This is a genomic window from Parasphingorhabdus sp., from assembly GCF_039939955.1.
Classification (GTDB): domain Bacteria; phylum Pseudomonadota; class Alphaproteobacteria; order Sphingomonadales; family Sphingomonadaceae; genus Parasphingorhabdus.
Window position 1 is genome coordinate 230,687 of record NZ_JBDVHS010000006.1, and the last position, 114,708, is coordinate 345,394.

Annotated in this window: 114 protein-coding genes and 1 riboswitch (2 of these 115 only partly in view); of the genes, 38 read left to right on the plus strand and 76 right to left on the minus strand. The window is 55.0% G+C overall.

Features of this window, described 5'->3' with window-relative positions:
• Together ABJG22_RS12290 and ABJG22_RS12295 are read left to right on the plus strand one after the other, a co-directional pair.
• On the plus strand, positions 1-957 hold the 3' portion of the coding sequence (locus ABJG22_RS12290) for an indoleamine 2,3-dioxygenase (RefSeq protein ID WP_348020563.1). The gene continues 183 nt to the left of window position 1, outside the view; the window shows 957 of its 1,140 coding nt (coding positions 184-1,140); the start codon falls outside the window, past its left edge; the stop codon is at positions 955-957.
• Positions 958-1,057: 100 nt separating this feature from the next.
• The gene (locus ABJG22_RS12295) at positions 1,058-2,413 is read left to right on the plus strand and encodes a GntP family permease (protein WP_348020564.1); all 1,356 of its coding nucleotides are present in this window, start codon (positions 1,058-1,060) and stop codon (positions 2,411-2,413) included.
• Positions 2,414-2,571: 158 nt separating this feature from the next.
• On the opposite strand, the gene ABJG22_RS12300 is transcribed toward ABJG22_RS12295, so the two are convergent.
• Positions 2,572-3,171: a PadR family transcriptional regulator gene (locus tag ABJG22_RS12300; protein WP_348020565.1), complete on the minus strand. Its 600-nt coding sequence runs from the start codon at positions 3,169-3,171 to the stop codon at positions 2,572-2,574.
• 238 nt (positions 3,172-3,409) lie between these two features.
• On the opposite strand from ABJG22_RS12300, the gene ABJG22_RS12305 reads away from it, so the two are divergent.
• Complete coding sequence (locus ABJG22_RS12305) at positions 3,410-4,540, plus strand: serine hydrolase domain-containing protein (protein WP_348020566.1); 1,131 nt, start codon at positions 3,410-3,412, stop codon at positions 4,538-4,540.
• Between the two features lie 93 nt (positions 4,541-4,633).
• Positions 4,634-5,422, plus strand: coding sequence for an SDR family oxidoreductase (locus ABJG22_RS12310; protein WP_348020567.1), 789 nt, complete (start codon positions 4,634-4,636; stop codon positions 5,420-5,422).
• A 15-nt stretch (positions 5,423-5,437) separates the two neighbouring features.
• Here ABJG22_RS12310 and ABJG22_RS12315 read toward each other — a convergent pair whose 3' ends face one another.
• Positions 5,438-6,640 (minus strand): PQQ-dependent sugar dehydrogenase, encoded by a 1,203-nt coding sequence (locus ABJG22_RS12315; protein ID WP_348020568.1) that lies wholly within the window; start codon positions 6,638-6,640, stop codon positions 5,438-5,440.
• A gap of 122 nt (positions 6,641-6,762) precedes the next feature.
• Here ABJG22_RS12315 and ABJG22_RS12320 point away from each other — a divergent pair, with 122 nt between their 5' ends.
• Entirely contained in the window at positions 6,763-7,209 is a 447-nt protein-coding gene (locus tag ABJG22_RS12320; protein ID WP_348020569.1) for a hypothetical protein, read from the plus strand.
• Between the two features lie 106 nt (positions 7,210-7,315).
• Here ABJG22_RS12320 and grpE read toward each other — a convergent pair whose 3' ends face one another.
• Together grpE and hrcA are read right to left on the minus strand one after the other, a co-directional pair.
• A complete protein-coding gene (gene grpE, locus ABJG22_RS12325; protein ID WP_348020570.1) occupies positions 7,316-7,918 on the minus strand; it encodes a nucleotide exchange factor GrpE in 603 nt (200 codons plus the stop codon).
• A gap of 11 nt (positions 7,919-7,929) precedes the next feature.
• A complete protein-coding gene (gene hrcA, locus ABJG22_RS12330; RefSeq protein WP_348020571.1) occupies positions 7,930-8,976 on the minus strand; it encodes a heat-inducible transcriptional repressor HrcA in 1,047 nt (348 codons plus the stop codon).
• A gap of 194 nt (positions 8,977-9,170) precedes the next feature.
• Here hrcA and rph point away from each other — a divergent pair, with 194 nt between their 5' ends.
• From rph to ABJG22_RS12360, 6 genes are all read left to right on the plus strand, one after another.
• Positions 9,171-9,884, plus strand: a complete 714-nt coding sequence (gene rph, locus ABJG22_RS12335; RefSeq protein WP_348020572.1) for a ribonuclease PH — start codon at positions 9,171-9,173, stop codon at positions 9,882-9,884.
• Positions 9,885-9,985: 101 nt separating this feature from the next.
• Positions 9,986-10,618 carry an RdgB/HAM1 family non-canonical purine NTP pyrophosphatase gene (rdgB, locus tag ABJG22_RS12340; RefSeq protein ID WP_348020573.1) on the plus strand — a complete coding sequence of 211 codons (633 nt, stop codon included), beginning with the start codon at positions 9,986-9,988 and terminating at the stop codon, positions 10,616-10,618.
• 14 nt (positions 10,619-10,632) lie between these two features.
• Complete coding sequence (gene hemW, locus ABJG22_RS12345; protein WP_348020574.1) at positions 10,633-11,784, plus strand: radical SAM family heme chaperone HemW; 1,152 nt, start codon at positions 10,633-10,635, stop codon at positions 11,782-11,784.
• Positions 11,785-11,871: 87 nt separating this feature from the next.
• Positions 11,872-13,659, plus strand: coding sequence for a long-chain-acyl-CoA synthetase (locus ABJG22_RS12350; RefSeq protein ID WP_348020575.1), 1,788 nt, complete (start codon positions 11,872-11,874; stop codon positions 13,657-13,659).
• Positions 13,660-13,778: 119 nt separating this feature from the next.
• The gene (locus ABJG22_RS12355; protein ID WP_348020576.1) at positions 13,779-14,681 is read left to right on the plus strand and encodes a tyrosine recombinase XerC; all 903 of its coding nucleotides are present in this window, start codon (positions 13,779-13,781) and stop codon (positions 14,679-14,681) included.
• A gap of 318 nt (positions 14,682-14,999) precedes the next feature.
• On the plus strand, positions 15,000-15,569 hold the full coding sequence (locus tag ABJG22_RS12360) for a hypothetical protein (RefSeq protein ID WP_348020577.1): 570 nt from the start codon (positions 15,000-15,002) through the stop codon (positions 15,567-15,569).
• Between the two features lie 11 nt (positions 15,570-15,580).
• Here the strand turns inward: ABJG22_RS12360 and gshB are convergent, their stop codons facing one another.
• The 3 genes from gshB to rsmI all read right to left on the minus strand — a co-directional run bounded on the left by gshB (position 15,581) and on the right by rsmI (position 17,886).
• Positions 15,581-16,531 (minus strand): glutathione synthase, encoded by a 951-nt coding sequence (gshB, locus tag ABJG22_RS12365; RefSeq protein WP_348020578.1) that lies wholly within the window; start codon positions 16,529-16,531, stop codon positions 15,581-15,583.
• A gap of 159 nt (positions 16,532-16,690) precedes the next feature.
• Complete coding sequence (locus ABJG22_RS12370) at positions 16,691-17,044, minus strand: YraN family protein (RefSeq protein WP_348020579.1); 354 nt, start codon at positions 17,042-17,044, stop codon at positions 16,691-16,693.
• Positions 17,041-17,886 (minus strand): 16S rRNA (cytidine(1402)-2'-O)-methyltransferase, encoded by an 846-nt coding sequence (gene rsmI, locus ABJG22_RS12375; protein WP_348020580.1) that lies wholly within the window; start codon positions 17,884-17,886, stop codon positions 17,041-17,043. The genes ABJG22_RS12370 and rsmI overlap by 4 nt, the downstream gene beginning before the upstream one ends.
• On the opposite strand from rsmI, the gene ABJG22_RS12380 reads away from it, so the two are divergent.
• Entirely contained in the window at positions 17,887-19,080 is a 1,194-nt protein-coding gene (locus tag ABJG22_RS12380; RefSeq protein ID WP_348020581.1) for a penicillin-binding protein activator, read from the plus strand.
• Positions 19,081-19,178: 98 nt separating this feature from the next.
• On the opposite strand, the gene fsa is transcribed toward ABJG22_RS12380, so the two are convergent.
• Positions 19,179-19,832, minus strand: a complete 654-nt coding sequence (fsa, locus tag ABJG22_RS12385; RefSeq protein ID WP_348020582.1) for a fructose-6-phosphate aldolase — start codon at positions 19,830-19,832, stop codon at positions 19,179-19,181.
• A 249-nt stretch (positions 19,833-20,081) separates the two neighbouring features.
• On the opposite strand from fsa, the gene ABJG22_RS12390 reads away from it, so the two are divergent.
• Positions 20,082-22,247, plus strand: a complete 2,166-nt coding sequence (locus tag ABJG22_RS12390; protein WP_348020913.1) for a primosomal protein N' — start codon at positions 20,082-20,084, stop codon at positions 22,245-22,247.
• 99 nt (positions 22,248-22,346) lie between these two features.
• A complete protein-coding gene (locus ABJG22_RS12395; protein WP_348020583.1) occupies positions 22,347-23,885 on the plus strand; it encodes a trypsin-like peptidase domain-containing protein in 1,539 nt (512 codons plus the stop codon).
• Here the strand turns inward: ABJG22_RS12395 and ABJG22_RS12400 are convergent.
• The 3 genes from ABJG22_RS12400 to ABJG22_RS12410 are packed head-to-tail and all read right to left on the minus strand — an operon-like array spanning position 23,879 to position 26,129.
• Positions 23,879-24,637 carry an isocitrate lyase/phosphoenolpyruvate mutase family protein gene (locus tag ABJG22_RS12400; protein ID WP_348020584.1) on the minus strand — a complete coding sequence of 253 codons (759 nt, stop codon included), beginning with the start codon at positions 24,635-24,637 and terminating at the stop codon, positions 23,879-23,881. The two genes, ABJG22_RS12395 and ABJG22_RS12400, sit on opposite strands and share 7 nt — an antisense overlap.
• Positions 24,634-25,659: a bifunctional DNA-binding transcriptional regulator/O6-methylguanine-DNA methyltransferase Ada gene (ada, locus tag ABJG22_RS12405; RefSeq protein ID WP_348020585.1), complete on the minus strand. Its 1,026-nt coding sequence runs from the start codon at positions 25,657-25,659 to the stop codon at positions 24,634-24,636. Before ada ends, ABJG22_RS12400 begins: the two co-directional genes overlap by 4 nt.
• Positions 25,656-26,129 carry a DUF1203 domain-containing protein gene (locus ABJG22_RS12410; RefSeq protein WP_348020586.1) on the minus strand — a complete coding sequence of 158 codons (474 nt, stop codon included), beginning with the start codon at positions 26,127-26,129 and terminating at the stop codon, positions 25,656-25,658. The genes ada and ABJG22_RS12410 overlap by 4 nt, the downstream gene beginning before the upstream one ends.
• A gap of 289 nt (positions 26,130-26,418) precedes the next feature.
• On the opposite strand from ABJG22_RS12410, the gene ABJG22_RS12415 reads away from it, so the two are divergent.
• Genes ABJG22_RS12415 through ABJG22_RS12435 form a run of 5 tightly spaced genes read left to right on the plus strand, consistent with a single transcriptional unit; the run spans position 26,419 to position 31,201 of the window.
• Positions 26,419-26,973: a F0F1 ATP synthase subunit delta gene (locus tag ABJG22_RS12415; protein WP_348020587.1), complete on the plus strand. Its 555-nt coding sequence runs from the start codon at positions 26,419-26,421 to the stop codon at positions 26,971-26,973.
• A gap of 12 nt (positions 26,974-26,985) precedes the next feature.
• Positions 26,986-28,515, plus strand: coding sequence for a F0F1 ATP synthase subunit alpha (gene atpA / locus ABJG22_RS12420; protein ID WP_348020588.1), 1,530 nt, complete (start codon positions 26,986-26,988; stop codon positions 28,513-28,515).
• 31 nt (positions 28,516-28,546) lie between these two features.
• A complete protein-coding gene (locus ABJG22_RS12425) occupies positions 28,547-29,425 on the plus strand; it encodes a F0F1 ATP synthase subunit gamma (protein WP_348020589.1) in 879 nt (292 codons plus the stop codon).
• A gap of 25 nt (positions 29,426-29,450) precedes the next feature.
• Positions 29,451-30,896, plus strand: a complete 1,446-nt coding sequence (atpD, locus tag ABJG22_RS12430) for a F0F1 ATP synthase subunit beta (protein WP_348020590.1) — start codon at positions 29,451-29,453, stop codon at positions 30,894-30,896.
• Positions 30,897-30,943: 47 nt separating this feature from the next.
• The gene (locus ABJG22_RS12435) at positions 30,944-31,201 is read left to right on the plus strand and encodes an ATP synthase F1 subunit epsilon (protein ID WP_348020591.1); all 258 of its coding nucleotides are present in this window, start codon (positions 30,944-30,946) and stop codon (positions 31,199-31,201) included.
• A gap of 87 nt (positions 31,202-31,288) precedes the next feature.
• Here ABJG22_RS12435 and ABJG22_RS12440 read toward each other — a convergent pair whose 3' ends face one another.
• Entirely contained in the window at positions 31,289-32,209 is a 921-nt protein-coding gene (locus ABJG22_RS12440; protein ID WP_348020592.1) for a DMT family transporter, read from the minus strand.
• A 171-nt stretch (positions 32,210-32,380) separates the two neighbouring features.
• Here ABJG22_RS12440 and ABJG22_RS12445 point away from each other — a divergent pair, with 171 nt between their 5' ends.
• Entirely contained in the window at positions 32,381-33,910 is a 1,530-nt protein-coding gene (locus ABJG22_RS12445; protein WP_348020593.1) for a CpaF family protein, read from the plus strand.
• Positions 33,911-33,918: 8 nt separating this feature from the next.
• Here the strand turns inward: ABJG22_RS12445 and ABJG22_RS12450 are convergent, their stop codons facing one another.
• From ABJG22_RS12450 to ABJG22_RS12480, 7 genes are read right to left on the minus strand one after another with little or no spacing between them, the layout of a single operon-like run.
• Positions 33,919-34,116, minus strand: a complete 198-nt coding sequence (locus ABJG22_RS12450) for a hypothetical protein (protein WP_348020594.1) — start codon at positions 34,114-34,116, stop codon at positions 33,919-33,921.
• Positions 34,117-34,122: 6 nt separating this feature from the next.
• Positions 34,123-35,049: a 3-hydroxyisobutyrate dehydrogenase gene (gene mmsB, locus ABJG22_RS12455; protein WP_348020914.1), complete on the minus strand. Its 927-nt coding sequence runs from the start codon at positions 35,047-35,049 to the stop codon at positions 34,123-34,125.
• A complete protein-coding gene (locus ABJG22_RS12460) occupies positions 35,006-35,788 on the minus strand; it encodes an enoyl-CoA hydratase-related protein (protein WP_348020595.1) in 783 nt (260 codons plus the stop codon). Before ABJG22_RS12460 ends, mmsB begins: the two co-directional genes overlap by 44 nt.
• Positions 35,785-36,828 (minus strand): enoyl-CoA hydratase/isomerase family protein, encoded by a 1,044-nt coding sequence (locus ABJG22_RS12465; protein WP_348020596.1) that lies wholly within the window; start codon positions 36,826-36,828, stop codon positions 35,785-35,787. Before ABJG22_RS12465 ends, ABJG22_RS12460 begins: the two co-directional genes overlap by 4 nt.
• Positions 36,829-36,835: 7 nt before the next feature.
• The gene (locus tag ABJG22_RS12470; RefSeq protein WP_348020597.1) at positions 36,836-37,978 is read right to left on the minus strand and encodes an acyl-CoA dehydrogenase family protein; all 1,143 of its coding nucleotides are present in this window, start codon (positions 37,976-37,978) and stop codon (positions 36,836-36,838) included.
• A gap of 2 nt (positions 37,979-37,980) precedes the next feature.
• Positions 37,981-38,199 carry a membrane dipeptidase gene (locus ABJG22_RS12475; RefSeq protein WP_348020598.1) on the minus strand — a complete coding sequence of 73 codons (219 nt, stop codon included), beginning with the start codon at positions 38,197-38,199 and terminating at the stop codon, positions 37,981-37,983.
• Between the two features lie 32 nt (positions 38,200-38,231).
• Positions 38,232-39,650, minus strand: a complete 1,419-nt coding sequence (locus ABJG22_RS12480; RefSeq protein ID WP_348020599.1) for an aldehyde dehydrogenase family protein — start codon at positions 39,648-39,650, stop codon at positions 38,232-38,234.
• 244 nt (positions 39,651-39,894) lie between these two features.
• Between ABJG22_RS12480 and ABJG22_RS12485 the strand changes: the two genes are divergently transcribed.
• Both ABJG22_RS12485 and ABJG22_RS12490 read left to right on the plus strand, forming a co-directional pair.
• Positions 39,895-40,800: a DMT family transporter gene (locus ABJG22_RS12485; RefSeq protein ID WP_348020600.1), complete on the plus strand. Its 906-nt coding sequence runs from the start codon at positions 39,895-39,897 to the stop codon at positions 40,798-40,800.
• Positions 40,801-40,825: 25 nt separating this feature from the next.
• The gene (locus tag ABJG22_RS12490) at positions 40,826-42,565 is read left to right on the plus strand and encodes an amidohydrolase (RefSeq protein WP_348020601.1); all 1,740 of its coding nucleotides are present in this window, start codon (positions 40,826-40,828) and stop codon (positions 42,563-42,565) included.
• 83 nt (positions 42,566-42,648) lie between these two features.
• On the opposite strand, the gene ABJG22_RS12495 is transcribed toward ABJG22_RS12490, so the two are convergent.
• Positions 42,649-43,533 carry an MBL fold metallo-hydrolase gene (locus ABJG22_RS12495; RefSeq protein WP_348020602.1) on the minus strand — a complete coding sequence of 295 codons (885 nt, stop codon included), beginning with the start codon at positions 43,531-43,533 and terminating at the stop codon, positions 42,649-42,651.
• A gap of 55 nt (positions 43,534-43,588) precedes the next feature.
• Here ABJG22_RS12495 and ABJG22_RS12500 point away from each other — a divergent pair, with 55 nt between their 5' ends.
• Positions 43,589-43,903 (plus strand): metalloregulator ArsR/SmtB family transcription factor, encoded by a 315-nt coding sequence (locus tag ABJG22_RS12500; RefSeq protein WP_348020603.1) that lies wholly within the window; start codon positions 43,589-43,591, stop codon positions 43,901-43,903.
• An 84-nt stretch (positions 43,904-43,987) separates the two neighbouring features.
• Entirely contained in the window at positions 43,988-44,785 is a 798-nt protein-coding gene (locus ABJG22_RS12505) for a sulfite exporter TauE/SafE family protein (protein ID WP_348020915.1), read from the plus strand.
• Between the two features lie 79 nt (positions 44,786-44,864).
• Here the strand turns inward: ABJG22_RS12505 and ABJG22_RS12510 are convergent, their stop codons facing one another.
• The 31 genes from ABJG22_RS12510 to ABJG22_RS12660 form a co-directional block, all read right to left on the minus strand.
• Positions 44,865-45,689, minus strand: a complete 825-nt coding sequence (locus tag ABJG22_RS12510) for a MipA/OmpV family protein (protein WP_348020604.1) — start codon at positions 45,687-45,689, stop codon at positions 44,865-44,867.
• A gap of 282 nt (positions 45,690-45,971) precedes the next feature.
• Positions 45,972-46,409, minus strand: coding sequence for a DUF6265 family protein (locus tag ABJG22_RS12515; RefSeq protein ID WP_348020605.1), 438 nt, complete (start codon positions 46,407-46,409; stop codon positions 45,972-45,974).
• Complete coding sequence (locus ABJG22_RS12520; protein ID WP_348020606.1) at positions 46,409-47,983, minus strand: long-chain-fatty-acid--CoA ligase; 1,575 nt, start codon at positions 47,981-47,983, stop codon at positions 46,409-46,411. The genes ABJG22_RS12515 and ABJG22_RS12520 overlap by 1 nt, the downstream gene beginning before the upstream one ends.
• Positions 47,984-48,048: 65 nt before the next feature.
• Positions 48,049-48,654 carry a DUF938 domain-containing protein gene (locus ABJG22_RS12525; RefSeq protein WP_348020607.1) on the minus strand — a complete coding sequence of 202 codons (606 nt, stop codon included), beginning with the start codon at positions 48,652-48,654 and terminating at the stop codon, positions 48,049-48,051.
• A complete protein-coding gene (locus tag ABJG22_RS12530) occupies positions 48,654-49,637 on the minus strand; it encodes a bile acid:sodium symporter family protein (protein WP_348020608.1) in 984 nt (327 codons plus the stop codon). Before ABJG22_RS12530 ends, ABJG22_RS12525 begins: the two co-directional genes overlap by 1 nt.
• A complete protein-coding gene (gene gcvPB, locus ABJG22_RS12535; protein ID WP_348020609.1) occupies positions 49,634-51,217 on the minus strand; it encodes an aminomethyl-transferring glycine dehydrogenase subunit GcvPB in 1,584 nt (527 codons plus the stop codon). The genes ABJG22_RS12530 and gcvPB overlap by 4 nt, the downstream gene beginning before the upstream one ends.
• Positions 51,214-52,572: an aminomethyl-transferring glycine dehydrogenase subunit GcvPA gene (gcvPA, locus tag ABJG22_RS12540; RefSeq protein WP_348020610.1), complete on the minus strand. Its 1,359-nt coding sequence runs from the start codon at positions 52,570-52,572 to the stop codon at positions 51,214-51,216. Before gcvPA ends, gcvPB begins: the two co-directional genes overlap by 4 nt.
• A 50-nt stretch (positions 52,573-52,622) precedes the next feature.
• Positions 52,623-52,994: a glycine cleavage system protein GcvH gene (gene gcvH / locus ABJG22_RS12545; protein WP_348020611.1), complete on the minus strand. Its 372-nt coding sequence runs from the start codon at positions 52,992-52,994 to the stop codon at positions 52,623-52,625.
• A 24-nt stretch (positions 52,995-53,018) separates the two neighbouring features.
• Positions 53,019-54,161 (minus strand): glycine cleavage system aminomethyltransferase GcvT, encoded by a 1,143-nt coding sequence (gene gcvT / locus ABJG22_RS12550; protein ID WP_348020916.1) that lies wholly within the window; start codon positions 54,159-54,161, stop codon positions 53,019-53,021.
• A gap of 228 nt (positions 54,162-54,389) precedes the next feature.
• Positions 54,390-54,491: riboswitch (glycine riboswitch) on the minus strand.
• A 107-nt stretch (positions 54,492-54,598) separates the two neighbouring features.
• Positions 54,599-55,258 (minus strand): NAD(P)H-binding protein, encoded by a 660-nt coding sequence (locus tag ABJG22_RS12555; protein ID WP_348020612.1) that lies wholly within the window; start codon positions 55,256-55,258, stop codon positions 54,599-54,601.
• Positions 55,248-56,405, minus strand: a complete 1,158-nt coding sequence (locus ABJG22_RS12560; RefSeq protein WP_348020613.1) for a deoxyguanosinetriphosphate triphosphohydrolase — start codon at positions 56,403-56,405, stop codon at positions 55,248-55,250. Before ABJG22_RS12560 ends, ABJG22_RS12555 begins: the two co-directional genes overlap by 11 nt.
• The gene (locus ABJG22_RS12565) at positions 56,402-58,123 is read right to left on the minus strand and encodes an SPOR domain-containing protein (RefSeq protein WP_348020614.1); all 1,722 of its coding nucleotides are present in this window, start codon (positions 58,121-58,123) and stop codon (positions 56,402-56,404) included. Before ABJG22_RS12565 ends, ABJG22_RS12560 begins: the two co-directional genes overlap by 4 nt.
• Positions 58,124-58,257: 134 nt before the next feature.
• Positions 58,258-59,799 carry a cell division protein FtsZ gene (ftsZ, locus tag ABJG22_RS12570; RefSeq protein ID WP_348020615.1) on the minus strand — a complete coding sequence of 514 codons (1,542 nt, stop codon included), beginning with the start codon at positions 59,797-59,799 and terminating at the stop codon, positions 58,258-58,260.
• 106 nt (positions 59,800-59,905) lie between these two features.
• On the minus strand, positions 59,906-61,165 hold the full coding sequence (gene ftsA / locus ABJG22_RS12575; RefSeq protein ID WP_348020616.1) for a cell division protein FtsA: 1,260 nt from the start codon (positions 61,163-61,165) through the stop codon (positions 59,906-59,908).
• 57 nt (positions 61,166-61,222) lie between these two features.
• Positions 61,223-62,104 (minus strand): FtsQ-type POTRA domain-containing protein, encoded by an 882-nt coding sequence (locus ABJG22_RS12580; RefSeq protein ID WP_348020617.1) that lies wholly within the window; start codon positions 62,102-62,104, stop codon positions 61,223-61,225.
• Positions 62,101-63,021 carry a D-alanine--D-alanine ligase gene (locus ABJG22_RS12585; protein WP_348020618.1) on the minus strand — a complete coding sequence of 307 codons (921 nt, stop codon included), beginning with the start codon at positions 63,019-63,021 and terminating at the stop codon, positions 62,101-62,103. The genes ABJG22_RS12580 and ABJG22_RS12585 overlap by 4 nt, the downstream gene beginning before the upstream one ends.
• A complete protein-coding gene (gene murB, locus ABJG22_RS12590) occupies positions 63,018-63,914 on the minus strand; it encodes a UDP-N-acetylmuramate dehydrogenase (protein WP_348020619.1) in 897 nt (298 codons plus the stop codon). Before murB ends, ABJG22_RS12585 begins: the two co-directional genes overlap by 4 nt.
• Positions 63,911-65,317, minus strand: coding sequence for a UDP-N-acetylmuramate--L-alanine ligase (gene murC, locus ABJG22_RS12595; protein WP_348020620.1), 1,407 nt, complete (start codon positions 65,315-65,317; stop codon positions 63,911-63,913). The genes murB and murC overlap by 4 nt, the downstream gene beginning before the upstream one ends.
• Positions 65,314-66,498 (minus strand): undecaprenyldiphospho-muramoylpentapeptide beta-N-acetylglucosaminyltransferase, encoded by a 1,185-nt coding sequence (gene murG / locus ABJG22_RS12600; protein ID WP_348020621.1) that lies wholly within the window; start codon positions 66,496-66,498, stop codon positions 65,314-65,316. The genes murC and murG overlap by 4 nt, the downstream gene beginning before the upstream one ends.
• Positions 66,495-67,754 carry a putative peptidoglycan glycosyltransferase FtsW gene (locus tag ABJG22_RS12605; protein WP_348020622.1) on the minus strand — a complete coding sequence of 420 codons (1,260 nt, stop codon included), beginning with the start codon at positions 67,752-67,754 and terminating at the stop codon, positions 66,495-66,497. The genes murG and ABJG22_RS12605 overlap by 4 nt, the downstream gene beginning before the upstream one ends.
• On the minus strand, positions 67,754-69,085 hold the full coding sequence (murD, locus tag ABJG22_RS12610) for a UDP-N-acetylmuramoyl-L-alanine--D-glutamate ligase (protein ID WP_348020623.1): 1,332 nt from the start codon (positions 69,083-69,085) through the stop codon (positions 67,754-67,756). Before murD ends, ABJG22_RS12605 begins: the two co-directional genes overlap by 1 nt.
• A complete protein-coding gene (mraY, locus tag ABJG22_RS12615; protein WP_348020624.1) occupies positions 69,082-70,152 on the minus strand; it encodes a phospho-N-acetylmuramoyl-pentapeptide-transferase in 1,071 nt (356 codons plus the stop codon). Before mraY ends, murD begins: the two co-directional genes overlap by 4 nt.
• On the minus strand, positions 70,152-71,549 hold the full coding sequence (gene murF / locus ABJG22_RS12620; RefSeq protein ID WP_348020625.1) for a UDP-N-acetylmuramoyl-tripeptide--D-alanyl-D-alanine ligase: 1,398 nt from the start codon (positions 71,547-71,549) through the stop codon (positions 70,152-70,154). Before murF ends, mraY begins: the two co-directional genes overlap by 1 nt.
• The gene (locus ABJG22_RS12625; RefSeq protein WP_348020626.1) at positions 71,546-72,988 is read right to left on the minus strand and encodes a UDP-N-acetylmuramoyl-L-alanyl-D-glutamate--2,6-diaminopimelate ligase; all 1,443 of its coding nucleotides are present in this window, start codon (positions 72,986-72,988) and stop codon (positions 71,546-71,548) included. Before ABJG22_RS12625 ends, murF begins: the two co-directional genes overlap by 4 nt.
• Entirely contained in the window at positions 72,975-74,693 is a 1,719-nt protein-coding gene (locus tag ABJG22_RS12630; RefSeq protein WP_348020627.1) for a penicillin-binding protein 2, read from the minus strand. The genes ABJG22_RS12625 and ABJG22_RS12630 overlap by 14 nt, the downstream gene beginning before the upstream one ends.
• On the minus strand, positions 74,690-75,289 hold the full coding sequence (locus tag ABJG22_RS12635) for a hypothetical protein (RefSeq protein ID WP_348020628.1): 600 nt from the start codon (positions 75,287-75,289) through the stop codon (positions 74,690-74,692). The genes ABJG22_RS12630 and ABJG22_RS12635 overlap by 4 nt, the downstream gene beginning before the upstream one ends.
• On the minus strand, positions 75,286-76,233 hold the full coding sequence (gene rsmH, locus ABJG22_RS12640) for a 16S rRNA (cytosine(1402)-N(4))-methyltransferase RsmH (RefSeq protein ID WP_348020629.1): 948 nt from the start codon (positions 76,231-76,233) through the stop codon (positions 75,286-75,288). Before rsmH ends, ABJG22_RS12635 begins: the two co-directional genes overlap by 4 nt.
• Positions 76,230-76,733, minus strand: a complete 504-nt coding sequence (locus ABJG22_RS12645) for a division/cell wall cluster transcriptional repressor MraZ (protein ID WP_348020630.1) — start codon at positions 76,731-76,733, stop codon at positions 76,230-76,232. The genes rsmH and ABJG22_RS12645 overlap by 4 nt, the downstream gene beginning before the upstream one ends.
• Before the next feature lie 272 nt (positions 76,734-77,005).
• Complete coding sequence (locus ABJG22_RS12650) at positions 77,006-77,680, minus strand: hypothetical protein (protein WP_348020631.1); 675 nt, start codon at positions 77,678-77,680, stop codon at positions 77,006-77,008.
• Between the two features lie 117 nt (positions 77,681-77,797).
• On the minus strand, positions 77,798-78,169 hold the full coding sequence (locus ABJG22_RS12655; protein ID WP_348020632.1) for a hypothetical protein: 372 nt from the start codon (positions 78,167-78,169) through the stop codon (positions 77,798-77,800).
• Entirely contained in the window at positions 78,159-79,154 is a 996-nt protein-coding gene (locus ABJG22_RS12660; RefSeq protein WP_348020633.1) for a cysteine synthase A, read from the minus strand. The genes ABJG22_RS12655 and ABJG22_RS12660 overlap by 11 nt, the downstream gene beginning before the upstream one ends.
• A gap of 177 nt (positions 79,155-79,331) precedes the next feature.
• On the opposite strand from ABJG22_RS12660, the gene ABJG22_RS12665 reads away from it, so the two are divergent.
• Together ABJG22_RS12665 and ABJG22_RS12670 are read left to right on the plus strand one after the other, a co-directional pair.
• Positions 79,332-80,183 (plus strand): crotonase/enoyl-CoA hydratase family protein, encoded by an 852-nt coding sequence (locus ABJG22_RS12665; RefSeq protein ID WP_348020634.1) that lies wholly within the window; start codon positions 79,332-79,334, stop codon positions 80,181-80,183.
• A gap of 21 nt (positions 80,184-80,204) precedes the next feature.
• Entirely contained in the window at positions 80,205-81,122 is a 918-nt protein-coding gene (locus ABJG22_RS12670) for an AEC family transporter (protein WP_348020635.1), read from the plus strand.
• Between the two features lie 19 nt (positions 81,123-81,141).
• On the opposite strand, the gene ABJG22_RS12675 is transcribed toward ABJG22_RS12670, so the two are convergent.
• The 3 genes from ABJG22_RS12675 to ABJG22_RS12685 all read right to left on the minus strand — a co-directional run bounded on the left by ABJG22_RS12675 (position 81,142) and on the right by ABJG22_RS12685 (position 83,632).
• Positions 81,142-81,840: a glutathione S-transferase family protein gene (locus tag ABJG22_RS12675; RefSeq protein WP_348020636.1), complete on the minus strand. Its 699-nt coding sequence runs from the start codon at positions 81,838-81,840 to the stop codon at positions 81,142-81,144.
• A 71-nt stretch (positions 81,841-81,911) separates the two neighbouring features.
• A complete protein-coding gene (gene purT, locus ABJG22_RS12680; RefSeq protein ID WP_348020637.1) occupies positions 81,912-83,102 on the minus strand; it encodes a formate-dependent phosphoribosylglycinamide formyltransferase in 1,191 nt (396 codons plus the stop codon).
• 65 nt (positions 83,103-83,167) lie between these two features.
• Positions 83,168-83,632 carry a VOC family protein gene (locus ABJG22_RS12685; RefSeq protein ID WP_348020638.1) on the minus strand — a complete coding sequence of 155 codons (465 nt, stop codon included), beginning with the start codon at positions 83,630-83,632 and terminating at the stop codon, positions 83,168-83,170.
• Between the two features lie 141 nt (positions 83,633-83,773).
• On the opposite strand from ABJG22_RS12685, the gene ABJG22_RS12690 reads away from it, so the two are divergent.
• Positions 83,774-85,975, plus strand: coding sequence for a TonB-dependent receptor (locus tag ABJG22_RS12690; RefSeq protein WP_348020639.1), 2,202 nt, complete (start codon positions 83,774-83,776; stop codon positions 85,973-85,975).
• Between the two features lie 48 nt (positions 85,976-86,023).
• On the opposite strand, the gene tatC is transcribed toward ABJG22_RS12690, so the two are convergent.
• From tatC to ABJG22_RS12735, 9 genes are all read right to left on the minus strand, one after another.
• Positions 86,024-86,800: a twin-arginine translocase subunit TatC gene (gene tatC / locus ABJG22_RS12695; RefSeq protein ID WP_348020640.1), complete on the minus strand. Its 777-nt coding sequence runs from the start codon at positions 86,798-86,800 to the stop codon at positions 86,024-86,026.
• On the minus strand, positions 86,797-87,171 hold the full coding sequence (gene tatB / locus ABJG22_RS12700; RefSeq protein ID WP_348020641.1) for a Sec-independent protein translocase protein TatB: 375 nt from the start codon (positions 87,169-87,171) through the stop codon (positions 86,797-86,799). The genes tatC and tatB overlap by 4 nt, the downstream gene beginning before the upstream one ends.
• Positions 87,172-87,206: 35 nt before the next feature.
• Positions 87,207-87,437, minus strand: coding sequence for a twin-arginine translocase TatA/TatE family subunit (locus tag ABJG22_RS12705; protein ID WP_348020642.1), 231 nt, complete (start codon positions 87,435-87,437; stop codon positions 87,207-87,209).
• 25 nt (positions 87,438-87,462) lie between these two features.
• A complete protein-coding gene (gene scpB, locus ABJG22_RS12710; RefSeq protein WP_348020917.1) occupies positions 87,463-88,116 on the minus strand; it encodes an SMC-Scp complex subunit ScpB in 654 nt (217 codons plus the stop codon).
• Between the two features lie 46 nt (positions 88,117-88,162).
• Positions 88,163-88,948: a ScpA family protein gene (locus ABJG22_RS12715; protein WP_348020643.1), complete on the minus strand. Its 786-nt coding sequence runs from the start codon at positions 88,946-88,948 to the stop codon at positions 88,163-88,165.
• Positions 88,945-89,964, minus strand: a complete 1,020-nt coding sequence (gene nagZ / locus ABJG22_RS12720; RefSeq protein WP_348020918.1) for a beta-N-acetylhexosaminidase — start codon at positions 89,962-89,964, stop codon at positions 88,945-88,947. The genes ABJG22_RS12715 and nagZ overlap by 4 nt, the downstream gene beginning before the upstream one ends.
• A gap of 112 nt (positions 89,965-90,076) precedes the next feature.
• Complete coding sequence (locus ABJG22_RS12725) at positions 90,077-90,715, minus strand: SPOR domain-containing protein (RefSeq protein ID WP_348020644.1); 639 nt, start codon at positions 90,713-90,715, stop codon at positions 90,077-90,079.
• 27 nt (positions 90,716-90,742) lie between these two features.
• Positions 90,743-92,464, minus strand: a complete 1,722-nt coding sequence (gene argS / locus ABJG22_RS12730; protein WP_348020645.1) for an arginine--tRNA ligase — start codon at positions 92,462-92,464, stop codon at positions 90,743-90,745.
• A gap of 72 nt (positions 92,465-92,536) precedes the next feature.
• Positions 92,537-93,193, minus strand: a complete 657-nt coding sequence (locus tag ABJG22_RS12735) for a hypothetical protein (RefSeq protein WP_348020919.1) — start codon at positions 93,191-93,193, stop codon at positions 92,537-92,539.
• A gap of 161 nt (positions 93,194-93,354) precedes the next feature.
• On the opposite strand from ABJG22_RS12735, the gene ispH reads away from it, so the two are divergent.
• The 3 genes from ispH to rnhA are packed head-to-tail and all read left to right on the plus strand — an operon-like array spanning position 93,355 to position 95,725.
• Complete coding sequence (gene ispH / locus ABJG22_RS12740; protein ID WP_348020646.1) at positions 93,355-94,314, plus strand: 4-hydroxy-3-methylbut-2-enyl diphosphate reductase; 960 nt, start codon at positions 93,355-93,357, stop codon at positions 94,312-94,314.
• Complete coding sequence (gene thrB, locus ABJG22_RS12745) at positions 94,314-95,273, plus strand: homoserine kinase (protein WP_348020647.1); 960 nt, start codon at positions 94,314-94,316, stop codon at positions 95,271-95,273. The genes ispH and thrB overlap by 1 nt, the downstream gene beginning before the upstream one ends.
• On the plus strand, positions 95,270-95,725 hold the full coding sequence (rnhA, locus tag ABJG22_RS12750; RefSeq protein ID WP_348020648.1) for a ribonuclease HI: 456 nt from the start codon (positions 95,270-95,272) through the stop codon (positions 95,723-95,725). Before thrB ends, rnhA begins: the two co-directional genes overlap by 4 nt.
• 9 nt (positions 95,726-95,734) lie before the next feature.
• Here the strand turns inward: rnhA and ABJG22_RS12755 are convergent, their stop codons facing one another.
• The 3 genes from ABJG22_RS12755 to ABJG22_RS12765 form a co-directional block, all read right to left on the minus strand.
• Positions 95,735-95,911, minus strand: coding sequence for a DUF1508 domain-containing protein (locus tag ABJG22_RS12755; protein WP_348020920.1), 177 nt, complete (start codon positions 95,909-95,911; stop codon positions 95,735-95,737).
• A gap of 84 nt (positions 95,912-95,995) precedes the next feature.
• Entirely contained in the window at positions 95,996-97,111 is a 1,116-nt protein-coding gene (locus ABJG22_RS12760; RefSeq protein WP_348020649.1) for an FAD-binding oxidoreductase, read from the minus strand.
• Positions 97,108-98,064, minus strand: a complete 957-nt coding sequence (locus ABJG22_RS12765; RefSeq protein WP_348020650.1) for an alpha/beta hydrolase — start codon at positions 98,062-98,064, stop codon at positions 97,108-97,110. The genes ABJG22_RS12760 and ABJG22_RS12765 overlap by 4 nt, the downstream gene beginning before the upstream one ends.
• Before the next feature lie 96 nt (positions 98,065-98,160).
• Here ABJG22_RS12765 and ABJG22_RS12770 point away from each other — a divergent pair, with 96 nt between their 5' ends.
• The 7 genes from ABJG22_RS12770 to ABJG22_RS12800 all read left to right on the plus strand — a co-directional run bounded on the left by ABJG22_RS12770 (position 98,161) and on the right by ABJG22_RS12800 (position 105,228).
• Positions 98,161-98,643 (plus strand): prepilin peptidase, encoded by a 483-nt coding sequence (locus ABJG22_RS12770; protein ID WP_348020651.1) that lies wholly within the window; start codon positions 98,161-98,163, stop codon positions 98,641-98,643.
• Between the two features lie 73 nt (positions 98,644-98,716).
• Positions 98,717-99,676, plus strand: coding sequence for a Flp pilus assembly protein CpaB (gene cpaB, locus ABJG22_RS12775; RefSeq protein WP_348020652.1), 960 nt, complete (start codon positions 98,717-98,719; stop codon positions 99,674-99,676).
• Positions 99,676-101,301, plus strand: a complete 1,626-nt coding sequence (locus ABJG22_RS12780; RefSeq protein WP_348020653.1) for a type II and III secretion system protein family protein — start codon at positions 99,676-99,678, stop codon at positions 101,299-101,301. Before cpaB ends, ABJG22_RS12780 begins: the two co-directional genes overlap by 1 nt.
• A gap of 21 nt (positions 101,302-101,322) precedes the next feature.
• Positions 101,323-101,925 (plus strand): CpaD family pilus assembly protein, encoded by a 603-nt coding sequence (locus ABJG22_RS12785; protein WP_348020654.1) that lies wholly within the window; start codon positions 101,323-101,325, stop codon positions 101,923-101,925.
• Positions 101,922-103,208: a pilus assembly protein CpaE gene (locus tag ABJG22_RS12790; RefSeq protein ID WP_348020655.1), complete on the plus strand. Its 1,287-nt coding sequence runs from the start codon at positions 101,922-101,924 to the stop codon at positions 103,206-103,208. The genes ABJG22_RS12785 and ABJG22_RS12790 overlap by 4 nt, the downstream gene beginning before the upstream one ends.
• Before the next feature lie 40 nt (positions 103,209-103,248).
• Positions 103,249-104,220 (plus strand): type II secretion system F family protein, encoded by a 972-nt coding sequence (locus ABJG22_RS12795; protein ID WP_348020656.1) that lies wholly within the window; start codon positions 103,249-103,251, stop codon positions 104,218-104,220.
• Between the two features lie 18 nt (positions 104,221-104,238).
• The gene (locus ABJG22_RS12800) at positions 104,239-105,228 is read left to right on the plus strand and encodes a type II secretion system F family protein (RefSeq protein ID WP_348020657.1); all 990 of its coding nucleotides are present in this window, start codon (positions 104,239-104,241) and stop codon (positions 105,226-105,228) included.
• Between the two features lie 52 nt (positions 105,229-105,280).
• On the opposite strand, the gene ABJG22_RS12805 is transcribed toward ABJG22_RS12800, so the two are convergent.
• The 7 genes from ABJG22_RS12805 to infA all read right to left on the minus strand — a co-directional run bounded on the left by ABJG22_RS12805 (position 105,281) and on the right by infA (position 110,835).
• Positions 105,281-105,724 carry a MarR family winged helix-turn-helix transcriptional regulator gene (locus tag ABJG22_RS12805; RefSeq protein WP_348020658.1) on the minus strand — a complete coding sequence of 148 codons (444 nt, stop codon included), beginning with the start codon at positions 105,722-105,724 and terminating at the stop codon, positions 105,281-105,283.
• Positions 105,725-105,733: 9 nt separating this feature from the next.
• Positions 105,734-107,872: a TonB-dependent receptor gene (locus tag ABJG22_RS12810; protein WP_348020659.1), complete on the minus strand. Its 2,139-nt coding sequence runs from the start codon at positions 107,870-107,872 to the stop codon at positions 105,734-105,736.
• A 3-nt stretch (positions 107,873-107,875) separates the two neighbouring features.
• Positions 107,876-108,286, minus strand: a complete 411-nt coding sequence (locus ABJG22_RS12815; protein ID WP_348020660.1) for a GFA family protein — start codon at positions 108,284-108,286, stop codon at positions 107,876-107,878.
• 1 nt (position 108,287) lies between these two features.
• Positions 108,288-108,920 (minus strand): maleylacetoacetate isomerase, encoded by a 633-nt coding sequence (gene maiA / locus ABJG22_RS12820; RefSeq protein ID WP_348020661.1) that lies wholly within the window; start codon positions 108,918-108,920, stop codon positions 108,288-108,290.
• Positions 108,921-108,967: 47 nt separating this feature from the next.
• Positions 108,968-109,966 (minus strand): ribonuclease E/G, encoded by a 999-nt coding sequence (locus ABJG22_RS12825; protein WP_348020662.1) that lies wholly within the window; start codon positions 109,964-109,966, stop codon positions 108,968-108,970.
• A complete protein-coding gene (locus tag ABJG22_RS12830) occupies positions 109,959-110,528 on the minus strand; it encodes a nucleoside triphosphate pyrophosphatase (protein ID WP_348020663.1) in 570 nt (189 codons plus the stop codon). Before ABJG22_RS12830 ends, ABJG22_RS12825 begins: the two co-directional genes overlap by 8 nt.
• Before the next feature lie 88 nt (positions 110,529-110,616).
• Positions 110,617-110,835: a translation initiation factor IF-1 gene (infA, locus tag ABJG22_RS12835; protein WP_066742521.1), complete on the minus strand. Its 219-nt coding sequence runs from the start codon at positions 110,833-110,835 to the stop codon at positions 110,617-110,619.
• 231 nt (positions 110,836-111,066) lie between these two features.
• Here infA and ABJG22_RS12840 point away from each other — a divergent pair, with 231 nt between their 5' ends.
• Positions 111,067-113,610 carry an ABC transporter ATP-binding protein gene (locus tag ABJG22_RS12840; protein ID WP_348020664.1) on the plus strand — a complete coding sequence of 848 codons (2,544 nt, stop codon included), beginning with the start codon at positions 111,067-111,069 and terminating at the stop codon, positions 113,608-113,610.
• A gap of 9 nt (positions 113,611-113,619) precedes the next feature.
• On the opposite strand, the gene ABJG22_RS12845 is transcribed toward ABJG22_RS12840, so the two are convergent.
• From ABJG22_RS12845 to ABJG22_RS12855, 3 genes are all read right to left on the minus strand, one after another.
• Positions 113,620-113,931: an antibiotic biosynthesis monooxygenase gene (locus ABJG22_RS12845; protein WP_348020665.1), complete on the minus strand. Its 312-nt coding sequence runs from the start codon at positions 113,929-113,931 to the stop codon at positions 113,620-113,622.
• Positions 113,928-114,428, minus strand: coding sequence for a hypothetical protein (locus ABJG22_RS12850; RefSeq protein ID WP_348020666.1), 501 nt, complete (start codon positions 114,426-114,428; stop codon positions 113,928-113,930). The genes ABJG22_RS12845 and ABJG22_RS12850 overlap by 4 nt, the downstream gene beginning before the upstream one ends.
• A gap of 137 nt (positions 114,429-114,565) precedes the next feature.
• Positions 114,566-114,708, minus strand: the final stretch of a protein-coding gene (locus ABJG22_RS12855) for a transcriptional regulator (protein WP_348020667.1). The gene runs 727 nt beyond the window's last position; 143 of the gene's 870 nt are visible here — the last part of the coding sequence; its start codon lies off the right edge, out of view; it ends in the stop codon at positions 114,566-114,568.

Consider the following 114,708-nt stretch of genomic DNA (forward strand, 5'->3'; position numbering starts at 1 on the left):
GAAGAACAGGTTCGCGTCGCCATGGTGCGCTATTCATTTCTGGTCCAGGCCTATGTCTGGGGTGAAAGCGAATCGCCGACCACCCTGCCCGCCAATCTTGCGCGCCCGATGGTGGCACTCGCAGACCGTCTCGATCAGGCGCCTCTGTTGCCCTATAGCGGTTATGTGCTGGACAATTGGGCACGGCTAGATCGCGAAGGCCCGATCGACCTCGACAATGTCTATATGGTGCAAAATTTTCTCGGCGGTGCCGACGAAAACTGGTTTGTCCTGATCCATGTTGCGATCGAAGCAGCAGCGGGACCGCTTCTCGATCTTGCTTGCAATCTCGTTACAGCAGCCAAAGCAAAAGATGTAACCACAGCAACCGCGCTATTGGAAGAAATGGACAGTCATTGGGATCGGGTGAACGCGATCTTCGACCGGATGCCCGATCTTTGTGATCCCTATATCTACTATCAGAGGGTCCGCCCCTATATTCACGGCTGGGCCAACAATCCGGCGCTTCCTGATGGCCTGATTTATGAAGGCGTCGAGAAATATGAAGGCAAGGGTCAAATATTTCGCGGTCAGACCGGATCGCAAAGCTCCATCGTGCCAAGCATGGATGCCTTGTTTCAGGTGAGCCACGAAAATGATCCGTTGCGCGCCTATCTGGACGAACTGCACGCCTATCGCCCGGTCCAGCACCGCCGCTTCATCGAGGATTTGCGTGAACACAGCACATTACGCGAATTTGCGATTGCCAGCGGTGATCCCGCGCTGCGGAACGCCTTTAACGCCAGCGTCGAGCAAGTTGCGCGTTTCCGCACACGCCATCTGGAATATGCGGCCAGCTATATCAACAAGCAGGCGGCAAACGGTAAAGGCAATGATACCGAGGTCGGAACCGGCGGCACGCCGTTCATGAAATATCTGAAAAAGCACCGCGATGAGAACCGTGCACAGGTGATCTAGCCTCCTCATTTCCGTGCAAACTGACATGACGGATTTAGCAGTTGCGCCTCCAGCTTGACCTCTGCCATTAGGCGGAGGTCAAGTTTTTTGGGGGACATTCATGCTATCGGCAATCGGACTTATCGGTGGACTAATATTGCTCATCTGGATGACCGTGCGCGGGGTGAACATCCTGATCGCGGGGCCCGTCGCCGCTGCAATAGTCGCCCTAACCAGCGGCATCGCATGGCTCCCGCCACTCGCGGTTGAAGGCGCGCCGGATTTTGCCACTGCCTATATGGACGGCTTTGTCGGCTTCTTCAAAAGCTGGTTCTTCATGTTCCTACTCGGCGCAATATTCGGCGAGATCATGGGGGCCAGCGGCGCTGCCGCCAGCGTTGCCCATTGGGTGATCGAGAAGATCGGAATCAAACATGCGGTTCTGGCTGTGGTCGCAGCCTGTGCGATCCTCACCTATGGCGGAGTCAGCGTGTTCATCGTGTCGTTCAGCGTTTATTCCCTCGCCGTGCACCTGTTTCGCGAAGCGGATCTTCCGCGACGCTTCATTCCGGCAGCGCTGGCCTTCGGGTCGGTGACCTTCACCATGACCAGCGCCGGCAGCCCGGAAATCCAGAATCTGATCCCGATGGAATTCCTTGGCACCACAGCCTATGCGGGCTGGGAGGTTAGTCTGGTTGTTGCTCTGTTCATGGCCGTTACCGGGCATTTCTGGCTCAATCATATGGTCAAACGCGCCGTTGCCAAGGGCGAGCATTTTGTTGGCCGCGAGAGCGATGATGACAATACCGACTTTGGCAATCTACCCGCACCACTATTGTGTATTCTGCCACTGGTCGCGGTGCTGGCTATCTTTCTGATCTTCCAATATCCGCAGGAAATGGGGCCGCTGTCAGCAGTCCTGCCGCAAAATTCGCTCGACAAATGGGCCCTGGTCGCGGCCTTGGGATCGGGCGCGGTCGTCGCCCTGATCGTCGGCTACCAGAAGTTAAAATCCATGCCCGAAGCCTTTTCGCGCGGCGCGAGCAGTGCGGTGGTCGCGATTACCAACACCTGCGCGGTGGTCGGTTTCGGATCGGTCGCCAAGCTGTCACCGGCCTTTCAGGAAGCCTTGATCATGGTGCAGAATATTCCGGGTAGCCCGCTGATTGGCGCGGCCATCGCAGTCACCGTGATCGCCGGTCTGACCGGCTCGGCATCGGGCGGCCAGTCCATCGCCCTGCCCTTGATCGCACCCCATTATATGGATGTTGGCGCCCAACCCGACGAGCTACACCGCGTCGTCGCCATCTCCTCCGGTGCGCTCGATAGCCTGCCGCATAATGGCTATGTCGTGACCACCATCCGCGCGGTTTGCGGGGAGACTCACAAAGATGCCTATGGCGCGGTTGGCGCGCTGACGGTCGTGATACCGGTGGTTGGAACGATCATGGCGGTCGTCTTGTTCGGAATCTTCTAGCGCTGAATAGAACCCTCCAATCCTCTAGCCATTGGAAGGGTTGGAAGCATGTTGCGCGTTGCGGACAGACAAAAAGGATAGCTAAGATTTTACCTTAACTATCCTTTATAATCATCTGTTAAACTTATATCATTTGACCTGATAACGGGACATAATCTCTATTTCAACCGCTCAATCTTGCTCGCGGCTTCGTCGATGATGGCGGTGACTTCCAATATCTTGTCCGATCCCTTTTCTTCGTCGGCCAACCTTATGCGGGTGGCGCTTTTCAGATTGTGGATGGCGCGACGGACGGATGCGCCGCCACTGGCTTCACCCATTTTCGATACGCCTTCCAGCCGTTCGAGAATCTCGGCTATATGCGCCTCGTCCTCGGCCAGCAAAGCGGTACCCGATTTGGTGATCGAATAGACTTTTTTGCCGTCATCATCGACCGCTTCGTCGATCTGGTCCATTTCTGCCATCAGGGTCAGTGTCGGATAGACGATCCCCGGGCTGGGCGCATAATGACCACCGGTCAGCTCTTCGATCTGACGGATCAAATCATAGCCGTGCCGCGGTTCTTCCGCGATCAGATGCAACAGCACCAATTTCAGCTCGCCGCGCCGGAACATCCGGGCACGTCTTTTGCCCTTCCCGCCTTCAAAAGCAGCCTGTGCAAAAGCCCGGGCAAATTTTTCGCCGGTCATTCCTTTGCGTCCGCGACCGCGTCCAGAACCGCGCCCGGATCCACCGGGGCCTCCTGATCCAAATTTCATTCCATGTCTCATATTATGTTCTTTCTTTATATTTATCTTTATATCTAAGATGACTCTAAGATATATCTTTATATTATCTTTGCAATAGGGATTTCCCGAAAAATACCCAACCAATTGAAATTTCGTTAGAATTATGGGCTGACACCAAGGGCTGACGACAGAAAACAGCGGGTTAAAGATACTGGACTAACGACGACAAGCTGTTAATCGTTTGGTTAAACCCAAGATGGAGTAGCCAATGACAACCCCAATTCACGGACAATGTGACCCCCGCTTTGAACCAGTCAAAAAGGCTTTTGAGAATAATTTCAGCGAGCATGATGATCTCGGCGCGTCGGTTGCGATCACGCTAAACGGCGAATTTGTCGTTGACCTGTGGGGCGGCCATCTTGACGAGGATCGCACCCAGCCGTGGCAGGAAGATACGCTAGTCAACGTATGGTCGAGCACCAAGACGATGGCGGCAATGTCGCTGTTGATGCTCGCGGATCGCGGCGAGGTGGATCTACATGCTCCCGCTGCCAAATATTGGCCCGAATTTGCCCAGAATGGCAAAGATTCTGTCGAAGTTCGCCATTTTCTAAGCCATAATGCCGGTCTTTCCGGCATGGATGAAAAGGTCGAGGGCGACGCGCTTTATGACTGGGAATGGATGACCGCCGCTTTGGCGAGACAGGCCCCGTGGTGGGAACCGGGCACGCAGTCCGGCTATCACGCCCTGACCCAAGGCCATCTGATCGGCGAAATCGTTCGGCGCGTCACCGGCCAGACGATCGGCAATTTCTTCCGTCAGGAAATCGCGGAACCAACCGGTGCTGATTTTCACATTGGTGCATCAGAAGGTCTTGATGCGCGCATCGGCAATCTGGTTCCGCCATCCAGCGCAGCCTCACGTGGTGGCCCTGAAACCATCGCCGGACGCACCTTTGCCAATCCCGGCGTCAAAGCGACTGAACCGCGAAAGCGGGCTTGGCGCGCAGCAGAAATACCAGCCGCCAATGGTCAGGGCAACGCACGCAGCATTGTCCGTGCGCAAACGGCTATGGCTAACGGTGGTCAGGCCTTTGGAAAGACACTCTTGTCCGAAGCGGGAACGAAACGCATTTTCGAGAAACAAAGTGAAGGCACGGATCTGGTGCTCGGTCTGCCGGTGACATTCGGCATGGGCTATGGCCTGAATAGCTCAGCAACGCCCATCAGTCCCAATACAAATAGCTGCTATTGGGGCGGCTATGGCGGGTCGTCGGTGATCATCGATCAAGATGCCGGCCTGTGTTTTTCCTATGTCATGAACAAGATGGAGACCGGACTGCTCGGCGATCCTAGAGGATTCGGACTGGCCGCCGCCATGTATATGTCGATGGCCTGAAGCGAGGCTGCCGCCCCTATCCCATAATGGCTAGTCGGCACGGGCACCGGCTCTCGCTAGAACAGCCGTTCAACCTTTCAGCAAGAGGCTGCTATGGATTTAGGAATTGCGGGAAAAATTGCACTGGTCAACGGCGGCAGCGCCGGACTGGGACGCGGGGCTGCCTTGGCACTGGCGAAAGAGAAGACAGAGCTGTTCATCACCGCGCGAGGCGAAGAGCGGCTGCATAAGACCTGTGAAGAGCTGGCCCGCGAAACCGGGGCCAATATCACCCCGATTGTCGCCGATCATAGCAGCGACGAAGGCCGGGAGACCGTTCTCTCCATCTGCCCCAATCCCGACATATTAGTAGCGACCTGCTCCCCTCCCCCCTTCTCCGGCGATTTCCGCACCGTCGGACGGGCGGAATGGGAGGAAGCGCTTTCACTCACTCTGCTCAGCCCGGTGGAATTTATCAAATCGGTGATCGATGGCATGGTCGAGCGCAAATGGGGCCGGATCGTCAATATCGCGACCGGCGCCGCCAAATATCCGGCGGCGATGCGGGTGCTGTCCGGGCCGCCGCGAGCCGCTTTGGTCAACTATACGGTGGCAGTGGCAAAACAGGTCGCCAGCCATGGCGTGACCATCAACAATATCCTGCCCGGCATGCATCATACGGATGGAATCAGGGGCATGTTCGACAGTCAGGCCGAGGCCAATGGCACCAGCTATGACGAGGAAGTCGCGAAATTCGTCAAACAGGTGCGGGTACCGGTCGGGCGTTTCGGCGACGCGGAAGATATGGGCATGTTTGTCGCTATGTTCTGTAGCGAGATGGCCGGCTATGCCACCGGACAGAGCCTGGTGGTCGATGGTGGTATGGGCAATTCGATTTTCTAGTCGAGATGCGCGCGCCTATTTCGGCCGCACGCGCAAAATCTTGCTGGTCGGGCCGCTCTGGTCTTCGGTCAACAGATAGAGATATCCGTCCGGGCCGGTTCGCACGTCGCGAAAACGCGCGTCCAGCTCGCCAAATAGTTCCGCTTGTTTGCCGAGCGATCCATCTGCGTTCATATCCACATGGCGCACATGTTTGAGCGCCAGCGCCGACAGGAAGAGATCACCCTGCCAGTCCGGAAAAGCCTCTCCCGCATATTGGGCAAAGCCCGATGGCGCGATCGACGGCGTAAAATGGACCAGAGACTGCTCGGTGCCTTCAAAGGCTTCATAAGGTGAAATCCGGCCACCGGAATAATCCAGCCCATAAGAAGCCGTCGGCCAGCCATAATTCACGCCGCGCTTGATCTCGTTGATTTCGTCGCCGCCAGCCGGGCCATGTTCATTTTCAAGGACACGGCCGTCTGCCGCCAGGATGATGCCTTGCTGATTGCGGTGCCCGTAGCTCCAGATTTCCGGCAACACACCGTCTTCTTCGACAAAGGGATTGTCCATCGGCACGCCACCATCATCATTCAACCGGACGATCTTGCCAAAATGATTGTCCAGCTTTTGCGCTTCCTCGCGAAAGTGAAAGGCATCGCCGACCGGCATCATCAACGTGCCGTCGGGCAGGAAGATGATCCGCGCACCATAGTGATTGCCCTGTATCCGGCTCGGCGCGGCGGCAAATATCTGCTGGCCGTTGCTGATCCGTGGCGCGCCGTCAGCATCGCTATATGCAAATCGCATCAGCGAAAGCGTATTCGTGCCATCGCCCTGCTCTGCCGCATAAGAAATATAGAGCAGGCCGTTGTCGGCAAAAGCGGGGTGCAGCGCCACGTCGAACAGACCGGCTTGCGCGCCCGCAGCAACATGAACCTTGGGATAGTCCGCGCCGCTAGCAAAATCATGGACCAGCGTTGCGGTCCCGTCGGCGGCGATATGCTTTAGCTTGCCGGTGCGCTCGGTCACCAGCATATGGCCATCGGGCAGAAAGGCGAGCGACCAGGGATGGTCAAGACCTTCAGCCACCGTTTCAATCGTGTAATTGACCGGTCCGGCATCGACCCGACCCACGGCTTCGCTGGTCTTTGTGCCGTCGGATGATGCCCCCTGATTGGAACAGGCCGCCAAAGCGCCGATCGCGACAACGGAAAGGATGGTTTTGAAATTTCGCATATTGGTTCCCTGCTTGAACGCGCAATCTATCAAATTTCTGCGGTCTGACCACCCTCTCTAAATCAAGCCTTGATCGTCACAGCAAAGCATTTAGGCTGGACGGCTCACAGGGGAGTTTCGGAATGCGTTTTATTCGGTGGATTATCGGCCTGATTGCAGCGGCATTGGCGACCTATGTTGTCGGCACCACGCTGAACGCGCAATCGGTTATCGCCCTACACGATATCCCCGTCAGCATCGGCGACCGGCTCAACATGACCCTGTTCGATATTTCCAACATGGTTGCCTATCTGGTGATCATTGCCATCGCCTTGCTGCTCGGCTTTCTGATCGCCACCCTATTGAAACGCTTTTTGCCCAATCTGGCGCGTGTCGCCTATCCGATCGCCGGCGCCGCCGCGATCGGGGTCACGCTGGGCGCCATGTATATGGTATTCCAGACCATCCCGATCAGCGGCGCACGATCGACCATGGGTTTCCTGTCGCAGATATTGGCTGGCGCCATTGGCGGCTGGGTGTTTGCAAAAATTGCAGTCCAACCCGTCACCCCAGCGAAGGCCGGGGCCTAAACCAAGGGTAGCGAGATTCCCGTAGGCGCGTTGGATGCCAGCCTGCGCTGGCATGACGGGATAGGGTCAGTGCTTCGCGAAGTCAGGACCCCTTCAACCGGAAGGACTATTCTTCCGGCTTCTTCGCCACACCAACAAACGCCGGCCGCAGCAAGCGATCCTTGATCATATAACCAGCCTGCATTTCCTGCACGATCGTGCCGGGCTCTTCATCATCGGTCGGCACTTCGACCATCGCCTGATGCTGGTTGGGATCGAGCGGCAGGCCGACGGAGGCGACGCGCTTGATGCCGTTTTTCTCGAACACGGTTTGCAATTCGCGGCCGGTGGCTTCGATGCCGCCGATCAGGCCTTTCCACTTTTCCTCGTCCTTCACTTCAGACGGAATGGCTTCCAGCGCGCGGTTCATATTGTCCATCACCGACAGCATGTCGCGGGCAAAGCCGGTTGCGGCGTAATTGCGGGCGTCCTGCGCGTCTTTTTCGAGACGGCGGCGGACATTTTGGGTCTCTGCCTGCGCATAGAGGACCGCCTGCTGGGCTTCGGCCAGTTCGGTTTCCAGCGCTTCGATACGATTATCGGAATTTTCCGGCTGGGAAGCTTCACCTTCACCGCCTTCTTTCATGCTCTCGGGCACGCCTTCCAGCTCCGCTTCCACGGCAGCGTCAACGGTCTTTTCATCTTTGGCTTCAGGCTTCGTATCACTCATATTTTCGTCACTCATTTCAATAATCTGGAAAGCGATTGCGCGGTAAAGTCTACCATGGGTACTACCCGCGCGTAATTCAACCTTGTGGGCCCAATCACGCCGACCACGCCAACCACCTGTCCGTCGCTGTCTTTGTAGGGCGCCGCTATCACAGATGAGCCGGAAAGCGAGAATAATTTATTCTCTGCACCGATAAATATTTTTGCCGCCTCCGCATCGCGGGCATTGTCGAGCAGGCGGGCGATTTCCTGTTTGCCTTCCAGTTCGTCGAGCAAAAGCCGGACCCGGTCGAGATCTTCCAGCGCGCTATTGTCCTGCAGCAGATTTGCCTGTCCGCGCACGATTAGCACCGGCCGGTCCGACGGATCACGGCTCCAGGTGACCAAGCCAGCCTTGACCAATTCTTCCGAAGCTTTGTCGATAGCCAGTTCACCGGCACTAATTTCTCCGCCCACGGTCGCCAGCGCCTCGCTCAGCGTCTTGCCGCCATAGCGCGCGGTCAGATAGTTTCCCGCTTCCACCAGCACCGATTCCGACACGCCGGGCGGCAGGTCGAGCACACGGTTTTCCACAACCCCGTCCTGGGACACCAGGATCGCGAGCCCCTGCCCTTCGGACAATTTCACGAAACTAAACTGTTTGAGCAAAGGCTCCCGTTTCGGCACCAAAACTAGCCCTGCGCAGGAAGACAGGCCGGAGAGCATTGAGGTCGTGGCGCGCAAGGCGTCCTCGACCGGGCCTTGTTCGGTAATCTGGCTTTCAATCGCAGCGCGTTCCTGCCGCGAAGGCTCCGCCGCCTGCATCATGCCATCGACAAATAGCCGCAATCCCAATTCGGTCGGCACCCGCCCCGCGCTGGTATGCGGTGCGGCAAGCAGGCCGATTTCCTCTAGATCCTGCATGACATTGCGGATCGAAGCGGGCGAGAGTTCCAGTCCCGGCGCCTTGGATATCGTCCGCGACCCGACCGGCGCACCGCTATCCAGATAGGATTCCACAACAACGCGGAAAATATCCTGCGCGCGGGTGGTCATTTCGGTGATCGGGGTGTTGGTCATGGGGTGTAGATAGGATGAATCTCAATCGGTTTCCAGCGCGCAATTGAGCGTCGCTGTGCTCCGCGCTTCATGCGGAGCTGGTGCGGCGGTTGACGCCCTCTGCCTCCAGAGCTCCGCATCAAGTGCGGAGCACAGTTGTTGCCTCTCCCCATGTGAGCGGTTAAGGACGCGCCAACTCAAAAAAGGAACGACCCATGCGCCCATCAGGACGCGCGCCAGACGAAATGCGCGCTATTTCCATCGAAACCGGATTTACCAAACATGCCGAAGGATCATGTCTGATCGGCTTTGGTGATACCAAGGTGATTTGCACCGCGAGTATCGAAGAACGGATTCCGCCATGGCTGCGCGGCAAAGGTGAAGGCTGGGTTACCGGCGAATATTCGATGCTGCCACGGGCAACCAATACCCGCAATTCACGCGAAGCGGCGCGCGGCAAGCAAAGCGGCCGGACGCAGGAAATCCAGCGCCTGATCGGACGCAGCCTGCGCGCAGTCGTCGACATGAAGAAGCTGGGCGAGCGCCAGATCACGGTCGATTGCGATGTCATTCAGGCCGACGGCGGCACAAGAACCGCCTCGATCAGCGGTGCATGGGTCGCGCTGCGCCTCGCGGTCAACGGATTGCTCGATATGAAGCTGATCAGCGAAGATCCGATCGAACAGAAAATCGCCGCGATCAGTTGCGGCATTTTCGAAGGCACGCCTGTGCTCGACCTCGACTATGACGAGGACAGCAACGCTGGCGCCGACGCCAATTTCGTGCTGACCGGCGATGGCAATATCGCAGAAGCGCAAGCGACTGCCGAGGGCCAGACCTTCGACGACGAAGGCCTAATGCGCTTGATGCGGCTGGCGAAAATCGGTTGTGACCGTATTTTCGAAGCACAAGACAAGGCAGTTAGCTAGGATTTGACTGCAAGAACAACCGTTCGTGCTGAGCTTGTCGAAGCACCTCGAGACGCGAACTGCCCTTCCACAGGCTCAGAGCGAACGGAATTGAGAAATATATGACCACCCACCGCAAGCTCACTCCCGGACGGCTCGTCATCGCCAGCCACAATCAGGGCAAGGTGCGGGAAATCCGTGCTTTGCTGGAACCCTTTGGCATTGAACCGGTATCCGCGGGCGATCTCGACCTGCCCGAACCGGAAGAAACCGGAACGACCTTTGCGGAAAATGCGTTGCTGAAAGCACGGGCGAGCGCCGAGGGGGCGGATTGCGTGGCTCTGGCCGACGATAGCGGACTCTGCGTCACCGCGCTGGACGGCAAACCGGGTGTCTACACCGCCGACTGGGCCGAACGCCAATGGTTCGAAGGCGACAAAGGTCGCGATTGGTACATGGCCATGGGCAAGGTTGAGGGAAAGCTCGCCGAACAAGGGCCGAATGTCGACCGGAGCGCCTATTTTATCGCCACGCTCGCACTTGCTTGGCCGGATGGCCATAGCGAGGTCTTCGAAGGCCGCGTGCAGGGCAATCTGATCTGGCCCCCGCGCGGGACTTTGGGTTTCGGCTATGATCCCGTGTTCCAGCCGATCGGCTTTGACCAGAGCTTTGCCGAACTTGATCCGGCGCAGAAACACGAGATGAGTCACCGGGCCGATGCGTTTCAGAAATTGGTCGCGGGCTGTTTGTCCTAGGCGACAGATAGAGCATGACCGAACCCGCGCCCCTCGCCCTCTATATCCACTGGCCGTTCTGCGTCTCTAAATGCCCCTATTGCGACTTTAACAGCCATGTCCGTGAGCAAGTGGATATGGCTGCGTGGCGCGCGGCCCTGCTCGCCGATATGGCGCATGAAGCGGCGCTGACAGCAGGACGCAAGCTGTCGAGCATCTTCTTCGGCGGCGGCACGCCGTCACTAATGCCGCCCGCGCTGGTCGAAACACTAATAGCAGCAGCGGAGCGCCATTGGGGCTTTACAGACGAAATTGAAATCACGTTGGAGGCCAATCCGTCATCGGTCGAGGCCGCAAATTTTCATGATCTCGCGCGCGCCGGCGTGAACCGGGTTTCTCTTGGCCTGCAATCGCTAGACGACCAGACCCTCGAATTTCTCGGACGCGCCCATGATGTCGATGAAGGCCTCGCTGCGCTCGACACCGCGCAACAAGCCTTCGACCGGGTCAGCTTTGATCTGATCTATGCGCGCCCCGGCCAATCACTCGACGATTGGCAGGCGGAGCTGGAACGGGCCCTGTCCTTCGGCACCGGCCATCTTTCGCTTTATCAGCTGACTATTGAACCGGGCACGCGGTTTGAAACATTGGTGCGCACCGGCAAGCTGATTCCCGCCGACGATGACCATTGCGCCGACCTGTTCGAGCAGACGCGCGGCATGATGATGGCGGCTGGCCTGCCCGCTTATGAGATTAGCAACCACGCCCGCGCCGGACAGGAAAGCCGCCACAATCTGACCTATTGGCGCTATCAGGACTATATCGGCATCGGCCCCGGCGCGCACGGGCGACGGCTGAACAGCGCAACCGAGCGGCACAAGAAGCCGGAAAATTACCTCTCGGCAGTGGATCGCAATGCCAACGGCCTGAAAATCGAACAGGCGCTATCGCCGGACACGCGGGTAATGGAAGCACTGATGATGGGCCTCAGACTCGCGGAAGGCGTCGATCTGGTCGATTTGGAAGCCAAAACCGGGCTCGCCGTTCCGCACATGCTGGATCAGAAAGCCGTGGATCAGCTAAGCCAACTGGATCTGCTGGAAACGACCGGCGGGCGATTAACCATCTCGCCTAAAGGCAAGCCGCTGCTTGATGCGCTGTTGCCAAAGATCATCGCAGATATCTGAAGCTCCTTGCGATTCTCTAACGTTTAAGGGGCGTTGAATTCTATCCACTTAGCTGTCACAATCATGCCAGTTCATCGGAGAAGCAGCATGGGTATATTCGGCGTCATCAAGCGTGAAATCCAATTCACCCACTCGTTAAAAAAGGTAATGGCGCAGGTGAAGGACATTGATCCGACCGCCCATATCCTGATCACCGACGATATCGAATCCACGATCAATAGCTACCCGAACAATATCGCCTTTCATTTTGAAGGTGATAAGATGACCTACGCAGAGCTTGATGAGCGCGCCAACCGTATTGCCCATTGGGCATTATCCCAAGGCTATCAGGCAGGCGACACGGTCGCCCTTTTCATGGAAAATGCCCCCGATTTTGTCGCCACTTGGTTCGGCCTGTCAAAGGTCGGGGTCATCACTGCCCTCATCAACAGCAATCTCGAGGGCACAGGCCTTGCCCATTGCCTGAATATCGTTGCGACCAAGGCGGTCATCACCAGCGCTGATCTGGCACCCCGGGTGTCCAAAATAGCCGCGCAGCTTGAAGGCGCACCGGCGCTTTGGGATTGGGACGGAGGTGTCGGCAAGGACCTGAATAGCGCTTTGGCCCAATTGCCTTATGATCGCCCGGATCAAAGCCACCGTGCCCATATGACCGGTCATGACCTGTTCCTCTACGTATACACATCCGGTACAACCGGCTTACCCAAAGCAGCCCGAATTTCACATGCCCGCGCCCGCCGCAGCTTCCGCATTGGTATTTCAACCTGTCCGCTGACCCCGGAAGATCGCATCTATATCACCCTGCCGCTCTATCATGTGACCGGCGGATTCATCGGCCAGGGCGGGGCGTTGTTGAGCGGCGCATCTGTCATTTTGCGGCGCAAATTTTCCGCATCCAAATATTGGGATGATGTCACTGATCATGGCGCGACCGTGATTGTCTATATTGGCGAGCTGTGCCGTTATCTGCTCAACCAGCCGAACCATCCCAAAGAGCGCGCTCATAATTTGCGGGTTGGCATCGGCAATGGCCTGCGCGCCGATATCTGGCAGCAATTTGTCGACCGTTTTCAGGTACCCAAGCTGCTCGAGATATACGGCTCGACCGAGGGCAATATCTTCCTGATGAATTTCGATGGCAAGATCGGCGCCGTCGGCCGGATTCCGAAATTTCTGGAAAAGCAGTTTGGCGATACCCGGATTGTGCAATTTGATGTTGCGGAGGAACAACCGATACGCGGCAAAGACGGTTTTTGCATTCAGGCGGACTGGGACGAGGCTGGCGAACTGGTCGGAAAGATCCACGCCGAAAGCGCATCCGATTTCTCCGGCTATCAGGACAAAGACGCGACCGAGAAGAAAATCCTGCGCGACGTGTTTGAAAAAGGTGACGCCTGGTTCCGCTCGGGCGACCTGATGAGCCGGGATCGCGCTGGTTATATCTATTTCAAGGATCGGATTGGCGACACGTTCCGCTGGAAAGGCGAGAATGTCGCGACCAATGAAGTGTCCGAAATACTCTCGCAATATCCTGGGATCAAGACCGCCAACGTCTACGGTGTCGAAGTACCAGCCACCGACGGTCGCGCGGGCATGACCTCGCTGACCGTAGCGGATGACTTCGACATTTCTGGACTGCGCGCTTTTCTCACCCACGAAATGCCGCATTATGCAGTGCCTCTGTTCATCCGGATTGAACCAGAAGCGCAGACCACGGGTACGTTCAAATATCGCAAGGTGGAACTGGTCAAGGAAGGCTTTGACGTTACCACCGTAGGCGACCCGATCTGGTTCGGGAAACCCGGTGCGGATGGCTATGAAGCCCTGTCCGAAGCCGAACACGCCAAGATTCTGTCAGGTGAATATCGTTTGTAGCGGAGATGTTCCAATTTGGAGATTGATTCCGCGTCTGCTAAAACAGTATCCGTTCGCCCTGAGCCTGTCGAAGGGTGGACAGACGCCATGCTTCGACAGGCTCAGCACGAACGGGTTTTATGGGCGATAGTTCTCAATCGATCATCAATGGTTTTTCAGCCCACCTGCGCGATGATCGGCGACGGTCACAGCATACGGTGCGCGCCTATGTGATCACGGCGGAGCGTTTCTGCGCCTTTCTGATGGAGCATATTGGCAGCAATGTCGGGGTGGAGGACATTAAAGCACTCAAACAGGCCGACATCCGTTCCTATCTCGCCTATCGCCGGGGAGACGGCCTGACCAACAATAGCGCCGCGCGGGAATTGTCCGCCTTGCGGGCTTTCCTCAAACATGTTGGTGGTGACGAAGCGCAGATACCGAAAATCAAAGGCCCCAAAGTCAAACGCGGCGTTCCTCGCCCCGCTTCCCCCGACGATATCATCGCACTGGCAGAAGATGTTCAGGACAGTGCCAGCACCGACTGGGTGGGCGCGCGGGACTGGGCGGTGTTGCTGCTGCTCTATGGTTCGGGTCTCCGGATTAGCGAAGCGCTCGATCTGACCGGCGATGCCCTGCCCTTGTCCGATACATTGCGCGTCACCGGCAAACGCAGCAAGGTCCGGATCGTGCCCTTGCTGCCAAAAGTCCGCGAAGCGATCGCACATTATATCGATCTCTGTCCTCATGTGATGGAACCAGATCAGCCCATTTTCCGTGGCAAACGTGGTGGGCCACTGTCACCCAATTTGATCCGCCGCGTTGTGCAGCAGGCCCGCACCAAGCTCGGTATCTCCGATAAAACCACGCCCCACGCTTTGCGCCACAGCTTTGCGACACATCTTCTGGCTGGCGGCGCAGATTTGCGGAGCCTGCAAGAATTATTGGGCCATGCGAGCCTGAGTTCAACGCAAGTCTACACAGCGGTCGATGCGGCGCATTTGCTTGATATATATGAAAATGCCCATCCGAGATCTGGTTAGATGTTCAATCCGCCCAGCGCTTCTAAATGGAAGATTATCCGGCGATAAATGCGGTCACTGAAGCGCATCGGTCCGACCATCGAAACGAATTTACAGGGCCTTGAGGAACTTCTCCGCCATGCGGTCAAACGGATCAAGGTCTGACGCGCCCCTGCAACTTTCATTATATTGTATTAATGGGTATGTATGTGTATATTTATGGGATAAAAAATCTTAGAATATTTTTATAGTGGATTGTAAAACAAAGAAACTGTTAACTTTTCAAGAATATTTCACTAGCTCGGGGGTCGCAAACGCCCGAACAAAGGGGGCTAAGATTTGATCCATCAATCTAAACACAACATGATAGGCGATTCTTTTGAACGCGGGAAAGCCAAGGCTCTAGAAAAAATAGACGCTGAAGCCGCTGACACACATTTTTTGACAGAACTTAGACTGTTGCAAAAAAAAGAGTTTAAGAATCTTAGAACAGAGGTTGAACGTAAATTAGCGCACACCAACTATCAAACCGAACGGATCGACGACGAACAATTCCGTATCCGAACGGATCATGCTAGGGGCCAAAAATCTAGCATGAGATTTCGACTGATGCCGGCTCAAAATCACAAATATCGCACAGAGGTGGCGATTGAAATATGGACGCCGTCAACACCAAATGGTTTCCGTTCCTACGGCAATAAGACTATCGCGAAATCCCTAGAGATGCTTGGCGAATTCATTGTCCGATTCCCGTGTCGAACTGAGTTTGAGATTGCACAGGAGGAAGCATATTGGTTTGCACAAAACACGCAGCAACGAACGCGTAGACGCAATAAGCGACTCAGACAGCTGCTTTGGTTTGCCATTATCGTCAGCGTCGTGAACTTCGGCCAATGGCAGACGCTATGACCATTAGTAGATCAATCGAGCCGCCGCTCAATCGCATCTAGGATCATCCCCGCCAGATCAGTACCGTCATAATTGCCAATCGCGACAATCCCCGTCGGTGAGGTAACATTGATTTCGGTCAGCCATTTGCCACCGATCACGTCGATGCCGACGAAGATCAGTCCGAGCCGCTTCAAGTCGGGGCCCATCGCTGCACAGATTTCTTTCTCGCGATCAGTCAGTTCGGCTGGCTCGGCATAACCCCCCTGTGCAAGATTGCTGCGAAATTCGCCTTCACCCGGCTTGCGGTTAATCGCGCCCGCGACTTCTCCATCGATCAGGACAATGCGCTTATCGCCCTCATGCACTTCAGGAAGAAAGGGCTGCACCATATGTGGCTCTGGCCATGTTTGATTAAAAACCTCAAATAAAGCACTCAAATTACTACCATCTTCTGGAACCAGGAAAATGGCTTTACCGCCATTTCCATGCAACGGCTTGACCACGATCCCGCCATGTTCCGCCTGAAAAGCGCGCACTTCATCAAGATCGCGGGTGATCAGGGTTGGCGGCATAAATTGCGCATAATCGAGCACATAGACCTTCTCCGGCGCGTTGCGAACGCTCGCCGGGTTATTGACCACCAGAGTCTCGCTTTCGATCCGCTCCAGCAAATGGGTGGCGGTGATGTAGCCGACATCAAAGGGCGGGTCCTGACGCATCAACACAACATCGACATCGCTGCCAAGGTCCAGTTTGACCGGATCACCAAAAGAAAAATGATCGCCCTGCACCGGCTGTACCGTCACGGGATGGGCCGGCGTGGTCAGGCGACCATTGGCGTGCAAGGTCAGGCCCTTTACGTCATAGTGGAATAGCGCATGACCGCGTTTCTGCGCAGAGAGCATCAGCGCAAAACTGCTGTCACCGGCAATATTCACGCTTTCCATCGGGTCCATCTGTACAGCGATTTTCAGGGTCATTTATTTGCTTTCATTCACACTGTGTTTGGCAATCCATAACCGCTCATTCTGAACTTGTCGAAGGGCGTTTTTATTTGCGGCAGCAAAGGAAAAATGCACCCGACATCCTAAAATTCACTGCGACGGGTCAATATTGACCGTTCAATGTTGCGTGGCGCACTAAAACCCGTGCCATACGTTGGTCAAATGTACGGGCAAACGGCGCGGAGCGATCAGAATCACGTCTATCCGCGCGTCTTCGCCTTTGGTGCAATATTCTGGATAGAGGATTTCTGCAGCGTCAGCGACCCGCTTGAGCCGCTTCAGATCGATCGACTGTTCCAGGTCCGCAAGCTTGCTCCGGGCCTTGACCTCGACAAAGGCCACCAATCCGCCGCGCTTGGCTATCAGGTCCACCTCACCGCGCGGTGTCCGAACGCGTTCCGCCAATATCCGCCAGCCTTTCAAGCGCAGGAAGCGGGCGGCGGTTTTTTCGGCCTGACGCCCCCGCTTTTCCGCTGCCTCGCGTTTCATGCCGTACCGTCTGCTTTCCAACGATTGGCTAGGTCATAGAGCGCCTTGCGATCGGTGCTAAAAGCCCGCGCCACCTCGCCCGCAGCCTTAGAGGCAGGCAGGCGCTTCAACGCCTCCCGCAGCGCCGCTTCGATGTCCTGCTCGCTCGCGGCTTCCGGTGGGCCGGGCGGGCCAATGACGACGACAATCTCACCTTTCGGCTTTTCCGAACCATAGCGATCGCCGAGTTCACTGAGGGATCCGGTCACGGCTTCTTCAAACCTTTTGGTGATTTCGCGAACAACCGCGGCTTTGCGGTCTCCCAATATGGCCTGTGCATCCGCCAGCATCGCGCCCAGACGGGAACCGTTTTCGTAAAAGATCAGACTGGCGTTCAGCGCCTTCAATGCGCCGAGTGCTTCGGTTCGCGCCTTCGCCTTACTGGGCAAAAAGCCTTCAAAAAGAAACCGGTCGCTTGGCAATCCAGATAGCGTCAGGGCCGCAATGGCAGCGCTTGGGCCAGGAATCGTGGTCACATAAAGCCCGGCCGCTTGCGCATCACGCACCAGCTTATAACCGGGGTCAGAGATCAGCGGCGTGCCAGCATCGCTGACAAGTGCGACAATTTTACATCCCATCGCATCCAAAATGCTATCGCGGTCAGCCGTAGACTTATGGTCATTATAGACCATCATTTTTGATTTTTTACCAATGTGATTCAGTAGCTTGCCTGTCACTCTAGTGTCTTCCACCAAAATGATATCGGCGATGCCGAGTATCTCTTCGGCACGACGCGACAAATCTCCAAGGTTGCCGATTGGGGTTGCGACGATATAGAGACCGGATTGGGCAGGAGCAGACATATGACAGTCATGGCAGACAAGGCACATCAAGGACAAGATCAAACCAGAAGGCGCGGTCTTTTAAAATGGGCAAGCGCTTCGGCTTTTGTCTTTCTAGCGGGCTGCGCTACCGTCATTCCCGGCGGTCCCCAATCAGCACCATCCGGGACATCGACACCGGCACCAGTGTCCGCAGGCCTGCCCGAGGACCAGAAGCACCATCGTATAGCCCTACTGGTTCCGCTGTCCGGTAAAAATTCCGGCGTTGGCCAATCGCTCGCCAATGCCACGACCATGGCGCTGCTCGACACCAAGGCCGCTAACATCCGCATGACCAGCTATGACACGGCCAAAGGCGTCAGAACGGCAGCCCAAAATGCCATCCGCGACGGCAACAAGCTGATCATCGGCCCCCTACTCAGCGACAATGTCGTAGCCACCGCCAATATTGCGCGCCCAGCCGGCGTGCCGATCTTGAGCTTCACCAACGACACCGGCGTTGCAGGCAACAATGTCTATATTCTTGGCCATATCCCGTCGCAGTCGATCAACCGGGTCGTAAAATATGCACGGTCCAAAGGCATGTCACGCTTTGCGGCCCTCGTCCCCAATGGCGTCTATGGACAGCGGGCGTCCTCAACATTGCTGCGACAGGTGAAAGACGTAGGCGGCACTGTGGTCTCCATCCAGACATTCAACCGCGATTCAAAATCTATTGAGGCTGCGACCAAGAAGCTGAACCAGAACGGGGAGTTCGAAGCGGTTCTGCTCGCCGATAATGGCGATATGGCAATCAAGGCAGCGCCTTATATTCGCAACAATGCGAGTAAAACGGCGAAGATTCTGGGCACTGACCTCTGGAATACGAGCAGCAATCTAGCAGGTGCACCATCGGTTCGGGGCGCATGGTTCGCCAGCGTTTCCGATGGCCTCTACAAGCAATATGCCAATAAGTATCGCGACCGCTATGGCCGGGCACCGTTCCGGCTGTCCAGCCTCGGCTATGATTCGGTGTTGCTGACGGTAAAGGTAGCGCGCAACTGGAAAGTCGGCTCGCCCTTCCCGATCAACCAACTGACCGATCCGGGTGGATTCATCGGACTGGACGGCGTCTTCCGTTTCAAATCCAATGGTATTTCGGAACGGGCGTTGGAAGTTCAGGAAATCCGCAGAGGCAGCTTTACCGTAGTCGATCCGGCGCCAAGAGCGTTTTGATAAAAGCCTTGGTCATCCTGAATATATTTCAGGATCCCTGACGTTCGACCATTATCTCAAGGGTTCCTGAAACACGTTCAGGGCAACGGATATCTTGCCTAACCGATATTCTGACCGGTCGACTCCCAGTCTTTGAGGAAGCCTTCCAGCCCTTTGTCCGTCAGCACATGTTTGAACAGACCGCGGATGACATTGGGCGGCATGGTGCCGACATCAGCACCGATACGGGCGGATTCGAGCACATGGATAGGATGACGGATCGAGGCGACCAATATCTCCGTGTCGAACGCATAATTGTCGTAAATCAGCCGAATATCTTCGATCAGGGTCATGCCGTCGAGGCCGTTATCATCATGACGCCCGACGAAGGGAGAGATGAAGCTAGCTCCCGCTTTCGCGGCGAGCAGCGCCTGACTGGCCGAGAAGCAAAGCGTGACATTGACCATTGTGCCTTCGCTGGTCAGCGCCTTGCAGGTCTTTAAACCGTCAATCGTCAATGGTACCTTGATACAGACATTGTCCGCGATTTTGCGCAGAACCTCTGCTTCTTTCATCATCGCGGCGTGATCCAGCGCGACCACTTCGGCGGAGACAGGACCGTCCGTCAGACCGCAAATTTCCTTGGTCACTTCCATGATATCCCGACCCGATTTCTTGATCAGCGAGGGATTGGTGGTGACACCGTCAACCATGCCGGTCGCGGCTAGGTCAGCGATTTCCGCAGTATCGGCGGTATCTACGAAAAATTTCATCACTCTGACTCCAAATATTAGGACAATATGGCTGTTGCCGATTGCCTATCCGCTTTCCGTCAGACGGGGAACTGCCACCCGATCGATAGCGGCAGAAAGCTGTGGATAATTTGGGGGAAGATTCCGGTATAAATATCCTAACAAGGCTTTCCCGAACCCCTGTAGCGATCTGCGATGATAGATCATCATCTCTCTTATTTTCGCCAAAGCAAGAATGACGAATGATGATTACCTGCCTATAGCATGGATATGAATCGCGTTCGCGTCCTTCTTCTCAATGCCGCTTTGGGTCCGCTCGATTACCGCGTACCCGATGGTATGCAAGTCGAGCCGGGTTCCATCGTAATGGCCCCGCTTGGCCCCCGCAAAATGCCCGGCATTGTGTGGGAGGCCGATAGCTTTCCCGTGGAAGAGATCGACCCGAAAAAGCTGCGACCACTGCTTGAACTGCGCGATGTACCTCCGTTGCGTGCTCCACTGCGCCGACTGATCGAATGGACAGCCGCCTATTATTTCGCCTCACCTGCATCGGTCTTGCGCATGGTATTGTCGAGCGGAGCCGCCTTTGCCGACAACCGGCCGATCAGCGAATATCGATTGAACGGCAAAATTCCCGATCGCATGACAGCACAGCGCGAACAGGCGCTTGAAAAGCTCATCGATGCACAAGGTACGATCAGCGAGCTAGCCCAAAAAGCGGGCGTCTCGATCGCGGTCATCCGGGGCCTAGAGAAACTGGGGGTTTTTGATCGAGAGGAAATATCCCCTTTCGCTGCGACGTCAGAACCCACAGCCAATTTCGGCACGGTCGATCTCAGCGACGACCAGACAAATGTCAGCAACGTCTTGATAGACGCCGTGCGCGCATCCCAGTTCAAGCCGTTTTTGCTCGATGGCGTAACCGGTTCGGGCAAAACCGAGGTCTATTTCGAGGCGGTTGCAGAAGCGCTGCGCCAAGACAAGCAGGTGCTGGTCCTGCTTCCCGAGATCGCGTTGACCGAACCATTTCTTGCCCGCTTCGAGGCCCGTTTCGGTGCCGAACCCTTGGCATGGCACAGCGGGATGAAGCAGTCGGAGCGCAAGAAGAACTGGCGGGCGCTGGCCGAAGGCAATGCTCGGGTGATTGTCGGTGCGCGCTCTGCCCTGTTCCTGCCTTATGCCAATCTCGGCCTGATCATCGTCGATGAAGCCCATGAAACCAGCTTCAAGCAAGAAGATGGCGTGCGCTATCACGCCCGCGATGTCGCAGTCATGCGCGGGTTATACGAAAAAATTCCGGTCATTCTAGCCTCCGCTACCCCCGCGATAGAAAGCCGCCATCAGGTTGAGCAGGGCAATTATGAACTGCTCAACCTGCCGGCACGGTTCGGCGGGGCAACGATGCCAGACATCGAAGCGCTCGATCTAACCGAGGATGTGCCGCCACGCGGAAACTGGCTCGCCCCTACGCTGGTCAATGCGCTCGAAGAAAATCTCGGCAAGGGTGAACAATCTCTCTTGTTCCTCAACCGCCGCGGGTTTGCGCCGCTGACCTTGTGCCGGACCTGTGGTCACCGGATTGATTGTCCCAATTGCACCGCATGGATGGTCGAGCATCGCCTGACCCGCCGCCTTGCCTGCCATCATTGCGGCCATGTCATGCCGCTCCCCGAAAAATGCCCCGAATGCGGTGACGAGGACAGTCTTGTGGCTTGCGGCCCGGGCGTCGAACGGATTTGCGATGAAGTCAAAATGCTATTCCCGCAGGCCCGAACGGCAATTGTGACCTCGGACACGATCTGGTCACCCCAGCGCGCTGCCGATTTCGTCAATCAAATGGAAGCGGGGGCAATTGATATCGTCGTCGGCACCCAGCTGGTGACCAAAGGCTATCATTTTCCCAATCTCACTCTGGTAGGTGTGGTCGATGCCGACATCGGGCTGGAAGGCGGCGATTTGCGCGCAGCTGAACGCAGTTTTCAGCAGATTGCGCAGGTAGCCGGACGGGCTGGACGCGCGGAAAAACCGGGCCGGGTCTACGTCCAGACCCGTATGCCGAGTGCCCCCGTAATCCAGGCCCTGATCAAGAATGACCGGGAAGGCTTTTACACCGCCGAAATCGAATCCCGCCGACAAGCACTGGCTCCGCCTTTCGCGCGCTGGGCCGCGATTATCGTTTCGTCCGAGGACAATAAGGAAGCGATGGAAACCGCACGACTGATAGGCCAGACCGCTCCCAAGCTCGACGGTTTCTCGGTATATGGCCCGGCCCCTGCCCCATTGGCGATGTTGCGCGGTCGACACCGGCACCGGTTGCTGGTTCATGCTCTGAGATCCGTCGACTTGCAGGACATCATGCGCGACTGGCTGGAACAGCTAGAATGGCCCCGTGCGGTGCGTGTCGGGGTGGATGTGGACCCCTATAGTTTTGTTTGATGGACTTTCCTCCGCACTTGATGCGCGGCTTTGGCTTCGGTAGCGCTGATTGCCTATGAGGCTCCACATTGATTCTGAAGCACAACTGAAAGCCCCGCTATGAACCGACTTCTTGCGATCATCAGTATATTGGCGGCCACTCTGTTAGCCGGCCCCGCCCAGGCCGACCCCGCAGACATCAGCGCCGCCAGCCGTTCGGTTGTTCGGGTCGTGCTCGCGGCAAAGGACGGCAACAAGGTTGCGTTCGTCGGCCATGGCAGCGGCTTTGCGGTTGCGCCCGACAAGATTGTAACCAACGCCCATGTCGTAGAGATTGCACGACAAGAGCAGTCGGTTGTCATCGGGATCATCCCGTCGCAGGGCGGGATCAGCTATGGTGGACGGATCATCGCATATTCGCCAGATAATGACCTTGCGCTCATTCAGGTATTGGACGGTGGACGTTTGCCACCATTGGCGGTTTTTGGTGGCCCTGTTGCCGATGGCGCAGATGTGGTGGCGGTCGGCTATCCCGGCTCTGTCGATCGGGCCCAAGGTCTCGATCTGGATGATCTGATCAACCCGATGTCGCCGGTCAAGACCACCGGCACCGTATCCGGCGGACGGACTACCAAGCAATTTGACACAATCCTGCACACGGCGCCCATTGCATCGGGCAACAGCGGCGGACCGCTAATCGACAATTGCGGCCGGGTGCTCGGCGCGAACAGCTTTGGATCCATCAGTGACGGCAATGACGCGGAATTTGGATTTGCCGTGTCAGCGCGTGAAATATTGGCCTTCTTACGCAAAGCTGGCGTAAAGGCGGGATCAACGGCAAGTCCCTGCCGTTCTGCCGCAGAGATCAGCCAAGAAGAACAGCAGCGTGAAGCCGCCGCCCGTGCGCAAGTCGAAGCCGCAAAGCAGGCGGAAGCCCTCAAGCGCGAACGCGCAGAAACCAAATTGCGCACCGGCATATCGCAAGACATTATTACCGAACGTGAAAATAGAATAGCCATGGCCGCACTGATGCTGGCTCTGGCCCTGCTAGCCGCTGGCGGCGCGGGCGTCCTGATGGTTCAGGGCAAGCGCAATCCGGCGATCATGGCAGCCGGCGGCGCAGCAGTTCTTCTCCTCGGTGCCGTCATAACCTTCCTGTCACGCCCGGATTTCAGCGAGATCGATGACCGGGTCGCAGCCGCACTGCAAGAGCAATCCGGCAAGGGTGAAACCCCGACATCCATTACCGCAGCAGGCCGGTATCAGTGCACGATCAATCCCCAGCGCAGCCGGATCACCGTGTCACAAGAGAATGAACTGCCGATCGAATGGACGGAGGGCGGCTGCGTCAACGGCCGCACCCAATATGGCCGCGACGGCGCCAAATGGTCGCGCATATTTGTGCCCAATGAAGAACAGACAATCACGATCAGCAGCTTCCAGCCGGATCGCAGCGAATTTACCGAAGAACGCTATTTGATGGGACTGGAAGCGATGACCAAAGCCCGCGCCATCCGCGCCCAATATGGCAACCGGGCCTGCACGACGGACGATAAGGCACTGGCCGATATCGAGGATATGGTGAAAGCGATCAGAGCCGAACTACCCAGCCAGGCGAATGAACGGTTGGTTTATGAGTGCAAAAAACCCGCTCAATAATCGGGTTCACCGCCCGCGAACACTTTCTGCGCTTGTCCAGTCAGCCAATCCATCGCTGCGGCCCATGATTGATGGCCGTGACTGATCCGGGCAACGCCAAGCTCAGCCAATGCCTTATGATCTGGTCCGTCCGGCGCGCGCAGGATATTGACCGGCAAAGGCGATGCTTCGCAAATGGCTCCAATACAATCTGCTTTGCCCAGGAAGGGGACAAATAGGCTCCCTGCCCCGGCATCCGCATATATTTTCGCGCGTTCGAGAACCTCCGCCACCAGGGCTTCACCATTATCTTCGGCCGATTGACCGCGAAAAACATCGCAGCGGGCGTTCACCCAAATCCCGGTTGAGGCAGCGGCCTTCAATCTTTCTGCATACACCTCCGGTGCCAACAACTTGTCTTCACCCGGCATGCGATCTTCCATGTTGATACCGCTGGCGCCCGCATCATAGGCACGTTGCACGGATTGGCGCACTTCCGATGCATCGGCACCATATCCAGCCTCTAGATCAATACTGATCGGCAGCTCCGACACAGATGCAATATGGTCCAGATTGGCAATCGCATCATCAAGAGAAAACGCCTCACCATCGGCGATGCCCTGCGCTCCTGCGACACCATAGCTTCCAGTGGCCAAGGCCTTTGCGCCCGCTGCTGCGACCGCATTTGCACTGCCCGCATCCCAGATATTGATCAATATCAGGGGATTGCCCGGAACATGGAGGTCACCAAAGCGCTTTATTTTCTCGTTCATTTTGCTTCCTTTTCCAGCAAAGATTGCTTGATCTCCAGTCCATAGGCATAGCCGCCCATCGTCCCGTCGCTGCGCACCACGCGGTGACAGGGGATCAGGACCGCGACATTATTGGCGCCATTGGCACTGCCCACGGCACGGACCGCTTTGGGCTTGCCGATGGCGGCGGCAATATCGGCATAGCTGCGGGTTTCGCCCTCGGGGATTTTACGCAGTTCCTGCCAGACCGCTTCCTGAAAAGCGGTGCCCCGAACATCGAGCGGGATATTATGGGGTCGTCCGGGTGTTTCGACCTGAGCGACCACATCACTCAGCAGCTGTTCGAATGCTGCCCCCCCCTTTGACAAGTCCGCTTTCGGAAAGCGTTGGCGCAATTCTGCTTCCCCCTCATTGAAGGACAGGCAGCAAACGCCCTTTTCTGTAGCCGCAACCAACATGATACCGAGAGACGTTTCAACGGTCGCCCAATATACGGTCGCCCCTATCCCGCCATTTTTCCAAACATTCGGTGCCATACCCATTTTGCGTTCCTCATAAAATCGTGAAGCGGAGCCATAGCCAGCATCATATATCGCCTCGGTCACTGACACCCCGCTGGCCAAGGCATCCTCCACCCGTTCGGATCGTAATGCCCGTGCATAGGCCGCGGGAGACAGGCCCGTATCCCGTTTAAAAATCCGCTGAAGATGGGTCGGTGAATAACCGGTTAGATCGGCCAACTCGCCTAACTTCGGCGCAGTCTCAGCCATGCGAATAGTGTCGATCACTAGCTTTACCGCTGCTTCATCGCGGGCGACATCATTGGGGTGACAACGCAAACAGGCCCGCAGGCCTATTGCCTCTGCCTGCTCTGCTTTTGCAAAGAAGCGCACATTTTTACGTTTCGGATGGCGGGCAGCGCAAGAAGGGCGACAATAGATTCCCGTACTCAGGACGCCAGTGACGAATTTGCCATCAAACGACCGGTCACGGGCCTGCATCGCGCTCCACGCTTGATCGCTATCGACTTGTTCGTCGGTCATGACTCGAATCTCTCCACCCGCGCGACAAAACATCCATGGGCTGCATTGTGCACGTCTATATAGGTAACCTCGTCCAGTTCAAAGAGTTGACGGATGGTTTGGTCGGCGTCACCGGGCAAAGACAGGCTGGCGGTTTTCAGCCTGCTATCCTCGCCGAACGCGCGCATACCAAGAGGGCGGTCGTGAAAAACCGGCGGCACTGCATCCGTATATTGCGCCGCTTCTGTCTGTCCGGTTCTCACAAATATCGCATATGAACTTCTGTAAGGAGAATCCACATCATGGGATATATGGTGAAACAAGATCAGCTCTTCGCCTACTTCCGCGTCCTCCAGAGAGATGCGGCATGGAAAGCCTGGTTTACTGGTTGCGGTTATATGCACCGCGCGCAGCGCTTTGAGCTCTTTTTCGGTTGCGCCCTGAAAAGACTTGGCAATATCCGGGCTCAATCCCGTGATTTGATAGGTCATAAATAGTCTCCAATACGGGTTACTACTGCGGATTTAAATGACATCGACCGAAGCGGCTTCCCGTATCTTGCGTTCAAAGCAAAATATTCTGCACGGGATAATTGAAAGCCGCAAAAAACTGCTGGTTTCGTCTCCCAAAAAAATGATTCCCAAAGCCATCTTGCATCGCGGTAAAATGGTTGCTAGACGCCGCGCATCCGTGGGCGGAATCGCAGGATTTCCGGCCATAAAGCGGACCATTTCATAAACGGTTTTCAGACCAGCATTTCGGTCAGGGAGAAGCAAACGCGTGGATCATTCCAGCGGCATCAGAGCGAGCTTAGCAGGGCGTTACGCCACTGCGCTGTTCACTCTTGCAAACGAAAAGAAGAGCATCGACGGTGTTCAAAACAGCCTTAGCATTTTGAGCGCGGCCATGGCCGAATCGGATGACCTGAAAGCGCTGATCAGCAGCCCGGTCGTTTCCCGCAGCGATGCCGGCAAGGCCATTGCAGCCACTGCGAAATCTCTGAAGCTTGATGATCTGACGTCAAACTTGCTCGGCGTTCTTGCCAGCAACCGTCGTCTGGACCAGATACCAGCCGTTGTTCGCGCCTTCACGACCTTGGCTTCAGGCTATCGTGGTGAAGTGTCCGCTGAAGTAACCTCCGCTCATCCGCTGGATGAAAAGCAGATTGATGCGCTCAAGGCGCAGCTCAAGAAACGTGTGGGAAGCGATGTTAGCGTTTCCACCGCCGTTGATTCGTCCATATTGGGCGGGCTGGTCGTGAAAATCGGCAGTCAGATGATCGACAGCTCCATTAAAACCCGTTTGAACACCCTATCGCAGGCCATGAAAGGCTAAAGGAAGAGATACATGGATATTCGCGCCGCAGAAATTTCAAAGGTCATCAAAGACCAGATCGCCAATTTTGGCAATGAAGCTCAGGTTTCCGAAGTCGGAACCGTGCTTGCCGTCGGTGACGGTATTGCCCGTATTCACGGTCTCGACCAGGTACAAGCTGGTGAGATGGTTGAATTCTCCAACGGCGTTCAGGGCATGGCCTTGAACCTTGAGGCTGACAATGTCGGCGTCGTGATCTTCGGCTCTGACGCTGAAATTAAAGAAGGCGACGTTGTTAAGCGGACCGGTACGATTGTGGACGTTCCGATCGGCAAAGAACTTCTCGGCCGCGTGGTCGATGGTCTTGGCAACCCGATTGATGGCAAAGGCCCAATCAAAACCAAAAAGCGTAGCCGTGTGGAAGTAAAAGCACCTGGCATTATCCCACGGAAATCGGTTCACGAGCCCGTACAGACCGGACTGAAGGCGCTTGACGCTCTTGTGCCAGTTGGCCGTGGTCAGCGCGAATTGATCATTGGTGACCGTCAAACCGGTAAGACCGCTGTCGCAATCGACACGTTCATCAACCAAAAGACCGTCAATGCTTCGGATGACGAAAGCAAAAAGCTTTACTGCATCTATGTTGCTGTGGGTCAGAAGCGTTCAACAGTTGCTCAGATCGTACGTCAGCTCGAAGAAAATGGCGCTATGGAATATTCCATCGTTGTTGCCGCTTCTGCTTCCGAGCCTGCTCCGCTTCAATATCTCGCACCATATACCGGTGTGACGATGGGCGAATATTTCCGCGATAACGGCATGCACGCTTGTATCGTTTATGACGATCTCTCCAAACAGGCTGTGGCTTATCGTCAGATGTCCTTGCTTCTGCGTCGTCCTCCAGGACGTGAAGCTTATCCTGGTGACGTTTTCTATCTTCACAGCCGCTTGCTTGAGCGTGCCGCAAAGATGAACGAAGACAATGGCTCCGGTTCTTTGACCGCATTGCCGATCATTGAAACACAGGCTGGTGACGTTTCCGCCTATATTCCGACCAACGTGATTTCGATTACCGACGGTCAGATCTTCCTCGAAACGGATCTTTTCAACCAAGGCATCCGTCCTGCGATTAACGTGGGTCTGTCGGTTTCTCGTGTGGGTTCTGCTGCACAGACGAAAGCGATGAAGAAAGTGTCCGGTTCGATTAAACTCGATTTGGCACAATATCGTGAAATGGCCGCCTTTGCGCAGTTCGGTTCCGACCTTGATGCTTCGACCCAGCAATTGCTGGCCCGTGGTGAGCGTTTGACGCAGCTTCTGAAGCAGGCACAATTCTCGCCTCTTCCATTCGAAGAGCAGACCGCTTCTATCTACGCAGGTACCAACGGTCACCTGGATGGTGTCGGCGTCAATGATGTTGTGCGCTATGAGGAAGCGATGCTTTCTCACATGCGAAGCGAACATGCTGATATTCTGAAAACGATCCGTGAGAGCGGTGACTTGAAAGATGACACTAAGGCATCTCTCGAAGACGCACTCGCAGCTTTCGGCAAGACCTTTAGCTAAGCCAGACGAACCCAACGGGTAAGGAGCCAAAATGGCTAGTTTGAAAGAACTGAAAGATCGGATTGAGTCGGTTAAATCGACCCAGAAGATCACCAAGGCCAAGAAGATGGTCGCAGCAGCCAAATTGCGCCGGGCGCAGATGGCTGCAGAAGCTGCGCGTCCCTATGCGGAGCAGATGGAAAAGGTGATGGGCAACCTCGCCTCCAAGGTAGCGGTTGATGAAAATTCATCGAAGCTGCTTGCTGGCACCGGCAAGGACGAAACGCATTTGCTTGTTGTCGCGACTTCTGATCGCGGCCTTTGTGGCGCGTTTAACGCGAATATTGTCAAAGAAGCCAAGGTGAAAGCGGAAGCGCTGCTCGCCGAAGGCAAGAAAGTGTTGTTCTATATGGTGGGCCGTAAAGGTCTGCCGATTATCAAACGGCAATATCCTGGTCAGATTTTGAAGCATTTCGATACGTCGGAAGCGAAGACACCGGGTTTTGATGAAGCGAAAGCAATTGCTGCGGAACTTACGGACCTGATCGAAGACGGGAAATTTGACGTAGCGCATCTGTTCTACGGAAAATTTCGGTCGGCATTGGTTCAGGAACCGACAACGCAGCAGATCATCCCGGTTGCACTGGGCGATGATACCGCAGCATCGGGAACCGAAGGCGCCGTTGATTACGAACCGGATGAAGAAGAAATTCTCGCTGAATTGCTCCCGCGCAATCTGACAACGCAGCTATTTGGTGCGCTGCTGGAAAATATGGCTTCGGAGCAAGGCGCATCGATGACCGCAATGGACAATGCGACCCGCAATGCCGGCGATCTGATCGACAACCTCACCATCGTTTACAACCGCAGCCGTCAGGCCGCGATTACCACCGAATTGATTGAAATTATCGCTGGCGCTGAAGCGCTCTAAAGCATCTACGCAAGGAAGAAGCAAAATGGCAAAAAGCAAAAATGTAGGCCGCATTTCACAGGTTATCGGCGCTGTTGTCGACGTAACCTTTGACTCGGACATCCCATCTATCCTCTCCGCTCTGGAAACCGACAATGGCGGCAACCGGCTGGTGCTTGAAGTAGCGCAGCACTTGGGCGAAAACACCGTCCGGACCATCGCTATGGACTCCACCGAGGGTTTGACCCGCGGTCAGGAAGTGACCGATACCGGCGCACAGATCCAGATGCCTGTTGGTCCTGAAACATTGGGTCGGATCATGAACGTGGTTGGTGAACCAATTGACGAACGTGGCCCTATTGGCGCAAAAGCAGTTGCCCCAATCCACGCAGAAGCACCTGCATTTGTTGACCAATCTACCGAATCAGAAATTCTGGTTACCGGCATTAAAGTGGTCGATCTGCTCGCACCATACGCAAAGGGCGGCAAAATTGGTCTCTTCGGCGGTGCCGGCGTGGGCAAGACCGTGCTTATTCAGGAATTGATCAACAACATCGCAAAAGGCCACGGCGGTACGTCCGTGTTCGCTGGTGTTGGTGAGCGTACCCGTGAAGGTAACGATCTCTATCACGAATTCCTCGACGCTGGCGTTATCGCCAAAGATGCCGACGGCAATCCGAAGTCGGAAGGCTCGAAAGTGGCATTGGTCTTCGGTCAGATGAACGAGCCTCCAGGAGCACGTGCTCGTGTGGCCCTGTCCGGTTTGACCCAGGCTGAATATTTCCGTGACCAGGAAGGTCAGGACGTTCTGTTCTTCGTCGACAACATCTTCCGCTTCACGCAGGCTGGTTCGGAAGTGTCCGCACTTCTTGGCCGTATTCCTTCGGCTGTGGGCTATCAGCCTACCCTGTCTACCGACATGGGTGCGTTGCAAGAGCGTATTACCTCCACCAACAAGGGTTCGATTACATCGGTTCAGGCCATTTACGTTCCTGCCGATGACTTGACCGACCCTGCACCGGCAACCAGCTTTGCCCACTTGGACGCTACGACCGTTTTGAACCGTGCGATTTCAGAACTGGGCATCTACCCGGCTGTTGATCCGCTCGATTCTACATCGCGTGTTCTTGAGCCACGTGTTGTTGGCCAAGAGCATTATGATACGGCCCGTGCTGTTCAAGAAACACTGCAAAAATATAAGTCTTTGCAGGACATTATCGCCATTCTCGGCATGGACGAGCTTTCTGAAGAAGATAAGCTGGTCGTTCAGCGGGCTCGTAAGATCCAGAAGTTCCTGTCACAGCCTTTCCATGTTGCTGAAGTCTTCACCGGCATCAAAGGTAAGTTCGTTGATCTGGAAGATACGATCAAATCGTTCAAAGCCGTTGTCGATGGCGAATATGATCACCTTCCTGAAAATGCCTTCTACATGGTTGGCGGCATTGAAGAAGCGATCGCAAAAGGCAAAGAAATGGCTGCTGAAGCAGCTTAATGCGTTAAACCCCTCTCCCGCGAGGGAGAGGGTTTAGGAATTGAATAATGGCGAACCTACATTTCGAACTCGTAACCCCTGAAAAACTCGTCCGGTCGGATGATGTTTTCATGGTGGTTGTGCCCGGCACCGAGGGTGATTTTGGCGTGCTCGCTGATCACGCTCCTGTGATGTCTACAATTCGCGACGCCGATCTGGTCATTTACGCCAGCGAAGGCGCTGCGGCTGAGACAATCTCCGTACAGGGTGGCTTTGCTCAAGTGGATGAAAAGGGCCTGACTGTTCTGGCCGAAGCGATTTCCTGATTTTCTGATCAAGGTGATAAGCGAATTTTACGGCGCTTATCACCATCAGTTGCTCTTCGGTGGCCTAAGGCTACCTTCTAACCAGCGCTAAGCCTCCAGCACCGTCGTTGCCTTGCGTTCGCTGTGCCAAAGCAGCAAGCCGCTCAATATTATCAACAATCCCCCCATCATCGCGGTTCGATCAATCGGGTCGCCGAAGACGAAGACGCTGATTGCCGTCGCGATCAGCAGCTGGATATAGACGATCGGCGCAATTGCCGCCGCAGTCGTCCGCATCGTCGCCATGAACAGCAGAAAATGACAACCTGTTGCGGTTAAGGCTACCAACGCGCAGCGCAGAATAACGTCCCAGTCAGGCGCACTCGGGACCGACATGACAGGGATAAACCAGTGCCCCAACAGCGTAGCAATGACGAGGAATATGGCTGCCCAGAAGGCGATATAAAATTGCGCCGCGAAAATCGATCGTTGGCTCGATACCATGCGATTGAGAATGAGCATTGTCGCCATCGCGACCGCCGAAAATAGCGGCAAAATAGCGACCCAGCCAAAAGCAGCGACATTAGGGCGGAGCATGATCAACACGCCACCAAAGGCGATGATCGTTGCTATCCAGGTGCGCGGCTGCATCTTCTCTTTCAAAAACCAACCGGAAAATAACGCGGTGAGGATCGGATTGACGAACGATATCGCAACCGCATCTGCCAATGGCATGATGTAGATGGCGGAAAAGAAGGTGATAGTTCCGACAAATAGGGTGAATCCGCGGGCCATGTGAAGCCAGGGCCGATTGACCTGAAAACCTTTACGCCCTTCGCGTAGAAACAAGATTACCGCTAAAGCCAGAGCACCGATTGAAAAGCGCAAAGCGGCAACCGCCTGCGCCGGCCAATCTCCGGCCATAGACTTGATCACGGCATCCCCGAGCGGGAAACCAGCGAACGCAATAAGCGCTAGCGTAATACCTCCGGCGGCGACCGTGCGTTCGCGATTTTGATCTGCGTTCAAAATATTGTTCCTTGTGTATTTCCAAGGCTTAGCGGCTCCTTTGCGCTGTACAAGCCACAAAAGACTCTTTCGCGACCGTCTACGCAATTGAGCAAGTTTTCCGGTTTATTAACCATTATCTGAGAAAGGGAGCATAGATCGTATGACATCAGACATATCGGACACATTAGCATGAGCGCATTTGGCAAGAAAAATGGACTGGGCGGCGGAAAACCATCCTTCGGGGTAGCCAAGCCAATGAACGGTGGTGGTAAGAAAACTACTGACTCCCGGAAGTCCAAAGACAATTTGGGTGGAAATCAATTTCCTCCGATTGAAACAATGCCAATTCCGGGTGGAGAGACCCCGCCCCCGCCAAAAACAGATCAAAGCGATGCAATGGCCAGGCTTTCCGAACGGTCCCAGCCAATGGTCGAAGATACCGACAAATCAGAAGGTTTTGGTGCCTCTGTCCATAAGATTAAGGAACAGGTTCTCCCTCGCCTGCTTGAACGTGTCGATCCAGAGGCCGCAGCGACGCTGAATAAAGAAGAACTGACCGAAGAATTCCGCCCGATCATCATGGAAGTGCTGACCGAGCTCAAGCTCACGCTTAACCGGCGCGAGCAATTTGCACTGGAAAAAGTTCTAGTCGACGAATTGCTCGGCTTTGGTCCGCTCGAAGAACTGCTGAGCAACCCGGACATTTCGGATATCATGGTCAACGGCCCTGAGCAGACCTATATAGAAATCAAAGGTAAGCTTGAGCTTGCACCAATCCAATTCCGCGATGAAGAACATCTGTTCCAGATCGCCCAGCGGATCGTGAACCAGGTTGGTCGCCGCGTCGATCAGACGACACCATTGGCCGATGCCCGTTTGAAAGATGGTTCGCGTGTAAACGTTATCGTTCCGCCGCTGAGCCTCAAAGGTACGGCCCTCTCCATCCGTAAGTTTTCCGATAAGCCGATCACCATCGACATGATGAAGGGCTTTGGATCCATGTCCGATCCCATGGCAACTGTGCTGAAAATCGCCGGTGCCTGCCGGTTCAACGTGGTCATCTCCGGCGGTACCGGTTCCGGTAAAACGACGATGCTGAACGCCATGTCCAAGATGATCGATCCCGGCGAACGCGTGCTGACCATCGAGGATGCTGCCGAACTTCGTCTGCAACAACCACATTGGCTACCGCTCGAAACGCGGCCGCCAAATCTGGAAGGTGAAGGCGCGATCACCATTGGAGATCTCGTGAAAAACGCCCTGCGTATGCGTCCCGACCGGATCATCCTGGGTGAGATTCGTGGCGCGGAATGTTTCGACCTTCTCGCCGCCATGAACACCGGCCATGATGGCTCCATGTGTACGCTTCACGCAAATAGCCCACGCGAGTGTCTCGGCCGTATGGAAAATATGATTTTGATGGGTGACATCAAAATTCCGAAAGAGGCAATTTCCCGGCAGATTGCAGAATCCGTCGATCTCATCATTCAGGTGAAACGACTGCGCGACGGCTCACGCCGCACAACCAACATCACCGAGGTGATCGGCATGGAAGGCGACGTGATCGTGACCCAGGAATTGTTCAAATATCAATATTTGGATGAGGATGCTGAGGGTAAGATCATCGGTGAATATCAATCCGCTGGTCTGCGCCCCTATACGCTCGACAAAGCGCGGCAATATGGCTTTGATCAGCCCCTGCTGGAAGCCTGCCTGTAACAGGCATATTATTCGGTCGACAAAATTCCAAGACCGAAGGCAATTGATATCCCAAAGGTCAACAACGCCAAAGCGGTGATCGTTGACCAAGGCATGAAACCAACATCTTCGATATCGCGGCGATTGTTGCGCCGTCGGTTAGCGATCTCAGAAATCAGGGCGATCACCGCCGATAAACCGCAGAGCACCATCCATAGCGGCGGCATCAATGACTAGCCCTTGTCCAGCATGTTGATGATACCGGAGAAATCCTTACCGCCCTGCCCCTGCGCTTCCGCATATTGCTCATAGAGTTTCGCGGCCTCTGCACCCATCGGCACATCGGCTCCGGCACTTTCCGCCGCTTCCATCGCCAGACGCAGATCCTTGAGCATCAGCGCAGCGGCAAAGCCACCCTCATAGCCATTGTCTGCCGGGCTTTGCGGCCCAACACCGGGCACCGGACAATAGCTGGTCATGGACCAGTTTTGTCCCGAAGCTTTGGAGGAAATATCGTAGAAATTCTGGAGATCGAGCCCCAGTTTCTCCGCCATTTTAAAGGTCTCGCAGGTTGCAACCATCGATGCACCGAGCAGCATATTGTTGCAGATTTTAGCTGCCTGCCCTGCGCCATTACCACCGGCGTGGATCACCGCCTTGCCCATATCGGCAAGAATCGGTTCTGCGCGTTTGAAACCGTCATCGCTACCGCCAACCATGAAGGTGAGCGTGCCACCATTGGCCGCAGCAATACCGCCGGAAACCGGTGCATCTACCGGCACGAGCCCCTTTGCCTCCGCCATCGTGGCAACATCACGGGCACTATCAACGTCGATGGTCGAGCAATCGATTACCAAAGTGCCGGGATTGGCATTGATGATGACTTCATATTCATAGACCTTACGGACATGCGCCCCAGCAGGAAGCATCGTAACGACCACTTCCATATTGTTCACCGCCTCGGCAGCATCGCTGACCGGATGACAGCCGGCTTCGCCAGCGCGCGCCAATGCCTCGCCGGACAAGTCAAAGGCATGAACCTCATGCCCTGCTTTTGCGAGATTGGCAGCCATGCCACCGCCCATATTGCCTAGGCCGATAAATCCGATTTTCATTTTAGCGTCCTTTCCACTGGCCTTCGCGTTTTTCGATAAACGCAGCCATGCCTTCTTTCTTGTCTTCCGTGGCAGTCAGAATCTGGAACAGACGCCGTTCGTGGACCAGTCCCTGTTCGAGATTATTCTCGAACGCGGAATTGACCATTTCCTTGTTCACCTGAATCGCCATTGGCGGCATCGAAGCGATGATTGCGGCCGATTTGAGCGCCTCGTCGAGCAGCTCTTCATGCGGAACGACGCGCGCCACCAGACCCGAACGCTCGGCTTCCTCGGCATCCATCATCCGGCCGGTCAGGCACATGTCCATCGATTTGGCCTTGCCGACCGCGCGAGTCAGCCGCTGCGAGCCGCCCATGCCGGGCGCTACGCCAAGCTTGATCTCCGGCTGGCCGAATTTCGCCTTGTCGCTGGCAATCAGGATATCCGCCATCATCGCCAGTTCGCATCCGCCGCCCAGAGCGAAGCCGTTGACCGCTGCGATCCACGGCTTGCGGGTCGCCTTGACGATATGGCTGGTCCATTTGGCGAAGAAGTCTTCCAGATAGAAATCGGCGGCGGACTTGTCGTACATTTCCTTGATGTCCGCGCCAGCGGCAAAAGCCTTGTCGCCCGAACCGGTCAAGACAGCGCAATTTTGCGTCTCATCCGCCTGAAATGCAGCAAATGCGTCAATTAGCTCATCGAGCACCTGGCTATTCAGCGCATTGAGCGATTTGGGCCGGTTGAGCGTGATCTGGGTGACTGCACCCCGTTTTTCGGAGAGAATTGTTTCGTAGGTCATAGGGGTTTCCATTCTTCATCTGCCGGCGGCGGCGCGAAAATATTGTCGATCCATTCGGTTGTGACATCCTCAGCGGTCGGTGGATTCCATTTCGGATCATTGTCCTTGTCGACAATCAGCGCCCGAACCCCTTCGAGGAAATCGTGCATCACCAGCACATGATAGCCGATGCGATATTCATTGCGCATTTCGTCGGCAAAGCTGTCCATCGCCGCGCCTTCCTTGAGCTGGCGCAGAGCTACCTTGCAGGTCTGCGGGCTTTTGGTGCCCAGCGTTTTGCGTTCTTTGGCCGCCCAGTCGCTATCATCGGCTGCCAGCGCCTCCAAAATATCTTCATAGCGGTCCGAGGCAAAAAACTTGTCGATCTTATCAAGATTATTGGTGATCCGGGCATCCGGCACATCGCCAGAAAGCTGCGCCAATATGGTCTCAATATGATCCGGATTTTTGGCAATTTGTTGTTTTGCTTCTGCCAGCACTTCCGATTGCAGATAATGGGATGCAATCCCCACAGCCATACATTCTGCTCCATCGAGGCGCGCGCCGGTCAATGCCAGAAACTGTCCCAATCGTCCCGCCAATCGAGACAGATACCAGCCGCCACCCACATCGGGGAACAGGCCAATCCCCGTTTCCGGCATGGCAAAGCGCGTATATTCCGTCGCTACCCGATATTGAGCAGGCTGCGATATACCGACGCCGCCGCCCATGGTGATACCATCCATGAAGGCGACCACCGGTTTCGGATATTCAAACATCAAGTGATTGAGCTGATATTCCTTGTAGAAAAACTCGCGGCCTTTCTTGCCGTCCGTCATTCCGGATTCCCGCAGCATCGCAATATCACCGCCGGCGCAGAATCCTCTCCCCTCGCTATGATCGAGAATGACCGCTTCAACATCATCATCGTCACGCCACGCAAGCAATGCTTCCGTCATCGCCAGGCACATATCCAGGTTCAATGAGTGAATAACTTTAGGACGGTTCAGGCTGATATGGCCAACCCGTCCCGTTTTTCTAATGATGATATCTTCTGTCATATATTCCCTATTGTCGGAGCAGTTCGCGCGAAACGATCATCCGCATGACCTGATTGGTACCTTCCAAAATGCTGTGCACCCGCAAATCCCGCCAAAAGCGTTCGATCGGATAGTCCTGTAAATAACCATATCCACCAAAGAGTTGCAGGGCATCGTTGACAATCTTGCTACCATTATCAGTAGCCAGTCGCTTCGCCATGGCCGCGAATTTCGTTTTATCCGGCGCGCCTTCGGTAACTTTGGCTGCGGCCAGATATAGCAGCGCCCGCGACGCTTCCAGGTCGGTGGCCATGTCAGCAAGCATGAACTGGGTGTTCTGAAAATCGCTGATCGCTTTGCCGAATTGCTTGCGATCTTTGGTGTAGGTCAACGCTTCATCCAGACAACGCTGCGCACCGCCAAGAGAGCAAGCGCCGATGTTCAAACGCCCCCCATCCAGACCCGCCATCGCAATCCGGAAACCCTCGCCTTCATCACCCACCCGGTTTTCAGCGGGTACGCGGACATTGTCAAAATTGACCTGCGCTGTGGGTTGGGAGTGCCAGCCAAGTTTCTTTTCCTGCGCGCCAAAACTGACGCCTTCCATGTCCTTTTCGATAACAAGGCAGGTAACGCCCTTTGCCCCATCGTCGGACGTACGCGTCATCGTGACGTAAATCTCGTTCTCCCCGCCGCCGGAAATAAACTGTTTGGATCCGTTGACGATATAATCATCGCCATCACGCACCGCCTTGGTCTTCAGCGAAGCCGCATCCGATCCGGCCCCGGCTTCGGTCAGGCAATAGCTGGCGATTTTTTCCATCGGCACGAGGTCGGGCAGATATTTGTCCTTTACCGCCTGCGAACCGAACGCATCGATCATCCAGCTGACCATATTGTGGATCGAAATAAAGGCGCTGGTCGAGGGACAGCCATAAGCCATGGCTTCCATGATGATCGCGCTTTCCAGTCGCCCCAAACCGATACCGCCCGATTCCTCGGACACATAAATGCCCCCAAAACCCAATTCAGCCGCCTGTTTGATCGTATCACGCGGGAATATATGCTTTTCATCCCATTCCGAAGCATAAGGCGTGATCGCATCGGCTGTAAATTTCTGCGCCATTTCCTGAATGGCAAGCTGGTCTTCGGTCAGAGAGAACTGGGTCATATCTATTTCTGCTTCTTCTCTATTTTCGCGGCGGTTGATTCGACGCCTCGCATTACCCGCAAGATGTTACCGCGTGCAATCTTAGCGAGATCCGTGCTGCTATACCCGCGCCGTGCCAGCTCAGTAAACAGCACCGGATAAGTCGATACATCGGCCAGATCGTCCGGGGTGAATCTTATCCCGCCATCTGTTGCTGTCACAGGCAGCATTTTGATCACCATGCCGCAATAATCGCTTTTGCGTTCAATGCCGACTAGGCCAGCTTGCGCATCACATCACCGAACAGATCTTCATCGCTTGGCAATGTTTTCGTCACGGCCAAAGGCTTGGACACCCAGGTTTCATTGATCAGATCACGCCAGCTGATATTGTTGTTGGTGCCATTGCCGCCCCAGCTACCGCAACCGAGAGAGAAGGTCTGGCGCATGCCATTCCACAAGTTGCCGCTATTAGATGCCGACTGTGGTTGATTTACCATCACCCGAGACGTCCGGGTTGCATTGGCCAGCTTCATGATATTGTCATCGGACTGGGAATAGATACCACAGCTATGCCCCTGCCCCTGATAGGCTTGGATATTGTTGGTCAGCTCAATTGCATGATCAATGTCGCGAGCCCGGTATAATGCCATAGAAACCGTCATTTTCTCGCCGGAGAAAGGATGGTCTGGTCCAAAGCCAGTTTCCGGAATGATGAAAAACTCGGTCTCTTCCGGAATATCAAAACCAGCGATGCCCGCGATGAATGCTGGCGTCTGGGCAACGACCTTTGCGTTGATATGCCCGTCGATCCAGAGAACATCCTCGAATTTCTGCTTATCGTCATCGCTCATGATATAGCCGCCTTTTGCGACCAGTTTAGCGAGCATTTCGTCGTAAATTGCATCCACCAAAATGACCGCATTGTCAGAAGAACAACTAGCCGCAAGGTCGAGCGTTTTCGACAGATGGATCTTGGTTGCCGCATCATCAAGATCGGCGGTTTCATCCACTGTGATAACGGCATTGCCAACACCAACGCCCAAAGCCGGTGTTCCGCTGGAATAAGCCGCGGTGACCATCGCACCACCGCCAGTCGCCAGTACACGATCACATTGACGCATCAACTCATTGGTCTTTTCAACCGATGGCACATCGATGCTCAGTACCAGATCAGCGGGCGCGCCCATTTTCACGATGGCATCCCGCATCAAATCGCAAATCAGCTTGTTCGTCAGCTTGGCCCGTGGATGCGGTGCAACGATGATCGAATTGCGTCCTTTAACGGCAGAAATCGCTTTGATAACCGGCGTTGCTTCTGGGTTGGTCGATGGAGACAAGGCCCCGATCACACCCATAGGCTTGGCGATTTTCACGATATTGCGTTCATGGTCTTCTTCCAAGATGCCCACCGACTTGTCATCGATGATATCAAATAAAGTCGCGCGGGTTTTCTTGAATATCTTCAGATATTTGCCGTCATAATTACCAAGCTGCGTTTCCTCGACGGTGTGCTGTGCAATTTTCTCGGCAACCGACTCCTCAGCAACGGCCCAAACCATCGCACGGATCAGGTCATCGACCTGTTCCTGTGTATAATTTTCGATTTGCGCTTGGGCGGCACGCGAACGAGCAACCAATTCAGCGATTTCGTCGACAATCGGGTCATTTGGGTTGGTTGTTGTATCCAGCATGGTATCGGTTCCTGATAATTTTGCCAAAATGGCATCCGTCGGTGACTCGCAAACTGATGCGAGATATTTCCCAGCCGTATAAATTACCGCAGATGCCCATGCAACGGCCAAACCGCTATCATTTCTAACCATCAATCAGCGATATTATATTGACTGACCAGTACCGCCGCTTATTCCAGCCACGAACAGGAACATCTTCGTCATCGAACATCCACAAGCAGAAGTCCGGCAAAAAACCTCGCTATTGGGACAAAATCGTCCCACGGCAGGCATCGTAACACGCCTTGCAGCGATGGTCTCATTGGCGATCATGTTCACCTTCGTCAAACTGGCCGGCGAACAGGGCGTGCATGTCACCGAAAGCCTGTTCTACCGCCAACTTACCGCTATGCCGCTTATCTGTTTTCTGATTTGGCGCAGCAGCGCCGGCTGGCCATCGATCGCCTCAAACAAGCACAAGCTTCATATCTTGCGGTCAATCCTTGGTATTTTTGCCATGGGCTTGAACTTCTGGGCAATGACCTTGCTACCGCTGGCTGATGCCACCACCATCAGCTTTACCGTACCAATATTTGCGACCCTGTTCGCCGCACTGATTTTGCGAGAAAAGGTCGGTATCCAACGCTGGTCTGCGATATTGATCGGCTTTGTCGGCGTGCTGATCGTTGTTCAGCCGGGTGGCTCGCTCATTCCCGCCTTCGGGGCCGCGGTCGCCCTGGTCGGCGCGCTGGTTACCGCATCCGTCACGCTCGTCATCCGTATGCTGGGCCGCACCGAAACCAGCATCGTCACGATCTTCTGGTTCTCAATCTACACGCTGCCCGCACTTGCCATTTGTGCCTATATCTATGGTGGTGGCCATGATGCGAAGACGTGGGGATATTTGCTCGGGATTGGTATTTTCGGCGCTCTGGGGCAGCTGTCTATCACCCAGTCGCTGCGCTATGCGCCCATTTCAACCATCGTACCGATGGACTATACCGCGCTCATCTGGGCGACCTTTTTCGGTATCACGATTTTTGGGCATTATCCCGGCTTATCGATCTGGTTCGGCGCCCCGATCATTATCGGTTCCGGCCTGTTCATTGCCTGGCGCGAACATGTGAAGGCCGTTAAACAGGTAGTTGCCAAGAACGAACCCAGCGCATAATCACCCTCGCTCAAGGGAGAGAAACATGTTGAAGATCAGCCACTTCATTGCGGCGGCGCTGGCGCTGCTTTTTGCAACCGGTGCACAAGCCGAAGAGGCACCCGTCACCCTCTCCTATCCCGAAGTCACCATCTTCGAAGCCGACAAGATCATCACCATGGAGCCCGGCTATCCAGACGCCCGCTATGTCGCGACCGCCGATGGCATCATCCTGGGTCTCGGCCAATCGCTGGAAGATCTGGAAGCTTGGGCGAAGGATCGCAAAGTCACCATCGACCGGCAGTTTTCCAAAAATGTTCTCATGCCCGGCTTCATTGAGCCGCATATTCATCCGATGCAGACAATCATGATGCTGCCGATGCCGTTCATCAGCCCCGAAGAATGGAAACTTCCCGGCAAAACCTATCCTGCAGCCCGCGGCAAGGCACAATATGAACAACGCCTGCGCGAGGAAATGGCGAAGAGTGAAGACGCCCTGTTCATCACCTGGGGCCATCATAAATTGTTCCACGGCGATATGGATCGCGCCGAACTCGACCGGATTGCACCCGACCGGCCGGTGGTGATCTGGCAGCGCAGCTTCCACGAGATCATCGCCAACAGCAAGGCACTGGACCTGCTCGGCATCGGTGATAAAACAGCCTTCACTGCCGCGTTCAGCAAGCCCAATATCGACCCCGGCCATGCCGATTATGCCAGCGGCATCATCCACGAGACCGCCCTGTTCAACGGCATCGCGATGCTCCGCCCCTATCTCTTCTCTCCCACCAAAGTGCAGCAGGGTCTGGCCGACATGCGGCAGATGATGCTGGAAAATGGCGTCACCACGAGCGCCGACCTTGCCTTTGGCGGCTTCGGCGGACCAGAAATGGAATCTGCGCTCTTCAAGAGCCTTTATGACCAGCCGACAACACCATCGCGCATTCTGGCTATCCCTATCGCGCCGCTGGTTACCGGCGATCCCAATGTCTGGCTGAAAGACATGAAGGCCAAATATGACAGCAGCAAATTCTTCTTCTCAAATCGCATCAAATTGTTCGCCGATGGCGCCTTCTTCGCCCAATATATGCAGATGAACCCGCCGGGTTACAGCGATGGTCATGAAGGAAAATGGCTAACGGAACCGGAAGACTTGCTGAAGCAGACCGAGCGCTTCTGGGACGCCGGGTGGAATCTCCATACCCATGTCAATGGGGACAAAGGTCTCGATGTTGTGCTCGATATCACGGAAAAACTTGCTCCCAAAAATGGCCAGCATATCATCATGGAGCATCTCGGTTATTCGACCGAGGCGCAGAACCGGCGGATCGGGGAAATGGGTCTCTATGTCTCCGCCCAGCCCAATTATATCCGCATACTCGGCGATGCTTATGCCAAAACCGGCATGGGCCCTGACCGCGCCGCGCAGATGAACCGCCTCGGTTCGCTCGAGCGCAAAGACGTACCGCTCGGCCTGCATAGCGACTTTAACATGGCGCCGATTGATCCGCTTTACCTCGCCTGGGTGGCAAGTAACCGGATCACGCTCGACGGCAATGTCAAAGCACCCAAGGAACGTCTCTCGCTCGACAAGGCCCTGCGCGCGATCACCGTCGAGGCTGCGCAAATCATCGGCATGGACGATATGGTCGGCAGCATAGCGACAGGCAAGAAGGCCGATTTCACTGTGCTTGATCGTGATCCCTACAAGGCCGGCGCGGCGAAGCTGCGCGACTTGCAAGTGCAAGGCGTGGTGTTTGAAGGGCGTTGGTTCCCGGCGAAATAATGGGTTTCGCGGGTGTCAGACAGATCATCTAATTCCGACACCCGCCCCATTGCGGCAGAACGATGCGGTGGGGCTGACAACAGTCAGTGCTTTTTGGATTTGACGGGAATTCGCAAGAACCGAACGCCATTTTCTTCTGCTTCAGGGAAATTCCCAGCGCGAATATTCACTTGGATCGATGGCAGCAGTAATTTGGGAACGGGAAGATCTGCGTCACGGGCTTCCCGCATCGTCACAAATTCATCTTCGGTGACCCCATCTGCGACGTGGACGCTGGATTGCCGCTGATCAGCAACACTGGTTTCCCAGCTATATGTATCCCGGCCCGGCGCCTTATAGTCATGGCATAGGAATAGCCGCGTTTCATCGGGCAGGCTCAATATCCGGCGAATTGATTGGAATAGCTGTCGAGCATCACCACCAGGAAAGTCGGCACGCGCGGTGCCATAGTCCGGCATGAACAATGTATCCCCCACAAACACCGCATCTGCTACCTTATAGGCGACATCGGCCGGTGTATGTCCGGGCACATGAATGACTTCAAATTCCAGACTACCCAGATTGAAGCGATCGCCATCGGCAAATAAAATATCAAAATCCGAGCCATCGGTTTTCAGATCATCAAAGGCGAATATCGGCCGGAATATGCGCTGAACATCCCGAATATGCTCGCCTATGCCGATTTTTGCACCAGTTTTAGCACTAATGAAGGGCGCCGCTAATAAATGATCGGCATGGGCATGAGATTCCAACACCATTTCGATCGTCCAGCCACGCGCATCGGCTCGCTCGATAATTTTCTCCGCGGAACCGGTATCCACCTCCCCGCTCGCCAGGTCAAAGTCCAGAACAGGATCAATGACGGCAGCACTGAGGGTTTCAGGGTCGCACACTAAGTAGCTAACCGTATGGGTCGGCTCGTCAAAAAATGCCTCGATCACGGGCGCGGTCTGATTCGAATTGCTCATTCTTCCTTATATATTAGAACTTGCTATTTTAGCAACTACTAATATATAAGGAAGAATGACACATGCACCTATGGACCTAGAAAAATTCACCAGAAAAGCTGGCATCGTCGCCAACCTTTTAAAATCCCTTAGCAACGGCAGGCGGCTGATGCTGTTGTGCAAACTTGTCGAAAAGGGAGAAATGACCGTCGGCGAGGCTGCTACGGAAATCGGGGTTTCTCAATCTGTCATCTCGCAGCATCTGGCGCGCCTCCGCACGGAAGGACTGGTGACCTTTAGGCGTGATCGCCAGACCTTGTGGTATCGGATTGCCGATGACCGTGTCGAAGCCCTTATGACGTCACTCTATGCGCTATATTGCCAAGATTGATGACGATCGTGGCCGCCTGTTACGCTATCGCTGCCTTTGTTAGATCAACGGGCTGGTGCCGCTCAGGGAGAGGCTGATCTGGATATGGAAATCACCCAAATCTGGCTTACACTTGTTTCCGGCGGCCTTGTCGGCATCATTCTGGGTTTAGTCGGCGGGGGTGGCTCCATATTGGCGGTGCCCTTGCTGATCTTCCTCGTCGGCGTTTCTTCAACACATGTCGCCATTGGTACCGGCGCTGTTGCCGTTGCGGTCAACGCCTTTGCCGGCCTTTGGGGTCAAGCACGAGCGGGCATGATCAAATGGCCCTGTGCACTTGTCTTCTCCGCCGCGGGTGCCGTGGGGGCTGCAATCGGTGCCTATGGAGGGAAATCCGTCGATGGCGATCAGTTGTTGATATTGTTCGGGCTGCTGATGATTGTCGTGGCAATCGCAACCTATTTACGTCGCAATAAAATCGCAGATTTGGACGTACGCCTGTCTCGTGGAAGTGCCCCAAAGCTCCTCCCTCCTATCGTTGGCGGCGGTCTTTTGGTGGGATTGGCGGCAGGCTTTTTCGGAATTGGCGGAGGTTTCCTGATCGTACCCGCATTGATGGCGGCAACCGGTATGTCGATGAGGCAAGCCGTCGGCACATCGCTGGTCGTCGTCACCGTCTTAGGTGCAACGACCGCCCTTTCCTACGCAATGTCCGGGCTGGTGGACTGGAAGCTTTCCCTGCTGTTGATTACGGGCGGTGTTGCCGGAGCATGGCTTGGCCTGTTTCTTGGCAAGCGACTGGCCAATAGAAAAGGCAGGATGGAAATGATTTTTGCTATGCTAGTGCTCGCAACCGGAATCTACATCGTCCTCCGTTCAACCGGATTGATCTTTAGCCTATGACCAAATCGGCAGTCCCTTAACCCGAAGTACCTGCACCATCTCACCCGCATTAAACTGGGGCGAGATGGCGATAATTCCCCTAAAACCGATAATTCAATATCAGCCCCACAGAGGCCTGATCTTTCGAGCCTCGCTCCTGCACCAGTGACGATTTTGCGATATCGCCAGCCAGGCGCTGATATCCCGCCAATCCGACGATAGTGATATGGCGGGTCATGGGCAACACGATCGAAGCGCCTAGACCATAAGAGTTGAGACCTCCACTGGCGTCATATTGCGACAGGCCCGATGCAGCAGACTGAACGGCGCTGACGTCAAAATAGGCGCTGTTATATTTGCTGTCACCAAAGGATATCTCTGGACCGACAGAGAGAATAGCGTTTTTGCCAAAGGCCTTGAAGCGATTGGCATATTTGACCTGCGCTTCCCCTTGCAGGCCTTCGTGACCGTTGATGCCTTGGCGTAGCTCGACCTTGCCGCTGATATTGCCGGTAGAATATTCCACAAAGCCACCCAGTTCGAACGTGCCATCGACATCGCCCAATCCAATCAAGTCCGTGGTGCCGCCGCTCAAGCTAAATGGTCCCTTGCCATCTTCATCGCGCCCAAAATCATATTTCATGATCGGTCCTGCCTTAAGGCCATCGCTGTTGATCAAATTGAAACCAACCCCGCGGATTGAGGCAAAGAACAGATCATCATATTCGACCGCGACGCCGGGAAAGACACCCAATTGATAATCGTCATCACCGCGATAATTGGGCGCATATATGGACCCGGCGGACAGGGTGACTTGCCAACCTTTTTTGGTGTCCGGTCGGCCACTCTCAGTGGACTCTTGCGCATAAGCCGACTGCGGTATGGCCACTGCAAATGCGAGAAGGAATAAGGGTGTTTTTTTCATGGGGGATTTGCCTTTTTGGGGGGATGAGGCTTGCTTCGCGGTAACGGTCTCCAATATCTATGTCGCTAGAGAGCAATCAAGATCGAAATTGATTGCGCGAACCAAGCGTCGATTATAGCGGCCTTTTTGATGGCGGCAACTGGCATGTCGATGGCAGGACGCAGATGGTTTTGCGATGCTCTTTCTCGCTACTGGCATCTCAATCGTCATTTGTTCAACGCGATTTAGCCTCAGCCTTTAATGACCCCGACAAACTTCATGACCAATTCGTTCTCCCACGCCCTATTCGCACCGCTGCTTATCAAATGAACGAGCATTTTTACCCCCAGTTGCAGCGATCGTGGCAAACAACATGTCTCCGTCACGGCGATAAGATATTTGTTGGGGATAGTCATGCGACGGATTGGCGAAGGTAATGCTATTTTCTGTCATTTCCGTAACAGTGAAGCGGGTCCGCGCCTGACCGGAAGGATGAGCGATAAAAGTCCACTCATCATCTTCAGACAATTTGATATGCAGCACTTCATAAAAACCAATTTGGTCGTTTTTGACTGAAGCGCCAAAACCTATCAGAGACCCATCGGTCTCCACCACCCACACTTCTTTACTCGCTTTATCGGCAGTTTCCCAACATCCGGCAAGCCAGTCCGGCGATATCGCCTGAGCAAGTCCAGAATATGCCAACAACGGAGCGGCGATTATAGCGTGTATCATTTTCATCAATTCACCCCTCGATCCTGCCCCTCCCAATAAGGCGCGCGCAATTCCCGGCGCAATATCTTGCCGCTGGCGTTTCTCGGCAGTTCGGGGATCACATCCACCGTTTTGGGGACTTTGAACCCGGCAATTCGCTCCCGTGCCCAGGCGATGACGCTATCGGTGTCGACTTTGCCGGCATCCGGCTTCGGCGAAACAACCGCTTTGACCGCCTCCCCCCATTTCGGATCGGGAATACCGATGACGGCCACTTCGTTCACCTGTGGGTGTCCAAAAATAGCATTTTCGACTTCCGCCGGATAGACATTCTCGCCACCGGATATGATCATATCCTTGACCCGGTCCTTGATATAGACATAGCCGTCTTCATCCATGATCGCCGCATCGCCGGTATAGAGCCAGCCGTCCGCATCCACAGTTTCCGCTGTTTTTTCTGGATTGTCGTAATAATGCAGCATGTTGAGACCGGATCGCGTTGCAATTTCACCAATCGTGCCGCGCGAAACTTCCTGCCGCTCTTCGTCGACAATCTTCATTTCGACGCCGGGCAAGGGAACGCCGATGCCGCGCATCCGTTCATTCCCTGCCGGATCATGATCTTCGGGTGGCAGGATGCAAACGGTACCGGTCGTCTCGGTCATCCCATATTGCTGGCAGAACAGCGCCTGCGGCATGGTCTGGATACACTGGCGCAGCAGCTCCAACGGAATGGGCGCCGCGCCATAGGTGACGCTGCGTACACTGGAGAAATCCGTTTCCTTGGCACGCGGCCAGTTGACCAGCATCTGGAGCGCCGTCGGTACGAGGAAAAACTGGTTCAACCCCTTGTCGATACAATCGATGACATGGTCTGGGTGAAATTCGGGAATGACCATCATTGTCGCACCATTGTAAAAAGCAATCGGACCGATCCCGGACCCTGCAATATGCGCGCATGGCATGACCGCAAGCGTGCTGTCGCCTGGCTTCAGGTCAATCCACGCATGTTCCGGCTTGTCTTCAACCAAGGGCCGCATCTTGAACAGATTGTCACTGGTCAGAACCGCCCCCTTGGGATTGCCGGTTGTGCCAGAGGTATAGAGCTGCAATGCGCCTTCGGCCGGATCAATCGTCGGCAAGTCGCCTGTGGCATTCATCTCGACAAAATCATCGAGGGACGGCAAGTCGGTTCCGGCCTTTGTGCAGATAATGTTCTGGAGGTCTGGCGAATCTTGTGCGGCCAACTTCGCCGTTTCCGCAAATTCCGGTTCGCAAATCAACAACGGCGCCCGCGTATCTTTTAGGACATAGGCAACCTCCGGCGCCGCAAGACGCCAACCGATAGGCGCGATAACCATTCGAGCGCGGTTGGCAGCAGCGAACAGGGTGAAATACAACCCGCTATTCTTGCCCAGCCAGCAGATACGGTCGCCCTTGGCAAAACCCGCGCCAACAAAAGCCTGCGCATATGTCGTCGCACGCTTATCCAGTTCCGCATAGGTGACGAGACCGTCTTGATCATCAATTGCGATATTGTCTGGGGTCTTCACCGCCCACTGAGCAATGGAAGATCCCATGCAGCGCCGCGTCTCTGTCATTTTCCTACTCCTTGAACTTTGCATCGTGTTAATCGTGCGATTAGTTCAAGGCAAGAGCAACTATGTCAGCTTTTCTGGTAGACCAATGAAATATTATTAGCAGGCATTTCAGTCAGACTTTCGCGAACGAAACCATTGCGTTCCGCCAGCGCATCCATATCCGCAACATCGCGCAGTCCCCAGCGCAGGTTGCGGCTTTTAAGGCTGCGCTCGAAAGCAAGATTACCTTCAGCGGTCTCGACATCCTCACGCAGATAGGGTCCGTAGAGGTAGAAAGGCGCGCCCGGATCAAGCAGCGTGCCGGCCTTTTCAAACAGGCCAATGCTGGATTCCCACGGGCTGATATGCACCATATTGATGCACAAAATCGCCGCTGGCTTTGACACGTCCCACTGCGGGGCCTGCGCATCCAGTTGTTTCGGGGGCAGGATATTATGCCCCCCTTCCCGCTGCGTCCACGCCGCGATCGATTGGCAACAGGCCGGATCAGGATCACTCGGCTGGAATGTCAGATTGGGAAAAGTTCGACCAAAATAGACGGCATGTTCGCCGGTGCCACTGGCAATTTCCAAAATACTTCCCTGACCGGGCAGAATATCACGCAGGACGGCAACAATCGCGTCGCGGTTACGCAGGGTTGCAGGAGCGTGGCGTGGTTCTGAATCGGTCATCATTCCCCCTGATCATCAACAGCCATACGTCGCCAGATCGCTGCCAGAAAGCTACCGATCACGACGTGATAGACTGCGGATATAGCGCTTGGAACCGGCGCCAGTGCCGCCTGCATCGGATTGGCAAATTGGGCTGCGAAAGTGGGTGTAGAGGCGAGGCTGGAACCCAGTCCACTATTCTGCATACCGACTTCAATACTGATCGTGCGGCGTTCTCCGACGCCAAAGCCCAAGGCTTTGGTAATGAGATAGCCCAGGCCAAAGCCAAAAATGTGCAACAAAAAGATCGCCAGCATCAGCACACCAAAATGCGCTTCGATCAACGCCTTACTATTGGCGATAATCCCCCCGACGATCAGCACCACGACGATGACCGAGGCGAGCGGCGAGATGACGGAAATTTTCTCCGTTAGCTTCGGCATATAGCGGTTAAGCATGACCCCGGCGATGACCGGCAAGAGGACGATGGAGACCATATTGATAAACAGGCTCCATTGGTCGATCTCGACATATTTTCCTGCAAGCAGGCCGGTTAGCAGCGGCGTTGCAATGACCGCGATCAATGTCGAAGCCATGGTCATGGTCACCGACAGCGCCAAATTGGCATTGGCAAGATAGGCAACGACATTGGAGGCAGTCCCGCCCGGACAGCAGGAAACAAGGATCAAACCGACAGCCAACCCGGTCTCCAATCCAAAGACCATCGCGAGCATTATGCCAGCCAGCGGCATCACGGTAAATTGCAGTGCAACCCCTGCGCCTACGCATTTTGGAATCTTTGCAATCCGTTTAAAATCGTCAAAAGACAGGGTCAGACCCATGCCGAGCATGATCAAACCCAGCATTACGCTGATCAATGACTGACCCAATGGTCGGAAACGGCCGTCAACAACCCATAGGAAATGTTCAGGTACGAACCATGCCCAAGCAGTGCCCAATATTGTCCAAAGTGCGAATAAACTAGTCAGGCGTTGAATGATCATTCAGCGGCTTGAGCAAATTCCTCGGGTTCCGTCCACACCAATATTGGTTTTCGAGCCGCCTGAGTCTCATCCAATCGGCGACGCGGGGCGAAGTGAGGAGCGGACTTTAGCAGCTCATCACCCGCTTTGGCGCGCTCTGCGACAGATCGGAAGGCGCCGACGAAATCATCTATGGCAGCTTTGCTCTCCGTCTCGGTGGGTTCCACCAGCATGGCGCCATGCACCACCAGCGGGAAATACATGGTCATCGGATGATAGCCTTCGTCAATCATGCCTTTCGCAAGATCAAGCGTAGATAGATCGTTGCTGAAACCTTTGTCCGAAAACAACGCCTCATGCATACAAGGGCCGCTATGGGCGAACGGCGCATCGAGCACGTCTTCGAGACTGCGCAAGATGTAATTGGCGTTGAGCACCGCGTCTTCAGCAACCTGTTTCAAACCATCCGCCCCGTGGCTCAGGATATAGGTCAATGCCCGCGTGAACATACCCATCTGGCCATGAAAGGCAGTCATCCGGCCAAAACCGTCAGGATGTCGCTCAGCCACCGTTTCCTCTTCCACCAAGGTCAGGTGCCCGTCGGCAAAGCGCTCGGTAAAAGGTAACGGTCCATAAGGAGAGAGCGCTTCGGAAAGCACCACGGGTCCAGAGCCCGGACCGCCGCCGCCATGGGGCGTCGAAAAGGTCTTGTGCAAATTGATATGCATAGCGTCAACGCCGAGATCACCGGGACGCACTTTGCCGACAATCGCGTTGAAATTGGCGCCATCGCAATAAACGAAACCGCCTGCCTCATGCACGGCGTCGGAAATTGCCTTCATATCGGGCTCAAAGAGACCGCAAGTATTGGGATTGGTGATCATCACCCCGGCAACATCGGGACCAAGACGCGCTTTGAGCGCCTCTAGATCAACCCGGCCATCCGAATTGGCAGGAATATCCTCAACCTTATAGCCAGCAAAAGCGGCAGTTGCCGGATTGGTGCCATGAGCGCTTTCCGGCACCAATATGACTTCCCGCGCATCTCCACGAGCCTCAAGCGCGGCTCTTATGCAAAGAATGCCGCACAGCTCGCCATGGGCACCGGCTTTCGGGCTCATCGCCACACCGTGCATGCCGGTCAGCTTGATCAACCAAACCGCCAACTCGTTGATAACACCCAAAGCGCCCTGCACCGTTTCCACCGGCTGCAGAGGGTGTATATCGGCAAAGCCCTTCAACCGAGCCATTTTTTCATTGAGCCGGGGATTATGCTTCATCGTGCAGCTGCCGAGCGGGAACAAGCCTACATCAATGGCATAATTCTGGCGGCTAAGTCGGGTGTAGTGACGGACCGTTTCGCCCTCGGACAGACCAGGCAAACCAATAGGTGCTGCGCGTTCGAGACCGCCCAGGCGACTTTCCACATCGGGGGCTTCCGGAAAATCAACGCCGCTGCGATCCGATGATCCCGTTTCAAAGATCAGCGGCTCGTCAACCATCAAAGCACGATTGCCGCTATGCGTGGTGACAGCATTTTGCTCGGGCATGTTCAAATCTGCGTCCTGCTTGGTTGGACGTCCTTCGGCGAGCATGCTCATGATAGCGCTCCTTCTAATGCGGTGGCCAAGGCCTCTATCTCATCGTCATTTGCGGTTTCCGTCACCGCGACAACCAAGCCGTGAGCCAATGAATCCTCTTCGGGATACAGTCGGCCAAGAGAGACGCCGGCCAAGATTCGCTGTTCCGCCAGTTGGCGGACAACCTGCCGAGCATCTTTATCAAGGATCAAAGTAAACTCATTGAAAAAGCTTTTGTTTATCAATTTCGCGCCATCAATCTGTGCCAACCGATCCGCTGCCTGCACCGCCTTTTTGTGATTGAGCAGCGCCAGTTCACGCAAGCCTTTCTCGCCAAGCAAGGTCATGTGGGCGGTGAATGCCAGAGCACATAATCCGCTGTTGGTGCAGATGTTCGACGTCGCCTTTTCCCGACGAATATGTTGTTCGCGGGTCGACAGCGTCAATACAAAGCCTCGCTTGCCTTCGGCATCGACCGTCTCTCCACAGAGCCGTCCCGGCATCTGCCGGACATATTTTTTCTTACAACCGAACAGACCGACATAAGGCCCGCCAAATTGCAGACCGACACCCAGCGCCTGGCCTTCGCCAACCACAATATCCGCGCCCATTTCTCCCGGTGATTGGATCGCGCCGAGTGCCACGGGTTCCGTAACCACGGCAATCAACAACGCCTTATGGTCCTGCGCCTTTTTCGCCAGCGCGGACATATCATCAATGCGTCCTAGAATATCCGGATATTGCACCACCACACAGCTCGTTTCATCGTCAATCTGGTCAAGCAGGCTTTGACCGTCGGTCGCGGCATCCAGTTGCGGCGCTGTATAGGCAATCGCATCTTTGGTGAAGCGGGCCATGGTTTTCGCCACGGACACATAATGCGGGTGCAGTCCGGACGAGAGGATCGCATTGCCCCGCTTGGTGATCCGGCGCGCCATGACAATCGCTTCCCAGCATGCGGTCGAGCCGTCATACATGGACGCGTTAGCCACATCGACGCCAAAGAGCCGCGCGACCTGGGTCTGGAATTCAAACAGGGTCTGTAGCGTCCCTTGTGCGATTTCGGGCTGATAAGGCGTATAGGCGGTCAGAAACTCGCCTCGCTGAATGATGTGATCAACCGACGCCGGGACATGATGGCGATAGGCCCCTGCCCCCAAGAAAAACGGCATGTCACCCGCGGCATGGTTCTTTTTCGCAAGCGCCTTCATATGCGCTTCCACTGCCATCTCGCCAGCATGCATCGGCAGGCCGTCAATCGGCCCCGTCAGCCGCGCTTCTTCGGGCACATCGACAAAGAGGTCATCGATAGATTGGGCTCCAACTTTGGCCAGCATGGATTGCCGATCATCGGGAGTTAGCGGGAGATAACGCATGTTAAGTTCCTGAGTTAATTAAAGCCTGGCCCCATTCGAGCGCGCGCGCATTAGAGATCGTCTACAAAAGCCTTGTAAGCTTTTTCATCCATCAGATCGTCGAGCTCGCTTTTGTCCGACAGCGTGACCCGGAAAAACCAGCCATCTTCTTCCGCCGATGAATTGACCAGCCCGGGTTCGTCTTCCAGCATTTCGTTCACTTCGACCACTTCGCCGGAAACCGCCGCATAGACGTCGGATGCCGCTTTGACCGATTCCACCACCGCAGCATCATCGCCTTGGCCCAATACCGATCCAACATCCGGTGTTTCGACAAATACGATGTCGCCCAGCTGTTCTTGCGCATAGTCGGTAATCCCGACGGTCGCGGTGTCGCCTTCGACATCGACCCATTCATGTTCATCGGTAAAATATCGGCTCATAGTTTCATCCCCTTCTCGTAAATTCTATAATTTTGGTTTGCGGTGATAGTTATGTGGCACAAAGGGCATATCCGCGACCGTACAAGCGATCTGCTTCTTGCGCTGTTCCACAATGATAGCAGTTCCCGTTTCCGATAGCGCCATTGGCACATAGGCCATGGCAATCGGACGCTGGAGCGTGGGTGAGAAACCCCCGCTGGTCACATTGCCAATGGCCGCACTTGCATCATCAACGACAGTTGCGCCTTCCCGAACCGGCTGGCGACCATCAACAAACAGTCCGACCCGCTTTTTCCCGGCCTTGTTCGGATATTGCGAGAGCACCCGCTCCGCGCCAGCGAAATTGCCTTCTTCGCGCCGTGCTTTGGACAGTGCGAAGCTCAGGTTTGCTTCAACCGGCAGAATTTCCGGCCCCATATCATGGCCATAGAGTGGCAATCCTGCTTCCAGCCGCAAACTATCCCGTGCGCCCAGACCAACCGGCCGGACTTCTTCCAGATCGGCCAGAGCGGTCGCCAGCGTCACCGCATGTTCGGCAGGCACGCTGATTTCATAACCATCTTCGCCGGTATAGCCTGAGCGGCTAATCCCCAACGGAATATCGTTCCAAAGAAACGGTCCCGCTTCCATGAAATAGAGATCGGCCGGAGTTGGCCATCCCTCTTGCAACGGCTGGATGTTAAGCTTTGCCAGCGCGGCAGCCGCTTTTGGCCCTTGAAGCGCCAATAGAGCGGCATCTTCCAGATGATCCAGCGTCAGATTGTCTGGCAGCTGCGACCGCATATAAGCAATATCATCATGCTTGGTTGCGCCATTGACCACCAGATACAGATTACGGCCGGTGTTGGTGACCATCAAGTCATCCAATATCCCGCCATCCTGAGCCAGCAACAAAGTGTATCGGATCTTACCTGCAGCCAGCGCGGACAGGTTGCCCGGTGTGATTTTCTCTAGCGCATCAGCAGCGCCCTCGCCGGTCAGCTGCAACTGACCCATGTGGGACACATCGAACAATCCCGCCTCGGTCCGGGTCCAGATATGCTCGGCCATGACGCCTTCATATTGCACCGGCATTTCATAGCCAGCGAAGGGTACCATCCGTGCACCAAGGTCACGATGCCAATCCCCGAGAGGCAGTTGTTTTAGATTTTTGCTATTTTCACTCATCATGTTCCCGCATCACAAAAGACAGCCCGCAGAAAAGCTCTGCAAAACTGCCCCCTCTGTCACGGAACCTGAGAGTTTTCCTGCCTTCGCTAAAGCTTCGGCGGACAAGCCCGCTTCTGCTATCCGGCTTTGGCGAATCTTGTCCGCCGTAGCCTTGGCGAAGGAGGATTTCCCCTTCGGTGGTCCACCATAGCGTTAGCAACGGAGGACTCTTTCCAGAGTGCTTGTGAGACGGTTGCGGTCCAGTGGCCTGAGAGTTTCCGGGGCGGTTGCTCCTTCGGCGGTTTTTTAGTCCGGTGGGACAGAAAAACGCTCTCCCGCAACGCCTCATGATCATTGCCCGAAAGCGCCAATCAAAAAGCAGATTTATGAGTGGATCAGTGGGTCGCGAGAGTCAATGATTCGGTTGTGCAGTGCGGCATTTTTGGCAAAAAACCCTACACCATTTCCCATATCGCATCATTTTCATGCACAAATTCTCCGGGCGCCGTTTCGTTCATCAACACCATAATCGCGTCAGCAACATCGCTCGCCAATATTGAACGATAGCGGCGGAGTTTGCCGTGCAATAGCAAATCCATGATCGGGCTGGCGGCAATGGCAAGGCCTTCACCCAGACGGTTGTCGTTGTTGCGTTGACCGCGCAGCAGGCCGGGACGGATGATATCGAGACGGTCGAATGCCTGCGCGCGCATCAGGTCTTCGGCCTCGCCCTTGGTTTTGAGATAGAAGCTCGACGCGCTGCTGTTCGCCATGGTTGAGGATATTGCGATAAACTGCTTCGCGCCGGCGGCCTTTGCCGCCGCTGCCACCGCGCCGACTAGATCGCGGTCAACCGCAGCAAATTCTTCCTTTGATCCCGCTTTTTTCATCGTCGACCCGAGACAGGATATCACGATATCCGGCTTGATCTTCGCGATGGTCGTAGGCCAGTTTTCCTGTAACTGGACATGGATTTTTGCCTTGCCGACATCCTCCCGATAGGGTCGACGCAGCAACAGATGCAGCTTCTGGTCCGCACCATGCTCTACCAGATTGCGGGTCAGCAAACCGCCAATCAAGCCGGTTGCGCCAACGATCAGGATTTTACTGCTCATGATGGTCACCATAAATCTCCCGATACCGGTCCTTCGCATAGCGATCCGTCATCCCTGCAAGAAAATCTGCAATGTGCCGTGTCCGTGCAGGCTCCTGCTCCGGTAGGACCGATGCCCAGCTATCCGGCATCAATTCCGGTTTTTCCCGATAGGCCTTTACCAGTCCAGCGACCATCTTCTGGCCCTGCTCGGCTGCTGCCATCTGTTCGGGATGATGGTAGAGGTTTTTATACATGAAAGCCTTTAACGTGCGTTCCTGCTCCGCCATCGCGTCGGAAAAACCACCGATCATCTGCCCCGCATCCCGGACGTCTTGCGCAGATCGCACGCCCAGTCGATCGACCCGCGCTTGCGTATTTTCCAGTACGTCATTGACCATCAGACCAATTTGATCGCGGATTAGTTCCGGCAACAGTCTGGCTTTCGGTACATCGGAAAATCGGTCACAAATGACCTGCCAGCGCTCGGCAATGAATGGCAATTCGAGCAGCTGGTCAAGCGTCAGCAGCCCGGCGCGCATCCCGTCATCGATATCATGATTATCATAGGCAATATCATCGGCAATCGCCGCGACCTGCGCCTCCAACGAAGGCCAGCTGTGCAGGTCAAGATCCATTGCTTCATTGGCTTCGGCCAGCGCCCAAGTCGGGTGTTCGACTGGTCCGTTATGCTTGGCTAAACCTTCCAGCATTTCCCATGTCAGATTCAATCCATCCCAACGGGGATAAGGGGTTTCGAGCTTGTTCAATGTTCGAATAGTCTGCGCATTGTGATCAAAGCCGCCGAAATCCGCCAAAGCGTCCTGCAGAGCGTCCTCTCCGGCATGGCCGAAAGGTGGGTGCCCGATATCATGGGCGAGACAGAGCGCCTCGGTCAGGTCTTCGTTCAGTCCCAAAGCCCGCGCCATTGTCCGACCAATTTGCGCAACCTCCAGACTATGGGTCAACCGCACCCGAAAATGATCCCCATCGGGGGCAACAAATACCTGCGTTTTGTGACGCAAACGACGGAATGAAATTGAATGGATGATGCGATCGCGATCGCGTTGGAAATCGTCGCGCGGTCCGCGTGTCACAGCCCGCTTTTCGTCGTGCAGTCGCCCCCGACTATCGGCCGGATCGCTGGCATAGCTTTTCAACTGGTTCATTTGGTCAGCTCGTTGACCTCGACACCGTCGGCGCTGGCCCAGGCGAAACCGTCACCGCCGCCCTTGCGGAAGCTCGCTTCAAAAGCCTTTGCCGCTTTGAAATCTTCAAACGGCCCGACGACCAGACGCCGCGCCTTGCCCCACCGCGAGGTCCATCCCTTTTGCCCCTTGAACAAATCTGCCTGCTTTTTTGCCATCCGCCGATAGTCAAATTTCAGCGCGTCGAGATTCGAACCGGTCGCGATCTGCACCCAATAGCGTTTGGGGTGGACCGGCTTTTTCTCGACTGGCTTGGGAGCGATTTTAGGCTGTGGTTTGGCTGGTTCGATCTCGTTCAAATTGACGGGAACCACTTTTGTTTTGGTCTCTTGCTCCGGGATAGAAATGCCTCTGATAATGTCAGAAAGCGGTCGCGCATCGGGGGCCGACGCCATCTTCGTCTCCGATGAATCGGCGGACGCGAGATCAAAGTCGATCAAATTAACCGGAGTGTCTACCTTTGTCTCGGCCGAAGCGGGAGAGACAGGTTTACGCCCCGCGATTTCAACTTTGCGCTCTACGGTTTGCGATACCAATTCGGGCGCCTGGCCTGTGCCAAGCGTAGTCGCAAAACCAGGGGATGAGTTTTTAATATCTGGCTTGACTACGGGAGGTGATTTTTGCGGCGATACGGCAGGCGCAATCACCGGCGTAGGCTCGACAATTGACTCTGACGGCGCTGGCAAGTCTGTCCGGGCCAAAGCGACCACTTCGTTTCGCTCTACCCGTCGCGTTGTCTTCCGGTGGGGCATTCTCCGATCCGCGGCACCCGGACGTCTGCGCGGAGACCTGTCCGGCATCGCAAGCACGCGAGGGCGTTCGACATCGGCGCCAAGCGCATCTCCAACAGGAATCAGCCCCGCATCCGCTCTATCACGGCCTCTGACGGCCAAATTGGATGCCAGCTTAACCGCAGCCACATCCACACCAATATTCTCGCTAGCGGGAAAATGGCCAAAATGAACCGCAGCGGCTTTCTGGGCTGCCGTTAACTGGGACATACGACCGAAAAACGGTTTGATCGCCTTTGCCATCCGCCGTTCCATCGTTTGCTCCGCAATCTCATTGGCGTCCTTTTTCTTGCCGTTCATGGCAAAGATAAACGCCCGATTGCGCCAAGCATCGCGATCACTTTTTTGAAGCAAGGGATTGAGCTGTTCCTCGGCCAGCGCAAGATCGCCGCTAATTCCCAGCGAGACCGCATAGCGCGCAATCAATTGATCGTTACGGCCATAGCGCAAAGCCAATTCATAATCCTTCTGCGCATCCCGGTTTCGCCCGATAAGATCATAAGCCAGACCACGATCTGCTGCAATCTCGCGCGGCGCTATGCCGTTGGCCACCGCCTGGGTGAAATAATGGACCGCGCCAAATGGATTTTGTTCCGCCAGCAAAGCTTTACCGAGGCCAGCCTTCACCCGACCACTCTTCGGATATATCTGATCCGCCTTAGCTAGAAAACCAATTGCCGCGCGCGTGTCACCTAGGGCAAGCGCTGCTAATCCCGCGTCCGCGAGGGCGGAGGAATCTTTGGAATTCAGAGCAATCCGGCGCAGCGCGTCCTGCAGATCAGCAGAACCTGACTGAACGTTAGATTGAGCCGCAGCAGGCAGATGAGCGACCACCGGAGCAGACAGTGCAACAGCCACCGCCACCGAGATTTTAAAATTGCGTTTCATCAGACGCATAAGGGAATGCCTGCGCATGAAATCAATCACTTCCGCAGCCTAGTAAGGCCAATGGTGGCACGCGAAAGACAAGCTCCCTTGCGCCGCGCCATTAGCGGAAAAACCCACTGGGACCGAATAAGAGCTTACTGATTATTCTGCCGGTTCAAAAAACGAGGAATGTCGAGCGGATCACGGGATTTATCATCCTCGCCATCGGCATCATCATCCGTCTTTGATCCGCCTCGGGTCAGATTAGACATGCGCTCGAACAACGTTCCACCGCTAGAGGCAACACGTGGGGCCGGCGGCGTTTCGCTGGCCGACGGAGTTTCTTCACCGTCGTCCAACTGAATGGCATCATCACCCAGAACCAGTTCATCTTCTTCAGCTGCTGGTTTTGCTGCTGCAATTCCAGGTGTCAGAGACGCAAAAGAAGGCGTTGTCGCGCTTTCATCGCTCAGATCGTCGTCATCGCCATAGGTCGCAACGGGAGCGGGAGAGGCCACCACCTCTTCAACCTCTGGCTCTTCCGGTTCAGGTTCAGCCTCTAGCTCTGGCTCAAACACCGTTTCAGCTTCTAGATCGGCTTCCGGCTCACTTTCATCCTCACCCTCATCGCTGGCGATGGTGGAAGCAAAGCTCGGAGCTTCCGCGGGTTCTTCCGCTTCACTGGTCGGATTGCTCATCGCAAAAGATGGGGCCGGTGACGATGCTTCGCCATCATTGTCAATGCCGGTTGCGACAACTGAAACACGGATACGTCCGTCAAGATTCGGATTGAAAGCACTACCCCAGATGATGTTCGCATCGGGATCAACCAATTCGCGAATATGATTGGCGGCCTCGTCGACTTCCATCAGACGCATATCTTCGCCGCCGGTGATAGAAACGATAACACCCTTGGCACCCTGCATCGAAACACCGTCGAGCAACGGGTTGGCAATTGCCTTCTCGGCGGCTTCCAGCGCACGTCCGTCGCCTTCGGCTTCCCCTGTGCCCATCATCGCCTTGCCCATTTCGTGCATAACGCTGCGCACATCGGCAAAATCGAGGTTGATGAGCCCCGGCATGACCATCAGATCGGTAATACCACGAACACCTTGTTGCAGCACTTCGTCTGCGAGAAGGAAAGCTTCCTTAAACGTCGTGTTCGGATTGGCGACCAAGAACAGATTCTGGTTTGGAATGACGATCAAAGTATCGACATTTTTCTGCAATTCTTCAATGCCCGCATCTGCCGACTTCATCCGGCGTGTGCCTTCAAACGTAAACGGCTTGGTTACAACACCGACAGTCAAAATACCGCGGTCGCGTGCGGCTTTGGCAATCACTGGAGCAGCGCCGGTACCAGTACCGCCGCCCATACCAGCTGCGATAAAGCACATATGCGTGCCATCAAGCGCCTGCTCGACCATATCGATGGTTTCTTCGGCAGCTGCACGGCCAACCTCTGGTCGTGATCCGGCACCCAGACCTTCTGTAATATCCGGTCCTAGCTGAATACGCCGTTCTGCGGTCGAGCTGTTAAGTGATTGTGCATCTGTGTTGGCGACGATGAAATCTACGCCCTCAACCTGCGCTGCAATCATGTTGGCAATGGCGTTGCCCCCTGCTCCGCCAACTCCGATAACCGCAATTTTCGGTTTCAGCTCATCGACTTCTGGTGGGCCAATATTGATACTCATCTGACTGTCTCCCGAGACAATTTATCGTGCTGTCATATTTTGTTAACGCTTTGCACAAATTTCTTGTCGGAATCACCCGAAAAGTTAATTTATTTTGTCAAATATCCTAAAAGTTTCCTCGGATCGCTGACATCAACCTTCCGATTACTGCTGATCCACCATATTTTTGAACATTCTGATGACTGCTCGGCATAGACCGCAGGTCAACTGGCTCCTGCGATGCGTATAGCGCCAGCCCCGCAAGTCCGGCAAAAGCCGGGCCGCTATGGGCTTCTGGAAGCGCGCTTAATCCCGTTGGTCGACCGATACGAACCGTACGTCCGAGAGCGGATTGAGCATAGTCAGCGATACCTTTGAGCTCAGCGCCGCCGCCCGTGAGCACAACTTGTCGGCCAACCGGACCGGTAAAGCCCAGTTCCTTCAAAGCCGCACCAATTTCACCTGTTAGATGATCCAAACGTTGCCGAATGACTGCGATCAGTTGCGCGCGCGTGATCCGTCCTTCTTCATCGGTATTTTCCGAGACCGTATCCAGATCCAGTTTGATAATATCATGATTGTCGCGCGGACTGGTCGTCGCGGAACCGTAAAAACATTTAATCCGTTCGGCCTGTGCACGCCGCAAACCAAAAGACGATGCAATATCATCGGTAATATCAGCGGCTCCATAAGGGAGCGTTGTCAAACCAACCAGCATGCCACCAGCGAACAACGACACATTGGTGACTTCCGCCCCCATTTCGACCAGCGCCACGCCCAATTCTCGTTCTTCCTTGGAAAGACAGGCCGTTCCAGCCGCAATCGGCGAGGCAACGATGGACCGCACGTTCAAATGCGCGCCGCGAACGCTCATATCAATATTACGAACCGGCGAACTTTCAGCCAGAATGACGTGAATATCCACGCCGAGACGGTCAGCATGCAAGCCCTTTGGTTTCTTCACGCCATTCAAACCATCCAGCGTATAAAGGGCTGGCTGAGCGTGCAGCACCATCTTGCCCTTGGGATCAATACTGTTGCGCCCGGCGTCGAGCAGCAGATCAATATCTTCCTGTTCAATCCGGTGGCCACCCAGTTCGGTTTCAACCGAGGTCAACATGCTCTGCAAACCGCCGGCTGAGAAACTGACCCAAACATCGTCAATATTGGTGCCGGCTATCCGTTCTGCCTGTTCCACGGCATCCCGGACATCCAGTTCGGTTGTCTCGGTATCGGCGATATAGCCACGCTTCACACCCTTGCTTGCGCGCTGGCCCGTGCCCAGAATGGTCAACTCGCCATTGTCCATCCGTCCGGCGATCATCGCCGAAATTTTGGACGAACCAATATCCAATGCTGTGAAGATTTTTTCTACCCGTGCTGCCATCTGTCTAGTCCTTCACATCGATCATTATCGCCACCATGCACTCCATTCTGCTGGCCATCAACTTTCCGGGTCGGCCGGTGCTGGTTTTGGCGGCATTCTCAGATAAGCGCGCTCGGCGTCGCGTAGATCAAAATGAACCACGCCGCGGCCAAGCAGTCGATTAACGCCGTCCATGCGCGCGAAATTCAGCAGAGCGGCCGATGCCGTTTCTTCGCCTTCCGGCAGGGCCAGCGTTTCACCGCTATCAAATTCAAGATTCCAGCGGCGATTGCCAATCCACGTCGCACCCGTCACCATCGGGCGGAGAGCCGGGGCCACATCGAGCAGTACATCCAGCTGAGTGAATTTCAAATTGGCTCTCTTGCCCACGATGACCGGCAGGTCGGGAATTTCTTCTTTGGTGATTTCTTCCAACGGATAGCCGGTTTTATCAATCAACGACAGATTGCCCTTATACTGCCAGACAGCAACAGGTTCACGCTCGATAATGTCCACGACCAGCGTGTCAGGAAGCCGTCGAGAAACCCGTGCATCTTTGATCCAGCCATCGGCCAACAAGTCGTCGCGTACTGCGTTAATGTCCACCAGCAGCATCGATCGATCTTTCTGCGCTAGGGTGATTTCATAGACTTTCAGTTCATCAATGCGATTGACGCCACTGACCTCGACCCGTTTCACTTCAAAACCGGCATTGCCGACCGCCGTTGCGACCTCGGCTTTGATACGGTCGTTGATACCGGAATAATGGGCGACGCTATAAGCACCCAGAACAAACACCGCCACCAGCCCCCATGTCAGGCCTTTTTGCACCTGCGCCTCGCTAACCGGCATCGCCCGCAGCATCTTGTCAAAAATCGAGACTTTCTTGACCTTGCGCTTGGCCTGCTTGCGCGGCTTGCCCTTAACCTTGCGATTGGTGCGTTTCTGGTTAGCTGTCATAGCGCATCTCTTATAATCAATTCGACCAATTGTTCATAGCTAATCCCGACATGCTTGGCCTGTTCGGGAACAAGACTGAGCGGCGTCATGCCAGGCTGGGTATTGGTCTCCAGCACGAACAAGCCTTCGACGCCTTGCTGATCGTCCCAGCGATAGTCGGTACGCGACGTCCCCTTGCAGCCCAAAATCTGATGAGCACGCAGAGCATAGTCGAGGCACAGCTGCTCAATATCTTTGGGAATTTCGGCAGGACAGACATGTTCGGTCAGACCATCGGTATATTTGGCATCATAGTCGTAGAAACCTTGCGCGGTCTTCAACTCGGTCACGCAAAGCGCCTTGCCGCCAACAACCGCAGTCGTCAGTTCGCGCCCCCGAATGAAAGGTTCGGCAAGCAATTCATCAAATTCCTGCCAAGGACCGACAGCGTCGCGACTGATCGGGTTTCCGTAATTGCTGTCATCGGTCACGATCGCAACACCGACAGAAGACCCCTCATTCACGGGTTTCAGAACATAGGGACGCGGCAATGGGTCAGCCTCATATAAGCTCGCGCTGGAAACAATTTCACCCTTTGGCATCGGGATTCCAGCGGGCACCAGCTGTTGCTTGGTTAATTCCTTGTCGATCGCGATCACCGAAGTGGCAAGCCCGCTATGGGTATAGGGGATTTGCATCAGATCGAGCATGCCCTGCACGCTACCATCTTCGCCCGGCACGCCGTGCAGCGCGTTGAACACAACATCAGGCTTGATGCCATCCAGTACGAGCGCAACATTGCGATCCATGTCGACGCGGGTCACCTGGTGCCCATTTTTTTCGAGCGCATCGGCAACACCATTGCCGCTGGTCAGCGATACGTCACGTTCTGCGGACCAGCCACCCATCAGGACCGCGATGTGGAGCCTATCACTCATGCTGCATCTCCCACGCGCTGAATTTCCCATTGCAGTTCGACGCCGCTATGGGCTTTGACGCGTTTGCGCACTTCATCTCCCAGCGCTTCAATATCCGCCGATGTGGCGCCACCGAGATTGATCAGGAAATTACAATGTTTCTCCGACACTTGTGCCTGCCCCATCTGCAAACCACGGCATCCGGCCGCGTCGACCAGCTGCCAGGCTTTTTGGCCATCCGGGTTCTTATAGGTAGAACCCCCGGTCTTGGTCCGCAGTGGCTGCGAAGCTTCGCGCTCTTCGGCGATGCGTTTCATTTCCGCGCCAATAATCTCAGGATCACCGGCATCACCGCTCAATGTCGCGCTCACGACAATGGATCCTGCGGGCAGGGTCGAATGGCGATAGCTATATCCCATGTCCGCTAAGGAAATCGTCGCCCGGTCGCCGTTGCGCAGGATCACATCCGCACTGTTCAAAATGTCACAAACTTCGCGGCCATAAGCGCCCGCATTCATGCGCACCGCGCCGCCAATTGTGCCAGGGATGCCCCGTAAAAATTCCATGCCAGCAATCCCGTGATCGCGGGCGGTGCTGGCTGCCGAGATACCGGGTGCCCCTGCCCCGCAGCGCAACGTTAGCCCATCTGCCTCAATAGCGGCAAAAGCCTTGCCCAGCCTGACGACCACGCCCGGAATGCCGCCGTCGCGGATGATCAAATTCGATCCCAAACCAAGCGGCCAGACCGCTATTGCCGGATCTAGGTCGCGCAGAAACTGCTGCAGATCTTCCATATCTTTTGGTTCGAACAGCCATTGCGCTGATCCACCGCTCTTGAACCACACCAAAGGCGCCAAGGGAGCATTTTCGGTCAGCTTGCCGCGCGCGTCGGGCATGGCGACAATTGCATTCATTTGCGCGCCGCCGCTATGTCGTCCGCAAGTCCCGCAGCCCATTTGGTAATATCACCGGCTCCCAGACAAATGACCATATCCTTTGGCTGCACTTCCTCCGCCAGCCGTTTCGCCAACGCCTGCTGATCTGCGACCGTTTCCGCAAGCCGATGCCCGCGCGTCTTCAATCCATTTACCAGTGCGTCGCTGTCAATGCCTTCGATGGGCTCCTCGCCAGCTACGTAAACCGGAGTCACAAAAACCATATCAGCGTCGTTAAACGCGCCTTGGAATTCTTCCATATGGTCGCGCAGACGAGTGAAACGATGCGGTTGCACAACAGCGATCACGCGGCCTTCTGCGCCTTCGCGTCCCGCCGAAAGCACGGCCTGAATTTCGACCGGATGATGACCATAATCATCGATGATGATCACACCGTCGACTTCTCCAACCTTTGTAAAGCGCCGTTTGACGCCCCCAAATTCATCAAAGCCCTTTGCGATCTGCGCGTCACTCATGCCCATCTCTAGCCCTACAGCAACTGCAGCAATGGCATTTTGTACATTATGTCGACCCGGCATGGGCAATGTAATCGCTTCAATGGTTCGGGTCTCACCATCTCGGTCACGGACATCCACATCAAACCGGTTGCCGCCGGGAATTGGTGTCACATTGACGCCTTTGACGTCGGCCTGAGCAGAAAACCCGTAAGTGGTGATCCGCCGGTCACGAATGCGCGTCAATACAGCCTGTACTTCGGGATGATCGATGCACAGAATAGCGGCCCCGTAAAAGGGGACATTTTCGATAAACTCGACAAAGCTGTCCTTGATCTTTTCGAAGCTGCCATAATGATCAAGATGCTCGGCATCGATATTGGTGACAACCGCAATCGTGCCGTCCAACCTTAGAAAACTGCCATCGCTTTCGTCTGCCTCAATCACCATCCACTCGCTGTCACCGAGCCGCGCGTTGGAGCCATATTGATTGATGATCCCACCGTTGATGACCGTTGGATCAATGCCGCCTGCATCCAGCATCGCGGCGACCATCGATGTTGTGGTCGTCTTGCCATGGGTACCGGCAATCGCAATGGTCGATTTGAGCCGCATCAGCTCGGCGAGCATTTCCGCCCGACGTACGAGAGGTATCCGGTTTGCCAGAGCCGCTTCTACTTCGGGATTGCCGCGTTGGACGGCCGTTGATGTCACCACAACCGCAGTGCCTTCAACATTCTCTGCGCTGTGACCGATTTTGACATCAATGCCCTTGGCTCGCAGGCCTTCCACCACATAGCTGTCGGCGATGTCGCTACCTTGAATTTGATAGCCCATATTGTGCATCACTTCGGCGATACCAGACATGCCGATGCCGCCGATGCCGACGAAATGGATTGTCCCGATATCCGTGCCAACGCCCTTCACTGAACATTGTCCTTGGCCAGTGCTTCCTTGCGAGATGACATCATCTGCTGCTTTTCTTTCTTCAATTTCATTGTCTTGCCCAGAGGGGAAGTTCCGAAGCTCTCGACCAAGTCAGCCAAATCATTCACCGCTTCCGGGCGACCGCATTTTGCCGCGAAACGCGCCGCATTTTCCAATGCGCCGGGCCGGAGCGCCATTTTCTGCATCTGCTTGGCAAGCTCTTTGGCCGTAAACTGCGATTGTGAAATCGCGCGCGCGCCGCCGGATTCCACCATTTCTTTCACATTATATGTCTGATGATCATCCATCGCGCTTGGCAGCGGTATCAAAATCGCCGGACGGCCAGCGGTGGTCAGTTCGGCGATAGTCGACGCCCCTGCCCGCCCAATCACCAAATGTGCCCAACCTAAACGCTGGGGCAGGTCTGACAAATAGGTAGCCAGTTCCGCTGGAATATCATGTTCGGCATATTTCGCGCGCACATACTCAATATCTGCTTCGCGGCATTGCTGGGTGATCTGCAACCGGCGGCGTAAATGCACCGGCAGCATAGCCATGGCGTCCGGCACCACATCGGAAAGGATGGAAGCCCCTTGACTGCCGCCCGTCACCAATACGCGGAAAATGCCATCTTCCAGCAACGGCGGATAAGGTTCTTCCCGCAAGGCGACCACTTCCTCGCGTACCGGGTTGCCGACGAGATGAACCTTTTCCAGATATTTCGGCTTTATCCGCAATACGTCGGGATAGGCCGTAGCAATGGCATTGACCGTCCGCGCCGCAAGCCGGTTGACGCGACCGAGCACCGCATTTTGTTCGTGCACGACCGTGGGGATATTCTGGCTGTTCGCCGCAAGCAAGGCGGGATAGGCGGGATAGCCACCAAAGCCGATAACGGCCGATGGCTGGAATGTGTCGTAAAGCTCCATCGCCATTCGGCGACCTTTTAGAATGGCGCGTGTTCCACCGACCCAACTGCGCGGGTCCTTGGTAATCCGGCCAGCGGGCAGAACATGAACCTGCGCATCATCAACCATGCCAGGGATTTTTTCACCACGTTCGTCGGTGATCAGCGCCACCCGATGGCCACGCAATACCAGTTCCCGGGCCAATGCATAAGCCGGAATCATATGGCCGCCGGTTCCACCAGCGGCCAACACATAATGTTTCGAAAAACTCATATCGGCATCCGTCCTCGCTCGGGCCAAGCCGAGACATATTGTGAACGGTCAAGATACGGGTTTCGTCGCGTAAATGCGAGCAAAAGTCCAACCCCGATACACAAAGCCAAAATCGATGATCCACCATAGCTGATGAACGGCAGCGTCATACCTTTGGACGGGAAAAGCTGAAGGTTCACCGCCATATTGATCAGCGCCTGTCCGCCGAATTGAGCGGTCAGACCAGACACGGCGAGAATGATGAAATTATCCTCTTCATCAAGCAGCCTCAGGAACACGCGGACGATGATCGCAAGATAGACCAGTGCGATGGCGATACAGGCAAGGAGTCCGAATTCTTCGCCGATGACCGAAAAAATATAATCGGTATGCGCTTCGGGCAGTTTGAACTTCGCAGTCCCCAGTCCCGGCCCGGTGCCCAACAAGCCACCGCCCGTCAAAGCCTTGTGCGCCAGCATGACCTGATCAAACTCGCCTCCGCCAAACAGCCATGCGTTGATCCGTTGGGTCGCAACGGGATATAGAAAATAGGCCGCAAAAAGACTACCAACACCAGCAATGCTGACCGCCCCAATCAACCGCGCTGACAAGCCGGAAACGGTCATTACCGCAAACCAAATGCCACAGAAGATAATCGTCTGACCCAGATTGGGCTGCATCATCAAAAGAACCGCGATAACTCCGGTCAATATCACAGAAAGCGAAATAACCGGCAAAGCTGGGTCCTTGACCCGGAGAGATAACAGCCATGCCAGCGTCACCGCATAAAGCGGTTTGAGAAACTCACCCGGCTGAACAGTCGCAAAACCATAGCCGATCCACCGCTGCGCGCCGTTGACGGATTTGCCAAAAACCGGAACGAGGAATAACAGAACGAGAGCTCCGATAGCCGCCAAAATGGCAAAACGCCGCGCTTGTTCTTTCGGCAGCATCGAAACCACTAGCATCAGCGGGACACCGATCACCACCCAGCCAAGCTGGCGGTAGAAATAATATAAGGGTTCGATCGTAACCGCCGCAGTGCTTTGCTTCATCGCAGTGACAGGCGAAGCTGCGGCAACCGCGATCAAACCAATGGCAACCAGCGTCAGGATCAATCCGAGCAAAACCCGATCAAGTTCCCAAAACCAGATCGCGAGCGGAGACCGATCACTGCGCCCGAGGCGTGATTCCAATTGAAAGCGTTTCTTTTTGATCGCTTCCGCAATTTCCGGGCGAGGCGTTTCGGCGCTGGCATTTTGTTCAGATGTGCTCATCAGCCTGCCTCCCCGGTTGCAGTTCCGATTAAACCATTTTCTATCACCGAATTGACAGCGCTGCGGAAACAATCGCCGCGCGCTTCAAAATCGCGAAACTGATCAAAAGACGCACAGGCTGGCGACAGCAAAACCACTTCACCAGGCTTGGCATTGGCCGCCGCGCGTTGCACCGCGGTCAAGATCATTTCACTGGATTCGACCGGCATATGATCCGTCAATAATGTTCCAAACAAGGGTCCAGCCTCGCCGATGGTATAAGCATGGACAACATTTTTGTAGAAGGGTTCACATTCGGCCAGCGTGTCGCTCTTTGGCAGGCCACCGAGGATCCAATGAATTTTCGGATAAGCGCCAAGCGCGGGGCCAGTGGACGCGGGATTGGTTGCTTTGCTGTCATTCACAAACAACACCCCGTTGGACTCCGCAACACGTTCCATCCGGTGCGCCAAACCAGAAAAGGACTCTAGCGCCGGACGCCATTGCGCTTCAGAAATACCCAACGCTTCAACCACAGCGATGGCCGCAATGGTGTTTTGAAGATTATGCGGCCCCTGCAGCGATGGCCAATCTGCTTGTCCGGCAATCTCCGTAGCGCTCGTATCGACAATATCCTGGACATGGCCCAAATCGCGCAGACCGTGCAGAGCCATTCGGGTTTTTTCATCATCACCAGCAAATATTGCCGTATGTTCGGGCGTCAACATATCGAACAGGCGTGCTTTGGATGCGGCATAAGCATCAAACCCGTCATAGCGATCCAGATGGTCGGGACTGATATTGAGCAAGAGCGCAACGTCACAATCGAGACTATGCGTCAGATCAATCTGGTAGCTTGATAGCTCCAGAACATAAACACCACCCTCTGGCATCGGCGGCTGCGATAGAATGGGTACTCCGATATTCCCGCCCATCAAGGCGGGTACACCCGCGCTTTCCAATATATGATGGATCAAGGCGGTCGTCGTGGACTTTCCATTAGTGCCCGTGATGCCGACAACCCGATGCGGAGGCAAGGAAGACCGCGCCTGAGAAAAAAGCTCGATATCACCGACGATGGGGACTCCGTCGGCTTCTGCCTTTTGCGCAATAGGGTGGTTGTTCAACGGTACACCGGGAGACACAACAATAGCATCATAGCCGGTCAAATCTGATTCCAGAGGATCAGCGACAAGGGCTTTATCCGCGACACTGTCGCGCAATTCTTCACGATTATCCCAAGCAAGCAATTCTGCTCCGCTCGCGTGCAAGCTCTCCAGCACGGCCATGCCGGAACGAGCCAATCCAAGGATGGCATAACGTTTTCCAGCAAAAGCGGAGGAGACAATCATCTGAGTTTCAACGTTGCCAAGCCGGCAAGGGCGAGCACCAGACTGATGATCCAGAAACGGATCACGATGGTGGATTCGGACCAGCCAAGCTGCTCAAAATGGTGATGGATCGGGGCCATGCGAAAGACACGGCGACCGGTGCGTTTGAAGAAGAAGACCTGAACAATGACCGATACCGCTTCCAGCACGAACAAGCCGCCGACGATTGCCAGCACGATTTCATGATGGATGGAAACCGCGATGGCGCCAAGCGCTCCGCCGAGCGCCAGACTGCCGGTGTCTCCCATGAAGACCGCTGCGGGCGGCGCATTGAACCACAAGAAGGCGAGACAGGCTCCGATCACACAGGCGCAGAAGATTGCCAGTTCACCGGCTCCGCGAACAAATGGGATACCGAGATATTCCGAGAAAACGGCATTGCCGGAAAGATATACGAGGATCAGGAAGGTCGCGCTGGCGATCACCACCGGCATGGTGGCAAGGCCATCCAGGCCGTCGGTCAGATTAACCGCATTACCCGCTCCGACAATCACAAACATGGCAAAGGGAATATAGAAATAGCCCAGATCAATCTGCACATCGTTGAAAAACGGCACATAGAGACTGGTCCCTATCTGCTCCACAATCATCCAAGTGGCGAGGCCCGCAACCACAAATTCCAGCAACAGACGCACACGCCCTGGAACGCCTTTGTGGCTGGCTTTACGGACCTTGTCATAGTCATCCATGAAACCAATGGCGCCAAAACCGAGCGTCACGAAAATACAGGCCCAGACAAACATATTGCTGAGGTCCATCCACAGCAGCAGCGACGTCACAACGGAGATCAGGATCATCAGACCACCCATCGTGGGAGTTCCTGCTTTTTTGAGATGGGTAATCGGGCCGTCCTCGCGGATCGGCTGCCCCTTGCCCTGCCGCATGCGCAGCATGCTGATGAATTTGGGACCGATCAAAAGCCCAATGAACAAAGAGGTTGAAACGGCGGCACCGGATCGGAAACTCAGATACCGAAAGACATTGAAAATGCCTTCAAATTCAAACCATTGTGCCAAAAAATAAAACATCAATACTCCCCACTCACCAACGCGGAAACCACGGAGGAAAGTCCCAAATAATTCGATCCCTTGATCAAAAGAGCATCACCATCGTCGAGCATTTTTCCCGCCTCGGCCAAAGCCTCCGAAGCATTTTCGACATGTGATATTTTGACATTCGGATCAAGGTTCCGGTCCAGTTCCGCGACGGTATGTGCCATATCTTCGCCGACTAAAATGATCGCATCCGCCCCGCTTTGCAAAATATCGTCCGCCAATGCCGCATGATAATGCACTGACTGCTCCCCTAGTTCGCCCATTGCGCCCAGAATAGTAATTTTTCGCCCTGTGGACTGCTCTGCTGCAAAAAGTTGTAACGTAGCCTTCATCGACGCCGGATTTGCATTGTAGCTTTCATCGATGACGACTGCTTTGCCGCCCGACTTAAGGGACACGAAATGCCTGCGACCGCGGCCGTCAATGCCGCTCATCTCAGCAAGCGCAAGACCCGCGGATGCAAGATCGCCGCCAACCGCGCGCACCGCGGCCAAAATTGCCAAGGAATTGGACACCCAATGCTGTCCTGCCTCGGCTATCGTGAAACAAAGGCTCTGATCACCAAGCTTCGCGGTGACAAGTGAGCCGCCTTCAGGAGCGGAAACCATATCCACGGCACGGACATCCGCCTCGGTATCAAATCCGAAAGATATCACTTCACCTGCGTAGCGTTCTGCCTTCTTCCGCAACCGCTGATAATAAGGGCTGTCATGCGGAATGATCGCTGTTCCGCCCGGCATCAGCCCTTCAAAAATCTCAGCCTTGGCATCAACAATGCTTAGCTCACCATTGGGAAAGTTACCGATATGAACCGGCGCGATAGCGGTAATGATGGCAGCATGCGGACGAACAAGACGCGTCAACGCAGACAGTTCATGCGCGTGATTCATACCCATTTCGAAAATACCATATTTGCTATCTTCGGGCATCCGAGACAGGCTCAACGGAACGCCAACATGGTTATTATAGCTTTTGACCGATCGATGGGCCGCACCAAAAGAACAGCGTTTCAATGCCGCGTATAAGGCTTCTTTGGTTCCGGTCTTCCCGACCGATCCAGTCACTCCGATGATCTTTGCATCGGTGCGCGCCCGCGAAGCTTTTGCCAGCGCGTCGAGAGCCTGAGCCGTGTCGGTTACCAATATATGGGGGCCATCAACGGGCTTGCTGACCAAGGCACCGGCGGCACCAGAAGAAAAGGCCTGTTCGACGTGAAGATGGCCATCGCTATGCTCACCTTTGAGCGCCACAAAAAGGTCGCCCGGACCAATTTCACGCGAGTCAAAAGCAACACCGTCAGCGGTAAAATCCGCGCTAGCTTTGCCTGCCGTCGCTTCCGCTATGGCGGATGATGTCCACAAATGAGTCATAGCGGCTGCGCTCCTGCACATTCTCGCGCCACTTCGACATCATCAAAGGGGATGACCCTGTCCCCGACAATCTGGCCTTGTTCATGGCCTTTTCCAGCCAGCAGAATGATATCTTGAGGACCAGCGAGATCAATTGCCTGCGCAATAGCCTTCCGCCGGTCAGCGACATTGTCGGCACCACTGGCGCCCGCCATGATTTCAGCGCGGATAGTGGCTGGATCTTCGCTGCGTGGATTGTCATCCGTCACGATCACATGATCAGACATTTCTATCGCAATCTTGCCCATTTCCGGGCGTTTGCCTTTATCCCGATCTCCACCGGCGCCAAAGATAGTGATCAGCTTACCGGTCACATGAGGCCGCAAGGCTTCAATCGCCGCACGCAAGGCTTCGGGAGTATGTGCATAATCAACATAGACAGGCGCGCCGGCACGAGTAATCACCGCGCGTTCCATCCGCCCGCGCACGGGCTGCACCCGCTGCATGTGATCGAAGATATTTGCCAATAGTCCACCAGTCGCCAGCACGATGGCGGCTGCGCACAAAATATTTGCGGCTTGATAGGCGCCAATGAGCGGCAGCGAGATACGGTGCGTATTCCCCTGCGCTTTCACCATCAGGACCTGACCCAAATGGGTTGGCGTTTGCGACACCAGCCGCAACGTCGATCCATTTTCACCGACCGTTAGCAGATCCAGTCCGCGGTCAACCGCATGCTGGATCGCTTTGCCCGACCATGGATCATCATCTGCCCAAATTACCGCGGTTCCGTCGCTCGCCGTAACCTCGTCAAACAGTCGCATCTTGGCATCAAAATAACTATCCATATCGCCATGATAATCCAGATGATCACGGCTCAAATTGGTAAAGGCTGCGATTTGAACCGGCAGTCCTTCTGTGCGATATTGCGACAGACCATGGCTTGATGCTTCAAAAATCGCATGGCTAACGCCTTCCCGCGCGAGGCCAGACATGTTGGAGAGAAACGTCACGATATCGGGGGTGGTCAATCCCGTCTTGACCTGATCATCTGCGGTTGTGACGCCGAGCGTTCCGATAGATGCGCTATTGTGCCCGTCCATCCGCCACAATTGACGGGTCAGCTCCGCGATCGACGTCTTGCCATTCGTACCGGTAACAGCGGCAACATGAGTGGGCGCCGGGACAAAATACCGAGCGGCCATCTGTGCGAACAAGCGCCTCGGCTCTTCGTCGACAACGTGCACCGCACCCTCAACGACCGCATCCGGATGCGCGACCACCGCGATAGCACCAGCCGCAACCGCCGCTTCGATAAAATCTTCGCCGTTAAACTTCGCACCCCGAAAAGCGCCAAATATATTACCCGATGCAATCTTGCGGTGATCAATGGCAAAGCCGCTGACCGTCTGGTCTCCAGCATCCCCGTTCAACCCTGGCACCAGACTATTCAGCCGCATGATTTTCCTCTTCGGGTTTCGCCTTTGGTTTCCAGAGAAGCGGCGTCAATTCCGCAACATCGACATCGCGATGTTCATCCGGAATAACCCCGAGCATTGGACCAACGCGTGGCACCACTTTCTTCACAACCGGCGCTGCCGTCCAACCCGCTGTGCGCTGAAAGGACGTATGTGCCGTCCCTTTAGGTTCATCGAGCATCGTGATCAGCACATAACGCGGATTATCCATCGGAAAGGCAGCCGCGAACGTCGAAACCAGTGACGTCTTATTATAACCGCCCTCAGATGGTTTTTCTGCTGAACCCGTTTTGCCACCAACCCGGAAACCTGCGGCATCCGCCTTGCGGCCGGTCCCGTCCGAAACAATCATCCGCAGCAACTGACGCATCCGTGCGCTGGTCGCTGCCTTGAAGACCCGGCGGCCCTTGGCTTCTTTTCCAGGCTCCACTTTCAACAATGTTGCCGGACGCCAGATACCACCGTTCACCAGCGCCGCATAGGCACTGGCCAGATGGAGGGGCGTAACCGCAATACCGTGGCCATAAGCCACCGTCATATTGGTAACCCTTCCCCAGCTACGTGGCCAAATGGGATGTCCTTTTTCGACCAGTTCAATATGTGGCCGTTCGTCAAATCCAAGCCGGCGGAACATATCCTCCATAGGTTCCTTGCCGAGATTATCGGCAATACGGGCCGTAACGATATTGGAGCTGTGCACCAGAGTTTCTGGCACATTCAGATAGCGATCCTGGCTGTGGTCATCCTTGATCGTAAAGCCTGCGACCTTGATCGGCTCCATCGCATTATACCGGACCGCCAGATCGGAAACCGTACCGGCATCCAAAGCAGCGGCAACGGTCAACGGCTTAAACGTCGACCCCAGCTCGAACACACTCTGAGTCACCTCATTATTCTGGTGCTTCATCGATTCCTGCCGAATTTTATTGGGATTGAACACCGGAAGCGAGGCCAACGCCATAACTTCGCCGGTTTCAACGTCCAAAATAATGCCGGCCGCGCCCCGCGCTTCCGTCATGACCATTGCGTCCTGAAGCTCGCTTTCCAGCGCTGCTTGCACCCGACTGTCGATCGACAATGTCGCGGGCGCGCCACGTACATTCTTGTCTGTAAGACGGTCATTCAGCGCGCGCTCCACGCCCATCACGCCTTTGCCATCCGCATCCACATAGCCAAGAACATGCGCCGCCAAATCACGCTGCGGATAGAGCCGCTCATCCTCACGAGGAAATTCGATACCGATTTCACCCAATGCATGAACCTGCTTGACCTGTTCGGGCAGCGCCCGGCGGCGAAGATAGGTAGGACGAGACCCATTGAGTTTTTGCAGAAACTCTGCGGCACTCGTATCCGGGAAGATTGATGAAAGCTGCCGCGCCAACGTCTTTTTGTCGCCCAGCAGCCGGGCTGGCACCACGCGAACGGCATAGCCACGCATGGTCCGTGCTAGCGCAACGCCATTACGATCTACGATATCTCCACGCGCAGGAACAAAGGCGCTACTTGAGGCCCGATAGGGCGTGGCATCTTCCAAAATCGAAAAACTGGCCAATCGTCCAACAATGATCGTGAAAGCCGCCAGGAAAACCAGCAGCAACACCATCAACCGGAAATGGGCGCTTGCGACGACTTCCTTAGCTTTGCCCGAGAATTGAACCTTCTTGCTGTTGGCCAGAAGTGTCGTCATCGAGCGAGGCTCTCAATCTTTTCTGCAATTGCTTTTCGACCGAGATCGCGAACAAGACCGTCATCGAGCAACTTGTCTTCCAAAAAGGCCACTCGCGTAGTCCGCGTTTGCGCCTCACCAGCCATTTTGCCGGAAACACCATCCTTCGCCGTACCGGAATGGCTATCTCTTCCAATTGCGCTGCCATCAGGATTTCTGTCCTTTGCCTGCGCGGTACCGAATACCGAACCGATAATACCGGCCGGCTTGATGCTCTCCATCGAACTGATCACCGCCACTTGAACGGGTTTGCGTAGATCTTTGCCGCCAAGATTTGCGAGCGCCCTCTCGCCATCGAGATATTGCGAAGCCTGCGGCGACGCATAGCCAAATTCCAGCTTATTCCAGTCTTCTAACTGTCGCAGATTGGCGCGCGCGCTAAATTCTGTTTCCAGATAACGAATTTCTTTTTTGACCTCGACGATCTGGCTGTCGGTCCGCGCAAGGTCGCTGCGCAAGGTCGCGACACTGAGCGAAAGCGGATATAATAAAATCGCCACCAGAAAAACCAGGGCGAGCCATCCTATTCCTTCAAGGCGTTTGACTGCTAGCTTCATTGCTCTCCACCATCGCTGGACGGCGCGCTTGTTCGCACCGCTGATCTTAGGGTGGCGGAGCGGGCTCGGGGATTACGCGCCTGCTCCGCCCCGGCCGGACGCACCGCTTTGGCTGGTTTTTGAAAGGTGGGTGCCGGCCGTGTCTCGTTAACCTGGGGAAGATGGCGAGAACCAGCAGACTTTAGTCCGCTGCGATCCCGCAGAAAATTTTTGACAATGCGATCTTCGAGGCTGTGAAAGGTAACAACCGCAAGACGGCCGCCAGGCTGCAACAGTTTTTCCGCCGCTACCAAACCGTCTTCCAGTTCGCCCAATTCGCGATTGATGTGGATACGAATGGCTTGAAAGGTCCGGGTTGCCGGATCCTTTTTATCACCCGCCCGAAATCCCAAAGCTTTTCTGACAACCTGCGCGAGCTGCGCGGTCCGGGTTAGGGGCCGTGCAGCAACAATCGCCTTGGCGATCCGCCGTGACCGACGCTCCTCACCATAGCGATAGATCACGTCGGCGATCATCTCTTCATCTGCTTCATTTAGAAAATCAGCTGCGCTCTCTCCATCACGCGCCATCCGCATGTCGAGCGGACCGTCTTTTTGGAAAGAAAAGCCGCGCTCCGCCTGATCCAGCTGCATGGAAGACACGCCGATATCTAGCGTTACGCCATCAATATCTTGTTCAACCAAAACTTCCGCCATTTCGGAATAGCGAGCATGATGGAGCCTCAGCTTGCCGTCACGATCATCAACCATGGTCTGACCGGTTGCGATGGCATCGGGGTCCTGATCAAAGGCATGCACCGTCGCGCCAGCATCCAGCATCGCAGCGCTATAACCACCCGCACCGAATGTGCCATCGACATGCGTCTCACCAGGGGTAATGGCGAGCGCGTCGATCACTTCATCAATCAGAACGGGAACATGTGATGGCGCAGCCGCAAGGGTCACTTCTGTTTCCCTCCGCTTTTCTGGCCCGCTTCTTTCAGGTGATGCTCCACCAAACGGCGGTCGACCGGAACGTCATCCGTCGTGTCGAGCAATGTCTGTGGGTTCCAGAGGCAAAAGGTCGTACCAATGCCGTGAAACAGCACGTGGCTATCCAGCTGGCCAATATCTCTCAGCTGCGGCGGAAGGATGAAGCGACCGCTCGCGTCAAAACTCAAGTCCTGTAGCGAAGAAAATTTCCGGGCACCGGCGGCATCTTTATCGAAACTATCGCCGCGCGCGATTGCTGCTTCCCATTGTTTGTCAATTTCAGAGAGCATGTCCGCTTTACGGCTGAGGCCAAAGCCAACCAAGCAATCCCATTTTTCATGGGTACCGAGGCAAAGCGTCCGGCCATCACTGCTTTCTACCAGGTTCTTGCGCAGGAAAGCGGGTACCGACAAACGACCTTTGTCGTCTATCGCCGATATCGCGGAACCTGAATATGCATATGCACCTGACACAGCCGAAAATCCCTCACCCGTATCGGCGGCAATAATCTCCCCGCTTCAAAAGCGCGCTTTTCAACGCCCTTCCGAAAATAAAATCCCGGACAGGAAGAATACCCCGATAACAAAACAGGGTTATCAGGGGAGCGGCGGGGATGGAAGGGGATTTTACGGGATTTTAAGGGTTATAAGAATTAACTTATTGAAATATATATATTTTAATTTTCACGTTCTGATTTTCATTTCACAACAACCACGTCTCTTCTCAAGAAATGCCATATATACGCCTAGTTCGCCGCTATGTCGGGGTCAAAATGGCCGTTCACTAATGTGTCGATGAACCGGGCAGCACCGCTTTTTTTCGGCGAACGGCGCGCTTCATCCGTCCACAGCGCAGCGTTGAGAAAATCTGCATCTGCAATGATTGAAGCCCTCCCTGTTCCGACGGAACATTGGATGACAAACTCAACTGCGCTCTCGTCGCACTCCACGCCTGAGGTGCCGTTAGTCATCACCTGTTCTAATCTACCCACTCCGCGCGTAGCGAAAAAATGATCTCCAAAACGGCGGCCGACTACATCTTCATTCTCTTCGGCAACAGCAATCAGTTTGAGCCCCCAATGGTCGAGCAAAGGCGAGAGCAAGCCACTCGCCAATGGCCGTCGCGGATCACCCAATGGCAATGTCGAAGGCCAGAACAGCTCAGGGTCCGTCAAAATGATCACGTCGCCACCCGAACGCACCCAGCCATCAAGATCGGTCAAGTCTGCGGGATCCATGGGGCGTGGCTGGGCAAGAATGACGATATCCGGATCATCCTGCGCAAGATTTTCCAAACTGTCGACCGCGGCAATATCATATTGCTCCAGCCAATATTGATAAATGAGCGCGGGTTCCGAACGACCGGACAGGATGGATTCCATCGAAGCGCCCTCTCCCCAAACCAACGGAAGACTTGTCATCAATTGAATCTGGGGCTTTGCTTGTGCGGGATCAGACGCGGACTCAGCGGCGCTACACTGCGTCAACGTCAGTAGCGCAAAAATGGCCAATGGCAGTGCCTGCCAGAAACCCCGCAACTATTGTTGCTCCTGATCCATTGGCGCATCCAAATTTGGATCAGGTTTCAAATCCGGAACGATCTGCCCCGGAAGATTAGCAGCCGGAGCTTCAACTTCGGGTTGTTCTATTTCCGGCTCCGGTGCCGGGGTGATACCCAATTCGGCTAGTGGCTCGGCCGGCTTCTCTTCGGGAGTGCTGGCAACCGGAAAGGCATTGCCCGCCTCTTCACTCTGCAATTCTTCAATCACTGTTTGCTCATCACTAGCCAGCTCAATTACGAAATTGGCGATGCTGACCAGCAGCAGCATCACGGCCAAGCCAATCACGCCGACCTGAATGCGTTGCATCGTATCTTCGCGATCTGGATCTTCAGCTTGCTTATCCATCATTATCCAGCCAAGGGAAAACTGGCAGTCCTTTTTCTTTCAGCCAAGCGGCGTTGTAGAGCGAAGATAGATAACGAAAACCGGTATCACATAAGATCGTGGCAACCCGGCTTCCCGGTCCTAGCTCCTTACCCAAGGCAATAGCGCCAGCAACATTAACGCCCGATGACAGGCCAAGACACATGCCTTCTTCAATCAGCAGCCGCTTAACCCAAACCAGCGCTTCCTCATCGGAAATGCGATATTGCCGGTCCACAGGCGCATCTTCCAGATTGCCGGTAATCCGTCCCTGCCCGATACCTTCTGCAACGCTACTGCCTTCGGACTTAAGCTCACCATTGGCATAATATTCGTATAGAGCCGCCCCATGTGGATCAGACAGAGCAATGGCTATATTCTCATCCTTTGCCTTTAGCCCCATGCCTACGCCAGCCAGTGTGCCACCCGTTCCGACAGCGCAAGTAAAGCCATCAACCTTGCCGTCCATCTGTGCCCAGATTTCCTCCGCCGTTGTCTCGATATGCGAACGGCGGTTGGCGACATTGTCAAACTGGTTGGCCCAAACAGCCCCTTCTGTCTCTTCCGCGAGACGGCGCGATGTGTGAACGAAGTGGCCGGGATTTGAATAAGGTGCAGCCGGCACCGTGATCAGCTCTGCGCCAAGCGCCCGCAGCGTGTCCATTTTCTCACGGCTCTGGGTTTCGGGCATGACAATGGTGGATTTATACCCCTTGGCATTGGCAACCAATGCGATGCCAATACCTGTATTGCCAGCGGTTCCCTCGACAATTCTGCCGCCCGGCTTAAGCAACCCGCGCTCTTCAGCGTCCTGAATGATATACAGCGCAGCACGGTCTTTTACCGACGCACCGGGATTGGCAAATTCGCACTTGCCATAAATATCGCAACCCGCCTCCGCACTAGCGGTTTCAAGACGGACAAGCGGTGTGTTGCCAATAAGTTCGAGTGTGTTTGGGATTATGGTCATAGACCGATACATAGTATGCACATTTTCGCGCGGCAAGCGCGAAGCTTTTTTAGGCCCGATAGCATTGCTTTAGTCAAACGCCACCCAATGGAAATCGAACAAATTGTCAGTACGCAGCAAAGGATTATCATGCTAGGCCACTGATAAATTCAGACGAACCACAGGAAGAAGAGCATCATGGTTGAGAAAAAATATGAATGTTTCGATGTCGAAATAGACAATGGCATCGCCCATATTCGGATGAACCGTCCGGAAAAGCTCAACAGCATGAACAAGGCCTTCTGGAATGATTTGCCCGAGATTGTCGAGGATATCGACATCAATGCCCGGGCGCGAGTCATCGTCATAAGCTCCACCGGCAAGCATTTCTCGGCCGGCATGGACCTTTCGGTTTTCGCCCCCCAGCCCGACAACAAGATTGACGGTGCCGACAAGCATGTGCTGGCGGAAATGTTCCGTTCCAACGTCAAACAAATCCAGCATAGTTTCAACGCTTTGGAAGAAGCCCGCATACCCGTATTATTCGCGCTGCACGGCGCCGTCATCGGTGGCGCGATCGACATGATCAGCGCAGGCGATATTCGCTGGTGCACCAAGGATGCGGTTTTCTGCATACAGGAAACCAATATTGGTATGACCGCTGATGTCGGCACCTTCCCACGCCTGCAGCGCTATATTCCCGAAGGCTGGGTCAAAGAGATGGCCTATACCGGCCGCCGGATCGACGCCGCGAAAGCAAAGGAAATCGGACTGGTCAACGACGTGTTTGAAACGCAGGAAGACTGCCTGGCCCATGTCATGGAAACCGCCAGGGAAATCGCATCCAAATCGCCACTGGCGGTTACCGGATGCAAGGTGCTGATCAACTATGGCCGCGACCATGATACGGCGGACACGCTGGACTATATCGGCGTATGGAACGCCGGCATGTTCCCGCCATCGCATATTCAGGAGGCAGTTGCCGCAATGAGCGAGAAGCGCGAACCGGACTTTCCCGATCTGCTGCCGCTCCGAACCACACCGATGTAGTCTCGCACGCGCGATCCATCGATGATAAGCTTTATATATGCCCTGATCCCGGTGGTTCTGGTCACCATATTGGGATGGCTTCTGGCGCACAGGAATTTTCGGTCCGTTGACGGATGGCGCGCGATCGAAAAGCTGGTGTACTTCGTCTTTTTCCCGGCGCTGATTGTCAATGTGCTGGCCAGTGCCTCTTTTGAAATCATGCCCTGGGCCATGGTACTGGTGCTGATTGGCTCGCAAGTGGCGCTTGCGATTCTAGGGTTGTTCGCCAAACGGGCTGACGACGGACCGCGAAAAGGTTCGATCATTCAGTCCAATGTGCGCTGGAATACATTTGTCGGCCTGTCCATTGCCAGTTCCTTGTTCGGCGAGCCGGGATTAGCCCTGATGGCGATCGCAGTCGCGGTTCTGACCCCAACCGCAAACGTCATTTCGGTGCTGGCCCTGACCCATTTCGCTCGCGACAGCGGCGAGCAAAAACCGCATGTGGTGATGGATATGGTCCGCAACCCGCTAATCATCGGCTGCGTGATCGGCATAGCGCTCAATCTGTTGGGCATGGCACCCACCGGCATAGCGGAAAAAACCCTCGACATCTTGGGTCAAGCCACGCTGGCGCTCGGCCTGCTGGTGGTCGGCGCAGCGGTGGATATCGACGCTTTCAAACGGGCGGGCCACACGACATTGACATGGTCGGCAGTGCGCTTACTCGGCTTCCCGCTCGTGGCTCTGGCCGCCGGACTACTGCTCAACCTCGCACCAGACAGTTTGGCGATTGTCATGATCGCTGCGGCCACACCGACAGCAAGCAGCGGCTATATATTGGCACGCCAACTGGGCGGCGATGCGACCTTGTCGGCCAATCTGATCGCGGTACAGACGGTGTTCTCCGTCCTGTCCATGCCGGTGATATACGCGCTTTATCTGTTGATACAGGCTTAAAAAACGCGCGTTGCCTCGCCTAGCTCAGGTCGAACTTTTCCGGCACTATCTTCGCTAACATCTTGCCGCAACCTGCGTTGTTGCGCTGGAAACAGTCATGCGCCTTCATCGCCTCGAAATGCGCTACCAGCGACGGCCAGCGCGACTTGTCCGGTAATCCGGCGAGCATTTCCGTCTGGGCGATCTGCGCCGCGACGGATATGTCGGCAATCGTGATGGTGTCGCCGATGAAATAGGAACCGCCATCGAGATATTGTTCGAGATAGTCCCACAGCGGCGGCAGCTTCTCGTTCCAGGTCTTGCGCGCCGTTTCGAGATCGGGCTCCTTGCGCTGGAACAGATTGAAGATGATCGGTCGGAAGAGACCTAGCCCACCAGCCATCGCCAGTCCGGTATCGGCATATTCCTCAAGCCACAGCGCCCGGCCATGGTCAAAGGCATCGGCGGGATAGACCGCCGGTTCCGGCTGTCGTTTTTCCAGATAGCCGCAAATCGCCGAACTATCGGTGATCGTTCCGGCAGGGCCTTCTTCGGCAATGTCCCGATCCCGCAGCGACGGAATGCGACCGAGCGGACTGATTTCCTTATACCAATCTGGCATGCCCATGACATTGACGTCGTCGCAATCATAATCGAGCCCTTTGAGCGCCATCACCGCCTCCACCTTGCGCTGGAAGGGAGACAGAGGCGAGCCGTAGAGGACGAGGGATGCAGTCATGGGTGTTTTCTCCTGATGTTTGGAAGGTCTTTGGCGGATTGTTTAGAGATTGGGAAGAGCCTCTCGCACCCTCAGCGATGAACAATCACCACTGTATCCGCTGCTTCCTTCGCCAATGCCCGCGCCGCATCCGTATCCGCACCTGTCGCCAAGGCCACAGCCATCCGCCGGTAAGGCCGTGTTACCGGCTTCCCAAAAATCCGTACATCCGTTTCCGCGCCTTCGCTGCCCAGCGCCAATGCTTCCGCCACGCCAGTAAATTCAAACTGCTCGCTGTCCCGGTCTGCCAGAATCACCGCGCTGGCGCTGGCTGGCGCGGTGAGCGCGATATACGGGACCGGCAGCCCCATGATGGCGCGGGCGTGGAGATCGAATTCGCTGAGATTCTGGCCAATGGAGGTAACCATACCGGTGTCATGGGGGCGCGGGCTGAGCTCGGAGAAGATCACTTCACCTTGTTTGGTGACGAAAAATTCAACGCCGAATAGGCCCCAGCCCTTACCGCCGCCGCCCAGATTTTCGACGACCTTGCGCGCCATATCCTGAGCCGAAGCGAGCGCCGCATCGGTCATCGCCGCCGGTTGCCAGCTTTCCTGATAATCACCACGTTCCTGCCGATGGCCGATTGGCGGGCAGAAGAGCACGCCATCGCGGGTGCGAACGGTGAGCAAGGTAATCTCGTAATCGAAATCGATAAATTGCTCGACAATCACCCGCGCGCGGTCACCACGCATATTGGCAACAGCATAGTTCCATGCTTCTTCCAATTTGTCGGTGCTGTCGACCTTGCTCTGCCCCTTGCCGGAGGAGGACATCACCGGCTTGATCACCAACGGCAGACCGATATCCGCGGCCGCGCTGGCAACTTCGGCAAAGCTTTCGGCATAATGGTAGCGCGAAGTGGTCAGGCCCAGTTCCTTGGCCGCAACATCGCGGATCGCATCGCGGTTCATCGTCAGCTGGGTCGCGCGGGCTGATGGCACGACATGGAACCCCTCTGCCTCCATATCTGCCAATATTTCGGTGCGGATCGCCTCGACCTCGGGGACGATAAGATCAGGCCGATGCTTTTCAATCGCCCCGCGCAACTTTTCACCGTCGAGCATCGAGAATATCTCGCGACCGTCCGCGACCTGCATCGCAGGCGCATTGTCATAGGCGTCACAGGCAATGACATAAGCCCCCAACCGTTTAGCGGATATAACAAATTCGCGGCCCAATTCGCCCGAGCCGAGGAGTAGGATTTTTTTGGTGTAGGTCATGGATTGCCCATAACCAAAGTCAGTGGTCCCGTCATCCTGAACTTGTCTCAGGATGACGAATTTGACTATCCTCCCTCACCTTTCATCATCTCTTCCATGCGCCGCGCTATTTCCTCCTCCGAGACATCTTCGATATGGGTCGACAGGCTCCATTCGTGCCCGAATGGATCTTTCACCCAGCCGGAACGGTCTCCGAAGAACTGATCCTCCACAGGGCGGACGACTTCTGCGCCCGCGGCAACGGCTTGCGCAAACGCGGCATCGACATCGGGGACATAGATCATCAAGCTGGCCGTCGCCCCTCCCCGCTTATTAGGTCCCAGCTTATCCATCTCGGGAAACTCGTCCGACAACATCACATGGCTATCGCCAATCAGCAGATCGGCATGGCCGATCTTGTCACCCATCGGCAGGCGCATATGCTCGATCGCGTCAAAAGCCTTGGTATAAAATTCGATCGCCGCCTCAGCATCATCCACCGTGATATACGGGGTAACGCTATGATATCCGTCTTCTCTCCACTCCGCCATGATCACCATCCTATCTGGTTAAAGGCCATTTATAGCAAAATAATCTCATTTTACCGACTCCGGTCAAATTAAGAATTGATATATCATATCATCGAGGCTATCTAAGCATCAATTCCAGCCCCCAACATAGAAGAGATTATCTTGTCACATAGAAAACTACTGATTTCCGTCGCAGTCTTGGCACTTCCCATTTCGCCAGCTTTCGCTCAGCAAAATGACGCCCCTGCCCAACGCACCAGCGGCCTCTCTGATGATTTTCATGGCAACGATATGATCGTCGTCACGGCGCCCTATGTAGACCAGCTCGACATATTGGCCGGCACCTCGGTGCTGTCCGGTGACGATCTTGCCGAAGATATGCGCGGCCAGATCGGTGACACGCTGACGTCCCTTCCTGGCGTTTCGTCGACCAGTTTTGCCCCCGGCTCCTCGCGACCGGTATTGCGTGGCTTCCAAGGACCGCGTGTGCGCGTATTGACCGACGGCATCGGTTCGCTGGATGCCTCCAACACTTCGGTGGACCATGCGGTGACCATTGATCCGCTCACTGCCCAGCGGGTCGAGGTCCTGCGCGGCCCTGCGGTCCTGCTCTTTGGCGGCGATGCCATTGGCGGCGCGGTCAACGTCATCGACAAACGCATTCCGCGCGATATTCCCGATGATGCCATTCATGTCGACGCGATCGGCGGCTATGGCAGCGCAGCCGATGACTGGAGCCTGGCTGGTTCGGTCGATGTACCCCTGAGCTCCAAGCTGGTGATCCATGCCGACGGCAGCTACCGCGACAGCGGTGATGTGCGGATCCCGGGCTTTGTCCTATCACCCGACCTGCGTGCTGACTTGCTGGCCGATGCGGCTGAGGAAACCGAAGAAGGTCATCTCGAGGAAGCGGAAGAGCTGAACGAAGCCGCCAATCAGCAAGGACGGATCGCGAATAGCGCAAACCAGACCTACACCGCCGGTGCCGGCCTCGCCTTTATTGACGATGGTGGTCATCTCGGCATCTCCGTGAGCTATTATGACTCGGACTATGGCGTACCGGGACGACCTGGCGCAGAACATGCTCATGGCGAGGAAGAAGATGAAGATCATGACGACCACGACGATGATCATGACGACCACGACGATGATGATCACGATGATGATCATGACGAGGACGAGCATGAAGAAGGCCCGGTCACGATCGGTCTGAAACAGATCCGCGCCGATCTGCGCGGCGGCGTCAATCTTGGCGGTTTCTTTGAGTCCCTGAACTTCCGCGCCGGCTATTCCGACTATGAACATACGGAATTTGAAGGCGATGAAATTGGTACGGTCTTTTCCGTGTCGGGTATCGAAGCGCGCGCCGAACTGGTTCAAGCGGACCATGACGGCTGGCGTGGGGTGATCGGCACGCAGGTCCTCGCACGAGACTTCAATGCTGTTGGTGCCGAAGCCTTCGTTCCCAAGAACAGCCTCGAAAGCTGGGCATTGTTCACGGTCCAGGAAGTCGATCTCGGTAGTTGGGAAGTGGAAGGAGCGCTGCGCTTCGATCAGACCGACATCAGCGCCAACAGCATCAATTTTGATCGCAGCTTCAACGCATTCTCGGGCGCTTTGGGCTTTGCCTATGCTCCTGACGACAGCGCTTTCAAAGCCGGCGTCAATCTCTCACGGTCGGAGCGCGCGCCTTCGGCAGAAGAGCTGCTGTCCGACGGCCCCCATATCGCCACCCAGGCCTATGAAATCGGCAACCCCAATTTTTCCACCGAAAAAAGCTGGGGCGGCGAGCTTTATGCTCGTTGGGATAGTGACAATGTCCAGCTGAGCGCGACCGTTTACGCCAATTTCTTCGATGACTATATTTTCGAGGCGGAAACCGGCGCCGAAGAAGACGGCCTGCCGGTCTTCCAATATTTCCAGCGGGACGCGACCTATTATGGTTTGGAAGCGTCAGCGTCGGCAGTTGTCGGCCGGGCTGCTGGTTTTGATTTCATCGTCGATGGTGTCGCCGACTATGTCCGCGCTAAAATTGACAATGCTGGCGGCCCCGTACCGCGCATCCCGCCATTGCGCTTGCTGGGCGGGATCGAAGCGCAAAGTGACAGCTTTGACCTGCGCGCCGAAGTCGAATGGTCTGATAGCCAGAGAAAAGTCGCGGCGTTCGAAACCTCGACCGACAGTTTCACCATGGTCAATGCATCTGCAGCGTGGCGGCCTTTTGGAAAGCAGGGCGGCGTCACATTGCTCGCCTCGGCCAATAATATTTTCGACGTCAAAGCCCGTCGACATGCATCCTTCACCAAGGACTATGTGCCGCTTTCCGGTCGCGACTTTCGCATAAGTGCGAAGTTTAGTTTCTAGGTAATTTTGCCAAACAGAAAACGGTATCGGCTATATTAGCGGACGAAATCAGGGCGAAGTTATTTTGCTCTTTTTTCGTTCGGTAAGCCACATGATCGCAAGCGACACCTCGTATAGCAAGATCAACGGTATCCCGAGCATTAGCTGCGACACCACGTCCGGCGGCGTCAGGATTGCGGCCAAAGCAAAGGCAGCGACCACCATATAGCGACGCATGCTCTTCAATTGCTGCCTCGTCACTATCCCCGCGCTGTTGAGCAAGAGGAGCAGAACCGGCAGCTGAAAACACACGCCAAACGCCAGAACGAACTGCATCACCAGCGACAGATAGTCTCCCATGGCTGGTAAGGCTTCTTGCGTTAACCCACCGACCTGCCCTTCAAACCCCAGGAAAAAACGGAATGCGGTCGGCATAACGATATAATAGGCCAGCGATGCGCCCGCCATGAACAGCAATGGCGTTGCAATAAGAAAGGGAAGAAAAGCCTTCTTCTCATTCGCATAGAGGCCCGGTGCGACAAAGGCCCAAAGCTGGTTGGAAATGATCGGGAAGGCCACAAAAAAGGCAGCAAACATCGCTACCTTAATCTCGACGAAAAAGGCCTCGTAAAGCTTCGTATAGATCAATTTGCCTTCACCCGCGGGGAAAGCATCGGTCAGCGGCTGGACGAGTATGCCAAAGATTTCGTCCGCAAAAACGATGCTGACAAGAAAGGCGACAACCAATGCGGCCACCGACCACAGCATCCGCTGGCGCAACTCAATTAGATGCTCGATCAGCGGGGCTTTACTATCATCCAATCCCGGTTTGCTAGGATCGTTCATGGCTTGGCATCACCTTCGGGCGGCAATTCCGGCCGGTCGTCAGCGGGATCGGTTTCATCCGCGGAAGGTCCATCCAATGGCTCCATCAGGGGTTCTTCCGTAACGCCATCACCCGCTACACTGTCATCTGGGAGCGCTGGATGTTCGGCCATGATCCGTTCATTTTCGGATGCCCATTTCTTTTCCATTTCCTGAAGCTCTGCTTCGCGAACCATGGCATCAAGCCCGGTGCGGAAATTGCCCATAATGCCGCGCGCTTTGGCCATCCATTTCCCTGCCGTTGCGAGCGCCCGCGGCAATTCCTTGGGCCCAATCACAACAGTGGCAATGATCACGATAATCGCGATCTCGGATATGGAAAGATCAAACATGTTCTATGCGACCCAATAGTGGGGGGCCGACCTGATCAACCGGCCGTTTTATCGGCGGTCTTGCTGGCGTCAGCTGACGCATCGCTGGTCTTATTATCGATCTTTGGGGCGGGATTGGCAGCATTTGCCTCTTCCTCGGTAATGCCCTTTTTGAACGAACGAATGCCTTTACCAACATCGCCCATCATCTCTGAAATCCGGCCCCGGCCGAACAGAATAAGCACCAACGCCGCTACAATTAAAATCTGCCAAACACTCGGTTGCATGGGATTTTCTCCTTATGCCCTCTATTTAAGCGCTTTCGATCTCATTTTCCAGCAAAACACCATCATCATCTGCAATCTCTCGCACGTCGGACTCTTCTGAAGCCTTTTGTGCTTCATGCTCTGCTTCGGCCTCCAGTTCCATTTGTTCCAGCACAAGATCAACAGGGTCCAGCAATCCTGCGGCCTTCAAGTCATCAATACCCGGCAGATCCTTGCGGCTCTGCAGACCAAAATGCGTTAGAAAGTCAGCCGTAGTCGCGTAAATCAGCGGTCGGCCCGGAACTTCGCGACGACCCGCCGGACGCACCCATCCCGCCTCCATCAATACATCGAGCGTGCCCTTGGCAACCTGAACGCCCCTTATCGCCTCGATTTCCGCGCGGCTGACCGGTTCATGATAAGCAATGATAGCCAATGTTTCCATCCCGGCGCGGCTGAGCTTCCGCAGTTCGGACCGTTCCCGCCGCAAGAGATGGGAAAGATCCTGTGCAGTCTGAAAATGCCAACGGTCACCGGTTTTGATCAGGACAATCCCGCGGTCCTGATAATCCGCCTGCAAATCCGCCAATATCTGGCGAATATCAAACTCATCCCCAACATAGGCCTTCATATCGGCTATGGTCATCGGCTGTTCCGAAGCAAACAGCGTCGCCTCGACCGCACGCTTACCAATATCCATCGCGTCTGCCGTCGATTCGGTAGAGTCAGTATCTTCGGTGTCATGTTCACCCATGTGTCGTCGCCTTTATTCTAAGCGGTGCAAAACTGCCTTCCTGCTGCAGTTCCAACTTCCCTTGCCGCGCCAATTCCAACGTCGCGAGAAAGCTCGACGCAAGCGCCGATTTTCTGAGTTCTGGTGGAGACCCCGGCGGAAGAAAATGCCGAATATCCGTCCACTCAATCGTCTCGCCCAGCATCAGCGACACCCGGGCCAGTGCGTCCTCGAGAGTCATGACCATCCGCTGCCGAACGACGTGAATAGCCGGAGCGCTGCGCATCTTCACCCGAGAATAAGCTGAAATCAGGTCATAATATTCTGCCTGCCACTGGCGCTCTTTCACGACCCGCAGCCCTTCGGGCGCACCGCGCATGAAGACATCCCGGCCGATCCGATCCCTCGCAAGCAGACGAGCCCCCGACTCCCGCATCGCATTCAACCGTTCCAGCCGCATCTGAAGGCGCAGAGCCAGCTCTTCCGGCGATGGATCAATTTCTGGATCGCGGGGCAGCAAAAGCCCGGACTTCAAAAAGGTCAGCCAAGCCGCCATCACCAGATAATCCGCAGCCAGTTCGAGCTTTAGCGTCTGGGCACTCGCGATATATTTCAGATATTCCTGAACCAGCTCAAGGATGGATATCTCGCGCAAATCCACCTTTTGATTGCGCGCTAAGGCGAGCAGCAAATCAAGTGGCCCTTCCCAGCCGTCAATGCTCAGAGTCAGCGCAGCTTCATCAGAGGCCACCGTTTCGGGCGGGAAAAAGAAGCTTTCTGTTTCCGCCTCGTCGCTCATACCGTCGCTGCCATAAGCTCATCGCGGCGGGCAAGCAGGCCCGTCAGTTCATCATCGATCTCGTCATCCTTCGTGTCCGAAATCGTTGCCATTGCGTGGTTCAGACGCTGCTGTGTTTTCTCCGACATAGGTGACAGACGTTCGGCAATCCCCGTCATGTCATCCATCTTGGCCCAGCAATTGAGCGCGATATCACAGCCCGCAGCCTGCGCGCGTTCGGCCCGCTCCGGCACCGTTCCCGAAAGCGCTTCCATATCCAGATCATCGGTAAACAGGAGGCCATCGAAACCAATCCGGTCGCGGATGATGTCCTGCACCACCGTTTTCGAAAGCGTCGAAGGTGTCTCTGCGTCCCAGGCGGTAAACAGCAGATGGCCGGTCATGCCCATCGGGGCCATATTCAATGTTTTGAACGGGGCGAGATCAAGCTCTAGCTCTTCATCGCTGGCCGTCACCGTCGGCAAAGCCTTATGCGTATCGACGCTGGTACGGCCATGACCGGGCAAATGTTTGACCACACCGACCACTCCGCCGCGTTGCAGCCCATCCAAAATCGCACGGCCAAGCGCGGCAACCCGCATCGGTTCGCTTCCCAAAGCGCGGTCACCAATGACGTTATTCGCGTCCGGCTGACGAACGTCCAAAAGCGGCAAACAATCAACTGTTATCCCGACTTCACGCATGCTCACGGCAATGGCTTGGGCATTGAGCCGAGCCGCCTCAATCGCTGTCGCAGGCGCGATATCATATAGCTTGTCGAATATTTCGCCCGACGGAAATTTCGGCCAAATCGGTTCCTGCATCCGCGCGACGCGGCCGCCTTCCTGATCGATCAATATGGCGAGATCATCGCGGCCATGAATTGCCCTCAGGTCATCGGTAAGCGCCCGCAATTGCGCCTTGGTTTCGATATTACGGCCGAAAATGATATAGCCCGCCGGATCGCTATCCCGAAAAAATGCTTTTTCGTCAGCGGTCAGGCCTAAGCCCGCGATCCCGAAAACTGCCGGTGTCATAGCCATGATGAAGTCTTTTCACGCAACATATCTTATAATCGCGCTGTTTCGACGCCGGGTAAAGACGAAAGCACCGTTATCCACAGCGCTTCAACCACCAATTGCTCAAAAACTAGCGAACGACAAGGCAGCTTTCACCCGCAGCCTTCAGATTATTGCATATCTCCCGCGCTGCATCGCGACTTGGAGCCACTGCATTCAACCGATAAATCGTGCCGCCATCGACCGTGCCTTGCAGAATCTTCTTTGGAAGCGCTCCGATCGATTCAAAACGCCGCGCATAGCCTGACCAGCTGTTGTCAGCGAGGCTCGCTGAACTGAACGCACCAAGCTGGATCAACGCTGTCTCAGCATCATCCGCAGCGGGTTCGGCATCGGCCTTACGGATGGGCACTTCCGCTTCAACAGGATTGCCCATTTGCGCGGGTGTCTCCTGACCTTCGCTGGCGGCAAAGCTTGCGTCGCCTTCGCCTTCAAACGTCTTCGCCTGCGGATCATCGGGACGAACCTTATAATCGCCTTCCTGAACCGTGATCAATTCACCCTCACCGTCCAAGCCTCCGCCATTGCCCTTCTGCCACCAATAGATGCCGCCAACGATGGCCGCCAAAAGAAGCAATGCAAATGCAACGAACAAGGCCACGCGGATCGGAGAATATTCTCCGTCGTCATCATAATCTTCGGCCGATTCCAACCAAGGCAGACGATCGTCGTCGTCCAGATCAAGACTCTCGTGGGTTGTGTCTGACATTTTAAGCTCCGTAAGCCAAAGGGCTGATCACATAGATTCTGCGGCCTCTACACCCATCAGAGCAAGGCCATTCTTTATAGTCTGCCCGATATTCTTGGCTAAGAAAAGCCTCGCAGATGTCATTGCAGGGTCGTTAACCATTATGATCCGCTTTTCTGGCCGATCATTGCCCAGATTATAATAAGCATGAAAAGCCGCTGCGAGATCGTTTAGATAAAATGCGACTCGATGCGGTTCCCGTGAAGCCGCTGCCGCTTCGACAATGCGAGGGAATTGCGCGGCCAATTTGATGAGATCCATTTCCTCGTCACCAAGCTGATCAAGCTGACCGGTCGAAGGTGTCACCCCTTCGTCTGCCGCTTTGCGCAAAGTCGATTGAATCCGGGCATGGGCATATTGCACATAGAAGACTGGATTGTCGCGGGAGGCTTCCATCACCTTCGCAAAATCAAAGTCCATTTGGGCATCTGCCTTGCGGGTCAACATGGTGAAGCGCACGGCATCTTTGCCCACTTCGTCAACCATATCCGCAATGGTGACAAATTTGCCGGAACGTTTCGACATTTTCTCCGGTTCGCCGTTACGCAACAGGCGCACCATCTGAACCAGTTTCACATCAAATTTGGTCTTGCCTTTGGTCAATGCGGCCACGGCTGCCTTGATCCGCTTGACGGTACCACTGTGATCAGCACCCCAGATATCGATCAACTCATCTGCGGATTGCGCCTTTTGAAAATGATAGGCTAAATCCCCGCCAAAATAGGTCCACCGACCATTGGATTTTTTGATTGGACGGTCCTGATCATCGCCAAATTGGGTTGACCGGAACAACGGTAGCTCCACTGCTTCCCAATCCTCAATCACCTTGCCTTTGGGCTGCTCCAGCACCCCGTCATAAACAAGGTCTCGGGCCCGCAATTCGGCTTCCGCAATATCCGCTTTGCCCGCATCATGCAGTTCCGCTTCGGACGAGAAAACATCATGCTTTATACCCAGCATGGCCAGATCCGAGCGGATCATGTCCATCATCTTCTCGACCGCAGCCTTACGGAAAATGAGCAGCCAATCCGATTCAGCCGCTTCCTTATATTTATCGCCAAACTCGGTAGCCAAAGCTTCGCCAACAGGCTTCAAATAGTCACCGGGATAAAGACCCTCAGGTATCGCGCCTATATCTTCACCAAGCGCCTCCAAATAACGCAAATGTGCCGAACGAGCGAGCGTATCGACCTGCGACCCGGCATCGTTGACATAATATTCGCGGATCACTTTATGCCCGACAGCCTCCAGCAAGTCCGCCAGCGCGTCACCAACCACCGCGCCGCGACAATGGCCCATGTGCATCGGCCCTGTTGGATTGGCAGAGACATATTCAACGTTGACGGTAATGCCATCTCCCTTGTTCGACCGGCCATATTCCGAACCAAGCTGTGCAATTTCCAGAAGTTCGCCCAGCAGCACGGGCCCGGCAACCCGCAAGTTGATAAAACCAGGGCCAGCGATCTCCGCCGATTGCACATCCTCCAACAGGCCAAGCTTTTCCGTGATTTTTTCGGCCAAGTCGCGCGGTTTCATACCAGCGGCTTTCGACAGGACCATCGCCGCATTGGTCGACAGGTCACCATGCGCTGGGTCGCGGGGCGGCTCTAGGGCGACATTGGAACGGTCAATATCAACGGTAAGAACCCCTGCTTCAACGAGTTCATCCAATATCGCATCAATATGCTTCTGAAAAATCTGGAACAGCATGATTTGCTCAATTCATCATAGGAAATGGAGCCCGAGTGGATCAGGCAAGATTATTAATCAATTCAGGCAAGCTTATCGGGTAGCGTTATATTGCAGCTGTGCCTGGGTTAACTGAAAACCGATGAGAAGCTCGAAAGAAGATCGTGCCACAGCCGCCCGGATGGCAGGGTCTGCCAAAGGATCAAGTGCTGCATCGGGGTCACCAGCTTTGCGTTTCCGCGTCAACCGTTCAATCACCTCTTCCGGCAAACGCGCTGCGGAAGCGTCAACATAGGAACCAGCCTTGGCCGAAGCAGAAGCACGATATTGACCATCAGCAAATTGCAGCGTCACATTATTGACCCGCTTTGCCACAACGGCAGTACCGCCTTGGACGACGGTAGAGAAATAAGGAACCGTAACCGTGCGCGCGCCGGTAGGATCAATACGCGACGCATGAACATCAAACGTCGCTTCGGTGTAAATTCGTTCGCTTTCACTATTACAAGTAGAACGCACGTTGGTGATATTTGCTACCACATCAATGGCCCGGGCATCGGTGCTGGTCACCGGATTGAAGACGGTGATGTCCCCCGTATGGTCGGGAACCGCAACTGGAGGGCAGCCTGATCGAGTGACCGAGACGCCAACGCCCGCACTGACGTCAAGCGCGCCGTCTTTTGCACAACCGGAAACAGCCAAAACTGCGACCGCTGCCAAAACCATTTTTTTCAATCGGCCATTCGCCATCATTCTTAATCCTTGCCTTTGATCCCGGGCAACACACATAGGCTTCATGCGCATCGATAAAAGTTTCGCAACCCTTATCTGGGCCTTTAATCCGGTGCAACCGTCCAGAAGATGAACAGACAGGCTTTTCGCCGGTGCAGTTATTCCCTAAGGCTTACAACATGATTCACTCAGATAAGCAAAAACGGCAGATTGACTTGCTTGTGGCTGCGCCGCGCGGCTTTTGCGCGGGCGTCGACCGGGCGATAAAAATCGTCGAACTGGCCATCAAAAAATATGGCTCGCCCGTCTATGTGCGGCACGAAATCGTCCATAACCGCTATGTCGTGGATGAATTGAAGAAACTGGGTGCGATATTTATTGAAGAACTAGACGAGGTACCCGACGGCGTTCCGGTGGTATTTTCCGCCCACGGTGTTCCCAAAGCAGTGCCGCATAAAGCGGAAGAGCGCGGCTTGGAATATCTGGATGCGACCTGCCCGCTTGTCTCCAAAGTCCATCGTCAGGCAGAACGGCAAACCGAAGCCGGGCGACATATTGTTTTCGTCGGCCATGCCAATCACCCTGAAGTCATTGGCACCTTCGGCCAGGTCGAAGAGGGACAAATGACGTTGGTTGAAACGCTCGAGGACGTTGAAGCGCTGAAACCGGAAGATCCCGATGCACTCTCGTTCCTGACCCAGACAACCCTGTCGGTCGATGACACCCGCGAGATCGTCGAAGCGCTGCAGGCCCGCTTCCCCAGCATTGTCGGGCCAAAAGGCGAAGATATTTGTTACGCCACTTCCAATCGTCAGGACGCGGTGAAAGAAATCGCAAAATCCTGCCAACTCGTATTGGTCATTGGCGCGCCCAATAGCTCCAACAGCCTGCGCTTGGTAGAAGTTGCCGAACGCCTAGGCGCAGAAGCGAAATTGATCCAGCGCGCGGAAGAAATCGACCTTGCGTGGTTTGACGGCGTCGACAAATTAGGATTGACCGCAGGCGCCTCCGCGCCGGAAATTCTGGTCCATGAAGTCAGGCACTTGCTCGAGGAATATTTCGAAGTGAACGAAGAAAAGGTCACGACCGCCGACGAAAATATGGTGTTCAAACTTCCGCGTGGGCTCGAAGCCGCCTGATGGCCGTCTATACACAAGTTAGCGCAGAGGAAATCGACCGCTTCCTCACCCGCTTCGACGTCGGCACGCTCGTGTCTGTCAAAGGCATTGCCGAAGGCGTTGAGAACAGCAACTACCTGCTCGAAACAACGCAAGATAAGTATATTTTGACATTATACGAAAAGCGGGTTGATCCGGCGGACCTCCCGTTCTTTATCGCTCTGCTCGACCATCTATCGGCACATGGTTGTCTCGTACCGCCGATGATTGCCGACCGAGAAGGCAAGAAAATTCAGCAGCTTTGCGGACGCAGTGCCTGTCTGATCACCTTTCTTTCCGGAGTATCCGTTAGCAGCCCAACAACGACTCATGCCGCAGCGATGGGTGAAGCCTTGGGGGACATGCATCGGGCACTTGCAGATTTTGATCAGGAACGGCGCAATGTTCTGGATCATGATGGCTGGCGGGCTTTGGCGGAACAATGTGGCCCTGCGCAGCTCGACAAAATTGCACCAGGTTTGGCCACGGCAATAGCGCAGGAACTCGATTATCTCGATGAACATTGGCCCCATGATCTACCACGCGCGGCCATTCATGCCGATCTTTTTCCCGACAATGTGTTGATGCTGGACGACAAGATTAGCGGCCTGATCGACTTTTATTTTTCCTGCACAGATGTCCGCGCCTATGATCTTGCTGTCACCCACGCGGCCTGGTGCTTTTCCGAAGACGGCACCGATTTCCACGATAAGATTTCGCAAGCATTGATCACCGGCTATGCATCAACCTTTCCGATCAGTGATGCGGAACGCAAAGCTCTTCCGCTGCTCGCCCGCGGAGCGGCATTGCGCTTTTTACTGACCCGTGCCTATGACTGGATCAACACGCCAGCCGATGCGCTGGTCACCCGCAAAGACCCGCAAGCCTTTCTTAACAGGCTGGAATATTATCAAACCCATCCGGATGTTTTTGCAATATGACCGAAACCCAAATTGTCGAGATCGCCACCGATGGCGCATGCAAGGGCAATCCCGGACCAGGCGGCTGGGGCGCGTTAATCCGCTTTGGTGACAAGGAAAAGGAAATTGCGGGCGGGGAACCGGAAACGACCAACAACCGCATGGAATTACGCGCGGCAATCGAAGCCCTCAATACACTTAAGCGCCCCTGCAAGGTGAAGCTGTCTATAGACAGCACCTATGTCAAAGATGGCATTACCAAGTGGATTTTTGGTTGGCAGAAGAACGGCTGGCGGACAGCGGCGAGAAAGCCAGTCAAAAATGCCGATCTCTGGCAGGATCTGCTAAAGGCGGTTGAGCCGCACCAGATCGAGTGGGTTTGGGTAAAGGGTCATGCCGGCGATGCTGACAATGAGCGCGCCGATCAGCTGGCGAGCGATGCTGCTATCAACATCGCTCGCAGCAGTTACTAGGATTATGACCTAGCTATTGTCTTCGATTTCAGCGGCCGGTCCATTTTTCTGGATCGAACTAATCGCATTTTGCGCGCCGGCTTTGTTGGAATAGCCTTCGGTCGAGAAAATGATTTCGCTATTATATTTGAAGCGAACCCGGAACTCGCCCTTCTTGTCTTTCCAAATTTCAAACTTATGTGCCATTTTCATGCTCTCCTTCGGTTGCATTACTAAAATAATAGGCAATCCGAGTGCCAGTGCAACGACCGAGTTGTAAAACAATGTGTCTCAAGAAAAGCGCGAAGCCGCATATAGGCTGGCATCAACGCTTTGCAGGCTCTCATCTACCGGCTGTCCGAGCAGAACCGACCGGGCCAGCTTCGCGGCTGCCGGGGCGGTCTGAATACCGAAGCCCCCTTGCCCGGCAAACCAGAAAAAATCGGCTACCGCAGCATCAAAACCAACAACAGGCAAGCGGTCCGGCGCGAAGCTGCGCAAGCCCGCCCATTTGCCCGTGACCCGCTTAACCTCCACATCCATCACTTTTTCAAAACGGTCGATGGCAATGGCCACGCTCAATTCATCAGGCGCGACATCGGTTGCTTCAGTTGGAGTTTCGTCATGGGGACTGAGCCAATAGCCGCCGCCTGCTTCGGGTTTAAAATAGAAGCTGCCATCAAGCCCGACGACCAAAGGCATCGCCGATGTTGAAGGCGGTTCGGTCTCGATCTGAACCATATTGCGGATCAAAGGCTGAATACCAATCGGCTTCGCATCGGCCATCCGGGCAATACTATCCACCCATGCGCCAGCCGCGTTGACTAATATAGTGGCATGATAGCTTTCATCCCCATCGGACAATAGCCACCCACGATCATCTTTCTCGATTTGAGTGATCCGCGTCCGGCATATCAAATCCACAGCCTTCCGCTTGGCGTCCTTAAGATAGGCGGCATGCAGCGCAGCAACATCAATATCACAGCAATCCGGTTCATAGATCGTATGATTCCACACCGACTTTATGTTGGGAACGAGGGACTTGGTCTGATCCCATCCCCATCGCTCCATGGTCAGACCATTGTCAGCAAAATCAGCCAGAAATTGATCTGCCAGTGCTTTTTCATGATCTTGCGCAATATTGACCGCGCCGCGTGGGCTAAGAAAGCTATTCTGTGAAAAGTCTGGTGGCGGATTTTCCAGAAATTCTCTGGAAGCGGATGTCAGGGGCTGAACCAGCGGACCACCATAGCTTTCTGTCCAGAAAGCCGCCGAGCGACCAGTAGAATGATAGCCGGGATAGTCTTCCGCTTCGAGCAACAAGACCGAGCGATCCGCGCCAATTTCAGAGGCGATGCTGGCTCCGGCAATACCGGCACCGATTATAACAACGTCATAGTGTTTCACGCTTTGGGTACCACCCTATCCAGAAATGCAAAACAGGCATGCAACGCATCATCCCGTACAGCATCCGCTTCGCGCAGAATCTCATGCGCGGCTTCCGGACCGAATAGTTTCATTTCGGCCTTCGGTATAAGATGCACAGCACGCTTGATCGTGGGATGATCGACAAGTTCGTCACTCGACGTCGCAAGTACAAGAATGGGCGTACCCATCTGCGTCAGCCTTTTTCGGTTTCTCAGCAATTTGGTTGAGGCATAGGTCCGTTCAACCCATTGCCAGCTTCCCGGACCCAAACGTACAAAGGGACGCTCACGGAACCAGAAAAACTCGTCCGAATATCGGTCCGCATCGTGAGTCAGCAAACCTTGTCGCAACACTTGTGGTTCCAGCGGTTTTTCGACCGCCTTCCAAGCGCGACGTTCAGCGCGGCCGATGACGCACATGATCTTCGCAATCGATTGCGCTGCCCATTCCGGCATCCCGCCGCCCGCAAGCGCAAGCATCGGGGCGCTTAATATCACAGCATCAGGACTTATAAGTTTCTCGGTCAGCGCCCGCAGCACGAGATGCCCGCCCATGCTGTGACCTAGCACAACATGGGGCCCGGAATGACTAGTGCTCCAGTCATTAAACAAGGCTACCAGATCCCCCACCCAGGTGGAAAAGTCGTCAATGTGGCCGACATGCGGGTGCGGGCCGCAGCGCCCTGATCCGCCCTGCCCACGCCAGTCAACCGAAGTCACATTCCATCCACGCGCATAGAAATCATGAAAGGCTTCAAGATATTTTTCGTAAAAGTCGGCCCGCCCGGTCATGAATAAAATCGAACCGCGTGGGTTGTCCTGCTGCCAATCCAACTTCCGGAATTCCCAGCCATCAGGCCCGGTCCAGGTCTCTTCTACTGCATCTGTCGGAATCGACCGGCGATCAAAACGTTCATCTTTCAAGTCTGTCATATCACGCTTTATCGTTGGCACCATTTCGGAAGATGAAAACCGCTCCAGAAATCATGGTTACTATTTGGTAAGGCAAATTCACTAGATGGTCTGTCTATGGATAGCGAAACCTTCATCTACTTGCTCTGGGCCGGATTGGCAATTGCACTCATTGTAGCAGCAATCACAGATCTCAAAAACCGTCATATTTCAAACTGGCTCAATCTGGGCATTGCCCTCGGAGCACCGGTCTTCTGGATGGTCAGCGGCATGACTGTCTGGCCCGATATGATCGGACAAATCGGATTGGCGGCTATCATATTTACCATATTTGCCGGACTTTTTGCGATCGGCGCGATGGGCGGCGGCGATGTCAAACTGCTGACAGCCCTAGCCTTGTGGATGCATTGGCTGACGTTTCTGGAGTTGCTCGTGATCATGTCCATCGCCGGTGGTGTGCTCACGCTGTTAATGATGATCAGTAAGAACATCCAAAAGACAGAAGGTCCAATAAAGGTTCCTTATGGTGTCGCCATCGCCTTTGCAGGGCTTTGGACCATCTGGGGCATTACGGGGCAAAGTTCACAAACGATATTTTAACCATTTTACTCGAAAGAGAAATTGACCGCCAATGGAACATTTGGGCGGGGGCATTCAGGAGGCGTGAGACGTCATGGACAAGAAGAAAATCATTTTGCTGGTTGGCGCGCTGGTCGTTGCAGCAGTCACGGCATTACTTGCCAAGAATATGTTTGATGGTGCCTCCGCGCCGCAAGTGGCAGCGAAGAAAGCCGAAGTCGTTGGCGAGGAAGTTCTCGTCGCAACCCGCGCCCTCCCCGTTGGCACGATCATCACGCCCGGCGCCTTCCGGTTTCAACCATGGCCGGAAGATCTGATCGAAGACGTTTATTTCATGAAGGAAAGCACAGACGTTGAGTCACTCTCCGGCACCGTTGTCCGCAATGCGGTCACGGCCGGTCAACCGCTCACCAGAGGCGCGCTGGTCGCACCAGGCGATCGTGGTTTCCTTGCCGCTGCTCTCGGCCCCGGCATGCGTGCAGTGACAATTCCCGTGTCCGGCCTGACCGGCGTTGCTGGGTTTGTGTTCCCCGGCGATCGCGTGGATTTGATGCTCACTCAATCCGTACAAGGCGATGGTCCTGAACTGAAAGTTTCGGAAACCGTTATCCGGAACCTCCGCGTGCTAGCCACCGACAACCGGGTCACAGCATCGAAGAATGAAGAAGGACAGCAGATCGCCAAAAAGGCCAAGCTTGTCACTTTGGAGGCAACCCCGAAAATTGCCGAGCAGATTTCCGTTGCCCAGACCCTGGGTACGCTGAGCCTGTCTCTACGGTCACTGGCCGACAGCACCGCTGAACTGGAAGAAGCCATTGCATCCGGCGCGATCAAGCTGCCCAAAACCGATGATCCGGTCGCGGAAGCCGACATGATCCGTTCGCTGGCAGCACGGCCAAGCAGCAAAAAATCAACTTTCTCAACCGGCGGTGATGTGTCGCGCTTTGAAACGCGCTCGCCACCCCCATTGGCTGCGAAAGAAAAACCCAAAGGTCCGATAGTGCGCGTCGTACGCGGCAATACGGTCAACGAAATCGAGTTTGGAGACAAGTAATGGCCGTAGAATATGCAAAGCATAGCCGTTCGGTAAAAAAGGCAATGGGCGTAACTGTCGCTGCTGCTCTTGCCGTAACCTTGGCTACCAGCAACACCACTCCGCTCAATGCGCAGTCAGTCAATGTGTCACAGCCCAACTCCCGCATTTCCATTGCGGTTGGCCGTGGTAAGCTGATTACCCTGCCCGCTCCCATTGAAGATATCTTCATTGCCGAAAACAACATTGCCGACGTCCAAGTACGTTCCCCACGCCAGATTTATATCTTTGGCAAAAGAGGTGGACAGACCAGCCTGTATGCAACCAGCGCCTCGGGCAAGGTTGTCTACTCAGCGGAAGTCGCAGTCGGTGCAGAAATTTCGTCCATTGACCAAATGCTTGGCCTCGCCATGCCAGAAGCCAATATCGCGGTTAGCACGACCAATAACTTCGTCCTGCTGACCGGCACCATCGCCAATCCGAGTGATGCCGAAGAAGCAGAAAACCTGGTACAGGCATTTGTCGGTGCGGAGACCCGCGTTGTCAGCCGCCTGAAAACGGCCACTCCGATGCAGGTTAACCTAAAGGTTCGCTTCGCCGAAGTCAGTCGAACATTGGCGAAGGAAATTAACGGCAATCTGCTAACCCGGGATACAACCGGTGGATTCCAATTTGGTGTTTCGCGCGGCCGTTCATTTGGTTCGATCACAGATGTCAGCACCGCAGGATTTCCCAATCTCGACGCGTCGCAATTATTTGGATTGCCGGCAGGATCCGTTTCGCTCCCCTTCAATCCGGCGACCGGCCAGTTTGTAACCCAAGGTGGGACGCAATTTAGCTCTACCGCTGGATCCGGTCTCAACACCATCGAAGCAGCAGGTCGTTTGTTTGGCCTCGATATTGCTACCGCATTTGATGTGTCGGAGCGGGTTGGCCTGGTCAGCACATTGGCTTCGCCAAATTTGACGACTATTTCAGGCGAAACCGCGACTTTCCTGGCTGGCGGCGAATTTCCAATTCCGATTTCAACCGGTCTGGGTGAAGTCTCCGTTCAGTATAAGAACTTTGGTGTCAGCCTTTCCTACACCCCAACCGTGCTTTCGAACGGTCGCATTTCCATCCGGGTCGCCCCGGAAGTCTCGGAAATCACCTCCAACGGTGCAGTTGTTCTCAACGGCTTCAGTATCCCGGCGGTCTCAACGCGGAGAGCGGAAACCACCGTCGAACTGGGATCTGGTGAAAGTTTCATGATCGCTGGCCTGATGCAGAATACATATAACTCGGCAATCGACAAGACACCGGGCCTAGCGGATGTTCCGATCTTGGGAACTCTGTTCAAGTCCGACGGCTATCGCCGGAACGAAACCGAATTGATGATCGTTGTCACGCCATATCTGGTAAAACCGGTAAGCGACAGCGAGATCGTATTGCCTACTGACGGCTTCAAATCCGCCAATGACGCAGAACGGTTTCTGATGAATCGCAACCATTCGGGCAACGGCGGAGAACGTCCTAAACCGACGGTTGCTCCAGTAACACCCGAAAACCAGACCTTTGGTAGCTTTGAAACACCAGCTCCCGTCAAATCGGTCAAGAAATCCAAAAAATCAGCTGGCGCCGCTCCCGGTTTCAGCTTCGATAAATAAGCCCGATCAGGAGAGAAGATCATGCGCATCGTTTCAATGGCACTTATCACCGCCCTCGGGCTCTCGGTTACGGCATGTGGCAGCACAACCGCCAATCGCAGCGTGTATAGCGAACGCCAGCCCGTCGTTTCCAAAGAGAATTTCATTCTCGACTTGAGTGCAGGTGCTGGCGGATTATCATCATCAGAACAGAACCGACTCTCCGGCTGGCTGGATGCTCTGAGTCTTGGCTATGGTGATCGAGTTTCGATTGATGACCCAAGCTACTCGGCAAGCACGGTCGCGAAAGCAGCAGTTGAGTCCATAGTGGCCCGTTACGGTCTGCTGATCAGCGAAACCCCGCCCATTACCGAAGGCAAAGTGCCATCGGGACTGATGCGCGTTGTTGTGACGCGGACCATGGCTTCTGTACCAGGATGCCCTGACTTTGGCTATCGTAGCCATACCGATTTCCAGGGACGGACGAGCCCTAACTATGGTTGCGGCACGAACAGCACCATGGCCGCGATGATCGCTGACCCTGAAGATCTGGTCCGTGGCAATCATGCTCAAGGCGAAGATCAGACAAGGGCTTCCAAAGCCATCCGCGCCTATCGCGACAAGAATGTTGGAGGACAACAATGAACGCTCCTTGGAAACCCGGTTCGGTGAACGGACGTGATCCATTTGCCGCATTTGTGTGCGACGATGATGCGCTGGACATGCTTCGCCCTGTGGCTGAAGAAATGGGCTGGCCAACAGACAAATGTCACAAAGGCGGCCTGCGCAACGCGGTCCAGACACTCTCCGTTTCTGCGAGCCCTAATATTCTATTGGTCGACTTGTCGGAATCCGGTGACCCGCTCAACGACATTAACTCGTTGGCCGAAGTTTGTGAGCCCGGCACCATTGTGGTCGCCATGGGCCAGGTCAACGATGTTCGCCTATATCGCGATTTGATCGTCAGCGGCTTGCAGGACTATCTCCTCAAACCCTTTAGCCCGGAACAGCTTCGCGACGTTCTGGCTCAGGCTCAAGCCGTCATCAACGCACCAAAACCTGAAGATTTACAAGCGGAAAAACCACATGTTTCAACCGCAGTAATCGGCACGCGCGGCGGCGTCGGTGCTTCCACAATTTCTACGTCTCTCGCTTGGTTGCTTAGTCAGGATCGGGAACGCCTGACCGCATTGCTTGATCTGGATGTCCATTTCGGCACCGGCGCGCTGGCGCTAGATCTGGAACCCGGACGTGGTCTTACCGATGCGATCGACAACCCAAGCCGGATCGATGGCCTGTTCATTGAACGCGCCATGATCAAAGCGAACGAAAAATTGTCACTGCTTTCTGCAGAAGCACCGATTAATTCGCCGATGATGACCGACGGCACTGCTTTCTTCCAATTGCAGGAAGAGTTTCGTGCGGCATTCGATTGCACGGTGATTGATCTTCCGCGCGACATGTTGATCAACTATCCGCACCTTCTGGGTGATGTGAATGCGACCGTTATCGTGACGGAACTGACGCTGGCTTCGGCCCGCGATTGTATTCGCTTGCTGTCATGGTTGAAAACCCATGCGGCCCAAAGCAAAGTCTATGTCGTTGCCAATAAAGTACAATCTAACAATCTGGAAATTGGCCGCCAGGATTTTGAAAACTCTATCGAGCGTAAGATCGATATCATGATCCCCTATGACCCAAAAACGGCCGCGCAAGCCGCAAAATTGGGACAGGCGCTAGTCGAAGCAGGCAAATCAAGCAAAGCATCGGCGAAGATCGTTGATCTGACACAGCTCATCCTCGGATCCGTCAATGATGGCGCAGAAGATAGTGAGGTCAGCGACAATAAATCCTTCTTGGGCAAGCTTGGCGATCTGAAATCACTGCTGCCTTCCAAAAAAGTCAAAGAGGATGCTCCTGAAGCGTGAAGTCGGTGCAAACCGTCTTCAGCTTTAAAGGGATAAGAATATGGGTATGATGCAAACTGCAATATTGGGTGTCGGCGTTCTAGCGGTTTTGCTGCTGCTCATCTTGGCATTTGCTGGCCCGTCTCAGTCAGAAGCAAAGGCGCGACGTCTCGACAGCGTCAAATTCCGCCATTCTGACAGCGCCGACACGCAAGTGGAAGCGCAGATGAAAAAAGCGCTCTCGGCACGGCGTAAGACGACACGCCCAAAGGGCGACACCATGACCAGGATGGAAGCCTTGGCGATCCGGCTAGAAAAAACCGGCCACAACTGGCCGCTATCCTATTTTTTCTATGCTGCCGGCGCCTTGTTCCTGACCCTGTTCGGGCTCTTATGGCTAAAGGGCGCACCGATCCTACTCTGCCTGTCTGTTGGGCTTCTCGTCGGCGCGGGATTGCCGCATTTCATCGTCGGCTTCTTGATCAATCGCCGCATCGCGAAATTCACAGCAGCCTTTCCCGATGCAATTGATTTGCTCGTGCGCGGTCTCCGCTCTGGTCTTCCGGTCACCGAAACAATCGGCGTGGTCGCCAAAGAAATTGCAGGACCCGTTGGCGAAGAATTTCAGAAAGTGGTCGATCGGATTAAAATTGGCCAGTCCATGGAAGATGCGCTGCTGGAAGGCGCGAAACGCATGGAAACGCCGGAATTTAAATTCTTCTGTATCACCTTGGCAATTCAGCGGGAAACTGGCGGCAACTTGGCCGAAACACTGGCAAATCTTGCGGATGTGCTTCGCAAGCGCGGGCAGATGAAGCTCAAGATCAAGGCCATGTCTTCGGAATCCAAGGCTTCGGCCTATATCGTCGGGTCGCTCCCGTTCATCGTTTTCGGCCTCGTCTATTCCGTGAACCCAACATATCTGGCTGGATTCTTCTACGAAGAACGGCTGATTATCGCTGGTCTGGCAGGTCTATGCTGGATGAGCATTGGTGTGTTCATCATGGCCAAAATGGTCAATTTCGAGATTTAGGATGAAGGTGCAAGGCAAATGACCACTGGCGGCGGACCAACATTGATGGGCGTAGACGTGCTCTGGGTGGCGACAATATTGTCTGCCGTCGCGGCAATGGCTGTATTTTTCGCAATCTATACCGCGGTCACTGCGCGCGATCCGATGGCCAAACGAGTCAAAGCCCTCACCGAGCGCAGAGAACAGTTGAAGGCTGGCATTACCGCTTCAACTACCAAGAAGCGCGCAAAATTGGTGCAGCAGAACGATACGACCGACCGCATGCGGAACGTTCTATCGTCGATGCAGGTGCTGCAAGACACGCAGGTCAAGGAAGCGCAACAGAAATTGGCGCAAGCCGGTATCCGTTCCAAAGATTTTGCTTTTGTGATCATCTTCAGCCGGCTCGTTCTGCCCATTATCCTGGGCGGCGGTGCAGCATTGGCCATTTATGGCTTCGACTATCTTGCCGATTGGTCCGACATTAAACGCTTCGCCGTGTTCGCTGGTGCGACCATCTTCGGATATAAAGGGGCGGATATTTACGTCAACAATCTGATCGCAAAACGAACCGAAGTGATCCGAAAAGGACTACCCGATGCCATTGATCTGCTCGTCATTTGTGCAGAAGCCGGACTGACGGTTGATGCCGCCTTTGCCCGGGTTTCAAAAGAGCTCGGCGACGCTTATCCCGAACTGGCGGACGAATTTTCATTGACCTCAATCGAGCTGGGTTTCCTTACCGAACGACGGCAGGCCTTTGAAAACCTTGCCTATCGCGTGGCGCTTGATCACGTCAAAGGCGTCGTAACAACGATGATCCAGACAGAGAAATATGGTACGCCGCTTGCGTCTGCGCTGCGCGTTCTATCCGCGGAATTCCGAAACGACCGGATGATGCGCGCAGAAGAAAAAGCAGCGCGTCTGCCGGCCATCATGACGATCCCGCTGATCCTGTTCATTCTGCCGACCCTGTTCATCGTGATCCTAGGCCCTGCGGCCTGCTCGATCTCCGATGCAATGATGTAGCAGAGAATGAAGCCAGAAAATCAAGAGAGCGGCAACCCCATGCCGCTCTTTTTCATTCTGCGGCAATATTATCGGCTGATTCTTTGATCTTCGCCAACATCGCCGATAGTTCGGCTTTCTCGCTTGCGCTGAGCACCGACATGATCTTCTTTTCCATAGCGGTAGCAGCAGGCATGATCTGCTCATATAAATCGCGCCCTGTGGCGCTCAATAGCAGATGATGGGAGCGGCCGTCGGCGGTATTTGGACTGCGATCCAGCAAAGCCCGATCGACGAGGGTTTTCACCGCCCGATTGACGGTCACCTTGTCCATCAACGTTGCTTCGACCAATTGCCGCTGGGTCGAAGCACCCCGCGTGCCGAGAACTGACATTACCCGCCATTCCGGTATTTTCAGCCCAAAAAGGCTCTTATACTCACCAGCGATCACGTCACTGACGGCGTTGGACGTCGTCGAGAGCTGGTAGGGCAGATAATCATCAAGTTTAAAGGTCATAAGCAATATTTATTCAATTTTAGTGCGAAGTCCAATCCAAAATGTCCGAGGGAATGCACGCTCTATTATTCCGTTGCTAGATATCGCAGTCTCTATGCGGGCATTGAATAGATTTTCTATCCGTCCTTCGACCAACAGACGTTCGTTTACTGCGAAACCCAACCGGCCATCAATCGTAAGGGCGTCATCAAGGTTCCGGCTGTTCTGATCATCTTCAAACTGGCTGCCGACATAACGGAGAGATACGCTTGCGCCGGTTCCGTTCTCTTGTTCCCAGCGCATTGACGCCGAAGCATTATGCTTTGGTATTTGCGCGGGCCGGAAGCCGTCGACACCAGCGGCAGCGCCGGAGGAATTCACCTCTGCATCGACATAGGAATAGGCCGCCCGGATCGATAGATCCGCGACAAGCTCGCGCAAATCGAACTCTGTATCAATCTCGATACCTTTTGAGGTGATGCTATCCAGATTCTGGCGTTGGCGGAAAACACCGGCTCCGGAAACAAAACCGACACCGGGAAACAGACCGGGACCGCTGTCCAAGGTGACATTCGCAACTGCATTGTTCAGTTGATTGTAGAAGGCCGTGAGACCAATCGACACGTTGCCACTGTCCCAATTCACTCCGAGTTCTGCGCCTTTGACCCGTTCCGGTTCCAGCAACTCATTGGCGGCCGTAGCATCCGCACCCACCCGGAAAGGACGAAATAGTTCATTCAATGTCGGCAAGCGCCAGCCCAGATAGGCGGCACCGCGCAGCGCGAGTTGGTCAGTCACATCAAAGGCGAAGCCACCGCGTCCGGTAAATTCGCTGCCACTGCGATTGACGAATTGCGCGTCCGTCCGAACCGATCCCGGAAACGGATTGATCAGTTCAATTTCTTTGCGGAAACCATTGTCGATCGACCAGAAGTCGAGGCGCCCACCACCGGTCAGGACAAGCGCATCGCTGGCTTGCAGACTGACTTCAACAAAGCCGCCATAGGTGGCCGTGCTGCCCCCTGCCCGGCGCTGCCGGCGCGGCGTATCATTGTTCAGGAAGAAAAAATTCTCGTTGGTTGTCCCTTCGGTCCGGCGCCAGTCGCCGCCGAGCCGCAACTCGACATTGTCACCCACCGGTGGCCGCACTTCAAAGCGCGCACCAAGGCCGGTAGACGGCACGTTAAACTGTTCAAACACACGATTGACGCTGTTGCGATCCGCCGCAACGCCGCCGAAACTGACATCGAAATTACGGATCTGGACATAGGCCAAAGCGGACCATTGCCAGTCGGAATGGCGGTCGACCAGACGGATGCTGGCATCGGCGCCGTCATTGTAATTTTCGCTAAAGGCAAAGCCGCGTTCGCGATCATCGGTGAAAGCGCGAACATTGCTCTGTAGCTCCACATTATCCGACAGAGGCGCAACAAAGCGAACGGCAAGACCGGCTTGCTCATATTCCGCCGAGCGATCCACGGTACCGCGTTGCCCTTCGACAATCGGAATGAAGCCGTCACCGCGGGCATAGTTGGCGGAGATGGTCAATTGTCCCTGCCCTAGCTCTCGCCCGAACAGCAGATCGGCATCGACACTGTTGCGGCTGCCATAAGCAACGCCCAGTTCAATCAAATCGCCGACATTATCACTGAAAAGCTCAACGGTTCCGGCGATAGCGCCCTGCCCATTGGCCCCACTGCCACCACCGCGGCGGACACGGGCTTCGATCAGCGGAAGCGCATCATATCCGGGCCAAGCCACCCACCCGCCGAATGGATCGGCTTGCGGAACACCATCCAAGATTAGCGAGGCACGAGAAGAGGCGTTTCCGCCCAGCCCACGCAAAGTAATGCCCTGACTGGTTGGATTGGCAGAACGGGCATCCGATCTACGGAATTGTTGAAGCCCCGGCGTTTCTCTGAGGACATTCTCCAGTCGCAGCGGTTCCCCGAGATCAACTTGGTTGACCGAATAGACACGATCTCCCAGCGGGTTGGACAAGGATCCCCCTTCAACGACGATGGTTCGTCCGCCTGAACAGCGGGCATCATCTGAGTCATCAATGTCACATTCTGATAGCGAAGGTCCGGTTGCCACTTGCCCCCAAGCCGGAACACCAAAAAACGCCACTGATACTAGCAGCGGATACACCAAAACTGATTTTTTCATGACTTAACTATGCATCCACTTCTGATGAACCGGCATATCGTCCGGAACCCTGTGATAGTCTTGCGCATCGCACGCAAAATTGGCGCTGTCTGCTTTGCCGAAAACACTAGGATCATCCAGCGTCCCTACTTTCAGGATAACGCCCACTTCAAAGCCCGGCGCGCGCGTGGTCAAATGGGTTCCACAATCGGCGCAAAACTCCCGGGTCACACCATTTTCAAGGTCGGCCCGTTTATAGCCTTTCACCGCCCCTTTGGTGATCGCAAAGCCATCGGCGGGCATCGCCATGGCGAGCAATGAGTTGCCGCCAGTAATATATTGGCATTCCCGGCAGAAACACTCTGCCTTCATCATCGGCTCACCCTCGGCTTTGTAGCGTACCGCGCCGCAATAGCATCCACCTTCGATTTTCATGTCATTGTCCCTTCACCGCTTCTGGAGTGGCCTTTTGAAAAGCCTCTAATTCATTGCAAGCCGCGTCAATCCGAACGAGCTTGGGAAAGTCAACCAAATCCGTTTCAAACCGACGAGCATTATACATTTGTGGTACCAGGCAGACATCCGCCAAATTGGGAGTATCTCCGCCAAACAGGCCCTGTTCCGGCGCTAGTTGCTCAAGGGCCGCAAAGCCGGTTTGCATCCAATGCCGCATCCACTTCACCACGCCATTGCCATCCGCGCCAAATTCACTTTTCAGATAATTGCCAACCGCCATATTGTTGATCGGATGGATATCCGTCGCGATGATCAGCGCCTGCCCCAATATTCTCGCCCGTTCCATCGGATCGGATGATAGCATCGGAGGTTCCGGGAATGTTGCGTCCAGATAATCAATGATCGCCAGCGACTGGATGATGTCCTGCCCGTCAATGGTGAGCGACGGTACCCGCCCCTGCGGATTGATCGCTTTATAGGCCGCGCCCTTGTGATCGCCGTCAAGCAGGTTCACCGAACGCAGTTCATGCGATACGTTTTTCAGGTTCAAGACAATACGCACCCGATAGCTTGCCGAGCTGCGCCAATAATCGTGGAGAATGATATCAGTCATTAGCTGGCTTTGAAGATTGGACGGCGGAAAAGCAAGCTTGGCTATTGTTAGCCGATCGAACCGCCATCAATCGGAATATCACCCCGGGGTTCAACCGAAATCGCGCGCCCGGTCCGTTTCGCCCATAGTTCCAGCGCTTCCGGAGCCAGCTTGTTCGCCACCGCCGGATGTACTTCCAGCCGCATCGCACCCGTCCCACGATCGCGTTCAGCCTGCCGCAGCAGCTTTAGCGCAGCATTGACGGAGCGATTGGCTTGCATGATTTCCAACATCGATGGTCGCAGTTTGCGGCTGACGATTTGCATGAAGCCGAAGCCGTTGATCGCCGTCCGCTCGCAATTGATGCTCATATGTTCATCAAAAATAGCGGTCACAGCGGCGCGCTCTGCCTTGGCTTGCAGCGTAGGAAAATCCACGCCGACATTGCCGGTAATCTCGAACCGGATCAACGCCTGCGCTATCTCTTTCGCGGCGCGCTTTGCCAGTTCAAACGGCGGGAGCGGTCCATCAACATCAATCACCGTCATCGCGGGAGCGAGAGAGATCAAAAGACTTCCGCCCTCAAAATCGATTTTTCCGATTTCGGCCTGCTCAATGGCTTCGTGCCAGCCCTGTTGGGCAAACATATCCTGATCATGGGCATGCAGCTGTTTGATGGGAAGGCCCGATGCCTCAAGTTCCGCCAACAAGTCAGGGCCATCGCATAATACACTATCCGGTTCAGCGGGCCGTGCCTTGGCCCGCTTCGCCTGCCCGCCACGCTCCGCCATCGCGGCGCGAACAATCTCGACCCGGATCGTCGACCCTTCGGTCAGCCCTTTGGGAAGCGGTTGCAACAGGGCCTCCTGCCCGTCTGCCAATGTGACAATCCCGGATTTCCCTGCGACCCATTGCTGAGTGAATTTCACATCGACAACCGCGCCCGCCTTCGCGCTTCCATCTGCCCGCTCGACCCGCACCTGCACAAGCTCGTCATTTTCCAGCCGCAATGCACGGTTTTCACCGATCCCGGCCTCATAGAGCCAGCCATTGGCAAAATCAGCCAAGGGGGTAGCCCGCGCTGATCAGCAGATTGCGTGTTTCATAAAGTGGTAGGCCCATGACCCCACTATAGCTGCCCGACATCCAGGTGACGAAGGCCTCTGCCTGTCCCTGTATCGCGTAGCCGCCCGCTTTGCCGTCACCGTCGCCCGATACAATATAGGCTTCGATCTCGCTGGCTTCGAAGCGTTTGAATTTCACAATGCTGTCGGACAATTTGGTACGCGCCGTGCCATCGGCTGCGATGACACAAACCGCTGACATCACATGATGGCGTCGGCCGCTAATCAACTCCAGAAATTTGCGCTGTTCTGCAGCATCGGCAGCCTGCCCCAATATCCGGCGACCGACGGCTACCGTGGTGTCTCCAGCAACCAGAACTTCCTGATCTTCCCGTTGGACGGCAGCAGCCTTCTCCTGTGCCATGCGCACAACATAGTCGCGCGGCAATTCGCCCTCGCGGGGATCTTCATCAATATCGGGAGAGACTATGCGGTCCGGCGTAGCGCCGAGACGGCCTAACAATTCCAGACGGCGGGGACTGGATGAGGCGAGAACTAATTTCATTGAGATGTCACCTCCTCCGTTCGGGCCGTGCCTGTAAAAGCCAATACCCCAGCATCCTCAGCCAAGCTCAGGATGAACGGATGCGGCGCTATTTAAATCTGTAGGTAATACGACCTTTGGTCAGGTCATAAGGGGTCAGCTCGACGAGCACTTCATCACCAACAAGCACACGAATACGATTCTTGCGCATCTTGCCAGCGGTGTGACCCAAAATCTCGTGGCCGTTTTCTAGTTCGACCCGGAACATGGCGTTGGGGAGCAGTTCGCGAACCATCCCCTTCATTTCTAACAATTCTTCTTTTGCCATATGGCGGTGCTTTTTCCTTATTATCGCGGCAATTCCGCGCGTTGCAGAGCGCCATAACGGCAAATGTCGCAAAAGGGAAGGATTAGCTGCATCTCGCAAAATGACAAAATCTATCGTCACGTCGCAATTCCTTTGCGACAATTTAATACAAAGAAAATATACCCCTAGCGCATTTTACATGGCATTTCGGACATCTTCTCTCCCCCTTTTATCGAGTTATTGAACCAAATCATGATCCCCTCCCCCAAATTCCTGAACGCCACCTCCCCCATTGCCTTGGCAAGCATCCTTCTCGCCGCTCCCGCGAGCGCGCAAATTGCCGACACCAATTCGCCCTATGCAGATGAGGAAATTGTCGTCACGGCAGAGCTGCCACGCGGCGCCGTGATCACGGAGATACCGCCCGTGGTTGAGCTAACCGAAGACGATATTGCCAGTTTCGGCGCTTCGTCGGTGCAAGATCTGCTCGAAGCAATCTCTTCACAAACCAGTTCGAGCCGCGGGCGTGGCAGCGGTCGACCGATCGTTCTGATCAACGGACAGCGCACCTCCGGTTTCCGCGAAATCCGTGATCTGCCACCGGAAGCCATTCGTACCGTGCAGGTATTCCCGGAAGAACTGGCCCTGCAATATGGCTATCGGCCGGATCAACGGGTGATCAATTTCATCCTGAAAGACAAATATACCGGGGTCAGCGCATCGGTAGAATATGGCGTGCCGACAAAAGGCGCGCAGGGACGCTCAGAGGCAGAGACGACGATCACAAGCATCGGCAAGAACAGTCGCCTCAATATCAATCTGGAATGGCAGAATAACACCGCAATCACCGAAAGTGAGCGCGACATCATTCAGGATGCGGCCGGTGATCTGGTGAACCTGGGTGATTTTCGCACCTTGGTGGCGCCCTCCGATAACGTCGAGTTGAACGCCAACTACAGTCGAACCTTTGAGAATGGCATGGCGCTCTCACTCAACGGCGGCTATGTCTATGACAAGTCACGCGGATTGCAGGGCCTGCCCAATGCCACTCTGCAGACTGCAGGCGACCCTTTGTTTCGCTATTTCACGGAATATGGCCCGCTACGCCGGGTACAGGAAACCAACACCGCTCAGGCCGGACTGACGTTAAACGGTACGGTCGCAGACTGGCGTTGGTCGCTGACCAGCGACTATACGCGGGAGCAGGTCAATACGGACACGGATCGATCCGGCGATGTCAGCGCACTACAAGCTGCAATTGATGCAGGTTCCGTTGATCCACAGGCGGTCGACTTCGGCAATTTGCTAGGCACCCCGGTCACCGATACCGCCAAGGTGGTCGATCAAACCATTTCCAATCTTGCAACCCTATCCGGCACCTTGTTCGTCCTGCCGTCCGGCAGTGTCACAACCACCCTCCGGGGCGGATATGATCGGGAAGATTTGGATAGCCGGGAAACCCGCAGCGGAATAGTCACCATCACCGACCTTAGCCGCGATAAACTGAGCACCGGCATCAATATCGACATTCCTCTGGCGGACGAGAATATTGATGTCGCGGAAGCCATTGGCAAATTGTCGATCAACGGGAATTTAGGCTATGCAGACCTATCGGACTTCGGGGGGCTGGTGGAATTCGGATTTGGCCTGAACTGGGAGCCGCTCGACGGACTGGTGTTCACTGCCTCAGCCATTGGCGAGGAAGCCGCGCCCAGCGTCGCTCAGCTCGGCAATCCCGTCATCATCACGCCCGATGCGACGATCTTCGATTTCGTCAATGGCGAAACCGTGCTGGCGGCCATCACCACCGGCGGCAATCTGACACTGTCGGAAGAAACGCGCCGGGATATCAAACTGGCGGTCAGCTATCGTCCCGAATGGCTCGACGGGATGACCTTTCTTGGTGAATATTTCCGCAACAACAGCAAAGATGTTGCATCCAGCTTTCCACTGCTGACGCCAGAAATAGAAGCTGCCTTCCCCGATCGGGTGACACGCGATGCCGCCGGCCGGTTGATTGCGATTGACCGGCGACCGGTAAACTATGCCGATGTGAGCAGCGAACGCATCCGCTACGGCATTAATTTTTCCAAACGGTTTGGCCAACGGCGTGGCGGAAGACCCGGCGGACCGGGCAGAGCCGCACGCCCTGCTGTAGCAAGCGCGCCTGCTACACCTGCACAAGGCGGAAAACCACCGCAAGCTGCAGCCCCGGAGGGCAATGCTGAAACAGCCCCAACGGCGCAACGCGGAGGCCCGAGAGCAGCCCGTTCAGGGCCTCCAGGCCGCGGCTCCAGAGCAGGTAGCCGCCGGAGTGGCGGACGCTGGCAAGCATCAGCCTATCACACCATCCGTCTCGAAGACCGGATCACAATCCGCGATGGCGTGGATGAGCTGGATCTGTTGAACGGATCTGCTGTCGGCTCAACCGGCGGCAGCCCCCGCCATGAATTCGAGGTCAATGGCGGCTGGTTCAACAATGGCATGGGCTTTCGGATCACGGGCAAGCATCAGACCGCAACCCGCGTCAACGGTGGACTGACCGGTTCCGACCTGCGCTTTTCGGACCTCACCACGCTCAACATCCGGCTGTTCATGAACTTTGATGCTCGTGGCAATCTGACCCAGCATATCCCCATGTTGAAAAACAGCCGCATTGCTTTGCGGGTGAACAATATTTTTGATGACATCCAGACCGTGCGCGATGGCAACGGCCTGATCCCGCTCAGCTATCAGCAGGGCTATGTTGACCCTGTCGGACGCTATATCGAAATTGACTTCAGGAAGCGGTTTTAACGGATATTGTCAGTCCAGATCGTTTGGCGACAGATTCTGCGTTCGATACATCTGCATCTCCGGCCGTTCCCCAATCAAAGTGGTCAGGCGTTTGACAAAATCCTGCGATTCCGGAACCGCAAAATGCGCGGAAACGGCAGCTTCATCCTGCCATATCTCGTGAAAGAACAGGCGCGTCGTATCTTCGCAATCGACGTGGACATTATGCGATATACAGCCGGGTTCCGCGCGGGAACGAGCACTATGTTCAATACACAAGGCGACAATGTCGTCCGGGCTAGCTGCAAAGGCGGTGGAGACGGTTCCCGTGATGATAATCATAGCTTCAACGTCCCCCGGGTAGTACTTTTTGACATGAAATAGGCCAGCACCGCTGCGATGACGGTAACCATCGCTGTAAAGACCAGCGGTGAAAAGCGCAGGTCCGGCGTGGCGCTTTGCAGGACCATTCCGATCAACACAGCCGGAATCAAGGTCATCGCCAGATGTTTTAGCGCTAGCAGAAAGGGTGCAAAACCGGCTCGACTGTCGACAGCCAATCCCGGCGTAATCTTGCCCGATTTTCGCTGCGACACCGTGATCGCATAGACGATCAACGTCAGCAGCAGACTCATCAGCACCGCAATAGCAACCAAGGTTCCACCAAGATTGGGTGCGGAGTCACCAAAGGGCAGCGTTGCAGGGACAAAGGGTAGATCGCGGGTCAACCAGTAGTTGATCCCGCCCGCCAGCACGATATTCACCACCGCATCCCCGCGCGCCTGCTTCTCGACAAAGGCGTCCATGCTGATGGCTGCCGCGCTCTTGCTGCCTGCCATATTCTTTCTCCCCGTTTTGCGTAGAGAGTGACGGACGTTGAAAAAATGTCAAGCAGAACGGCGATTTACCGCCAATAGCTAGTTTTACATAAGGAGCGAAGCCGGTCCTTTTTCATTCACCGGTTTTTGACAAGCAGCTAGCTCGTGATTTTGCGCAAGACCCGCCACGCAAAGGCTTTTGCCTTGCTCCGCGCCGGAAAGCGCCCCGGCGCCTTTGGCGTTATCCCGCGCTTGCGCAGCCAGCCGTTGAAGGCGCGGGCGTCTGCTTCTTCGAAGCTCC

Coding starts and splice junctions, on each gene's coding strand:
- ABJG22_RS12580 (WP_348020617.1), bottom strand. CDS start 62,104: ATGACAGCTAACCAGAAACGCACCAATCGCAAGGTTAAGGGCAAGCCG.
- ABJG22_RS12705 (WP_348020642.1), bottom strand. CDS start 87,437: ATGCAACCGAGTGTTTGGCAGATTTTAATTGTAGCGGCGTTGGTGCTT.
- purT (WP_348020637.1), bottom strand. CDS start 83,102: ATGACCTACACCAAAAAAATCCTACTCCTCGGCTCGGGCGAATTGGGC.
- ABJG22_RS12495 (WP_348020602.1), bottom strand. CDS start 43,533: ATGAGCAATTCGAATCAGACCGCGCCCGTGATCGAGGCATTTTTTGAC.
- ABJG22_RS12520 (WP_348020606.1), bottom strand. CDS start 47,983: ATGACAGAGACGCGGCGCTGCATGGGATCTTCCATTGCTCAGTGGGCG.
- ABJG22_RS12425 (WP_348020589.1), top strand. CDS start 28,547: ATGGCTAGTTTGAAAGAACTGAAAGATCGGATTGAGTCGGTTAAATCG.
- ABJG22_RS12525 (WP_348020607.1), bottom strand. CDS start 48,654: ATGACCGATTCAGAACCACGCCACGCTCCTGCAACCCTGCGTAACCGC.
- ABJG22_RS12800 (WP_348020657.1), top strand. CDS start 104,239: ATGACCACTGGCGGCGGACCAACATTGATGGGCGTAGACGTGCTCTGG.
- ABJG22_RS12460 (WP_348020595.1), bottom strand. CDS start 35,788: ATGACCTACGAAACAATTCTCTCCGAAAAACGGGGTGCAGTCACCCAG.
- ABJG22_RS12395 (WP_348020583.1), top strand. CDS start 22,347: ATGAACCGACTTCTTGCGATCATCAGTATATTGGCGGCCACTCTGTTA.
- ABJG22_RS12685 (WP_348020638.1), bottom strand. CDS start 83,632: ATGGCGGAGTGGAGAGAAGACGGATATCATAGCGTTACCCCGTATATC.
- fsa (WP_348020582.1), bottom strand. CDS start 19,832: ATGAAATTTTTCGTAGATACCGCCGATACTGCGGAAATCGCTGACCTA.
- atpD (WP_348020590.1), top strand. CDS start 29,451: ATGGCAAAAAGCAAAAATGTAGGCCGCATTTCACAGGTTATCGGCGCT.
- mraY (WP_348020624.1), bottom strand. CDS start 70,152: ATGTTTTATTTTTTGGCACAATGGTTTGAATTTGAAGGCATTTTCAAT.
- ABJG22_RS12450 (WP_348020594.1), bottom strand. CDS start 34,116: ATGCCGCCGCTATGGATGGTGCTCTGCGGTTTATCGGCGGTGATCGCC.
- ABJG22_RS12435 (WP_348020591.1), top strand. CDS start 30,944: ATGGCGAACCTACATTTCGAACTCGTAACCCCTGAAAAACTCGTCCGG.
- hemW (WP_348020574.1), top strand. CDS start 10,633: ATGACCGAACCCGCGCCCCTCGCCCTCTATATCCACTGGCCGTTCTGC.
- ABJG22_RS12585 (WP_348020618.1), bottom strand. CDS start 63,021: ATGAGTGATAGGCTCCACATCGCGGTCCTGATGGGTGGCTGGTCCGCA.
- ABJG22_RS12400 (WP_348020584.1), bottom strand. CDS start 24,637: ATGAACGAGAAAATAAAGCGCTTTGGTGACCTCCATGTTCCGGGCAAT.
- ABJG22_RS12310 (WP_348020567.1), top strand. CDS start 4,634: ATGGATTTAGGAATTGCGGGAAAAATTGCACTGGTCAACGGCGGCAGC.
- ABJG22_RS12630 (WP_348020627.1), bottom strand. CDS start 74,693: ATGACGACACTTCTGGCCAACAGCAAGAAGGTTCAATTCTCGGGCAAA.
- ABJG22_RS12555 (WP_348020612.1), bottom strand. CDS start 55,258: ATGAGCAGTAAAATCCTGATCGTTGGCGCAACCGGCTTGATTGGCGGT.
- ABJG22_RS12560 (WP_348020613.1), bottom strand. CDS start 56,405: ATGAACCAGTTGAAAAGCTATGCCAGCGATCCGGCCGATAGTCGGGGG.
- ABJG22_RS12320 (WP_348020569.1), top strand. CDS start 6,763: ATGCGTTTTATTCGGTGGATTATCGGCCTGATTGCAGCGGCATTGGCG.
- ftsA (WP_348020616.1), bottom strand. CDS start 61,165: ATGGCAGCACGGGTAGAAAAAATCTTCACAGCATTGGATATTGGTTCG.
- ABJG22_RS12465 (WP_348020596.1), bottom strand. CDS start 36,828: ATGACAGAAGATATCATCATTAGAAAAACGGGACGGGTTGGCCATATC.
- ABJG22_RS12300 (WP_348020565.1), bottom strand. CDS start 3,171: ATGAAATTTGGATCAGGAGGCCCCGGTGGATCCGGGCGCGGTTCTGGA.
- rph (WP_348020572.1), top strand. CDS start 9,171: ATGCGCCCATCAGGACGCGCGCCAGACGAAATGCGCGCTATTTCCATC.
- ABJG22_RS12725 (WP_348020644.1), bottom strand. CDS start 90,715: ATGTCAGACACAACCCACGAGAGTCTTGATCTGGACGACGACGATCGT.
- ABJG22_RS12530 (WP_348020608.1), bottom strand. CDS start 49,637: ATGATCATTCAACGCCTGACTAGTTTATTCGCACTTTGGACAATATTG.
- maiA (WP_348020661.1), bottom strand. CDS start 108,920: ATGACTGATATCATTCTCCACGATTATTGGCGCAGCTCGGCAAGCTAT.
- ABJG22_RS12510 (WP_348020604.1), bottom strand. CDS start 45,689: ATGAAAAAAACACCCTTATTCCTTCTCGCATTTGCAGTGGCCATACCG.
- grpE (WP_348020570.1), bottom strand. CDS start 7,918: ATGAGTGATACGAAGCCTGAAGCCAAAGATGAAAAGACCGTTGACGCT.
- gcvPA (WP_348020610.1), bottom strand. CDS start 52,572: ATGCGTTATCTCCCGCTAACTCCCGATGATCGGCAATCCATGCTGGCC.
- ABJG22_RS12805 (WP_348020658.1), bottom strand. CDS start 105,724: ATGACCTTTAAACTTGATGATTATCTGCCCTACCAGCTCTCGACGACG.
- ABJG22_RS12565 (WP_348020614.1), bottom strand. CDS start 58,123: ATGAAACGCAATTTTAAAATCTCGGTGGCGGTGGCTGTTGCACTGTCT.
- ABJG22_RS12350 (WP_348020575.1), top strand. CDS start 11,872: ATGGGTATATTCGGCGTCATCAAGCGTGAAATCCAATTCACCCACTCG.
- tatB (WP_348020641.1), bottom strand. CDS start 87,171: ATGTTTGATCTTTCCATATCCGAGATCGCGATTATCGTGATCATTGCC.
- infA (WP_066742521.1), bottom strand. CDS start 110,835: ATGGCAAAAGAAGAATTGTTAGAAATGAAGGGGATGGTTCGCGAACTG.
- ABJG22_RS12675 (WP_348020636.1), bottom strand. CDS start 81,840: ATGACTGCATCCCTCGTCCTCTACGGCTCGCCTCTGTCTCCCTTCCAG.
- ABJG22_RS12625 (WP_348020626.1), bottom strand. CDS start 72,988: ATGCGGCTGAATAGTCTGGTGCCAGGGTTGAACGGGGATGCTGGAGAC.
- ABJG22_RS12845 (WP_348020665.1), bottom strand. CDS start 113,931: ATGATTATCATCACGGGAACCGTCTCCACCGCCTTTGCAGCTAGCCCG.
- ABJG22_RS12480 (WP_348020599.1), bottom strand. CDS start 39,650: ATGCTGGATACAACAACCAACCCAAATGACCCGATTGTCGACGAAATC.
- ABJG22_RS12840 (WP_348020664.1), top strand. CDS start 111,067: ATGATCCCCTCCCCCAAATTCCTGAACGCCACCTCCCCCATTGCCTTG.
- hrcA (WP_348020571.1), bottom strand. CDS start 8,976: ATGACCAACACCCCGATCACCGAAATGACCACCCGCGCGCAGGATATT.
- ABJG22_RS12770 (WP_348020651.1), top strand. CDS start 98,161: ATGGATAGCGAAACCTTCATCTACTTGCTCTGGGCCGGATTGGCAATT.
- ABJG22_RS12380 (WP_348020581.1), top strand. CDS start 17,887: ATGACAGTCATGGCAGACAAGGCACATCAAGGACAAGATCAAACCAGA.
- ABJG22_RS12650 (WP_348020631.1), bottom strand. CDS start 77,680: ATGACAAGTCTTCCGTTGGTTTGGGGAGAGGGCGCTTCGATGGAATCC.
- ABJG22_RS12500 (WP_348020603.1), top strand. CDS start 43,589: ATGACACATGCACCTATGGACCTAGAAAAATTCACCAGAAAAGCTGGC.
- nagZ (WP_348020918.1), bottom strand. CDS start 89,964: ATGACACCGGCAGTTTTCGGGATCGCGGGCTTAGGCCTGACCGCTGAC.
- gshB (WP_348020578.1), bottom strand. CDS start 16,531: ATGACCCTGAAAATCGCTGTACAGATGGACCCGATGGAAAGCGTGAAT.
- thrB (WP_348020647.1), top strand. CDS start 94,314: ATGGCCGTCTATACACAAGTTAGCGCAGAGGAAATCGACCGCTTCCTC.
- ABJG22_RS12655 (WP_348020632.1), bottom strand. CDS start 78,169: ATGATGGATAAGCAAGCTGAAGATCCAGATCGCGAAGATACGATGCAA.
- argS (WP_348020645.1), bottom strand. CDS start 92,464: ATGCTGTTCCAGATTTTTCAGAAGCATATTGATGCGATATTGGATGAA.
- rdgB (WP_348020573.1), top strand. CDS start 9,986: ATGACCACCCACCGCAAGCTCACTCCCGGACGGCTCGTCATCGCCAGC.
- ABJG22_RS12810 (WP_348020659.1), bottom strand. CDS start 107,872: ATGAAAAAATCAGTTTTGGTGTATCCGCTGCTAGTATCAGTGGCGTTT.
- ABJG22_RS12305 (WP_348020566.1), top strand. CDS start 3,410: ATGACAACCCCAATTCACGGACAATGTGACCCCCGCTTTGAACCAGTC.
- gcvPB (WP_348020609.1), bottom strand. CDS start 51,217: ATGAGCATGCTCGCCGAAGGACGTCCAACCAAGCAGGACGCAGATTTG.
- gcvH (WP_348020611.1), bottom strand. CDS start 52,994: ATGAGCCGATATTTTACCGATGAACATGAATGGGTCGATGTCGAAGGC.
- ABJG22_RS12785 (WP_348020654.1), top strand. CDS start 101,323: ATGCGCATCGTTTCAATGGCACTTATCACCGCCCTCGGGCTCTCGGTT.
- ABJG22_RS12660 (WP_348020633.1), bottom strand. CDS start 79,154: ATGACCATAATCCCAAACACACTCGAACTTATTGGCAACACACCGCTT.
- ABJG22_RS12795 (WP_348020656.1), top strand. CDS start 103,249: ATGGGTATGATGCAAACTGCAATATTGGGTGTCGGCGTTCTAGCGGTT.
- ABJG22_RS12475 (WP_348020598.1), bottom strand. CDS start 38,199: ATGGTGATCAAAATGCTGCCTGTGACAGCAACAGATGGCGGGATAAGA.
- ABJG22_RS12780 (WP_348020653.1), top strand. CDS start 99,676: ATGGCCGTAGAATATGCAAAGCATAGCCGTTCGGTAAAAAAGGCAATG.
- rnhA (WP_348020648.1), top strand. CDS start 95,270: ATGACCGAAACCCAAATTGTCGAGATCGCCACCGATGGCGCATGCAAG.
- ABJG22_RS12665 (WP_348020634.1), top strand. CDS start 79,332: ATGGTTGAGAAAAAATATGAATGTTTCGATGTCGAAATAGACAATGGC.
- ABJG22_RS12515 (WP_348020605.1), bottom strand. CDS start 46,409: ATGAAAATGATACACGCTATAATCGCCGCTCCGTTGTTGGCATATTCT.
- ABJG22_RS12790 (WP_348020655.1), top strand. CDS start 101,922: ATGAACGCTCCTTGGAAACCCGGTTCGGTGAACGGACGTGATCCATTT.
- ABJG22_RS12850 (WP_348020666.1), bottom strand. CDS start 114,428: ATGGCAGGCAGCAAGAGCGCGGCAGCCATCAGCATGGACGCCTTTGTC.
- ABJG22_RS12670 (WP_348020635.1), top strand. CDS start 80,205: ATGATAAGCTTTATATATGCCCTGATCCCGGTGGTTCTGGTCACCATA.
- ABJG22_RS12505 (WP_348020915.1), top strand. CDS start 43,988: ATGGAAATCACCCAAATCTGGCTTACACTTGTTTCCGGCGGCCTTGTC.
- ABJG22_RS12815 (WP_348020660.1), bottom strand. CDS start 108,286: ATGAAAATCGAAGGTGGATGCTATTGCGGCGCGGTACGCTACAAAGCC.
- ABJG22_RS12635 (WP_348020628.1), bottom strand. CDS start 75,289: ATGAAGCTAGCAGTCAAACGCCTTGAAGGAATAGGATGGCTCGCCCTG.
- tatC (WP_348020640.1), bottom strand. CDS start 86,800: ATGAACGATCCTAGCAAACCGGGATTGGATGATAGTAAAGCCCCGCTG.
- cpaB (WP_348020652.1), top strand. CDS start 98,717: ATGGACAAGAAGAAAATCATTTTGCTGGTTGGCGCGCTGGTCGTTGCA.
- atpA (WP_348020588.1), top strand. CDS start 26,986: ATGGATATTCGCGCCGCAGAAATTTCAAAGGTCATCAAAGACCAGATC.
- rsmI (WP_348020580.1), bottom strand. CDS start 17,886: ATGTCTGCTCCTGCCCAATCCGGTCTCTATATCGTCGCAACCCCAATC.
- ABJG22_RS12830 (WP_348020663.1), bottom strand. CDS start 110,528: ATGAAATTAGTTCTCGCCTCATCCAGTCCCCGCCGTCTGGAATTGTTA.
- ABJG22_RS12490 (WP_348020601.1), top strand. CDS start 40,826: ATGTTGAAGATCAGCCACTTCATTGCGGCGGCGCTGGCGCTGCTTTTT.
- ABJG22_RS12315 (WP_348020568.1), bottom strand. CDS start 6,640: ATGCGAAATTTCAAAACCATCCTTTCCGTTGTCGCGATCGGCGCTTTG.
- ABJG22_RS12715 (WP_348020643.1), bottom strand. CDS start 88,948: ATGAGCGACGAGGCGGAAACAGAAAGCTTCTTTTTCCCGCCCGAAACG.
- ABJG22_RS12605 (WP_348020622.1), bottom strand. CDS start 67,754: ATGAGCACATCTGAACAAAATGCCAGCGCCGAAACGCCTCGCCCGGAA.
- ABJG22_RS12410 (WP_348020586.1), bottom strand. CDS start 26,129: ATGACCTATCAAATCACGGGATTGAGCCCGGATATTGCCAAGTCTTTT.
- ABJG22_RS12765 (WP_348020650.1), bottom strand. CDS start 98,064: ATGACAGACTTGAAAGATGAACGTTTTGATCGCCGGTCGATTCCGACA.
- scpB (WP_348020917.1), bottom strand. CDS start 88,116: ATGGATATTGGTAAGCGTGCGGTCGAGGCGACGCTGTTTGCTTCGGAA.
- ada (WP_348020585.1), bottom strand. CDS start 25,659: ATGACCGACGAACAAGTCGATAGCGATCAAGCGTGGAGCGCGATGCAG.
- ispH (WP_348020646.1), top strand. CDS start 93,355: ATGATTCACTCAGATAAGCAAAAACGGCAGATTGACTTGCTTGTGGCT.
- murB (WP_348020619.1), bottom strand. CDS start 63,914: ATGAATGCAATTGTCGCCATGCCCGACGCGCGCGGCAAGCTGACCGAA.
- ABJG22_RS12370 (WP_348020579.1), bottom strand. CDS start 17,044: ATGAAACGCGAGGCAGCGGAAAAGCGGGGGCGTCAGGCCGAAAAAACC.
- ABJG22_RS12470 (WP_348020597.1), bottom strand. CDS start 37,978: ATGACCCAGTTCTCTCTGACCGAAGACCAGCTTGCCATTCAGGAAATG.
- murD (WP_348020623.1), bottom strand. CDS start 69,085: ATGATTGTCTCCTCCGCTTTTGCTGGAAAACGTTATGCCATCCTTGGA.
- ABJG22_RS12735 (WP_348020919.1), bottom strand. CDS start 93,193: ATGGCGAATGGCCGATTGAAAAAAATGGTTTTGGCAGCGGTCGCAGTT.
- ABJG22_RS12755 (WP_348020920.1), bottom strand. CDS start 95,911: ATGGCACATAAGTTTGAAATTTGGAAAGACAAGAAGGGCGAGTTCCGG.
- murF (WP_348020625.1), bottom strand. CDS start 71,549: ATGACTCATTTGTGGACATCATCCGCCATAGCGGAAGCGACGGCAGGC.
- gcvT (WP_348020916.1), bottom strand. CDS start 54,161: ATGAGTGAAAATAGCAAAAATCTAAAACAACTGCCTCTCGGGGATTGG.
- ABJG22_RS12295 (WP_348020564.1), top strand. CDS start 1,058: ATGCTATCGGCAATCGGACTTATCGGTGGACTAATATTGCTCATCTGG.
- murG (WP_348020621.1), bottom strand. CDS start 66,498: ATGAGTTTTTCGAAACATTATGTGTTGGCCGCTGGTGGAACCGGCGGC.
- ABJG22_RS12445 (WP_348020593.1), top strand. CDS start 32,381: ATGAGCGCATTTGGCAAGAAAAATGGACTGGGCGGCGGAAAACCATCC.
- ftsZ (WP_348020615.1), bottom strand. CDS start 59,799: ATGAGTATCAATATTGGCCCACCAGAAGTCGATGAGCTGAAACCGAAA.
- ABJG22_RS12355 (WP_348020576.1), top strand. CDS start 13,779: ATGGGCGATAGTTCTCAATCGATCATCAATGGTTTTTCAGCCCACCTG.
- ABJG22_RS12390 (WP_348020913.1), top strand. CDS start 20,082: ATGAATCGCGTTCGCGTCCTTCTTCTCAATGCCGCTTTGGGTCCGCTC.